This is a genomic window from Spirosoma endophyticum, from assembly GCF_900112365.1.
Classification (GTDB): Bacteria; Bacteroidota; Bacteroidia; order Cytophagales; family Spirosomataceae; genus Spirosoma; species Spirosoma endophyticum.
Genome location: NZ_FOLQ01000003.1, coordinates 461,370 through 576,712 on the forward strand (window position 1 = coordinate 461,370; position 115,343 = coordinate 576,712).

The following is a 115,343-nucleotide window of genomic DNA, read 5'->3' on the forward strand; positions in this document are numbered from 1 at the left end:
GTTATCCTATACTTCGCGCGTATGGCCCTGATTGAAACAAACGCCGGGATTGACTGACGACACGACCAAATTACACCCGGCTTTATGGTTACACGGTTACAGGAACGGTCTGGTTGCTAAGAATACGTCCCATGTGCCGCCAGGTAAGATCCCAGGACTGTTTCCGTAAAAACAAGTCCAGTGCTACGTCATCGCTGCCCAGTGATTTCTGCAATGCCGATTCGATGCCCTGCTGGAAGGCTGATACAGAATCAGCTATAACGACCCGATCCCAACCACCGTAAGTCCGCACGACATCCCGGATGGGCGTAGACACAACGGGCAAACCAGCCGCTAAATACTCCGGTGTTTTGGTTGGACTGATAAACCGCGTTGCCTCGTTGATGGCAAATGGCATCATGGCTACATCCCAATGGCTAAAATAAGCGGGCAATTCTTTATAATTTTTCATGCCCAGAAAATGTAGATTTGGGCCTTTAGGTAACGTAGCAGGGTCTATTTTGACAATCGGTCCTAGCAGGATAAACTGCCAGTCGGGCTGCTGCTTCGCCAGTTCGTTCAATAAGGCCAAATCCAGTCGCTCATCAACAACCCCACTGTAACCGATTCTGGGACCTTGAATCGCTACCTGGTCGGCGGGATCGTCATAACCCGCGCCCGAAGGGCACAAGCGAGCTTGAGCAAAGTGGTCATAATCGATGCAACTTGGAAAGGCATAGACGTTTGGATGACGCTTCTGCTTTGCCTCATACAGACTGTACCCACCGGTAAATACAACATCTGCCCGGTTTAACAGCCGTTGTTCCTGTTCGATGAGTTGCGGTGAAGCTCCCAAAAAGGCTGATAGTTCATCCATACAATCATACAGGACCAACGATGGGCGAAGGTGATCCGTAAAGGGAAATGCCATCGGCGTATAGTACCAGGTGATATAGTTGGTTAGCTGCTGTTGATCAATTAATTGATTGACCAGCTGCCGTTGTAACCGGATGGCGGTCTGTTCATCGATGTCACGGGGCAGATGGGGAACCACAACGCATAGGTTCTCGGCTACCGATCGAATCTCCAGATGAAGTGTATCCTGCCAGATTGGTTCTTCTACGTACCAGACTTTACACTGACGGGCGGCCCGGCTCAGCAAATGTTGCGGACGCTGGTAAACAAAGTTCCAGCGAAGGTGGGCAAAACAAAGTATGTGATCGAAAGCAGAACATGACGGTTCTACCTTAAATGCGTCGCTATTTATTAATTGAGTTGGTTTTTCAGTGCCTGTAGATTGAGTTCGGCTTGCCTGGAAAGGAAGTGCCGAAACCCCGTTTAAAATATCGCTCATAGTTGAAAACGTTGAGTTTTGTGTGTCCTGCCTGGTTAAGGCCATGCCTTGTTGACAGGTATGTAGTAACTCAACCAGGCAAGTCAGAATTTATCGTTCTCACACCCCCGACGAGTGAGGAAACGGCCCCCTAATTAGGGCTCAATTTCACGGTTAACCTTCATGCTTGGTTTTAAATTAAGCGTTCGTTGGCCGGTAATACAGTATTCCAGCGTATTTTTGTTACTGGATTTCCCTGGGTGACTATGAATAGTTCAGCAAAAATGAACGTAGCGATTCAAGCTAATTTTAAAAATGCCAACGTATTAATCATTGACGATAATCTGGATCATGGAACGATCATGAAGGATTCGATGGCCCGATGTTTACCCGAAGTAAAACCGATACTAATCAATACAGAGGAAGAGGCATTAGCGTATCTGGATCAATGTAGCCGGGAAGAGTGGGCGTTGCCCAAACTAATTTTGTTGGACTTGTACTTACCCAACCGGCAAAACGGCTGGCGATTACTCGAACAGATTAAAGCGATGCCAGCGGCAATAGGCAAAATACCGGTTGTCTTGCTTAGCCAATCATCGGATAAGAGTGATATTCAGGAAGCTTACCAACGGGGTTGTTCATCATATATGGTAAAACCCCGCTTATTAACCGATTGGCTACAACAGTTTCAATCGCTGAGGACGTATTGGTGGGAAACGGTAACCCTGCCTAAAATCGACTATTCCCTTTTTTAACTATTCACTGCCTGATTGTGTGGATACCTGTGCCACCGTCAATCAATACTTTGTGGATGCAAATGAACGTGAGTAGCCGTTCTTCAAAATAAACCAGTCCCTTCTTCCGACTTGCGCGATTTTTGGTTGTGATTCAGTACAGTTTGTTCCAGCCAACAACTGGGCATCAGGCTTCCAGAATCTACTTAATGGGTGTAGTGAAGCGGGAAGCGTATTCGGAACAACGTACCACGACCGGTAATACTTTCTATTTCAAGACTTGCCTTTAACAACTCACATAAGCGTTTGACAATTTGTAGACCTATCCCTTCGCCCTGTCTGGTGTGTTGGGCTAGCTCACTCAGTTCAGCGCTGTCCGGAATCGTTGGTACATGCTCTGGTAAAACAGTTACTGGTTCACCTGCGTCAGCGGCCAGTACGCTGGTCGCTTCAACCGTGGGCCTGAGCTGATCGCCCAGGACGCCCGCTAAACTAGGCGGTAACCCTGGTCCCGAGTCCTGAACACTGACCAGCCACCGGGCTTCGTTTTCTAGCGACCAAGAAACAGATATAAAACCGGTTGGGGTATACCTCAACGCATTCAGTAGTAGGTTTTGCATAATCCGTTGTAATTTAATCGGATCGGTTTCAACGGATAGCGAAGCGGGGCCATTAGCTCGAAGCACCAATCGGCGCTCACGGGCCAGCGTCTGACCACTTTCTACTAGCTCGTTTAATAAAGGAGCAACATCGACGGGTTGAATCTGAAGCGTTTCTTCGCCAGCTTCAATTCGGGATAAATCCATTAACTCCTTTAACATAACTTCCACGCTGGCCAGGTTTCGGCTGAGCATTCCTAAATATTGCTCGCGTTGCTCCTCACTTAATCCCTCCAGTTTCAACATATAAGCCGCCCCGTTGATGATGCCCAGGCCACCCTGTAAATCGTGGGTGGATGTTCGTAGCAGATTCACCCGATCCTGCGATAATTCGGTCATTTGAGCCAGAGCTTGCTGTAGCGTTGTTGCCCGCTGAGTAGCTTCCAGCCGTTGTAACTCATCAAATTTGGAGACGCTGCCTTCCATGGTTTCCTGCATGACCAGGGCAATCTGTTGATGTACCTGAAGCATCAGACTAGTCTCCGTCTGAGGAAAAAGTCCTTGAAATACCGCCAGCTCGTTATACAGCATCTGAGTTAAAAGAGATAACTCCCGCATCGTATTCAGCAGATCAAAGGATTTTTGCCAGCGGTGTAGACCGTGTGCCTGGGCTGTAATGGCAGGATCAATTCCAGGTTCCTTTCCCAACAAACGTGCTTCAAGAATATCTAAGATGAGTGGCAGAAGATTATTGAATTCTTCCCGGCTTAGTGATAACCCTATGTCCAAGGTTGGATCGGCCTGACAAGCGGTCCGCCAGTTATTTAAAATCGTTTCCCGTTGCGCAAATAAGTAGGAAACGATAGCCGATAAAGACTGGGGCAGATCAGAGACAATAGGTTCCATAAGAGTGTAATAAATGACAGGTTCGCCGTTCGGATAGTTTGATCATATACGTTGGTAAAACAGCACTGGCAGCCTTGAGAGAGGTAGATGACCGTAACAATAACTGACAACCCCGCTAAGTAGTTGGCGCCTGACTCAACTTTCTTGAATGGCCACCCTGAATGAACAGAAAAGCCCCTTCCAGAATAAGCCCCTTTTCCTAAATCTAATGAATGTGCTGGAAATCGTCTGGTCAACGCGGATTTCCAACAACCTCCTGCCAGTGTCAATCAATACGCATCGGTAAAATAGTGTTGTCTCTTTCTGCTCGCTATGTAAGAATACCATACCCTCGATGAGAAAAAGAACTCAGTGCATCTACAGTCAAAGTACCGTTGCCTTACTACTGGCGATAATGGGTTAGCTATATAAGGGAGGATATAGTTTACTGGTAATGTGATCATCGCCTGGGTAAACCAACTCGACAGATGAAAAAATACAATGACAGTCGCCACGATTAGCCGGATCAGGATGATCCCAATTGGAAAGTGGTAAAAGGGCGCGCCTAAAACAGCTGATCGTTCATCCGCGAAAATGGGTGATCCATAAATTTCCTAATGACAAAACCAATCAAAAGATAGGACCTATGCTTGCTATGAATTACCGGGGGCCGTTTCGAGTCCGGGCCGCCCATAAGCCTTACCCAGAAATCCTTCATCCCGGTGACGCGATCGTTCGGGTCACCCGTTCCTGCATTTGCGGGTCGGATCTGCATCTCTATCATGGGCTTGTTCCGGATACCCGGGTAGGCATGACATTCGGTCACGAATTTATCGGCGTCGTCGAAGAGATTGGCTCATCGGTTCAAAAACTGGCCGTGGGCGATAACGTCATTGTTCCTTTCAACGTCGCCTGTGGAACCTGTGCCTTTTGTAAGCAGGGCCTTTTTGGAAATTGCCATGAATCGAATCCGCAGGCTACAGCCGTGGGCGGTATATTTGGTTACTCGCACACAGCCGGTGGCTATGATGGCGGACAGGCTGAGTTTGTGCGCGTACCCTACGCCGATGTGGGTCCAACGATTATTCCAGAGTGGATGGATCATGATGACGCCGTTCTGTTGACCGACGTAGTACCGACAGGCTATCAGGCTGCCGAGATGGGCGGGATCAAGACGGGGGATACCGTTGTCGTGTTCGGGGCTGGGCCCGTGGGTATTATGGCTGCCAAGTGTGCCTGGTTGTTTGGTGCTGGCCGGGTCATTGTTATTGACCACCTGGAATACCGGCTTGACTTCGTCCGGAACTATGCTCAATGTGAAGCGTATAACTTCCGGTCGATGGAAGACCCCGTTTTATTTATCAAGAAAACGACTGACTGGTTTGGCGCAGACGTTTGTATCGATGCCGTTGGTGGAGATGCCTCTGGTAGTCCTTTACAAACCATTACGGGAAAGAAACTACTGCTACAGGCAGGCTCGGCCACTGCGCTTCACTGGGCGATAAACTCGGTTAAAAAAGGTGGTATCGTGTCGATTGTGGGCGTGTACGGCCCCACCGACAATCTGGTGCCCATTGGTAACGTAGTGAACAAGGGCATCACTATTCGGGCCAATCAGGCGTCGGTTAAACGGCTGTTACCCCGGCTTATCGACCATATACAGGCTGGCCGCCTTGATCCAAAGGCCATCATTACGCATCGGGTACCTTTAGAAGAAGTTGCCGATGCTTACCATATCTTTTCGGCTAAGCTGGACAATTGTATCAAACCTATTCTCATTCCCCCTTCCGCCAGAAAATAACCTGTCAAATCATGGAACAAATTCCGAACGAATATTCGCATATCAATGGGTGGGGAATAGATGCTGACCCGAAAAATGAGCCCACCTACCCGATGAAAAACTATACGGGCGACGATCATCAACGGATTAACTGGGAAAGGCCCCCGCTTCAGAACGTAACCGTGGAAATACTTAAATCCAACGAGCGGCCAAATCTTACCGCCGTTTTTGGTACGTCTTCACCACCCTCTGGCCTGAGCGGGGCTATCCGCCGGTATGCCTTCAAATCGTCGGAGTCGGAGTACGGTCACTGGCTTCCTCTATTGCTGGCCGATCGGATTAATGTGGTGGAAGGGATCATAGATGATCTGCGACAAGGACATATACCAAATATTTTTGCTGAAAAGGGCTGGAAAGCGGACTGGAAGTATAATCGCATCGGCCTGGCCAAAAACGTACTAATCGGGGTCGCTGTCACCACCGCACTGATAGTTCTGGTAAATCGAAAGAAGAGAAAATCAGCCCTGTAGAGAGACGGGCGGAATAGTGCTACTAAATCCCTGTATGTATGAAACTCAAGACGATTGTTGACCAGCTTCAACACGAAACGAAGGTAATTCAGGGTGAGGCTACCAAAGATATGTCGTATGCCAGTCACGCTACGTTTCAGGACGAATTGGTAGCCGAAGAAGCCTTTGCCCGCTCTCTTAACAAACTACTGAACGTAAATGGCTGGTCGGCTCTTTCCAGCATTTCGGCAGACTTTGCGCTCTACGATCCGGTTGGTAAAGCTAAACCAGATGGACCAGTCGATGTAGACGATTTTATTCAGATCATACTGCCCGGTCCAACGCCAGAAAACTGGGTGCGGGTTACGTATAAATCCATGGATAAAAAACGAGCGGAGTTCACGGTTCAACCCTGCCCGAATCCATTGGCCAACAAGCCGGACCAGATTGAACACTTTTTCAATCAACAGGCTCGCAGCACTTTTCGGGTCGAACTAGTAGGGTGTACCCTGAGCGCATTTGAAGTTGGCCAGCAGGAAGCAATTAACAACCAGCAGCCACAGGCCGGAGAGCGTGCTCTTATCAACACGCTTATTGCAGAAACAGGCTGGCTATTTTACCAAAAAATCCAGTGGAAACTGCTGACAGATTACCTGGTGCATGTATAAGCGCTGTATACAAATACAGAAATCAAATGATTTTTCGTTTGCGTTTCGACTCTGGTTTTGCCCGAACTGCTGTTCAGACCACAGGTGGCCGTGGATGGAACGGAGAAAAAGACGCTTTATAAAGTGATCTGCCGATCCACAGCGGGAAGGATTCTCTTTATAAAAAGAGCCTTACCGTTATGAATCGGCAGATGATAATAGAACTTTGGTTTATGGCCGTGCTGCGGTTAGAAGCCAAAGTTCTCAATAAACGTAGTATGCTTAATACTCGTATTTAATGCCCATTTTCTTTGCCATATCCGCAAATACCTGGGGATCGAAATCGTCAGCACCCGGGGAGTTGAGTTGTGGCTCTTCCTCTAAATCAGGGACCGGATAGCCGGGAATGGCTCCCTCGATCACCACACATTCCTGTCCGTCATCCGGGTGAGGGCCATTCCAGATAAGACCTGACTGCTTATAATCGTCCTGGCTAAAGGTGTACAATTGTAAATGCAGCTTTTGATCCATAAACTTCCTGGCTTCGGGAAACGCGTTGTTACTTAAATCCGGAATCGGCAGGAGTTTAGTGACTTCTACACCCGTAAGTTTTTCGAGGGCTTTAGCGTAGGCTACAATGTGCAGTCCGCCACGTACCAGCAAATAACCCACCATCGTGCGGGCCGTTGGGTCTGATACCATTTCGTAAGCGCGCATTTTGTTGCCCCGCGCCCCACATTCCAGAAAGAAATTGTGGAGCAGATCCAGTTTCAAATTACCGCTGCTAAATACATTCTGTCCACTCCAGAAATTACCCATCGAGTCGACAGGTAAAGACCCTTGCCCACTGGCAATATAATGATACGTATTGCGGGCATTAACGGCATCGGCCAACGGGGCTGTAGTTGGATCGAATCCCCGTTTGGTTACACCTGTCAGAAGAAGGTTAATGGCGTAGGAAACCACCTCGATATGACCGTATTCTTCGCCTGCAATACTGGCAATTACATCATAGAAAGGACGAATTTTCTTACGGCCCCGAAAGTTAAAGGATTGAAAGGTGTAGTTCATCAGCGTTGACATCTCGCCGAATTTACCTCCTAGTAGTTCCTGAATGGCTGCAGCATCGTTAGCCGATGGGTTCTTGGGTACGGGCAACTCAATAGGAAGCCGGTCCATCTTTAGAATCATAACCTTGTGGTTTAGTTGGGAAGCCTGGAACACTTGTCCATCAAACCAACCTGCTCTACTGGCCTATGGTTTGGAAAAAGATACCCCTGTGAGGGAACGGCCTTATTTCTCGGAAGCCGTACAATTATCTACGAGTCACAAACAAATCTGACTTATAAAGGGTGGCAACAGCTACGTCACCACCTTTTACAATGTATTAAAACAGATTGGGATTACAACTTATCTATCCTGGCAGAGGGTTCTGATGAAGACTACTGCAGTTGAGCGGCTTTGAGATTGACGGAACTCGTCGCAATGTAAGTTAGCTTCTGATCGGCCGCTTTCTCCTCTCTCAAGGTGGTCTCCAGTAAATTGGCAATCTGCTCGAGGCCGGTTTGCAGGGCTAGCGTTCGCGCCGTACCATAGCTGGCAATTTCATAGTGTTCCATCTTCTGAGCAGCGGCAATGATAGCAGCGTCTGCCAGGGGGCCATCCTCCAACTGATCCAGCAAATCCTGGGCCTCTTCAACAAGTCCTTGCATGGCCATACAGGTCTCCCCATCGGGGTCAATACCTAACTGCCCGGCAATCTGCTCCAGCCGGGTCAACTGGCTTTCTGATTCCCGTTGATGGACCTGTAGGGCCTGCCGGAGTTGATCGCTTTGAACTCGCTGAACGATTTGGGGCATCGCTTCCAGCGCCTGTTTTTCGGCGGAGTACATATCCTGAATTGTGTGCTCAAAAAATTCATCCATTGTTTCCATACGTCGATCGTCAAGTTTATTTGTTTGCATTGACCCTGAGAGAACGTCAATAATAGATGGATGGCTATCGGGTGTGAGGCAGCGGTCCTGTCTCTAAGATAACTCACTTACGTAAATAGCCGGAGTCTGGTAAACAAAGTAGCTTAACGTATCGAAAGGAAGCCGGGGAAGAAAGGGAAGACTCACATCATTTACTTTTTTGCGGGAGACATCCAGTAACAAGATGAACGTAGTCCTTCAAAAAATCATTAGACTTAGTACTTGGACGCTCTTCTGGTTGATACGTACCTAATCAGCAAAACGTATATACACTATGAAGATAAGGAACCAGGTTCACCGATGTTGTAAAGCGTACCCGTTGGGCAATTTGTCTCAACATTACCGGGATGCCCCTGGTTACAGCCTCTGATTGATCAATGTACCATGATTCAGATTACCTCCTGGTTTACCCTAAGCTTGACAGCGCTCTTATTTTTTATAGCCATTTTTGGGCGTTATGTCCTATTCTCGCTAGCCTTCTGGTGGCTCTTTGCGAACGGAAAGAATGACCAGAAAACGCGCCAGACCATACAGGTGCGTCCTGTTAAAACCGGACAGCAGTGGCGCGAAATTGGTTGGTCAGTGCTGACCTCCCTGATTTTTACGGCCATAGCCTCAGGCGTTATGGTAGCTTATCAGCACGGGTACACGAAGATTTACACAGATATCCATGCTTATGGGTTGGTTTGGTATCCCGTCAGTATTGGGTTGGTATTACTCATCCATGAAACGTATTACTACTGGCTTCATCGGTGGATGCACCGCCCCGGTGTCTATCAGTGGGTTCATAAAGTCCATCATGATAGCCTAACGACTTCCCCCTGGACGGCCTTTTCGTTTCACCCGCTTGAGAGTACACTACAAGCGCTGGTCATACCTGCTTTGACCTTCGTGTTGCCCTTGCACAGTACGGCTGTCGGTCTTATTCTGATTATCATGACCTTTTCCGGGGCAATCAATCATTTGAATACGGAAATATACCCGCACGCGTTCGATCGACACTGGCTGGGTCGCTGGCTGATTGGAGCTACCCACCATAGCCTGCACCACAGCCAGTTTCGCTATAACTTTGGCCTGTATTTTACGTTCTGGGATAAATGGATGGATACCGAAAGTCCAGATTTCCACCGACTCTTTACCCAGAAAAGTAAGAAAGACCCCGTTTGAATTAAATCGCTTGCCGTTACTTACTAACGCTGATTTCAACGGCGTTTTCAAAAACTCCTTTCCAGACGATTGCTGCCAAGATGCCGCCTAGAACCGGTGCGATCAAAAACAGCCAGAGTTGCTCCATCGCTTTACCACCCGCAAAAAGAGCGGGTCCCAGGCTACGGGCCGGATTGACGGACGTACCGGTAATGGGAATCGCAACCAGGTGAATCAGCACCAGCGTCAGACCAATTGCCAGCCCTGCCATGGTCGGATTACCCCAGGTAGCCGTTGTCTTAAAAATGACCAGAATGAATAAAAACGTCATGACCGTTTCCGTTATAAAGGCGGATTTCATACTGTAAGCGCCCAGATACCCTGGCCCCCAGCCATTAGAACCCAGCGCCCATTCCGTCATCATAAAACCGGGCGCCCCGCTCTGAATGACATATAAAACCCCAGCAGCCAGCGTGGCCCCCATAAACTGAGCGATAATATAGCCGACTGCTGGACGTGGTTTAATTTTACCCGCCACCAGCATCGCAATCGTGATCGCTGGATTGATATGGCAACCCGAAATGGGCCCAATGGCGTAGGCCATCACCACTACGGATAGACCAAACGCAAACGAAATGCCCAGCAGGCCAATACCAACTGGTCCCGTTGATGTAATGCCGGATATACCTGCGGCTCCGCAACCAAACAGGACCAGCGAAAAGGTGCCGATGAACTCAGCCAGATTCTTTTTCAAGGAAAAAGTTGATTTAGTCGTGATAGTGCATCACGAAGGTTACTTTTTAAGACCGAAGTTCTTCGAAATCCCAAAGCCCGCACCGCTCCCAAATGCTACGTGAAAACTGGTAGCTGATTCGGGGATGCCCGCAAATTTCTGTGAGCTAAAGCTGAGCGAGCCGAACGTAAAATTGAGGGCGAAACTATTTTTCAGATTCACTCCGATGGCGGGAAAGAGCGTTCCCTGGAAACCCGTATAAGATGTCGTATTGGTGGTTTCTCCAGATAAATAATTGGCATTGAACTGGCCATAGATGGCAAATATACCGGCCAGCGGCTGGGTGTATCGAATGAATGGCCCGATGGCTACATTGGATGATTTATCAGTATCCTTTGCCCCATTCAGATTCAGATTTACCCCAGCCGTCCAGTGGTCGTTCCATTGATAACCAACGCCGGGTGCGAACGAATAATTAGTATAGGTAACCCCATTGACTTTTTGAGAATCGAAGCCTACATTTCCGTAGACCAGTAACGTATTACTTTGTGCTTTCACGCGTACTGTACTCATTGCTGCTATGAACAGCAGTAAACCTACTTTTTTCATCGTCTTATTTAATACTACTGGGTGCTTGTTCAATTAAATTTGATCACCCTGTAGACGATAATAAAGTGAGAAGTAACAAAGAAAAGTAACCCCTGTCAGCTGTGACAATTTCTTTATTTATTTGCTAGTGTATGCTCAATGTAGTATCAAAAAAAACTTCTTTTAGGTACGTTACTTTTGCCCACTTATCGAATCTAACTGATAGGTCGGTCAATCTTTTTCGTCAACGTTTTTGATACCGGAATAGAGAAAGACGAGTGTTTGGATGGTGAACCGGATTACCCGCTTTCTCGCTTGCTAAGAAACATTAATAACAACTATTTCTGTTACAGCCAGTTCCTTTTAGGGACTGGCTGTTTTTATAAAGGGGCATATAGGTGTGTACTGAGAAATAAGCCTATCCGCTATTTGACAACAAGAATGGACGTGCGCGTGCTGGCCTATATAATACCTGGTACGTAGCATCGACCTGGAGTTATACGTCTATTTTACCTTGCCAATGGTTGGTCAGAAAGACGTAGCCGATCAAAAAACGAGCGATAGTCTGATTGATCAGAATACCTGATCGAAAGCGACATGGCCGCAAATCAGAATTAGCCCCTTATCTTAACTGGATAATCTCTCCGGCTAAATCAGTAAAAATGGTAGTAACATCCGTAATACGTATACCAGCTACTACCATTGTAAAACAGATCTTTGTAAAGATATCATCCGGTTTAAACCAGCTGATGGTAGCGACGATGGAACGCTTAATCTTATAAAATAAACTTATATACCTGTGGCAAAATTTAGCTTGAAAATCAATGGATGAATCAGGCAGGTAGACGCCGACCCATCGACGCCCATGCTTTGGGTGCTACGTGATCATCTAGACCTGCCTGGCACCAAATACGGCTGTGGGATTGCCCAGTGCGGAGCCTGCAAGGTGCATCTGAACGGCGTGGCGGTACCTTCCTGTCAGCTACCTATTTCAGCAGTTGGCAAGCAGGCCATCACCACCATCGAAGGCTTGTCGGTCAATGGCGACCATCCGGTGCAAAAAGCGTGGCTGGAACACGACGTAGCACAATGTGGCTACTGCCAGGCTGGGCAAATCATGACGGCGGTAGCGTTATTGAAAGAGAACCCCAAGCCGAGTGACGCCGACATTGATTCGGCCATGAGTGGCAATATCTGTCGGTGTGGCACATACCTACGTATCAGAGAAGCTATTAAATCAGTCGCGAAGAAATAATACCCTGGGTTCAACTTGTAAACAGAACCTTTCCCATGACTACTGGTAAAACTACATATAACAGGCGTTCCTTCTTAAAGGCATCGCTTCTCTCAGGTGGTGGCCTAATGCTCAGCGTTAGCTGGTTATCGAGCGTAAAGGCCGCCGACAAAATGGAAGCCTTGAACTTGCCGGAGCAGTGGGCTCAACTGAACGGCTATATTCATATTACGCCCGACAATGTTATCAAACTCATTTGTCCTAACCCGGAGTTTGGCCAGAACGTAATGACTGCGCTGCCGATGATGGTGGCCGAAGAACTGGATGCAGACTGGAAAAACGTAGTCGTTGACATGGGTCCGCACGACAACACGAAATTAGGCCCTCAATTTACGGGGGGCAGTAATTCGATCCGGATGTATTGGAAACCACTCCGCGAAGCCGGGGCAGCCGCCCGACAAATGTTGCGCGAGGCAGCCGCCCAAAGCTGGAGTGTGCCGGTCGAAGAGGTGATCACTAAAGCGGGCGTATTGTCTCATTCGAGCGGCAAATCGGCCAAGTATGGTGAAATGGCCAGTAAAGCCGCTACTCTGACGGTGCCGAAAGGCATGAAACTGAAAGCCTCGAAAGATTTCTCGATCGTACGGAAATCTCAGAAAAATGTTGAGGGGAAAAAAATAGTAACCGGCAAACCACTTTTTGGATTGGATTATCGGGCCGACGGTATGTTAATTGCCATGATTCAGCATCCGCCTGCCTTCGGCATGAAACTTAAATCGTTCGATGCCTCACAAACCCTTAAAATGTCGGGCATCACTGATGTTTTCAACCTGAAATTGTATGAAGACAATTTCGAGCAGGGCGGTTTCGATACCCGTACGTTCAACGATTTACTGGTTGTGGTGGGCAAAAGCACCTGGGAAGTCATGAATGCCCGCAAAAAGCTACTCGCCCAGTGGGAGCCTGCCGGCGATACCAAAGATACCATGAGCGGCAGGGGCGGAAAACGAGAGGTTACTGTTCCGGGCGGGCTGGAAAGTACCAGTGCCCAGCTTGAAAAAATGCAGGAACAGGCCAAAAAGCCGGCTCAACAATTACGAAAAGACGGTGACCCCGAAACGGCGTTCAAAAATGCGGCTCAGATTATCGAGCGCACTTACAATGCCCCTTTCCTGGCCCATAACTGCATGGAACCGATGAATTTCTTCGCCCATGTTACGGATGAAAAAGCCCTGTTGGTAGGTCCTTTGCAAGCACCGGGCTGGGTAGAACCTACGCTATCAAAACTATTAAACCTGCCTGCCGACAAGATTGAGATGCAGATGACTCGGATGGGTGGGGGCTTTGGGCGGAGAGCGTATGGCCATTATCTCAGCGAAGCGGCTCTGATCTCGAAGAAAGCCAAAGCGCCGATCAAACTGATTTATACCCGCGAAGACGACATGACCTACGGCATCTATCGTCCGATGTACACCGCTACGTATCGGGCTGCTTTAGATGCTAATAAAAACCTGATCGGTTTCCATGTGAAAGGGGGTGGCATACCGGAACATGCCATACATGCCAACCGATTCCCGGCCGGAGCGGTTGAGAATTACCTGGCCGAAGGCTGGGAGATTCCGTCCAATATAACCATTGGTGCCTTCCGTGCTCCGCGTTCCAACTTCAACGCGGCCGCCGAACAATCCTTCCTGGATGAAGTGGCCGAGGCTATGGGGAAAGACCCCATCGAGTTCAGACTGGAGCTTTTGAAACGGGCCAGGGAAAATCCGGTGGGAAAAAATAATGAATATGACCCCGACCGGTATGCGGGTGTGCTGACGCTGGTGCGCGACAAGTCGGGCTGGAACAAGGCAGATGTCGCCACGCCGGGCAAAGAGACGTACCATCGCGGGGTTGCCGCTTATTTCTGCCATAACTCGTATGCAGCGCACGTAGTCGACATGGTGACCCGCGATGGTCAACCCTACGTTGAGCGGGTATTCAGTGCTATAGACTGTGGTATTGTGGTCAACCCCGATGCGGCCAAAAATATGGTGCAGGGGGCCGTGGTCGATGGGATCGGCAATGCGTTCTACGGGGCTCTGACGCACAAAAATGGAGCACCCGAGCAAAGTAACTTCCATAATTACCGGATCATTCGGCATAACGAAGCCCCTAAACAGATTGACGTTCACTTCGTGGAAAATGACATCGATCCAACCGGCTTAGGCGAACCCCCCTTTCCGCCTGTATTTGGCGCGGTGGCCAACGCATTGTATAAAACCACCGGCAAACGGCAGTATAACCAACCGTTTAAGCCCGAACTAGATAAGCGGATTTAGGGCTCATCTGCATAGACTGACTTTAGCGTCAAAAAGAGTAGCCGACCGCAATGTTTTTTTGCGGTCGGCTACTCTTTTTAATTAGGACTACACCCGGAAAGGATCGTTTACCGATTTAGGGCATTCATAAATCGTTCCGGATAGCGAGTTCCTGAAACGATTCCCGCTGGCATAATCGCTTCAATGCTTTGTAAATCCTCCTGGGTAAGTATTACGTTTTCAGCAGCACTATTTTCCTCAAGATGGTTGATACGTTTGGAACCGGGGATGGTAATAATATCGTCGCCCTGGGCGAGTACCCAGGCAAGTGCTAACTGAGCCGGTGTACAGCCTTTTGCAGTGGCCAGCGTTTTAATCGTTTCAACTAACTCCAGGTTTTTAAAGAAATTATCACCCTGGTAGCGGGGCATGTTGACACGACTGTCTTTGATATCTTCCGGCTTCTTGAATTCACCGCTTAGAAAACCTCGACTTAGCGGGGCATACGCTACCAGGCCGATCCCCAATTGCCGAATGGTTGGCAGAATTTGGGCTTCAATGTCGCGGCTCCAGAGCGAGTACTCGATCTGTAAGGCAGTTATAGAACAGACGGTAGCCGCTTTGCGAATCGAATCGACCGATGCTTCCGAGAGGCCAACGTAGCGAATTATCCCTTTTTGGACTAAGTCGGAAAGTGCGCCGATCGTTTCTTCGATTGGAACAGCCGGATCTACCCGTGCCTGCGTGTAGAGATCGATATAATCCGTTTTGAGACGGCGGAGACTGTAAAAAACCGCGTTGCGAAGGTAATCGGGATGGCCACTGATTGGACCAGGCCCCATTGCCCCGTTAGGTCCGGGAGCATATAATTGCCCTGTTTTTACCGAGAGAAAGGCTTTGTTCCGTTTACCGTTGATAGCTTTGGAGATTAGCTCCTCGTTGTGGCCAACCGCATAGTAATCGGCCGTGTCTAAAAAGTTGTTTCCCAGTTCGAGGGCCCTTTCGATGGTGGAGATCGCTTCTTTTTCATCGGATTGCCCGTAAGCACCCGACATACCCATACAACCTAACCCTATCGCCGATACGGACGGGCCGTTTGTTCCTAGTTCTCTGTTCATCATCCTGATTAATAGTATGAGAACAAAAGTCTGGAGAACACCCGAGAAGGAACCGGACAAAACGTATTAGTTTCCTGACAAATCCTGAACGAAGGTGGCTATGGTTTGGCCCGTTACTTTTTTAAACAACCGGGAGAAGTAGTCAGGATCGTTGAAACCCAGGTCGTAGGCGAGTTCCTTGATGGAGCTTTCTGCATAATAGAGACGACGTTTAGCTTCCAGTATGAGCCGGTTGGTGATGAACTCTTTAGGGGAAAGCCCGGAGTAGTACTTAACGATGGTATATAAACTATTGGTGTTGAGGGCCAGTTTCTGGGCAATATCCTGGATGGTTATATGATCGGTGAGGTTGTCCTCGACTAAGAGTTTAAACCGGATGTAGGTAGAAAGTTTACCGTCGGCGGGACGTTTATCGGTGGAGAAATAAGCCATATTGATTTCGGTCAACAGGCTATTGAGGTGAGCCAGGATAAGCTCGGGCTCCGTATCTACCGCACTTAATACGTTAAGTAGTATGTCGAAGATGGATTTTAATCGGGCAGCCGCCGATGTGGTGAACTCTATTTTTTGGTTGTTGAACGGGTTGACAAGGAAGTGGTATTGTTTGGGCAATAAGGATAGGCAGTTTTCATCAAAACCCAGCTTAACATAGTTGGTACCTTCTTTCGTAGCCGGTAACCGATGAATCTGGTGTGGTAAGATAAAAAGGAGTTCGTTGGCGTTTACATCGAATTGCTGGAGATCGACCCCATGATGGGTGTGGCCTTCCAGCATAAAGAGAAAAAAATAGTAGGGTTTGCGGTGAGTAAGGCCATATTGTTGGGAAAGTTCAGGAGGAAGGTGGCCGAACGTAGGTGAAATAATACGGATGGCAAGTTTGTTGTTTTGTCTGTTAAGAGTAAGCAGTGATTCAATGGCTTGCATGAGGTAAAAGTACTGGAAATAAGCAGGGATTACGAAGCAGAGACGTACTTTCGGAAGTCCATATCGGCATCTGACTTAGCGCGATTGATCAGGGCATTATGAATTACCATAGTCTGTTTAATTGAACGATCGTCTGAATTCCAGGGGTGATAGATTGGTTTTCGTTTTAAAGAATTTACTGAACGATTGTGAGTGCTCGAATCCCAATGCATAAGCCACTTCGCTTACCGATAGATTGGTAGTAGACAGCTTTTCTTTTGCCTTCTCAATCAGTTTATCATGAATATAGTGCTGTGCATTCTGGCCGATCAACGACCGCAGCATATCACTTAAATAACTGGGCGACAGGTTTAATTGCTCCGCGAGGTAGCCGACGGTTGGCAATCCCTGGCTTAATAAGGTTTCATTGGCAAAATAATGATCCACAATCGCTTCCAGGTTTTGTAGGAGAGTGTGGTTTACGGCTTTGCGGGTGATGAACTGACGCTTGTAAAAACGATTCGCATAGTTCATCAATAGCTCAATTTGAGAAATAACAACATCCTGGCTGAAATCGTCGATTCGGCTGTTCAGTTCTTTTTCGATCATTTTAAAGATCTCAATGATCGTTCCTTTTTCCTCTTCCGAAAGATGCAGCGTTTCATGGGTCGAATACGAGAAGAAGCCATACTGCTTCATGGTTTTGGCCTGAGGATACCCCAAAAAGAAATCCGGATGAATGAGCAGCGTATACTGCGAACAGATGCTGCCATCGTTGTCATTGCTGCCGATTACCTGGCCTGGAGCAGCGAATAACAAACCACCTTCATCAAAATCATAATAACTCTGGCCGTACTTTAATCGGCCGCTGAGTTTTGGTTTGTACGATATTTTATAGAAACCCAGTACATGAGCGCCAGGTAGTGCATTCATGGCGACGGGGTCGTGAACACCGTTGATCAGACTGACCAGCGGATGTTTAGGCTGTGGCAAACCAAAGGCCCGGTGCGCGTCGGTTAGCGATTCAATTTTATAAGGGCTGTTTTCTTCTTTTTTCATAGCTCAGTACATAAAACATGATAACCGAAAGTAGGCTAACGATCGGTTATCATGGATGCTTTATCAAGCAATTTTTCTGCGGCCGGGTTCCTTAACTAGCCTGACCCTGAGCCGCGTTGGAAACGTCTGCCCATTCTTCCCAGGTTGCCATCCGCTCCGTATAGGCAGTGCGTACCCAGGGCAAATTATGGCTGCCCAGAAAGAACCGTAGTGGAGGATTTTCGGCATCCACTACGTTGAAAAGCGCTTCAGGTGTTGCCTCCGGATCACCTCGCTCCAATGATCTTAACTCCCCGAAAAAATGGTTTTTAAAATCAGTATAGATGTCGAGCCCCTGAGCAAACTTCAGCGATTCCTGACTGCCAAACTCGGTGGCATAGGCACCCGGTTCAATAATGGTTACGTTGATCCCAAACGCTTTAACTTCCGTGGCCAGGCTTTCATGAATCGCTTCGAATGCCCACTTCGACGAGCAGTAGTAGCCAATAACGGGTAACGTTACGTGACCCAGATTGCTCGACGTACCGAGGATGTGACCGCCACCCTGCTTTCTTAACAACGGCAAGGCCGCCTGAATCACAGAAACCGGCCCAATGATATTTGTTTCGTAAAGGGCACGAATATCATCTGCGCTGGCTTCCTCGATGGTGCCAACCAATGAATACCCGGCATTGTTGAACACAATATCGAGTCTGCCGAAATGTGCGTAAGCCTGTTCTACGGCAGTTTTTACCTGCTCGGGCCGCGTTACGTCAAGTTCCAGGGTTAGCACATTAGGGCCATATGTTTCGTTCAGGTCGGCAATGCTTTCCAGTTTACGTGCGGTAGCTGCCACCTTGTCGCCACGGGTAAGCGCAGCTTCGGCCCAAACGCGTCCAAATCCCCGGGAAGTGCCCGTTATGAACCAGACTTTAGGTGACGTTACACGTGTTGGCGCAGGTGGAGTACTTGCCTTTTCATTCTGATGTATCATGGTTTAACATTAGTCTTAATGATACGTCAAAGGTCAGGTTGTGCAATTCGCTGTCTGTAGTCTAATTGAGGGGATTTGTAGTCAAAATGAGATAAAGAATCGCGAACATACCGGTACGTTTAAATAGGGGCTGTTAATTGTTATGGAGCATTCGGTATTCGTTGGGTGACTGGCCAACCCGTTGTTTGAACAACCGGATAAAATGCTGGGGATACTTGAAGCCTAAGTCATAGGCGATTTGACTAACCGATTTGCCTTGGTCAAATATTCGCTCTTTGGCCACATCAATCACCTTCGATTGGATGTATTCCTGCGCTGTTTTACCCGTTTCTTTCTTGATCAGGTCACCAAAATAATTGGCCGACAAATTCAATTCACCCGCGCAGTAAGCCACCGAAGGCAATCCAATCGTCTGGGGTTTATCGGTCTGATAATACGCGTTCAGCAAATGCTCAAACCGCTCCAGAATCCCCTCATGCACATGGTTCCGGGTAACGAACTGGCGGTCATAAAAGCGGGTGCAATAATTCAGAAATAGTTCGATCGTTGATACGATCAATCGCTTACTGTGCTTGTCGATGGCATGCTCCAGTTCGTAATGAATTTTTGCAAAGGAATCCAGCACAATCTCCCGCTCTCGTTTGGACAAATGCAGGGCTTCGTTCGATTGATAACTGAAGAACGTGTATTCCTGTATGTGTCGGCCCAGGGCAGTGCCATAGATCAAATCCGCATGAAAGACCAGCCCATGCCCTTTCGGCTGATAGATTTCTCCATTGCTATTCATGCCAGCCACCTGACCAGGAGCCAGAAAAACCAGGGTTCCTTCCTGATAATCATAGGTATGGCGGCCGTATACCATATCTCCACATTTTACATCTTTCAGGAGAATAGCGTAAAAGCCAAAATACATGCCCGAGCCTCTTCTGGGATCGGCCTTCGAAAAATCGATGACACTGACCAGTGGGTGTAGCGTTTCGTGGTTATTGAATACGTTGTAATCACTGATTGTCTTGAATCGTCGAAGGGTATCCATAGCAAGGTTGGTTTCTCTATCTCAAAATTAACGCTTTCCTGACACCCTGCCTGATGCGTTTACCCGAATCAGGAATATTGGTAGTAATCACCGTAATCTGTATACCAGTCAGTCCAGGAAATACGGAGACCTTTGCCCTGTCAACGTAAAGGCCTATGCAACACGTAGTTTTGAACAATTGGGTAAAAATGCCCATCCTGGGATTTGGTGTTTTCCAGGTTCCTGATCTGGCCGAATGTGAACGTAGCGTATCGGATGCCATCGCCACTGGCTATCGGTTGATTGATAAGGCAGCTTCGTATGGCAACGAGGAGGCCGTGGGCCAGGCCATCAAAAAAAGTGTCCGGTCCGCCGATGCGGTAGCCAGAGAAGACCTTTTTATTACAACAAAGCTCTGGATTCAGTCTAATGGCTATGAGGGTACGAAGAAAGCCTTAGAAGATTCTCTGAAAAAGCTACAGCTTGACTACCTGGACCTGTACCTGATGCACCAGCCATTTGGGAATGTGTATGGCGAATGGCGGGCCATGCAGGAGGTATACAAAGAAGGAAAGGTGCGGGCTATTGGCGTCGCTACGTTCAATTGGTGCTAAGTACAACAAATCCATCGCTCAGGTTGTGCTGCGCTGGCTTACCCAACGGGGCGTAGGAGCCATTCCCAAATCGGTTCGGAAAGAGCGAATGGAAGAGATCGTCAACAGCCTCGATTTTGACTTGAGTGCTGAAGACATGGACGCCATCAAGATCCTGGATACAAAGGCAAGTCTCTTCTTCGATCACCGTGATCCGGCCATGGTGAAATGGTTGGGCGAACGAAAGCTCAACAGGTAGTTCACGGAAATGACCACCGCAACAAACGAGTATAAACAGATAAAAACCAGCATGAAAGCAGCAATTCTTAGCCTTTATTTCTTCAGCATAGGCCTCCTATCGGCCTTCGCCCAAACAAATCAAGCCAACGCTTCGACACCTCCTCCCACAAAAGCCCAGCAGGAAATAATTGACCTATCGAAACAGAAATGGCAGTGGATGGCCGACAAGAATGTAGATAAGCTGGCCGGACTCTTCGATGATAAGTCAAAATTTGTCCATATGAGCGGAACGTGGAAAAAGGACGAAGAGCTCGATATCGTTAAAAACGGAAGCATTTGGTACAAGAACGCGGATGTACACGATGTAGCGGTCGAGCTTTTTGACAACAACACGGCTATTATCTGGAGTCGAATTACGCTGGTAGCCATGGTTCGGGGCAATGAGTCAAAGACGGAGTTTACCGTTACGGAGGTCTATAAAAAACAAGGGAATACCTGGAAAATGTTAGCCCTGACATTTAGCAGTGTACGGGACACCCATACTATTAAGCACTAGATAGACATCTGTTTTGTGCATCACTAGAGGTAAAAACCGGAACGCTTTAGCACTCAGATTACCCATGCAGCCTGCTAGTAGCTGGAGAACAGGTAAAATGAATCAAATTTATGACGCACTTACTGCTGACATTTTTCCTGTTGATTTCAGCCTGCTCTTCTACTCAGATGAAGGGCATTCCTGCTGATGTTGACGCTACGTTGGTTCCTCGCAACGTATTGATTGTATACTTATCGCGGACAAACAACACCAGGATAATCGCGGAAATCATTCATAAACAGGTAGGTGGAACTCTGGTGGCCCTTGAGTTGTCAACCCCTTATCCCGAAAATTATCAGGCTACCGTACAACAAGTTGTTCATGAAAATGAGACCGGATACCTGCCGCCTTTAAAAACAAAAATTGACAGTATCCAGCGGTACGACGTAGTATTCGTAGGCTTTCCCACTTGGGGCATGAAACTACCTCCGCCCATTAAAAGCTTTTTGCATCAGTATAACCTCAGTGGTAAAACCGTAATTCCATTCAATACCAATGCTGGCTACGGAATTGGAAGCAGTTTTGAGACAATACAGGAACTATGCACGAAGAGCAACGTACTGGAAGGCTTTACGACCAAAGGCGGAGTAGAACGAGACGGCCAATATCTGGTTATCCAGGGAACAAAGGCACAAGAAGCCGAAACGAACATAAAGAAATGGCTGCAAAAGATAAACGTAATGTAAGCTTCATGCTTAAAGCAAAAGCGCTAAATCGAATTCTATGCGTTGTTCTTTTATCCATCACGGCTTTTGTTCTCATTACGTCCTGTGCCTCTACGTGACCTTCGAACCTGGTGCCCGCTCGCACTGGCATAGTCATCCTGGCGGACAGATGCTGCTAGCGATAGGCGGCATTGGCTATTATCAGGAGCGAGGGAAATCCATCCAAATTCTTCAGAAAGGCGACGTGGTGAAATGTCCCCCGAACGTGCCGCATTGGCACGGCGCGTCACCAGCGGTTGCATTTATGCAAGTCGTCATAACCCCCAACACGGCAACAGGACGAGTGACCTGGATGAAGCCGGTAACCGATATGGAGTGTGCTAACGTCAAGAAATAGTTACTCTGCGTGGTGAAATTTCTGCCAAAATTCGGAAACTTCCAGACCACCATACTTTTTTCTGCTTTGGCCGTCCGATCTTATGGCGCTTTGGTAAATTTTTTCAAGCCCTCGGAGCTGTCATGGAGGGCGCTGGAACATAGTTTAGCGCGTAGTATACATTGACTTTAAATAAAGGGTGATATGGGGTAAGACCTCTTTTATCTCTATCATATACTGTTTCATTAGTGGGAGAATGCCCTCTATATCTCCGTCTTTTCTCACAAGTGCTTCTGTGTCCAGAATTAATTGGGTAGCTCTGCTCATGCCGAGCATTTTTGTGTGAACCTTCTGCGTATGAATCAGCTTGCCTACGGTTGCTATATCCTGCTGATCTAAAGCCAGTTGTAATTTTTCAATCTCGTCTGGCGTCTGGCTCACGTATATCTCCAATAACTCAATGGCTAAATCCAGATCGTTTCCTACTGCTTCCAGTAGTAACTTGGCAGAGAAGTTACTTAAGGGCTTGGCGGTTAGTTCATTTTGGGGCGTTACTGTTGCAGCCAAATTGGTAACTGGCAGGTATTTACGTATCAATTGCTGGAGTTCCTCCATCTTGAATGGCTTGGAAAGGAAATCATTCATGCCTGCCTTGAGACATTCTTCCTGTTCACTAGCTAATGCATGCGCTGTCATAGCAATAATAGGGACGGTTTTGTCAAATTTAGATCGAATTTGACGAGTCGTTTCATATCCGTCCATGATAGGCATCTGAATGTCCATCAAGATCACATCAAACGCAGTTTCCTGAAGCATGTCGAGCGCCCTTTGTCCATCATCAGCGACTTTTGCCTGGTACCCTAAGCGCTTTAGCACCTGAAGTACCAGTTTTTGATTCATCAGGTTATCTTCTACTACTAAAACACGTACGTCCCGTTCGCTGGGATTTTTTCCTGTAGAGCGTTGAGTTTGATCAAGGTTGATCTGTTCTTTAGCGATTAAGTAAGGGATTTCTATCGTAAACCGCGAGCCTTCCCCCACGGTACTATCTACAATGATTGATCCGCCCTGTAACTCACTCAGTGATTTAACAATGTTGAGCCCCAAACCCGTCCCGCCATAGTATCTGGTTGTGAAGTTATTGGCCTGCTGGAAGCGCTCGAAAATGTGAGGTAATGCCTCTGACTCAATACCAATACCCGTATCCTGAACGATAATACGTACACGAACAGATTCGGTTGTTGATTCGCCTTTTTCGACCCGTAACGTTACGCCCCCTTTTTTTGTGAACTTAATGGCATTACTGAGCAGATTAAGTAAAATTTGAGTCAGTCGTGTTGGGTCGCCAAGAAAAACTGGCGGAAGGTCGGGATCTGTTTCAACGGTTAGGTGTAAATTTTTATCGGCTGCTGTCGGCTGAAACATCGTCTTTATAGACCCAGTGAGCAGTTGAATGCTGAACGGGATGGATTCCAGACGTATCATGCCTGCTTCTATCTTGGATATATCAAGAATATCGTTAATGATAGTCAGCAAATTTTTACCCGCTGTTCGTATAAGTCCAATGAACTCTTTCTGTTCATCATCAAGAACTGTAGTGCCCAGTAATTCAGAAAAACCAAGCATAGCATTCAGGGGCGTACGTATTTCATGGCTCATGTTAGCTAAAAAATTTTCTTTAAGCTTCACGGCTTTTTCAGCAAGTTCCTTCGCTTCCTGTAATCGCTGTAGTGACTGGACACGGTCACTAATATCAATGCTCGATGTAACTACGTATTCTAAATCACCATCTGCATTATAAACAGGTGATGATGAGCATAGTAGCTGGATTGCCTTACCATTGATACGCATTTCAAGGTCATCGACCCTGGACGCTTCGCCCTGTAAGGCGCGATATGTAGGCCTCTGCTCAATCGGGTATGGTTCACCATGTGGAAATCGGTAGTACATAACCGAGTTCGTCATTTCTGCATACGAGTCAAAATCCTTCAGGTTACTAAATAATTGGGTGGCAGCTCCGTTTGCCAGATAAACCTTACCATATCGGTCAACGATAACAACTGGAACCGGGACTGCTTCCAGCAATGTTTTTAATTGCTGTTCACTTTCGGATAGTTTTTGGTTAATTCTGTTGCTATTTCGTAATGCCAGGCTAATCAGATACATAGCCCATAGGATCATGGCTAAGGCTGTGATGGCACCTATCAGATTGCTGATCGTAGCATACTCAGCCGATCGTTTGCTTTGAGCAGTACGTGTTTCAAGCAGCACATTTTCATAACTATCGGTCGCCTTCAGCACTTGATCGAATTTCCTGCTTATACTTAAAAGCTGTTCGATTGAATCAAGTCGAGCCATACCGTTTTTAACAACTCCTGTTTTAAATAAATAATGGCTGCGGGTAAGCTTTGTCTCTAAAAGTTTATCAAGCGACTGTATCCGTTTTTTTTGAATAGGATTATCAACTGTCAGCGCCTGTAGTGCTTTAAGTTCCCTTTTCATTTCCTCAGTACTACGATCAAAATCATGTTTGAAATAAGCGTTGTTGCTTAGCAAATAGGCTCGTAAGTCGTTATCCAGATTAGTGAGTAGTGCCAATAAATGCTGTGTTTTGTTAAGTACCAAATGGGTATGCACTACCCAATTGTTCATTTTGATTAATTGTTTTAGTGTCTGACGTGCATTTACCCCAATGATTACTGTAATCAGTAAACCTGTGGCTATCATTAAGGGAATGCGTTTATTTCTGTTCATTTCAAAATGTTTAATTAGGCAATTCAGCTTTTGATCAACACAGGTACATGAATCAATTCATCCGCAATAACGGCTTAACGCTGATCACAGTATAGTAAAGCATAGTCAGGAAATGACCATTAGTAGGTGACAGGTTCTACAGTTTGCTTTTTAATTTTGAAGCGCATCTCTACGTGTGCATAGGTCCATTGAGATACTTTGTAGATGATGTAATAATTCAAAATGAATAAGTATGAGTAAGAGGAGGGTGGGAATTTTAAAATTCTTATAAAGATTATATTGAATAAGCTTAGCAGTAGTGCATGCGTCATATAGATAGAGTAGCTATAGGTGCCGACACGTTTTAAAAAGGATGATTTTTTAAGCATATTGGAAAGGATACCTTTCTCGAAAGAAAAAATTAATATAGCTATAAAAAAAGTAACCTCATAAACGAGTCCTATTTCCTTTAAAAAGGTGCCGTAGTAGATCATTAAAAAAAGAATAATTAGTATGCTTATTTCAGCGATAGTAAAGCTGGTATTTTTGCTTGACGTAGCTACCTCATATAAGTTGGAAAAAACAAAATAACAGATTGATCCAGAAAAAAACCCAATTATTCCCCTTAAAAACCCGTAGTTATACGAGTAATTGATTTTGAAAGTATGCGTCACATTAACTAATAGTAGTATGCACAATACGATAATCGTGAGAAAAAAGATACCCTTTTGACTTTGCAATTTATAGTGACTAAGAAGTACTAATGTTAAGCCAAAGACGATATAGGAAATCATTTCGGCACTAATAGACCAGCTTGGTATATTCCAGCTAACATCTTGTATATTAAATAACTGTATAGAATTTATAAGGAAAATATTGGTAAAAAAACTATAAATGTTATTATTGACGTTCTCTAACTTATTTACGTGGACATACGCAGAAGCCGTGTGTTTTGAAGCCTCGATGACGAGGAAAATCAAAAGCATTACTAAATGAAGTGGGTAAACTCGTACGAATCTTTTTGCTAAGAAGGTTTTAAGTTCATGGAAAGAGGATATATTCTGATAATTGTAGGCAATGACAAAACCACTTAACACGAAAAAGAAATCGACAAACATGTCAGAATTATAAATGAATTCATTATTAAGGATAGGTGTATCAGAAAATGTCGATAAATGGAATAATACAACCATAGAAGCAAAAATACCCCTGAAAATATCGAGAACTTCAAAGCGGTGTTTCATGAAATTTTTCTAAAAATTTGATAAACAAATAATCTTAAATATAGTATATTTCAACAAGGAGTTATTTTGGGAATATTAAACTATTTAGAGTTTGCTACAACCCTATATTTTGCCATGTCGACAAAATATATACTTACTTCTAGTTAAGTTATTATTAAGAAATTCATGACTTAGTTGTTAAATGTAAGTTTTCATATCTTACGCAGTCGCTTGCCATAAATATCGTAATTGAACTTAATCTGTCTGTAAAAAAATCGTATAAAAGATAGTGCAGGATTTGTACTTGTCGACCAGTTTTGGCGGCTGACAGTACTAGGTTCTGCTTCACTGTTTTTTTGATAAAACAGGTTCTGATAGTCGTTGTAGAAGAGTCCCTTTCCTTTATTTTGAATAAAAGAAACACACATACGATACTCCGTCTGGTCAGATTTTATTCCTTCTACGTAACGGCCAAATCGCTCAAAAAAAGAGCTGCGCCGAAGATGAGGGTGATCACTGTAATAGTGTAACTTATTGTAATTTGTAGCCCAGGCTGGAAAATACATTTCCGAAAAATAGTTGTTGAAAGGCTTCAAATAAGGGTAACGCAGGTAAGCATAAAAGCGGATAATATCCAGATCAGGCCGCTCTTTTATAAGGCTTACCGACTCGGCAAGTCGGTCGGGGAATTCTGGGGCAGGTTCAAAATCTTCCTGTACATAAAGAGTATAGGGCGTAGTAACTGCATCCTGCCCCTTATTGATATTATTGCCTAATCCCTTGTTTACAGAGGTCGTAATCAGCCGAAATGGAAATTCCTTCTGTAATTTTTTCAGGTAATCAATATGTACGTCTGCGCTACTGTCGTCTGATACGACAATATCACCGAATTGACACTTCAGCCGTTGGTAACTTCTCAGTAAATTCTCTAATGAAGAACTCCGGTTATAGTGTGTGATCAGCAGGGTGACCTCAGGAAAGTGGTAATTTTGTTGCATAAGATCTTGGAAGAGGGCTGGAATCAATGATTAGCTTACTCGCTTACTCGTTCGGGGGTTGAAGCTGAAAGTGTTGTTGCAACCCATGCTGACAGAAAACTAATTTTTGCTGGATGGTATGTATAGCTCTTTCCTGGTTTGCCTGCTCCTGGCCACGCGACGCCTGAGGATGATAAAGGTGGTATTGGATGGCGCCAAAGCGGATAAACCGTAATGTACGGCCCAGGTTCATCAGGCGCAGAGCGATATCAGTATCCTCCCAGCCCCAGCCCGTAAATTCCTCATCATAACCGTTAACTTCAATCAGGTCCTGTAGCCAGAAGCCCATGCTACAGCCTGATACGTAGTGGTAATGCGCATCCCAATGATACAACTGGGCTACAAGTTTCTGTAGCGGCTGGATCCGCAGGCGACTCCAGTTCCAACTGGACTGACGAAGCGCCGTTTTAATCGACGTTGGTCGGGGGTGATACCAGCTGATCTGACGTAGCGCATCGGAAAGAGATAAGTTCGAATCATCCAAAAGCCGCTGGGTCGTTTCAGGCGACAGGTGATACTGCGTTCCTGAAAAGAAAAAACCAGGTCGGGCGTGGAGCAGGTGATCTTCAACAAAATCTGGATGTAAGATGACATCGCCGTCTATTTGAATGATATAGTCTCCTTTGGCGGCTGCCATACCCATATTGCGAATGCGGGCCAACTGAAAACCATCGTCGGGTTGCCATATATGGTGCATCGGCACCGGGCTTATCGGCATCATGCGGTCGATAAGCTGCCGTGTCGGTTCGCCCGATCCATCGTCGCAGATAATGATTTCTGTTGGTAAATGAGTCTGCTGAAACAAGCTTATTAAACATCGTTCCAGCGCAACCGGACGGTTATAGGTGGCGACTAATACGCTGCATGTAATAGGCTTCATGGTTACTATAGTTAATGATTTGGTATATAAATAGCACTATTACTTACCGAATCAGCATGACCTGCCCGTTTCGGGCAAAATGATTGTCTTTATTTAATGGGCTGGCAATGGTGTACTGAATTGTCCAGGCGTATATCCCTTCTGAACAAGGGTAATTTTGGTACATACCATCCCAGTGCAGATCGGGCTGGCGGCTAAAAAAAATTACACTGCCCCAGCGATCGAAAACCTGAAACGTATAATCGATAAATGTGCCCGAGTGAAAGATGACCAGTTTATCGTTCACTGTATCGTTATTAGGCGAAAAGGCTTCGGGCACGTAAATGTCTTCCGGATGGCAGTTCCGGGTTAGAGCCTCTACCGAATCGCGGTAGGTGCATCCGTTTAAATTGGTTTCCAGCCAATAAGTACCGGATTGGCTGACAGTTAGCTGACGGCTGCTGCTTTGATCCGACCAAACGAATGTTGTCCCCTGGGGCAATGCATTTGGTATCTGAAACGTGTGGGAAGCATCCTCGCAAAATGTAATATCGTCGCCTAGGCTGAAGGGTGCGTCGGGTCTGCCATTGACAATCAGAACGTTGGATTCGGCCGAACACTGCGCCCGGCCGACGGCTGCTGCGTTGATGGGTTGGGCGTTCCGCAGTCGGTAATAGGTACGTCCTGCCAGAACCGGGTTAATGGTGTAGGTAGCTTGCCCTGCGCCGGGGGCCAGTGTCCAGTTTATGTTGTCCCGGCTCTGTTGCCAGAGGTAAACCGGATTGGGGTACCCAACGGCTTTGCCAATGCTGAGGGTCAGGCGAGTGTCGGCACATACGGTTAGTTCAGAGTCCGGTGAATCGACAAATTGAATCGTCAATGTTGGATGAACAGGACGAAACGCAATGTCATCGATAACCAGATCGTTGCCGCAACCACCAAGCCCTTTGTTGATCAGTTTGACCACCACATCATTGCTATTGGTCTGGATCACAAACTGCATGGATAGGGAAACCCATACGGGCGACGTCGTACGGGGAACCGCTGGCTGAATAACTTCGGTGATCAGGGTACCGTCGGCCTGTTCAACCCGCATCGCAATAATGGGATTGCGCAGGTTGTAGCCGTCACATTCACCGCCCTTCAGTTCCCGGTTTAAATTCAGTACCCAGAGTGAAAATTCATATGTAATGCCGGGGCACAAACCGGTTGCTTTCTGGCTGTAGAATTCGCTCGGTTGATAAGATGCGTTAACCACCAGCATATTACCCCGCACATCATTTGGTGTATGATCCTGGCGGAGTTCATGCCAGCCATTGCCGCCACAGCCGGGCACCGTATCGGTCAAATTATATTCTCCATCGGCGGGGCAGGGGGGGACCCGGTACAAAAAGTTGGTTTGCCCCTGGGGCAGCGGCCCGCGCGATCCAGTCCCGAATGTTTCGCAAATGATCGATCCCTCAAGGCACTGCGCCGGGCATACGGTATTGATTGCCACTACCAAAAAAAGCAGGTAGCAGCACCAAAGAAAAGAAACCGATTTGCGTTGACGAAGGGGCATGACTGAGAAAATCTACTTTTTTGTTCAGGCTATAAAAAAGGGTGCTGGGTAGGCGTTGGGCTTAAGGGTTCAGTGATGTTTTTGTGTCGTGGGGTGGTTGAGAAACGAACATGCCTTTCAGTCGACGAAGCTCAAGCCCTATTTTTAGGAAGAGCGTTCTCGAAAAGCTGCCATCTTTTGCCAGCGTTCGGGTACCCGTCCAGACGCGGGCGTTATCGGCTTTTACTTGTTTCACAGCACCGTATTGCATGAGATCGAAGCACAGCCGACCATCTTCACCCCGGATTTTGTGCATCACATACCCTACTTTCAGCGCATCCGCCCGAACATAGCCCGTACTCATGCCATAAGCGTTCAGGTGTGGTCGTTTCAGGTGGCGAACCTCCGCAATAGCATCTTTCAACGTTTCGAGCATGGCCAGTTTCCAGCGCGAAAAACCCGGCGATGGAATAAACGAATACCGTCCATAGGCAAAGACAACCCCTGGCTGACGTAACACCGCCATCATCTCATTGACCCAGTCGGGAGGGTACAGGCAGTCGGCATCGGCCGTCAGGATATACTCGCCCCGTGCCTGTTCCAGCCCCATTTGCCGGGCAGGACCCCACCCCTGAATGGGTTGAAACACACTACGGACCAGCAGACTGTCCAGCGTCTCCTGCATCTGATCGGTCGAGTTGTTGTTAACGACCAGAATCTCGAACGGAATATCCGTTTTCATTCGTGCCAGCGACGCAATACTCCGCAATACGTTGACCTCCTCGTTCCAGGCCGGAATGACAATGCTGACCAGCGGATTCGGGTGTTGAACGCGTTCCAAATCACGGTTTATGGTGCTGAAAACCGATTTCGGTATATCATTGAACGTAGCATATGGATAGCTGAAATCACTAATCCAGTCGGGGACTTTCAGAATGTTCATATGGTGCATGCGCTAAAGGTTGAGGGTGAACCGTCGCTCCAGTGGCAACGGCCGGTCGGGTATGACTGGACGAAGCGGGTTGGAGAATCAGCTCGATATATCGGTAGGTAAAAACGGACAGCAGGTGAACGCAAGCCAGGCAAACGAAGATGTAAATCAGATTGCCCGCTTCTGTATGCGGCAGCTTGATAAGCTTAAACAGGGCTATGTCCATCACCGCCAGCACAACCGTATGATTGAGGTAGTAGGAATACGAAAGCCTTCCCAAAAAAGACAGCCGATCTGCCGCCAGAAGTGTAGATATGGCTCCCTTCTCCTGAGAAAACACCATGATGATGATCGCAAACAGGATGGGCATCAGCCAGCTTTCGGCATGCGTAAAGGAGTAGATCGAAACCAGCGTCAGCGCCAGCAACAGCAGTTCCACGAACGAACTCTGCCGATAACTTAACCCACTCGGTAACAGCCGCATCTGCCGATAGGCCACCATCCCAATCAGAAAGCTATACAGGCATCGGACAAATCCGTAATCGTAATTATAGATGATGCTCCCGTTGTGACGTATGATGAACCAGGCCAGCAGGCTGAAACTGATTCCACAGAAAAGGAGCAGATTTTTTCGGAACAGGACCAGGCAAAGCGCCCAGACGATGTAGGTATAAAATTCGACACTGATACTCCAACTGGGGCCGTTCCAGGTGACGCGGTCAAACAGGTTCAGCGATTGAGTCAGGGTCAGGTTGGCCAGAAACGACAGAAATGTCTTGTCGTCACCGAAGATGGAGTTCGTTAACCGCACTACGTATCGATCAATCCCGAAGCGAACCATTTCGAACAATAAAACCAGTAGGAGGGTGAACAGATGCAGTGGATACAATCGGTTGAATCGCTTGACGACAAAGGGTCTGATACTGGCCAGATTGGTGATTTTATTGAAATTACTGTGGGTCATCACAAAGCCGGACAGCACGAAAAAGAAATCGACAAAAATGTCGCTCTTGGCCACAAACGCATTTCCCGCCAGCGGGCTCAGGTGCTGCATATGGAATAAAATAACCATAATGGCCGCCATACCCCGGAATGAATCAACCGCTCGAAATCTCATAATGTCAGGCGTAAATCAGGCCAATGATTTATAAATAGCTAATGTCTGATCGATGGATTTCTGAAGCGCAAAATCTGCCAGTCGCTTTGTTCCTTTCTTCACCAACTCCGCTTTCAGGGCGCTGTTGGTCAGCGTGGCTTCCAGCTTGTCAATCAGATCATCCATATCGGTGGGTTTGAAATACGCGGCTGCATCGGCGGCTACCTCCCGGAAACATTCGGTGTCGCTGAGGAGCATTGGGCTCTTTGCTTTGAAAGCCTCCAGAATGGGCAGTCCAAACCCTTCGTACAGAGACGGATAGACAAACAGTTGCGTGTTCTGATACAGGAAATTCAATTGTTCATCGGTCGCGTTTATGTGCCGTACCCGGTCGGTCAAGCCCAGACGCTGAATAAATTCCCGATCGGCAATTTCCAGTTTGCCGCCACCAGCCAGCACCACATGCAGGTCTGGAAAGCGGGGAGCCAGCTGTCGGAACGCATTCAGAAACAGGTAAAAATTCTTGTAGCCACTGCGGTCACCAACAAACAGCACGTATTGTTCGGGCAGGTTGGCTACGGGCGCCGTTTGCAGGGGCGACTCTATATCGATACCATGGTAGATAACGGAGACTTTTTTGGGGTCTACGTCAAAAAAATTGAGCAGATCTTTCCGGGTCGTATTGGAGATCGTAATGATGGAATCCGCCCGGTCGATGTTCAGCCGCTTTTGCTGGGTGAGCGGGTCCTGCGCCCAGAAATACTCCGGCAGTCGCTCATAGGTCATATCATGAATGGTGATTACCAGCGGTTTTCGTAGCGGCTTGATGAAGTAGGGGTCGTAGTAGGTAGGATGAAATACATCGAAATCCGCTTTTTCCAGCAGGCGTTTGCAGTAGAACTCATTCAGTAGATAATCGTAGCGTTCTTTCCGGTTCAGCACCCGATCGCTGAGACTCCCTTTTATGAGCAGCGGTTCATTCTGGATATAGTGGTTTTTGGCATGCAGCACCCCTAGCTGATACGTCATGGTATCGGTGCGCTTGATGCCCTGGATGATGTTGGCAAAGTAGCGGCTGATACCGCCGTACTTTTGCGTCGTAAATTTCTGGTGATCAATAAATACTTTCGTCATGGTGCATCAGCGGTTGAATCGACCCGTACGGCCAGTGGTCACAGGGCGAGCCAGGTTGATGGAAGCAGGTCTTTCGTGTTCCAGTCAGGTTTGTTTTTATACCAGTTTTTAGGTGTGATTACCGCTTTGTCCGAGTTGGGGTTAAGCCAGGCACCCCACCAGCTAAAAGAGCTGTTAGCGATAATATGATGCCGGCACCGACTCATCAGCACCAGATCGGCAACGTCGCTGTCCGGCCCTGTATTCTGAACAAAAACCGTACTGCCGGGCAGTGGTAAATTCTGCCGTACCCAGGCCTGATCATCGCTGAAGACGTAGAACTGCGGTTTTTCGAGTAGATTGGTTACCTGGCGAATGGCCTCTTTGTAGTACTCCAGGCCAACAAAACCGAATGTCTGGCTGAATTCCGGATGGTTGACATAATCGCCCCGCCGAACATGAACCGAAACCGGCATAGACGCTTCCCCAATCTGTTGCTGATAGGCTTCAAACTCGGGACTTGGCGCACCAGTCAGCATCAACTCGCGCCGTATGGTGTCTGCATTTTCCCGGAAGTAAGCCTCTGATTGCCAGAACCCATCCAGCGTAATACATTGGCCACGGGTCGCCGGAACCTGCTCATCGAAATGAAAGTGCTTTTCTTTCAGAAACAGGAAAAATGGCGGCAAACTGCGATTGGGCAGCAGCTTCGTAGCTTTGGACAAGTACTCGACGGGCGATTGCTGAAGAATACGATACGGAACCGAAAAGTGCCCGAGTTTAAACGCACGCGGTGTATCTGTGTCGTATTTATACTTGTAATAGCTCAAATCCAGGTACAAAGCCGTCTTGTTTTTCAGTGCGAGATGCCGGGCAACGGCATACTGAAAAAGCTGATTTCCTAAGCCACTGGTTATTCTGCTGATAATCATGCTGGTTGAGGCTATTAATAGTAGTTGTTCAGGTGCGTAAGAACTTCGGCCCGATCGTGGGCGTGCAGAATCGTAGCGCTTGATAGCTTAGGGAATAAGGTCTGATATTCGTTGAAATGGTGTTCCATTCCCCAGTTTGGATTCGACAGAATGATATTTGTTCCGCCGAAACAGCTTGCCAGCGCGGCCGTACCCCCATGCATTGAAATGAAGTGATCGCAGTTGGCGTAGACCATCAGTTGCAGGTGGTTATAATTGTTGGCAACCTGCGGATAAAAACGGGCATACAGATCGTCCATCAGCACGACGTCAGGATGATTTTCCCGTAGCCAGGCATGCTCGTTCAACTGCATGGTTTCGCTGTTGTCCTGTACAATCTGACTCGGTAACGGGCGGTTGTAAATGATCTGATACGTAGCGCCGTAAGTCTTAATAATCTGGTCGAGGGTTGGGATATCCAGGAAATTGATGGGCGGCTGGTCCCACTCGACGTTATACTTGTTGGCGATAATCAGTATCGGCTTGGCGTAGACGAAGATGTCGTTTCGAAAATACGCTTTATAAGGCACCTGCGTCCAGTTCCGGAAACTGTAGGAGTTGCTGTGCGTCATGTTCGGCACATCATAGTGCGTGTAGGACTCCCGCCAGACGCGCTGCTGAAAGCGTTCCTCATGATCGGGACTGAAAAAATAGAACTCCTTTGTATGTTGAGCGCCAATTGTTTTCAGCAGCGTGCCATTCAGGTGATGCCAGTATGCAAAGGGCAGTACGTAACGCAGTTCCTGGTCAAATTCGCCATAATAGCTGATCACTTTGTACTTCTTCTTCAGGATATAATCCTGGATTATATGACGGCCCTGAACCAGCTTACAGTAATAGTTATCCCGCACGAAATAACCCAGATCCTTGCGGAGCTTCGGGTATCGCAGCCGGGCTACTACGTACAGTGATTTTAGGATTAGCTGTTGCATAAGGCATTGATCGGGGAAAACATCAGGCTGTTTTTCCCATCGTTTTTAGTTCAGCGAAGGATAATTTGTACCGGAGCGTGAGGCCGATGTAAATCAGCCCACCAATGAGTACCTGCGTCGATGTGTTGAAAACACTGACCGAATCGGCATACGATTTATACAGGGCAATGGCACCCACCATGACCAGGCAGAAGAGAACCGGCTTCAGGATATTCTGCGCGAACTCACTAACAAACGGGCCAATCAGCGACCGGACAACCCGGAAATTGATGAGTAGATTGGCCAGCGTCGCCACCAGAAAAGCCATGGCAATACCCGTAACGCCCCAGTAACGGGCAAATAGGTAAACGAGGGGAATCTTGATGAAAAGCGTCACTACGTTCAATAAAAACAGCAGTTTAGGCTTTCCTTTCGAAAACGCCAGGGTGAACAGAGGGTTGCTCAGGAAAGTGAAAATGCTGACAAATACGAATATGCGAATGAGTGGAATGGTGGGCTCCCAGCCGGGACCGTAGAACAGCGGAACAACACTGTCGGCCGTGATGAACAGCCCGGCCAGCAAGGGCAAATTAATGTAGCTGAGCAAATCCAGAATGGTGAGGTACGATTTTTTAAGTTCGTTGTTATCACCTTTGAACTTGGCCAGAATGGGGTAGGCTACCTGTAAAATAACCGGGTTAAGCCGTGTAATGGGGAAAACTGCCAGTTGAGATGCCAGCGTATAATAGCCCAGTTGTTTTACGCCCAGCATACCGCCGACCAGAATATTGTCGGAATTGGCCTGAATGAACCCAACAATGCCATCGCCCACATTGTAGAGGCCGAATTGCAGATGCTCTTTAATAAGGCTCAGGTCAAAGGTCAGTTTCGGCGAAAACAACGACGCTCCCAACACCACCTGAAGCGCCGATTTTACGCTTTGCTGCGCCAGTTGACCAAAAATCAGGGATAACTCTGCGAACCCATTGAAGGCCAGCAAAATGGTAACGCCCGTACCAATGGCAGCTCCGGTGATATCGATACTGGCTATGGCCTTGAAGCGAAGCTCTTTCTGTAGCAGAAAATAGTAGATCTGCCCGAAATAGACGATGACAAAGTACAGCGACGAAAACTTGATGACCTTTTCCAGCCGGGGTTCTTTATAATACGCCACCACGAGTGGCCAACTGAAAAAGAGGGCTGTCCCGATAAACAGACCCAGTGCCAGATTCAACAGGTATATTGTTGAGAGCACTTGCTGATCTTCTTCCTGTTTGTAAATAATAGAGTTCGAGAAGCCCAGATTAGCGAAAATGCTGAAAAACGCAATCAGCAGCGCACTAACGCTGACAATGCCAAAAGCCGACGGCTCCAGCAGTCTGGCCAGAATAGCTACCTGGCCAAACTGAAACACTGTGGAAATAGCCGTGGACATGCTTATCCACTTGCCACCGCTTACGGCCTGTTGCTTATGACTCATTTCGTCTGTTGATCAAGAATCGTTTCGTTGGCACCCACACGGTGTGTCACTACGTTCGGTTCGGCATAACGCTTGGTCCGAGTCAGGCCCTGCTCGATATCTTTGAGGGTTGGGCCGTCAGCATCGCTCCCGTCAACTTTATTGAGGGCAATCAGAATCGGATGCCTGACGGCTTTCGCATATAGCTCATATAACTGCTTATCCCGACGGCTCCAGATGGTATGAACCGTCAGAATCATGAGCGAAACCGCACTTCGGTTGACCAGATGCAACGGAATTGGACTGCCAATGAGAGCGGGGAGCTCGAGGATGATCTTCGAGAACGAGTTGATCGTCAGGGGGTCTTCCGACGGCAACAAGTCTTCAGGCTCCCGCACGTTCATAAAGTTTGGATGCAGCTCATACGGGAAGAAGGTTATACCATCCTGTTCAAATTTTCGATCAGTTTCTGACTGTTGGGGATAATAGTAGGCCACTTGCTCGCCCGATTCCGCATATAAACGGGCCAGTCCATGCGCAAACCAGGTTTTTCCCTGACCCGATCGTATGCTGAATAACGTAATGAGGGGTGGACGGGTCGATGTCTGTCGCTGTTCAATGTCAATGTTGATGGCGTTGCCCAGTTGCTCGAACATACTGACCGCAGCCCGGCTGGCGCGGGAATTGACAGCAAACTTTTTAACCGTTGGGAAAGACGCTGTAATCGGGTGACCGATTCGCTGCTCGGCTTCTTCCAGCGAATTGACCCGCTTGTCGGCCCAGAAACGTATCGCTGCCAGCAACAGGGCTATGACAAGGCCAACACCCGCACCAATCAGTGTAAACAGCATGCGTTTAGACGGTTGGGCCGCATACGGAAAATTGGGTGGGTCCAATACGGACATGGCTCCGTCAATGGCAATGTCCTGCCGGTGTGTGTTGGCCTGGTTCAGCGACTGGATCAGACTCAGGTAGTCTTTTTCGGCCACGGTCATTTCACGGGTCAACTGCCGTTGTTCGGACTCCAGCGGGGGGAAGTTTATCGATTCTGCCTGGTAATCATCCAGGCGTTTTTTCACTACGCCCATCCGGGCGCCGGATTCTTCGAACTCCAGCACTTTAGCCAGCCACTCGTTGATCAGCTTTGCTTTTGGAATAGCATCCGCTGAGTTATCCGCGGCAAAGTAATTCTGCGCAATCTGCTGGAGTTCTACCGACGCTTTGTTAATCTTTGCCTGATACTGATCCAGAACCGCCTGGGGCTGTCCATTGGTCCGGGCGTTAATCAGCTGCGTCTCGGCCATGGTCAATTCCGCCTGTTTATCGGTTAAGGCCGTGTTGATTTTGAGTAGGCTCCCGCCCTGGGTCATCCGCTGGTTCAGGGCATTCATCGCTGCTTTAGCCGCCTGATTACGCATTACCTCCGTGTTGTACTCAGCAATCAGGGCATCACGGGTTGCCGAACGGGTTTTCAGTTCGTCCTCGAAGTTGAGCACATTGTGCTGCACGTTAAACGCCCGCAGTTTTGCTTCGGCGTTGTCGAGTTGCCGCTTAGCCGCTTTCTCTTTATCCTGATAATATTTAATGACCGGGTTGGTCTCACCGCGTTTGAGGGATGTATAGCGGTCGTTTAGTTCGTTGATCGCCAGCGTCAAGGTCTGCTGAGTCACCGCCGGATCGCCCGCTTCGTACTCAATATCCAGCATGTCACTGGCATTTTTTCGACTGGCTTTCAGCTTTTTACCAATGTAGTCCGCCGAATAATAGGAGTTCGGATTGAGCAACAGGGCTTTAATGGGATTGTCTGTCTTACTCTGGGCGAGGCTGTCTATCCGACGACGGGTGTAGTCGGGGTCGCCCGGCCGGATTAGTGACTGGCGCAGACTGGCGGGAATAGCTTGCTGTAACTGCTGAAAGCTGGCTGGCGAAAGCTGTTCCACGGTAGGTTTGGTCAGTTGTAGATGGTCACTTAACATCCTGACGCCGACGTAGTAGAGTGTCTGGTTGGACGTGAGCGTTGTCAGGATATTATCGAATGCATTGCTGATGGCCGAAAAATCCACGTTAGAGCCTACTTCGGCTGACCGTATGGAGTAGCCAGACGTAATACCGGTGTATAAAGTTGCTTTGGCTTTGTATACCTTCGTTTCATTGCGCATGAAATAGTAAACCGTTCCTGCCGCCAGACATGGGAACAGGATAAACCAAATGAGGTGCTGTTTCAGAAGCCTACCAAGTCCTTGAAGTGTCATAAGGTTAGTTGCGTTTCAATTGATAAATGGGTACACCAACGAGCAATTCGAGGGCGTAAATATTTTTGGTAAACTCCGACTTGGACTCCTCAACCGACGACTGGGTGTTGGCATAGCGGCTGCTGTTGAAGGCGTGCGCTTCGGGCGTGATTTTTCCTTTTTGCAACTCGACTTCGGCAATCCGGAAAGCGGTGAGCGCGACCTGTTCATCGCGCAGGCGTATCTGTAAAATCCGTTGGGACAGTTGTAGGTCCTGATACAGGTTGAATAGCTCCTTCTTCAGCCCGATTTGGGAGGTACGTTGCCGCTCCAGCGCTGATTCATAATTGGCTCTGGCCAGACGTATCTGCTGGGGTCGCCCGAATAAATCGTGCAGGCTGATCCCTATGTTGACCCCAGCCCGGTATCCGTTCGAAATCTGCCCTAAATGATCATTGATGGCTGAGCCTGTTGATAGGATAGCCTGATTACCCGTCGAGTAATTGGCAAAGCCCGACATGTTTTGCAGAATCTGTAGCTTCGATAGCTGATAAGCGGCCTGCTGGGCGCTGGCAATACCACCTTCGAATTTCACGACCGATGAATACTTAAGGGCCATTTGGTAGATGTCCTCAAACGGGATTAGCTGAACGGCAATGTCCCGGTTAAAGTCGAAAATCATACTGTCCAGCCCTACGGTAGTCGTGGTTGTTACCACTGGTTTGGCCGCGGAAGTTTGCGGGGGAAGGGTTCCCTGCCCATAAGTTTGTACGGCGACCAGCAGCAGTAACCCCGGCAGAAACTGCTGGCCAAAGCGAATGAGTCGGTTGAATGGGTGCTGTTTCATGGGTTCCTGTTTCCTGAAAGAAGTCATTACGGTTTTGCAGATTGAAAATTGATCGGTTACGCTGGCTGTTCCTGCCGCCAGGCTTTGGGTACTTGCTGGATAACGGCTTCGAACTCGCGGGCACGTTGCTCCCACGAGTTGCCTTGTGCCGTATTGACCCGCTGCTGAATGCGCTCAGGAGCCGTATCGGCCAGTGCCCGACGGAGTGCCTGAGCGAACCGTTCCGGGGTATCGGCCAGCTCGATGATGCCGTCAAAGTCGTCCAGTATCGAAAATGGAGTCGACACCACAGGAAGCCCGGCCGCCAGATACTCATTGATTTTAAGTGGGTAAATTGTATAGGTGTGCCGGTTACAGACAAATGGAATGATACCCACGCTCAGCTTAGCCAGCAGAGGAGGGAGGTCGTTTGGCTGATGGGGTGGGATAAACGTTACGTTCTGATAAGGTGCCAATCGGGCGGGCAAGTCAAGTTCATGAACCTCGCCAATAAACTGAAACTCAACATCGGGCATCGTTCGGGCACAATATTCCATGATGTCAATATTGATCCGATTATCAGCCGAGCCCAGGTAGCCAACGACTGGTTTTACGGGAGGTTGTTGCTGAGCCAGCTGGCGGGCCAGATTGAATAGCTCAAAATTGGCACCGTTCTTTACGCAGAAGGTTTGAGGTTGTACCGTCGATTTGTCCTGACGTAAGGTTTCCGATGTGGTGACCACGGCATCGACGCGCCGGAGGAATGCCTCTTCGTAGCGCGTGCCATGACGGCTCATCCAGTCGCCAGCCGTTGTGATTTCATCGAAACAATAATAAATCGTTGCGCACTCGTTCAGCCTGCCCAGTAAGGGTAAGCCAATGACGGGATTGTATGCATTGATAATCAACGGCCGATGCATGTCTAATTTACGCATAACACCCTGTAACTTACTGACCAGCCGATTGATATTCCACTGAAGCAACCGGTCGTGCGACTCGTTCGATAGCCAGTTGATAGGTAGCATGATGGGGGGTGTCCAGACGAATAGCTCCCCACCGTTCTGCTCCGTTTTCAGGGTGGTTAAGGGATTTTGCAGCCGCATTATGTCCCTGACGGGTATGTCTCCCCGGCCGCCTATACCCTGCGTCAAATCCTTGAGTGTATATAAATAATCAACATAAAGCACCCGGTTCCGGGCCGACAACTCGGTCATGAGCTGAACGGCAGCCTTCTGGAAGTCCCCTTTCCAGGGCGTTTGCGTGATGCAGATGATGCTGTCAAATTGGTTCATAGCGGGCCGTGGGATAGACGTTTTTGTTCCGTTGATAGCGCTGCGGTGGCCGGATTAACATCCCACCGGTAGCAGGTAGCAATCAACAGCGTGCTGATGAAAACGACGCTCGTTGTCGGGAACTGGCTCAACACCGGGTTCGAATATCCCATTACGGCGATGCCCACGAATTCCGCCAGAAACGCATACATAATTTTGATCACCCAGGGATCTTTCAACTGCCAGACCCGATAAACACCAATGCCTATCAGGCCCAACAGCATCAGGATATACAGGGTAAGGCCGACGCGACCTGTCTCGATCCAAACCTCAACGTACCAGCTATCGGGCGGAATCTGAGCCGCCCAGTGCTGGGGCGTAAACCGTGACCCTGCATCCGCCGACGTACCGATGCCCGCACCAAATGGCAGGTCTTTCAGATATAGGGCTAATTTCTCCTGATTTTGCAGCCTCAACAGGAACGAGGGATCGTTCATTGGCGTCAGGGCTGAACGCATGCGCTGTACCTGATAGTTAGAACTGCCAACGCTGGTGTAGAGCAGAAGCAGCACCAGAGGAACTGCCAGGATCATACCAATGAGAAGCTTCAGAAAATCCCGTTTCAGGAGCAGATAGAAGGGAAAGCCAGCAAGCATCACAAAAAGAGCACTGCGCGTTCCTGAAACGGCGTAGCCCCAGAAGTATACCAGCGCCAGAAACAGAAAGCCCAGCTTGTAGAGCAGTTTTTTCTCCTCAAAAACCCGGATAACGGCCACCACCGTGACCCCCGCCATTTCAGCCCCAAACTGGGCTGCATCGGAGTAGAACGAAAAACACCGAAGCTGGCCAAAGAGCAGGTGCGTTTTGGCATTAAATCCGCTGTTGAGCCAGACTACTTCGGCCGGTGCCAGGCCGATATACTGCTGTTTGAACGCCCAGAGCGCGGCCAGAAACGACCAGGCTAGCCAGGAGTTGACCATAATGCTGATGTCCTTTCTGGTAATGGGCGCTACAAGAGCAATGCAGGCTGCCATAAACCAGTGCAGGGAGAACGGGCGCACATGGTAAAACCAGGCGGGTTGGTAGGGAGCTTCAGGATTGAATAGCTCGATGATTGTGTATAGAAACCAGATGACTATCAGGATAAACGCCGGGCTGCGCAGTCGGTGCCATGCCATCCGCTGGCCGTTGATGAACAGACTTACCAGCGTCAGGGCTAACAGCCCATCAATCAGTAACCCGACCGGAACGTCGATCTGGACGAATCGTACAAAGCCAACAACAAAACTGAGTTGTAAGTAAAGGAACAGGCCAAACCGAGGATCGAGCAATACCATGATCAGCATGGTTAGCACAACAGGCGCCAGGATGGACAGTATCGCTCCTGTACCACCCAGTTTACTGATCAGGTAGCCCGCGCCAATGGTGTATAGACCGCCTGCCAGACTATACAGCCAGAATCGGTTCGAGGATTGGTTTGTCAGTAAATAAGTTGATTGTGCCATAGCAAGTCAGAAGCAGACAAAAACAGTTAAATGACTGCGTCGACAGCATCGGCCCGTCGTGCCTTTTCCCAGGTTCCCGACTGATTGCCGCGCAGGTAGCGAACCAGACCCGCCAGCGCACAGACGTTCATGAACGTGAAATAGAACGGAACAAAAACGGCTTTCCAGCGTAGCTGACGCTTTTCCAGAATGTAGCCAAGCCAGGCCGCTCCATAAAATAGAATTTGCGCTGTCAGGAGCAATCCCCAGCCGGAAGCCCAGCCGTCACGGAGAACCAGCCCGGTGTTGAGCAGCAAAATCAGGGGTAGGCATAGGGGCGTAACGGCCCACCGCATAACCCGGTGCGACACATACTCGAATGTGAGCCAGCCATGACGGAACGGGTTGAGCAAATCGGTCAGGCGAGCCATCGACTGGAAACCACCCGCGGCAATCCTGATTTTGCGCTTCTGCTCGTCAAGGATTGAAAACGATGGCCGTTCCAGCGCATAGGCTTCCGGCTCATACGCCACCCGATACCCCTGACCGGCAATCAGCAGTGAAATCATGAAATCGTCGAGGATGGTATCGGTAGACACCGGCTCGTACAGGTGGGTCCGAACGGCGAATAGCTCCCCGGCTGCCCCGACAATGGTTTGCAATTCGGCATCCCACCGCTTGAGCTGGGATTCGTATTTCCAGTAAAGGCCTTCGCCCGATCCCGCTGCCGATTCAGCGTCAGTGGTTTGAATCCGTTTCTCGCCAGCTACCGCCCCAACCTGCGGGTCCCGGAAATGCCGAACGATATTCCGGACCGCCTGTGGATTTAGTTGCGTGTTGGCATCAGTGAAAATGACGATAGGAGTCTGGATCTGCAGCATGGCCCGATTCATAGCTGCCACTTTACCACGCCGTTCGGAGCCGCCCAGCACATTAATCGAGTCGCCGTAGTGTATGCGTAAGTAGTCATCCGATCCGTCGGTCGATCCTTCGGTCACAAACAGGTACTGAATTCGTTCGCGGGGGTATAGCTGCCCGAGGGAGTTGGCTACTTTGGCGGGCAGGCAATCGGCTTCGTTGTAGGCGGGTACGATTAACGTTACGTCTGGCGTAAACTCATCCGATATATCAGCCACCGCTGGTCGCCGGGGTCGTAGCTTAATAAGAACCCACACCACCAGGCCATAACCGAGGTAGGTGTAAAGTACAAGTCCAATACTGATAAGTAGCAGTAATTCCATCCGTTTTGTCTTGATAAAGCTCGATCAAACCGCCATTTCCACGGGCGATACCGCGGAGGCTGGCTGTTTACTGGTGTGCGTTAAATTCCAGACAATGGCGTCTTTTACCGCTTTCAGGTAGGTGGGTTGCCAGTGTAAGGTATACTGGATCAGTGCTTTCGGCAGAGCCAGTCCAAAATAATACAGGTAAAAAATCCGTAAGGGTAACCCTACTACGTTCCGGCGCATGAACCAAAGGCGATTACGCGTATGATAGTAGACCTTCAGGGCATTCGCCTTGCCAACGCTCATCGATTCCCGATGATAAATCAGGGCTTCGGCCTGGTAATAAATCTGAAAACCCGCCCGCCGGATTCGCGCCGACCAGTCCAGCTCCTCGTAATACAGAAAAAAGCTATCGTCGAGCGAGCCAGCCCTCTCCAGCACCGCCCGGCTAACCAGCATAGCGGCACCATGGGCAAAAAAAGTTGGACCGGGCAGGTCGTACTGGCCTTGGTCGGGTTCCTTCAAACCTACAGCCCAGGTCTGGCCCGTATATTGATTCAGAGGATGATAACCAGCATACTGAATAATGGTAGGCTCATCGAAATACCGAATCTTCGGGCAGGTAACCCCGATCGTTGAATCCTGGTAAAACGGGGCCAGCAACTGTTCCAGCAAATTCGGGGTAACAATGGTATCGTTATTCAGGAGAAAGTAGTAATCGCCCTGGGCATATTGAATCCCCAGATTGTTGCCGCCCGAAAATCCCAGATTTTCAGGGCTGACCACTACTGTTACGTTCGGATAATTACCCCGCCGGATAAGTTCGGTTGGGTCTTCCCGCGAGCCGTTGTCAACCACGATTATTTCGTACCGTGGATACGTCAGGGTTCGGGTAGATTCCAGCAAATCACACGTCACCATCGCCTGGTTGTAGTTGATGGTAATCAGTGAGATCAGGGGCATTGTATCTATACGTTCTCCTTCTGCCATACCGCTTTAAGTGTTTTCAGAAGAATGAGCATGTCGGTGCGGAAGGAGTAGCTCTTGGCATATAGCACATCAAGCTGAATACGCTCCTGATCCGATACTTTGGTTTTCCCTCGCTTGGTAACCTGCCAGAGTCCCGTCAGGCCAGCAGGCGCAGCAAACCGGCGTCCGTACCCGGTTGTCGTCAGTTTTTCGGCTTCGTAGAGCGGCAATGGCCGATTGCCAACGAAGGACATATCACCCCGTAGAATATTGAATAACTGGGGGAGTTCGTCAATACTGGTATTGCGTAGCACTTTGCCCAGGCGGGTAACGCGTGGGTCCTCTTTAAACTTGGTGAACATGGCCTTCGCCTTTTGTTCGCGCAGATGAAGCCGTTCGCAAACCTGTTTGTTGTCCATAAACAGTGGCTGCTGACAGACGAGACCCGCTAACTGACAATCTTCGCATCGGTCGTCGGCTGGCTTTTCGGCGCTGACTTTGTTGTACATATTCTGAGAGGCCATCCCCGCTAATAGCTGGTCGGCGTCCGTCCGCATGGTGCGGAATTTGTACATATCAAATATTTTGAAACCCGTGCCGACGCGCTTGGAGCTGTAAAAAACCGGCCCTTTCGAGTCGATCTTTACCAGTATGGCTACAATCAGCAGTATAGGCGATATCATTATTAGAATTAACAGGGAAAGGCCAATGTCGAACAGGCGTTTACCAACAGGAATACGGATGGACGCCGATTTCGTGCTGATATGGCCTTTCTGTTCGTATTCCTTTTTCCGGATCAGGTAATTTAATCGAACGCGAAGATCATCCTCCGAATAATCATACGAGAATGCATCAATGACATGTCCCTGAAATGGATCAGCCGTCAGGTCAATGCCTGTCCGGTCCGTCAACAGCAGAACTGGTAAGCTGCCCAGATTACGTCTTGTTCCCAGACTCTTTAAAAAAGCAGTACTATCCAGTGAGTCATTATAAAGTACCAGATCAACCGGACTCTGTCCATCCAGATGCGCCAGCGCAGCCCGTACATCGGGAACATTAATTACATCGATTGGCGGTTGAAACGCTTGTTGAAAAGCCTGAACGCGCTGGTCGTCCTGTTCAACGTAAAGAATACGAAACGGTTGGCTATCCACTATCACTTCCTGCATGACCACGAGAAATTTAATCAGGGATGGGGTTAAGATATTTCGGGGTTATCTGCTTTCGTTCGACGTAATACGCTGATAATTTTGGCTTTAACCTCAATTGGACTAAAAGGCTTAACGATATAATCGTCAGCACCCAACTTGAAAAATTTGATTCGGGTGTCGCTATCGGAAAAGGACGATAGAATAATCAGCGGTACTTTCCGGAAAACCGGGCTGACCCGTAGCATGCCAAGGAGGTCTTTCCCATCCATATACGGCATCTGAATGTCGGACAGGATAATATCGACGGGGTTGCCCTCTTCGAGCCAGGACAAGGCTTCTATACCATTTTCCTTCGTGATAACCTCGAAGTCATCTTTTAGCGTCTGACGTAGAATTTTTCGTATAAATGGATCGTCTTCGGCAATCAATACGTGGTAAAGTGGTTTCATAAAAAATCAAGATGAGGAGGTTTGTAGGCCAAGAGCTTGAGAAAAATGATTAGTTATAAGCTTGTGTTGGATACGTAAACACGTGGGCAAATTGACGCGGAGAATGGGCTCAAAGCAATACGGCGTTGGCAAGATTTAGCGCCATTGACAGCAATAAACAATTGATTAAAAATGGCACCATTCAGAAGATGAAAAACAATAGGTCCCTGGAATTGCCAATGTCAATCATGCCAACATATGATACAAACGGGAAGAAACTAAAACTAGATTCAATGTCAACATAAAATTTACTGTTCGGTTAAGTAAGATAACTTTATGAATAAATTTGTTAAAAATATACGTCTGATGATTCTCATAATGCGCTTGCCTGAACGATGGATGCTGACATGATTTTTTATCTGATTCAGGTCGTATTTTTAAGAAGTTCAGCCTGTTTCTTAGAATTGACCAAACTCTTTGCTCATTTAGCAAAGAATTCTTCAGTGATTATTCCAATGGGTCTCCCTGAAGGTTATTCACTTAGCCTAAAGCAGCTCTGTAAATAAAATTCTTAGCGATTCTAGTCCCTACCTACTAAGTTAAGCTAGTTTATATTCTCGCTTAAAATTGTATATATAAAGATAGGAAAATATTTATTCATATTATATATAGTAAATATATTTTACAACTTTGTTAGCAAAAAAATTAAAATGTTAACTAAATAAGGGGTTGGCGAGGGATTTTAAGGAAAAAATTCATGCCTTTAGCGCCTGGGTATATGACCTTGCTAGCTGTAGCCAGTAAGGTCATATACCCAGGCGCTAAAGGCATGAATTAGTACAGGCGAACCATCAGTTTGTCTTTAATATTTTCCGGACGACTCGTTCGCCAGCCTGTTTTATTTCCAGTATATAGGTTCCTGCAGGTAGCCGGGATATATCAATTTGGCCTGAAAACTGGTTGTTTGTTTTGAGAATCTTTACCTGCTGATGCATGTGGCTGAGGCCAGCGTCGAAAACACTAACTTTAATCGGAGCCTCTGAGGTCCGTTCCGCCTGAACGGTAATAAAATCGATTGTAGGGTTGGGGTACACCTGAACAGCCTCGGCCAGGCTTTTTACGTCTGTTGAAGCTACTGCCTGCCGTGCATTTGGTGCAATATTCCCCGCGACCACAAACAGGGGTGTCTCGGTTGCCGTGACTTGTACTTTGCCCTGGATTGTGTTAACCAGTTCCAACTCCATATCGTTGCTGCCGACTTTGGGTCGATAAATTCGGGCTTGTGTCGCATTGCTCAGGTCCAGCGTGTAGGTAGCCGTACGACCAATTTCATCGGGCACGACCAGCATGTAAGCCGACGTACCGTTTCGCTCATAACGATCTACGATAGGGTCCTGATTGAGCGTTTCTTTGTAGATGTATTCCCCGAAAAGCTTTTTGGTTTGATACAGATAATCAGCGGCCGGACGGCGAGTCATATTATCTCCGTTTGCTAACCCCGACGTACCGAACATACCACCGGTTGAGTTGTCGTCGTAGAGCTGGTAGAAGAACAACTTTTCGATACCCAGCCGGGCATACAGGAGAGACGTTCGCAGAATCCAGTCACCCTGGGTTTCCAGCGCTGATTTGTTCCCGATTGGAATGGCTCGTAAGGGGCTACCCTGATTGACATCGTAGCCAGCTTCGGTAATCCAGACGGGCATATCATATGATTGCCGGTGAGCCGTTTGTCGAAAGTCATCCGCAACCCGATTGATGGGTGTTACTTCCGGAGCCGCTCCCCGCGTGGAGGTTCCGCTCTGCGACGACGACGTATTATCGGAATACATATGGTAATTGATCACATCCCAGCATAGATTAACAGTGCCGTCGGGCTTGTATCCCCGATACTGTTTGCACCAGTCAATCATACCTTTTATGTAGTCGGATCCGCTCGACGCCGACGCTAGCCCACCAACGACTACCTGCGCCGAAGGGTCCGCATTTTTAACCCCCACCCCTGGCCCCATGCTGTTTTTGTGACCGTCATAAAAAGCGGACAGGTTAGCCGCGTACTCGCGGGCCGTCTGGTAGGCTTTTCGGCCTTTCCACCACTTGTCCCGTTCGTTGTCGCATTCGATGTATTTAATCAGACCCAGACCAATTTTTATTGTATTCGGATTGTCGCCCGGCCAGCGGGGAGTTGAATGTACGCTCAATAGGGCAGGATTCACGCTCGTGTTGCTGCCGTAACGCGCCATGTACTGGAAGGCCACTTTTGCCTGTTCGAGGTAGGAGGCTGGATCGGAGAAGTCTTTACCGTAGCGCAACGGTGTGTTTTCGGAGTCGCGATCAGCGGGTGGATACGTATTGGCCATCCAGTCTGGAATTGTTTTCAAACAGGCTAGTACCTCAATGCCTTCGGCTTTACAGCGTTCGTAGATGGCGTCGTAATTCCATCCCCCACTCATAGTTGGATTGTAGGTGTAGCTACCTTCCTCCGATTCCAGCTTATGCCAGTCCATATAGTGCCGAATACCGCCAAAACTTTTGACGACGTTCATTTTGGACTCATTGATCTGCCAGGGCGAATTGCCATCTTCAAAATTCCATTCGTAGGCATTTACCCCCAGCATATCTTTAAGTTTCACGGCTTTGGCCGGGGTAGGAGTGAACGTCTGGCTGGACGGTGTATAAGCGCCGTATAATTCCATCTCCGTCGGAAAAGCCCCATACGAGTTAATGACCAGATACCGGGCGTTCGTAATGGGCTGATCCAGTTTATACTGGGCATTTCCAGAAATCGACCGATCAGGATAGGGCCCAACCCAGGCAGTATATAAGTTACCTTTGAAGGTGGCAATAGGAATACGCTGCCACTGCTCCGTAATGATTGATAAAGTCATGGGACTGGCGCTGAAATCCCCGACGAAGTCATAGAATCGTAGCCCCTCAATTGTCATTGACTCGCCTGCCAGCAGTGGGTAGTAGGCGTCATACTGAGGTAACACTTTCCCCCAGCCCGTTTCAACAGTTACGTTAGTAATGCCATCAAACAACCCGTCCAGTCCGTTACTTACATTGTTAAGCTGGTACCAGCGTTTAGGATCGATTGGGATCTTTTTGTCAGCAGAAATGACCGATGCTGGTGACGCACGCACGACCTGGGTGCGCGTCACGTCTACAGCCGCCAGAAACGAGGCTGACGCCCCCTGTGCCGCAGTGATCGTTGCTGTTCCGGCACCAACTATGGTTGCCTTCCACAAACCAGATCCGTTGGATACTGTAATGACCGATGGATTCGATGAGGTAAACGTAATGGGCGTACTAGTATTTGTACTCGTGGCCACCAGACTGAACTCTCCATCGTCTGTAGTTTTGTCCGGTAGTTCGGCAAAGGAAATAACGGCCGGACTTAGCACAATACCGCCCGGCGTAACATCGAACCAGTTGAAATTAAAGGTACCTCGCACGGCCAGGATACGTACCACCTGACTGCCCGCTGTCAGCGTAGCCGTGGTGCTGATGGTGGTCCAGGCCTGCCAGCCCCCCGTCTGAGGCACGTCCACACTGCCCAGCACCGCCCCCGACTCCGAACGAATCTCGATCCGCCCGTTGCCATACTGGTTGGCCACCCGGAAGCGGAAGGTGTGCAGGCCGGCACTGGCCACAGCCACGTTGTAATCCATCCAGTCCCCATCATCGATGTAGCCCAGGTTCTGCCCCCCCCCCTCATCGGTGGTTGTTTCGGGCCGCACATCAGTGGCCACATCATAGCTTTCGGCTTCGAGCCGACCCGTCAGGGGGCGACTGGAAGCGGCCTCGAACCAGTTGAAGTTCCAGCCCCCTTTGACCACCTGGATGCGCAGGGTCTGGTTACCCGCCTGCAAGCGGGCGGTAGCGCCAATGGTAGCCCAGCTCTGCCAGCCTCCCGTGCGGGGTACCTCCACGCTGGTCAGTACTGTACCGTTGGCCAGCCGCAGCTCAAGCTTGGCCCCATCACTATAGCTATTGGCCACCCGGAAGCGGAAGGTGTAAGCCCCTTCCTGGGGCACGTTCAGGGCGTAGTCCATCCAATCCCCATCATCGATCTGGCCAATGATCTGGCTAGCGTCGGTATCGGTGCCAGTCTCAATCTGCACCCCTTGCATGGCAGAGTAGCTCTCCGCTTCCAGATGACCCGGTAACGTTGCGGTTGTTTGATGAGTTAATTGGTCAGAAAGATAGGTTGAGCTGGTGGTTGATGGAGCAATCCAATTGGTTGGGAGTATCCCAGTAATTATTACTACACAGATGTAAGTAGAAAATATAAGTAGTTTCATGCAGCGTTATGTTGAGTTGATTTGTATCAAAGATTAATATTTATTTAAAAATAATTGATAAATATATATTAAAAGGAGTCATTTATAGAAAATAGTAATTTTATATATTATTTTGCTTTAGTTATCACCGCCTTCTAGCAACCTTCCTATATATAATGTTTTTTCTACTATTTATTGCTTATCTGCTACCAGCAGGTTATCTAACAATTAACGTTTTCTACTTATTTGTATCAGCTGTAGCAGGCCGTCTCGGAAGAGCTGATGACGTACCGATCACAACGGCTGTTGATCCGTTACGACGTATTGCTGTGTTGATTCCGGCGTATAAAGAGGATGGTGTAATCTTAGGCTCTATAGTGACTAATTTACAACAGAGCTATCCCGCTAATCTATACGACCTTATTGTAATCGCTGATTCGTTTCAACCCGAAACCTTAATAAAGCTTTCTCAATATCCCATCAAGGTCTTACCTGTTCAGTTTGAGCAATCGACAGTTCAAAAATCCGTCTCATATGCCCTGAATGCACTCCCGGATAATACTTACGATATTGTGTTGATTTCTGATGCGGATAATCACATGGCGTCAGATTTTCTGATGCGGATCAATCAGGCATTTGGTCAGGGTTGGCGGGCCATTCAGGGACATCGAACAGCTAAAAATACAAATACGAGCGTGGCCGTATTCGACGCTATAAACGAAGAAATTAACAATAACCTTTTCCGGGCGGGACAGCGGGCGATGGGATTATCTGCCTCGTTGATTGGTTCGGGAATGGCGTTTGAACCCACTCTAATGAAGCGGGCCTTGAGTCAGATTCAAACGGTGGGCGGCTATGATAAAGAACTTGAAATGCTATTGGTGGTCGCTGGCATTAAGATTGGTTATTTGCAGGATGCTGTCATACTGGATGAAAAAGTTCAGAACATTGCCGTATTCCAACGGCAACGTACCCGGTGGGTTGCCGCTCAATTATACTTCATTAAAGCCTATTTCAAGATAGGTATTCAGCAACTGTTCAAAGGTAACTGGCAGGCGTTTAATACGTTGATTAAATCGTTACTACTTCCCCGGATGATTCTTCTGGCAGTTTTAGGCCTACTGGCTGTGGTAAGCCTGTTGGGTACTGCGTCCTTTCAATTCTTCGCTCTGGGGCTACTGGGCTTGTTGCTATGTAGCTTAATTATATCGGTTCCCGCTTCCTTATATCGTAAAATCAAGGGACGTGATTTTGTGGTATTGCCTGCGCTAATTTTTGGCATGTTTCGGTCGCTGGTTAACTACAAACAAGCAGGTAAAAAATTCTTACACACGCCCCATACTGAAACATCTGAGCCTCATTGACAAACTTTAGAGTAAGGCCTATTTTTTGAATACTGACTGATTGACTATTTATGAAAAAAGCATTAATTACCGGAGTTACTGGACAAGACGGAGCCTATTTGGCTGAATTGCTATTAGAAAAAGGATATGAAGTTCACGGTATCAAACGCCGGAGTTCGCTCTTCAATACGCAACGTATTGACCATCTGTATGAGGACGTCCACGAAAAACACGTACATTTTAAGCTTCATTATGGGGATTTGTCTGACTCGACCAATATCATTCGGGTTATACAGGAAGTACAGCCCGATGAAATTTATAATCTCGGAGCGATGTCGCATGTACGGGTGAGTTTCGATGAACCGGAATATACCGCGCAGGTAGATGGGATCGGCACACTTCGTATTCTGGAAGCTGTCCGGTTGCTGGGGCTGACCGAAAAAACCCGTATCTATCAGGCATCGACATCGGAACTCTACGGGGGTGTTCAGGGGCATGCGCAGTCAGAAACAACACCGTTTTATCCACGGTCACCCTATGCCGTAGCCAAACTTTATGGGTACTGGATTACGGTCAATTACCGCGAAGCCTACAACATGTTTGCCTGCAACGGGATTTTATTTAACCACGAGTCACCACTACGTGGCGAAACGTTTGTGACGCGTAAAATTACGCGTGCCGTGTCACGTATTGGCCTCGGTTTTCAGGATAAGGTATATCTGGGTAATCTTGATTCTCTACGCGACTGGGGACACGCCAAGGATTATGTTGAGGCTATGTACCTGATTCTGCAACAGGACGAACCTGAAGATTTCGTTATTGCTACGGGTGTGACAACCAGTGTGCGGGATTTCGTACGAATGGCATTCGCTGAGATTGGCGTTGAGCTGGCGTTTACGGGAGAAGGCGTTTCGGAAGTGGGAACCGTCGTTAGCTCAACTGATCCCGCTTTTCAGGTTGAGGTGGGTAAAGAAGTGGTATGCGTTGACCCTCGCTATTTCCGTCCGACGGAAGTGGACCTGCTTTTGGGCGATCCAACCAAAGCGATGACAAAGCTGAACTGGAAACCGAAATACGACCTTCCCGCGCTTGTTAAAGATATGATGACCGCTGACATTAATTTATTTCGTCGTGACCAGCTTCTGGCCGATAGCGGTCACCAGGTGCTGAATTATTTCGAATGATAGATGGCGCATAACGTACAGAAAGACGTATAAGCCATTCAGGGGCGAGCGAAAAACACCCAAAAAAGATCGAAAGCTGAGGTTTAAACCTCAGCTTTCGATCTTTTTTGCTGATCAAACCTTGGGTTTATGTACTGGCACGAACTAAGAGACAAATAGGTAAGGCTTACTCGATAATGGCATTATCTAAACCACCAGTGTCGGGTCCAGTTCTGAATTCTCCACGTATCTTTAGCTCCGTCAGATTTTGCAGAACCGCCTGAATGTCTGTTCCAGTAGCCTCTGACGCTCCCTTTTTCCACCCACTTAATTCATCTAATTTAATGGAATAGTGTGTCCACGTAGTGGATGGATTATACGCTGTGTCAAACGTAAGGACAATCGTACCGTCGGTCAGGATAACATCATCGGCATCGTACTGAGCGTCCGTTGCTGATTGCTTTAAATCAAAGTAGAGGGTTTTCCCATATCCCTTTTTGACTTCGTTAGCAAAGCGGGTCGATGCGACGAAATACCAGGCGTTCGATAATCTATCTGTGGTGTAGATATAGCCACCTGGATTGCCTCCGCTGGTGCTGTACTCAGGCACTGTATTTTCTGAATTTTCGCTGATGCGCCAGCCTTGATTATCTTCCTCAAAGTTACTAACAGTAGGTAGCGTTGGACCCGGCTTATTGAATTTCGAACATTTCAATAATATGATCGACAGAAGCCCAATGAAAAAAACGAATCTATAAAAGACAATTTTTTCTGACTTAAAGAACGTTGTCGACATAAGTAATTGATTCTTAATCAGCAACCTTAGTAAATGTAGTAGATTATGTATGAAATATGAAAATATTTAACTTTAAATTTTCTTAATAATTTATACGGTAACTTAAATCAAGAGACTAATTGCTATCTTTAATTGATTAGCCAAAGCCATTCATAGCAATAAAGAGTAAATACGTTTCCTGGCAAATCTGTATATCTACCTATGCTTTCCAGACTATTACCGCTTAGTTTCTGTATCGTTTTAAGTGCTTATTCTCTACCAAAAACCAATCTTTCCGTCACAAGTGAGATTCTGCAAGTGGCTCGGGAAGACTCAGGCGTTTTAGCTAGTGATGGGTTTGAAGATAAGCAAGTGGCGAAATTCTGGCATGCGGAGTTTCGAACGCCTACCGCTGGATTACTCACCCGTGATGTCCACCGCGCAGGCAAACAGGCGATGCGTTTTGCCTGGAAGCCAAGTCAGTACGACGGAACCAATCCAACCCTCCATTCTGAGTTATTGACCTCACCATTGCCTGCCGGAGAAACAGAGCGTTGGTATGGCTATAGTTCGTATATGCCCTCGTCTTCAATGGAAAATGACAGTCAAACTGTAATTATTAGCCAATGGCACGGTTTTCCGGATGAAGGAGGAGCCCATACCGTTCCGGCAATGGCTCTTTCCATAGAACCAGACAACAAATTACAGCTCGTGTATCGTGCCTCAAATAAGCCAATTACAACGTTCCTGCAACACCCCACTAGTCAGAAAGTACTTGACTTAGGGAAGGCTCGGTTTGATCGATGGGTTGATTATGTAGTTCATGTCAACTGGGACCCAATCGGCAATACCGGCCAACTTCAACTCTGGCAGAATGGTATACTGCTCGTAAATGAAACAGGGATTTCCATTGGTTATGCTGAGCAGCACAAACCTTATTGGAAATGTGGTCTTTATTGCTGGACAGGTAAGTCGACATACGTTGAAAAGATTATTTACTACGACGAAGTACGGATCGGTGGCCCTTCGGCCAGCTACGATACTGTTAAGCCCGGCCTTGGTGACGGTACCGCTCGAATGCGTGAATAAGCGCAACTAAAGCAATCGGGAAAGCTGTCAAGAAGCCGTATTCACAGATAAAAGCCGATCCTGCTGACAGGATCGGCTTTTATCTGTGAATACGGCTCGCTTTCGGATTAGTCCATTGCCATCGTTACTGGTTCCGAAGCCGTTGGTACGTCCTGCCTGACTGTCGCGAGAATGCGGTCATATAGTCCCAGCAACTTGCCGCGTTCATACGTCCATGAGAGTTCAGTAAGGACTCGCTTGTAACCGAACTCGCCCATTTCAGTGCGGATGACTTCATGATCCAGAAGGTACCTTATTTTATTGGCAAAGTCGTCCAGATTGTTCGGAATGGCGTAGAGCGATGCTTTTTGCGCCGAAAACCGGCCTTCTTTGAGGTTAAACTGAACGATTGGCTTCTTCAGGGCCATGTACTCCATGATCTTGTTCATGGTCGACAGATTGTTCATTTCACTTGGCTTATCAGGATTTACGCAGACATCCGTCGTATTGAGTATATCGACCATCAGTTCGTCCGATACGCGACCATAAAAGTCAACATAGGCAGCTAAACCAAGTTTTTCTGATAATGCCTTCATCTCGGCCTGGCCAGTACCGCCCCCAATGATGGCAACCTGCACATCCTGGCGAACGGCAATAAGTCGCTGGATGCTCATAAGCAACAAATCAATTCCTTCCGACTCGCTAATCGTGCCCAGGTAGCCAATCAGGTAAGCTCGGCCTTTCTTATACTTGGCATCGCCAGGACCGAGTTTAAGCCGGTCAAGTTTGGGGCCGCTCCGTACTACCGTTACGTTGTCTGGTTGCATTTTTCCCCGACGGATGGCAATTTCCTTGTAGGATTCGTTCGTCGCAATGCTGAAGTCCGCCGTCATAAACGTGAGCCGTTCAAACAGAAGCATAAGCCGGTAGAAAAAATCTTTCTTACCAAATTTAGCCAGGTAAAATTCGGGGTTAATATCGTGATGGTCGAACACGTATTTCACGCCAAACAGTTTGAATGGTAAGACCACCGTAAAAATCAGGTCGGGTGGGTTACAGCCATGAATGACATGGAATCGTTTTTTTGCAAAGATTTTTATCGCATACCAGTACCACCAGAAAATGGAAGTTCCGTACTCGACTAAATAGCCCAGCGCACCTGTGGCTTCAACCGGCAGGGGATGACGGTAAATATCGATACCGTCGAGTTGCTCAAATGGGTTTGTATATCCTTTCATTTGAGGGCAGATAATGCTAACGTCGGCTCCGGCTTCGCGTAACGTAGTAGCTTCCTGCCAAACCCGACGGTCGAACGGGACCGGCAGGTTTTCGACAATGACCAGGATGTGTTTACCCGCAATATGGTTGTATCGTTCTGTCGTCATAGATAGTATCAGAATGAGAGTTGCTTGGAGGAATTAACAGCATCGAGTGACCAGTTAATACCGATATATTCATTCGTAGGATTCATCTCGATGGGCAGCCGCACCAGGTCCACAATAATTTTGCCTGTGACTTTGCTCAGCAGGTCAATAAATTCTGGTTCTTTGGTAGAAACGACCAGTACGTCGGCCCAGCTAACCAGAGCGCTGGCATCTTTAACTAACAGCCGCGAAAGGTGCGGAATATGCTGATCTATGTACTCTTTGTTGGTTCCCGTTAACTCTGATGTATGCACATTGCGGTCATAAATGCTCAGTGCGAACCCTTTACCCAATAGGGTTTCCGCCATTTCGACCGCGGGGCTATTGCGCAGGTCGTCGGTACCAGCCTTGAAACCGATGCCCAGGAAGCCAATGTTATGACGGGTATATTTCATCAGAACACTAATGCTACGTTGCATCTGAATTTCGTTGGTGCGATGAATGCTGTTGATCAACGGCACTTGCAGGTACAGATCATGGGCGAGGGTTTGCAGGCCTTTGAGGTCCTTGGGCAGGCAGGAGCCACCGTAGGCGAAGCCGGGCTTGAAATAATAATTAGAGATATTGAGCTGCTTGTCTTTGCAAAAAATATCCATCACCTGATGGGAGTCAATACCCAGCGATGAGCAGATGTTGCCGACTTCGTTGGCGAATGAAATCTTGAGCGCGTGGTACGTATTGTTCACGTACTTCATGATTTCGGCAGTGCGGATGTCGGCAATAACTACTTCAGCGGGTAATTTGTCGTATAAGCTGCGTATGGCGTTGGCAGCCTGCTCACATTGGGCTCCAATAAGTGTCAGGGGCGGATGGTAGTAATCGTGAACGGCAGTGCCTTCACGTAAGAATTCCGGATTGCTGACCAAGGCAAAATCAACATTGGCTGTCAGTCCGGACCGGGCTTCGATCATAGACGCAATCTTCTCACAAGTGCCGGGCATTACCGTTGAACGGAGGGCGATCACGTGGAAAGAGTCGGGATAGAGATCCATTTTTTCGCGCAGGACGTCGCCAAAATGTTCAGCTACTTTCAGAATGTAGTTGAGGTTCAAATGCCCTTGTGACGTAGTAGGCGTACCGACCGCAATGATCGACAGATCTGTGTTGAGGATAGCCTCCCGATAATCTGACGTTGCCCGAATACGGCCCAGGTCATGCTGAGTCGCAATAATGGTGTCTATATCTTTTTCGACAATAGTTGCCCGTCCGTTGTTGATCTGGTCGATTTTGGTTGGATTGACGTCAACTCCTACAACATGGTGACCATTTTGGGCCAGACAGCCCAAACTTACACAACCGACATAGCCTAAACCGAAGATGCTGATATTCATTAGCTTATAGGAAGTTTTAAGTGATTTGACAGAGATGCGAATTGATGCGTTAGTTGATTACTGACCTGAATAGCAGGCGAGGAAATAGAGTAAATCATTGCCTGATGTGTAAGCGTAATAAGCTGGCCGGGCTCAATTGTCATAAAGGCCCGAATAGTGGTGGTGGGTTGCAACTGGTAGAACCCATCGGAGTACCAGCCCAGTCGCGCCGGTTCGATTTGTCCCGTCACGACTTCGGTTTGTAGCTCTGGGGACACCGCAAGAACAACTTCCCGGGTTGTATCAGGGTGCGTCAGAATGAACGTATTTTGGCTGGTGACGTCAAGCTGGATATCAGGACCGAGGTGAAACATCACCTCTACCAGCCGACTTTGTTTCCCGTAATTCTCGACGACGTCGGTGAGCGTTAGAACATCGCTCGTTCGGTCAAAAAGAAACGTACGCTGGTGTCGGCAGTTCAGGTGCTTATACCCATTATGAACGGCACTTAACTGATCAAACTCGCTAGTTGTGCGGGCCGAAAGCGTCTGCGTTTCGTAATGATCGAGCCACAGCAATGCCCCTGCCTGGTGCGCCTGGTTCTGTCCATCAATACAGACGGTATTATGGGCACGGGTACTGACGAAATAGTTTCGCCACTCAGGATCAGTCTGGTAGGAATAGGTGCCAGGATCGGCCAGGAACACCTGGCCATCTACGTGCATCAAAAAAGACAGCGCGTCAGCGTGACCGTGAGCGGCAATCGACAGAAACCCAAGGGGCGCTGCATCCGCATGGATGTAGATTTCACGAAGCTGGCCGAGGTTGTCATCGATCTCCTGCTTCCGAAGAATAAAATGTCCCTCATCTTCATAAAAGGTACTTCCCAGGAGGTCATATTGAGTCGGTATAGACTCAAAAATCGCTTGTCCGGCCTGCCCAAAAAGTACGTAATTCTTCAGGTCGAAGCGCGGTGACTTGCCCCACTCCGCCGACAGTTGCTTGAATAAGGGGTCGCGCGATAGTATCGCTCCCGACCGGAGTAGCGATTTAAAATTATTGTGCGGGTGGCAATCATCAAGAAGCAATACCCGACCATCGTCTTCATCGCCATATCGTGGAAATGTACCCTGGCAGTCCAGAAACTGGGCGATATAGCGCAGCACCTTTATCAGATGACCATCATAGGCCAGCGAAAACGGATTTCCCGTTCGTTCGCCCACTACGTATGGAATCAGGAAGAAATCGGTGATAAACTGAATGTATTCAGCGGCTTCCTCCCGGTTAACGCCGTTGCGGCTATGTTGCCTCAACATCTCGCGTTCCAGTCCCGATTTTCCATAGGCTCGCCAGGTGGCCGATTCCGGGAATTCCCAGAACGAAGCGGCTATAAATAGCCCGGCATATTCCGATATCAGGTGATTATTGGCCGACGAATACAAGGATGGATTCTTATGGCTGTAGACACAATGCTGGTAGATAACTGGCAACCATTGCAACTCAACAAAAGACTTAAAGTCGGGGTCAGTTTCTGCCAGCGCCGATGCATCCAGAATATTCCAGCTAATAAACCAGTTGATCAGCCGGATATTGACTTCAATGTTGCTGTACCAGTTCACACCCGTGAGGTACGGGTTTTCGGCAAACCACGAGCGGCTGATGGCGACAAACTGCGTCAAAAATTTCCTGTCGCCCGTTTGCCGGTATTGTACCGCTAATTGCGGTAGAAAAAGCAGCCTATTGATTTCCCAGACATATTTGGCACTTCCATTTCGCCCGCTCCGAACGTCGGCGTCTTTGGCGTAGGTCTTCGGAAACCGCAGTCCCGTGCTGACATCGAGGTGCCAGTCGATGGACTGATTTATGTCGATTGTATGTCGGAAAATCGGCTGCTCGGTTGCGAAGGTAACCGCAGGGGTCTGGTTCGGATCGAACGGAAGAATGGGTTCCGGTAAACGCGCGAGCCGAACTAGGGGTTGCCAGCCCATGCTAGACCGCTCCGTCTTTTTCTGCACGAATTGCCTCATCCGAAAAATCATTTCCGGAAGCGACATGGACCGTAATCGGTTGTAGAGCCAGGTGTAATTCTTGGACATTATAATCAGTTATGGATAGGTTGACTACTCAAATAGCCTTGGTGATATTGACGTAGCAGCGCATCAAGCTGATAGCCTACTTTATAGCGCAAGCCGATCTCATAGCCTCGGGTATACGAATACTCCCAGCGGAACTCTTCGGTACTGCGAAGTCGTACATGTTGTGTTTGCGCGATGCGTCCGGGGGGAATGGGTATGGCGAAATTGAAACCGCCGGTCGAGCCATTACCTGTTTTCATGGCATAGAAGCCAATCTCGACGTTGGTAAACTGGCGGACGAAATCAACGCGCACCCCCCGATCCTGATAGAGGTATTGCCCACCTGACACTTTAAGCGTAATAGCATGCACGGGCAGTCGGTAGGCGACGTCAGCTACCAGAAGCAGTTCACTGGGTCGCGAGTACGTAAAGCCGCCTTTCGGAAAATAGTAGACCCCTGTTAGCCCCGTCTCGACACCAAAGGACCAGGGTTTAGTAAGGTCACTGTGTCGATATTGTACATTAAGCCCATATCGATCCGTGTAAAACAGTCCTACCGAAGCGCTCAGGTAATTTCGCTGATCAAGCGCCATAAACTGGTTTAGAAAAACAGGAGCCGGTCGAATGTTAAGTTCCTGTGCATCTAAATCATTGACTAAGGGGAATAGAATGCCCCAGTTCAGGACCAGCCCACGGCGGATATAGAATTGACTTTGTAGTAATAGGTTAGTTTTACTTTGTAATGGTTTTTCACGATAGCCAAAATTGGCAATAAATTCAGGTTGTATCCGGAAATCGAGCTTATACCTGGCCCGGTTAAAAGGAACTGTTTTTTGCAGTTCCAGGCGTTCTGTTCGTGAGATGAGTTTCGTCGAAACCTTGGGGGTTATCCGGTAGCGTGCCATCGGTACCCCTTGAAAAAGGGGTATAAATTCAGCATCTGTTGACGTAGTAAGTAGCTCATTTAACTTTAGCATCCCCTTTAGTGGGTTACGGTATAAACGCTGTTCGTAATAGATTTGCCGATGGTCGGTACTGTCAATCTGAAGGTTTTCAATGTCAGCCAGTCGTTTGCTGGATTGTTGGCCCAAACAAGGCACAGTCCCCAAACGGATAAGCAAAATGCCAAGTAGAACGGTTAGGTGAAGAAGTCTAATTGATTCCATAGGTATGCAACAGACTGTATTCGTTAATGCAGTGAAAATGAGTAGGAGGTACCCAACGTCACCTGATTTCCATTTATTAGTCCGCCCTGGATGGTCCAGTGTTTCCAGAGCGTCGTATAAGCGCCTACGTTCAGATGCTGCGAATCCCACTCGACCAGTAATCCGCCTTTAGTTTTATAGCGGAGAACCAGTCCCCCAAAAGGACCCGCGAGATAGTAGTACGGTTTCTCCCGTTTGTCGCGCCAGGTGAAGTTTGAAAAGATGCCCGAATTCTGGTCATTCTTCTCATCCCGATAGATATAGTACGGACTACCCATGCCACCCGTAACTTCGACCTGTAAATCAGCCGTCAGCGTAATAGATTTAGTGGCGACAAGCGCGTACGTTTCCAGTGAGTTGTCAATGCCAAATGGCGCTGATATAATTAAGGCGACAGCTGGACGGCGACTTCGTTCGGTTAAGAAAACGTACTTCAAATCGAGTTGACGATCTCCAATTCCTCTGGCTCCAAAGGGAACGGGACCATTTGGCCTTAACAAACTGAGGTTGATTTCAAGACGGGGTAGTAACGACAAGTTGACGAAGTATATGCTCTCCGAATTAGTCTTATTGAAGCGGAAAGCATAGTTGATCGGATTGTAGTTACAGCCCGCCCAGAACATACCGTCATCAAGTACACGGGCTGACGGAATATAGATCAACCCTGGTTTACCGGCTATATTTACCTGAGCTTTTACTAGTGGGCTAATACCCGCCAAAAGCAGGGCCATAACCAGCAATCGACCCAAGTTCCTGACGCAGTTGCTGAAGTATAGTTGACCCATAAGGAATGAATTTCGATGCGCAACTCCTGGTCATATACATGCCAGCCCAAGCCCTGGCCAAGTCTGAGGAATTCACTTCGATGGCAGGAGAGCAACATGTACTTATCTCTCCTGCCACCGAAGTGAAAACTCTGGCTACCACTTACCTGATCAACCTCCGTTACCCTGGTTGTGACAGCTGGCGATTTCCTGATCACGTGCTTTCGCAGCGGCACTTACTGTTGCCGTATAATTGGCATTGATTGTGCTCAAGTCGCCATCACGTGCTGCCTGAGCAGCCGATATTTTAGCATCTTTAGTGAGTGTGCAGGCACTGGTTTCGGCAACAATCAACGTATTATACACCGTCACGATCTGACCGAAAGTCACATAAGCCAGTACCAGTTGCTGCGCATAAACCTGTTCGCCCAGAACAGATCTGCTTGCCGCCAGAGCGGCAATAACAGCATCGAAATCACTTTTAGCCGTTGCAATCAAGGCGTTGTACTTGGCGGGTATTCCACTCTGACAACCTGCCACTTCGGCATTGGCAGCCACCTCATTTTGAGTGTATGCCGTATTGACTGCAGCTATCTGAGTGGCTTTTACCCCGTCATAACCTGCCACCGCTGCTGTATAGGCATCATTGGCGGCCTTTTTACAGGCATCCAGGTCTGTAACCGAATTGGGTGATAAAGCGGCCGCAACCGTTGCTCCAATTCGTCCGCCAACCGGTTTACCATTCACTTTTGGTAAGGTATAAGCTGGCATATACCCTTGCAATGATGGATTTGCCGCAGCGGCACTAACATCAGCCTTCAGACTTGCTGGCATTTCACCTTTGCTAACCAGATTATTAATAACATCGGGTGTAAACGCAGCTATCATTGCTGCTGCTTTGTCGGCCGGAATTGCTTTACCTACATTAGCTGAGGCATCCAGTACGACGCTGGGGACCTGGCCCGTAGCGGCAATATTTTTTAATCCAGCGCTAACAGCGGCCGCCATCGTTGAGGAGGTTACGGTTGCAGCAGTAACTGAAACGGCGGCTGGAGTTGACACCTTTTGGTCAGGCATCTTTACTTTGTCGAGTGCCGGAAAGGTGTATACGCCTGAACCTGGTGGGTCTACCTCCTTCGATTTACAGTTGTACAGGACAGCAGCCAGGCATAATCCGTAAGCCAGCAAACTGAGTTTTCGGTTTGTAGTTTTCATGTGCAAATGAATTATATAAAAGGTTTTACAGAATGAATAGATTCACCCACACTTGATAGCTAGTTATAGAAATATAACCGTGGGGGCATATAATAAATAATATGCAGCTTTAACTGTATGCTAATACATACAAGGCATTAATGTAGCTTCTAATGGAGCGTCAATTAATATATTTCAAATATATAGATACTTTTTGTTTTATCAGTAAATAAAATATTAAATATTTTTAAAAAAAGTAACATAAAAGCTTAACTATCAGATTTACAGGGATGTATTTCTATATGATCTCCTTACTTTTAAAATAATTCAGCGGTGGACTTACTTATGTACGTTTAATCGTGCTATATAGCATGCATAAAAGGTTACTATTTAATAGAATTATATTTATAAAATAGAAAATTTAATAACTTAAAGATTGATGCTGCTGGCGGATGAGCGCGGGAAATCTGTTGCTTTTAATAAAAGAAAAATGTGAGGTCGAAGGGTATCACGTGAAAGTATTCGCCGAAACAAATAGTAAAGAGGGGGTAAAGGGTACAGGCCTCGTAGCAGACAGCTGGCTAGCGACCTAATTTGCATTGACGTGTTCATTAACCAACGGAAGAACCCACGTAAAAGCTTTGAAACTAATCAGTTTGATACTGTCTGTTGACGAACAAAATTAAATTGAGATGACAGCCGGGATACTGCCTACTTAACTCTGTATTACCTGTAGCTGATGACGTGTTTAAACAAATCTGAGCGTTAATCTGACCGCAAGCAAACTTGACTAACTATTATTCGCTTAACAGGGACATGTTTCGGAGCGGTTGAGAACGTAGTAAATTGTATTCGGGAAGAGTAAATAATGATCCGAGAGCTGACAAGTCATTAGGGCGGTGTAGGTCACTGCCTATAAAATCAACCCAGTTGTTTTTAAGTAACAGCCGGGCCTGCGTCTGAACTTTTTCTCCGTAACGGCCAACCAGAGAAAGCCAGTTAAGCTGAAATAAGCAGCCAGCATCATGTAACCGGGCAAGCACTTCCTCGTCGTTATGATAATACGTATAGCGTTCGGGGTGCGCTAGCACAGGCATATACCCACGGGTTTGAATACGGAATAACATCGCATCAAACTGTTGCGGAGGAGCTACCCAGCCTGTTTCGATAAGCAGGTATCGCTCCGTTCCAAAAGATAGCAAATCGTCAGTATCCAGTAAACGGGGGAAGAACTCGTCAAGCATATACTCAGCCGCTACGTCGACTCGGATCGGCACATCGTTGGTGTCGGCCAGCGTTTGCAGGCTGGCCTGCCCCGCCCGAAGTGTAGCCGTATCATTGGGGTACCAATCCCGACTGACATGGGGGGTGGTTATAATACGCTTCATCCCCCAATTCGATAGCTGCTGTAGACAAGCCAGTGCCTGACTGGAGTCATGAACGCCATCATCAACTCCAGGAAGTAAATGAGAGTGCATGTCTGCCTGCCAGAAACAAGCTTCACTTATAGATTCGGGACCGTTGCCAGCCGATGAGAAAAACACCTGCTGAAGTCGTTTCCATGCGTTCATAACTACATAATCTTGTCAAATCTACAAAACCAGTTGGTTAACAAAAAACGCGGTCTCGGTTTCAGGTATTTTATTATCTACAGGTTATATGTACGATAAAAGAATAAAGGTTACCTTATGAAGTAGATGTAATATCGTAAGGTGCGAATGAACAGGTAGTTAAATTTACTTTTATTGGTTGATAATACGTGACAAACTTATAGAGATTGCAAGTAGCCAGGATGACTGCTCTCTTTGAAATGAAAAATGTGTCTAGGTCTCAAAACTATAGGAACTGGACACATTTACTATCAAATAGCTTACTTTTTCAGTGACAAACTTAACTCATTGGCTTCTGTCTTAGTAAAAAACGATTCTCCAGGGGCAATGTGAAATTCCCCGATAAGAAGTTGAAGAGTCTAGGTAAATATTTATGTATTAGGCTCACCATCAATAATGTCAGAACAAATACCAACGGAGCCTGCAAAAACGGTGTTGTAGTTTGAAAAAGGCTCATCGCTGAGATGATTAATAAGGGGTGATACAGATAAATTAATAATGAATAAGACTCTCCCCAGTTGCTAAGTTTTGACTTGCCGGATCGTGCTGTGAGGGAAATTATGAAAACGCCCATCGACATATAGAACGTACCAATTAAAAACTGGTGAGCTGTTATTGGGTAATCCTTAATGCTTTTGAGGAAATACGCTTCAATAATCTGCAGGCCATAACCGAGTACAACAAGCAAAGTGCCTATCTTCCAGTTCACATAACGCACAAATAAATCTTCTCGTTTTCTAATGTACATGCCAAAGCATAAACAAGGAATCGATAATAGGATACGCTTGTGGTGATTTGGTATGGCTGATAAACCAGGTACTAGATTAGCATAGGAATCCTTAAATAACACAAAGGCCATAAATAGAAAGGCTACCCCTAAAATGATCTTATCCGACGGGTGCAGCAAAGAGAGAAAGTAAAGAAAAACGAACCCCAGAATCATTGATGGAAGGAACCATAAATGCAAGTGAGTACCATCCTGTAGGTAGGAGAACTTAAACAGTTCTCCTGTTCTGGCATACGATATCGGCCAGAAAATAAGGCTTGTAATAACAAATACCTTTAGTAAACGTGAACAGTTCTTTATCAACGCACGAGTGGGATCCTTAGCAAAATGCGGCTGGTAGAAATAGCCACTGACCAGAAAGAAGAATGGGACCGCCCATCTGCACGCTAATCGGATCAACGCAATTGTATCGTTGTTGGCTATGCCTAAATCTACATGTAGGGCAATAACACAAAAACTAGCGATTAGCCTAACTAAATCTATTGTGTAATTTCTGCTTTTCGTTTGCATAGGTATAGTTGTTTAGCCGGCACCATTTATCTATGGCTGCCAATGAATGCCCAGTCTGATAACCTCGGCCGATGATCCGGCCAGGATAGCATCACCTGTTTTTACCGATCGTGTTACTGTGCTACCGGCCGCCACGACACAATTATCGGGTTGTAGTAACTCCCTTCAAAACCATTGCCCGACAACCGATCCAATGTTAAAGATTCCAACACTACCAAAGCCGTACATACTGATTCATCATGATGCTATGGTTATGTAAGTCATAAGACAGGTATAACCCCGCTTTTATCCGTAGGCAGTTGCAGGTTAAAATACGGTACCATGATGCTAAAAGAGTGCCGATCCGAAGAATAGGGTGTATGATGAATAGTCAACTGATAATCAAGATATTGGCTAATTACTAGCTTGTTTCGGATCTGATTAACTGATGGCCGTTTGCCTGGAAGGTTTTGAACCCGTTTCATCATTGGTCTGGATTGTCTCGACCGTTGACCCGAAGCGTTTACGAAGACCAGCCGTGGGTTTTTCAACGTATTGGTAACTGATCAGGCTGAGAACCAATCCCAAGGGTACGGCAGTCAGTAACCAGGGCACCGTCAACCGCTCGCCACCGACCAGATTCTCGGCTACACTAACGCCAATCCAGTGGAACAGATAGAGTGAGTAACTTAACTTTCCAATAGTGACAAGGCTTGATCGGCTGAGTATCTCCTTAAACCTTGCATAGGGTTTCGCATAGAGCACCGCGGGAAGAATACCACTCAGCGCAAGTGCCTGCAAGGAGTATCGCCAGGTCTCACGGAAGACGCCATCGCGGTAGAGAAAGGTAAAAAACAGCAGACCAACTGCTCCGGTAAATACAGCCGGATGACTCACCCGACGTAGATACGTACCGGCCCGGTCGAGGTGCAGGATCATGCTGGTCAGGCAGCCAAACATAATAGCGTCGAGCCGCGTATCGGTAAGGTGATAGATTCGAAAAATCGTCAACTCTGTCAAGCCTTCAGTGGCTACCAGATACAGCCTCCACAGGAGTACACTCACAATACTGCCTGCCATAACGAAAGCCAACAGTTTAGGCCGGGGGAAGAGGCCCATGAATAGTAGCGGAAAAAACAGGTAAAAGTGCTCTTCAATGGCTAACGACCAGGTAATATCGAAAATGTGACTGCAATTGAAAAGCGCGGTGCTGCCTCCATAGAGCATGTAGTAATTACGGTAGTAAAATAGGGTTGAGAGTACGGCACCCGGTTGAAAACCACATCCCATGAATACGGTAAAGCCAGTAGCCAGCACAACCATAAAAATTAATGCCGGATACAGCCGCAATACGCGCCTGAGGTAAAAGCGACCCAGATCAATGCGCTGCTCTTTTTGATATTCGGCAATCAGCAGGCGGGTAATCAAATAGCCACTGATAAAGAAAAATAAGGTCACCCCAAAGCCGCCGGGAATCAGATGTCCCAGGCCATAATGACTGATAACAACGACCATAATAGCCACACCCCGGAACCCATCTAAAGCTGGGACATAACTTGTGTCTACAAGCGAATTTTTGGCAGTTTGCATACTGGTAAAGAGATTAGTTTAGGCAGGTTTAGCCAGCATAGATTCATAGATGTCGCTTAATTGAGCGAAAATAGCGTTGGGTAAATAGCGACGGACTAATTGGCCCGAAGCGGCTCCCATTGTTAGGGCCAGATCGGGTTGAGCCACAAACTGAAGCAAGCGATCATAAAGAGCGTCTTTGTCGCCGGGCGTAACCAGAAATCCATTGATACCTTCCTGAACAGCTTCTGCAGTGCCTCCCACCGGTGTTGCAATCACTGGAAGTTGATAATTCATGGCTTCCAGAATGGAAATGGGTAATCCCTCGTGGTACGACGGTAATATATATACGTCGCTACTGCTAAGTAGCTCATGTTTTTTTTCACCCGATACCCATCCCTCAAATTGTACCAAAGTCTCCAGCTTATGGTCAGCTATATAGGTCAGTAGTCGTTCCGTTTCTCCATTCCCCCCAATCCGCAACAGCAACCGTCCTTCAAATACGTCGCGATGTTCGCGCAGCATATCCAGCAGGTCAAATATGCCCTTACGCTGGCCAATCGCTCCTAAGAAAAGAACCCTCAGCAATCCATCATTCGCCCTGTGTGGGTAGCTCTTTTCTGAATCGAGCCGATGAATAACATTCCCAAGTACTTCCAGCCGACGTACCCGAAAGTTCTGACTGAAAAAGTCGCGCCAATAATCAGACAGACCAATAACCAAATCGGCATGTTCAACAAGATACCGGATCAGGAATTTGCTGACAGGATCGCTTTTATGATAGAATCCTTCAAATCTTGACCCGTGCATGTGGTAGATAACCTGCTTGCCAAAACCATATTTGGCTGTCAGAAACAAGGCTAATTTTCGGTAAAAACTGCCGTGCGAAGAGGCCTGTATATGAACAATCTGAATTGTCCTATCCTGTTGCAGAGTTTTGACAAATTGCCCGTACTGTTTCAGAAAAAACGAAATCAACTGCCGCTTATGAGTGGTTGGCTTGTGGGTTGTAATGCATTTATAAATCGAAAAATGGCGGGCATAGACATTCATTACCCCACCAATGCCACCCCGAAAATTAATGTGGTCCGGCCCAACAGTTAAAACTTGTTCAGCAATTGCTGACGAAATCAGTATGTCGTTTGTTACTGATAAGGCAATATTGACCATAACGATGAATTATAAATAAATTAGTGGAGCTAAGTAATATGAGGTTTAGTTCGACTTCTAATTCACTTAAGCAATCAGCAGCTCTGTTGTATAAGTGTGCGTCGTATTCTTGACTTGTCGAATCACGCGGGCGGGATTGCCAACCGCGATTGAGCCAGGAGGTATTGATTTTGTAACTACACTTCCTGCACCAATCACTACGTTATTTCCAATGGTAATTGGGCCTATGATGCAGACATTAGCGCCTATATTTACATTGTCTCCAATAGATGGAGAGCCGCCTGCTTTTCCATTGTTTCCAATAGTTGTAGATTGCCGTAACAAGCAATTCCTGCCAATTACCGTGTGCTTGTGCACGACTAAAGCCTGTCCATGGTAAACTTTTAGTCCTTCCCCAATTGTTAAATTATAGGGAAGTTCAATACCCAATACCCATTCTACAACTATTCGGTAAAAGACTAAGTAAGGAAATAAGATAAAACGAATGATCTTTCGTCCGGATGACCAATTAGCAATTCGAAACAGGACAGCAATTAACTTCCCTTTTGTATTTTGGCTGTTTGCTGACCAATCTTGAGTGATAAAAGCAATAAAGTTCATGGCGTCAAACGAAGTTTAGATGATAGTATACTAGGCAGCGACCGAACCCGTCGGGTTACCATTAGTCGCTGGTATACATTTAAGTAGTTTGATGCCGTCGATTGAATGGAAAATTGATTTTCGACTATTTTATATGTCTCATCCATTAAAATTTCAATCTGGTTAAGGCGGTAAGCGGCTATTACATGCCGTAACGCATCTACACAGGCATCTACGCTTTCAGGTATGAATAGGAAGCCAGCGGGTAAGTGCTTCATGATTTCGGCAGGGCCTTCAATATCAGAGGCAATCACCGGTAACCCAGCCGCAAACCCTTCCACCACTGTTAGACCGAAACCTTCAAACCGCGATGGTTGGACCAGAATGTGATAAGAAGCTAAATGTTTCACAACTTGGTTTCGCTCCTGTTCACCACAAAAATTGATGAACGCTTCTACTTTGAGCGATTTGGCAAGAGATAACAGGTAGGATTTTGATGCACCATCTCCGATAAAATCCAGACTTACATTTGTTTCAAGATTCTCATGCACTAATTTCGCCAGAGCCTGAATCAGAATATCTTGTCCCTTCTTCTCGTGCACCAACCGGCTTACCTGTACTAATCGTATAATCGATTCCGGACTGGTAGAATACGAATTCCTCTTTGCGAAATTGCGCATAGGAATGCCATTACTGACGACATCAACTGGTAAGTTAGATCTATTTCGCACGTCGGCGGCAACTGAATTAGAAATAGCAACCAGTGCATCATAGAGGTAGAAGGTGTCAGTTGGAATTGTTACATCATGAATCGTATAAATGGTTCTTGCTCTGGTGTATTTTATCAGCCTAATCATCTTACGCTCATGACAGTGGATAATATCTGGCTGAAGTCGGCTAAGTAATAAGTTAAGATGTAAGATAGGAAGGGGATTTCGGCTACCCTCATTACGGTTCAAGCAATAAAACGATACTTTTTTTGATAAGTGGTCGACCAATTTCTGATCATAATCACCATTAATGACAACCAGAGAGACATCATGAAATTGGCACATTTCATTTAATAGATCTATGGTCAGAACTTGCGCTCCGCCCATTCTCATAGTAAATATGCAGTGCACAATTTTCATAGTAGGTTAGTTTCAGTTAAGACGGCCTTTCGTTGGGTGGCCTTCATTAAAGAATTCAAAATCATGCTATCCGGCCTTACCCAATTTTGATAGTAGGTGTAATTATTCTTCATCATGGTTATGATGTCAGTCTGATTATCCCGCAGATCAATGAGTCTGTTCAATAGTGAATCAACTGAATCAAACGTGAGGTAATTGGTTGGCTCAGAAAAACCACCCGGCAACTCGTACTTCAGTGGCTCAGAAATAATAGCCTTTGAATGAGAGACATATTCCGCAACCTTCCATCCGATGGAATCATGCAATCCATTCGTCGCTACACAGATAGATGACTCCCGCATGAGCCTAAAATAATTCGACTGGTGCGTAAGCGATTTTGGTACGATCAGATCCGGGTAGGTTGACCGATTGAAGGAAGAATCGGCGAACCCACCCACGAAAAATGAACCAAACTCTTTCCGGCAAGCCCGAATGCAGGCCGCCCGAAACTCGTTCATCGCATATCGCTCGTCGATCAGGTCCTGTGGAAGTGCCTGACCATGCGGGTCCCGCGAGCGAGTCAGAAACAGGATGGAATTTGTGTAGAAATAATCATTTTTCAGCAGCGGCAGTGAATAAAGATTTCTAAACAGGTGGTCTTTGTAATATTCCTGATTCAACAGTGAAGCAAGCGTACGATTATGGCCAACAGCCAGTTTAACAAAATCTTTAGACAGCGCTTTTGTGTGTAATAGTTCGCTGTATAGTTCGTTATGGAGCTTAATGTTTAAACCGAGTTTGTAAATATTCGAGTTTTTAAGCGAGCTATTTAACGTATTGGAAAAAGAACGCTTGAAATAAAAGTCACAGGTATCCAGCACCTTGTCGAGTAATTTCACATTGTCTTGCGGGGAACAGCTATGATCGAACCGATAACCATCAAGCGTATCGTAAATAACATTCACCTTACCATCTATACAGGCTCGTGTGATGGGCAACGTTGGATCGGCAAAAACCGACTCCCTGGTTTGGATCAGTTTAAGCTGGATCAACCCCAAATCATGTAATGCCTTGAAACCCGTGAAAACCTGGTTCAGATGGGGCGGGGTAATGGCTTTATGATAGTACAGATTTACCTGCATGGTTGTAGCGTAGAAAGCGTTTAATTTTTACTTTGAACAATTCTATCTGAATGCGTCGTATGTTCCGAGAATAAATGGATGCGCCGTGTTTCAAAAGCGTTTTCTTAATTTCCTTCAGGAATTTGTCGGCTCCGGTTGTTGTCTTGCTGAGTTCCCAGTTTCGAAAACCAGATAGAGGAACGCCAACCGCGGAGTAATAAATTGGGGCAAGGTTAAGCAGACGGAGCCACAGGTCTAAATCCATGCAATAATGGATTTTGGCATCCAGAAACCCTACCTCTATTACATGCTTTCTGGTATAGAACGAGGAGGGTTGTATGATACTAAAGTCTTCGTTCAGCAAATACTTCTTGTCTGGAATTTTTCGGGTGGCCAGATTATGAACTTTGCCAGTAGCATTAATGCCGTTTTGTAGGGGAATGTAGTAGATCGAACCATCTGGCTTTTCCTGATAGAGTTTTACGATCTCGGCAACGCAGTCAGGATATAATACGTCGTCGGAATTAAGCCAGCCAACCAGCTCACCCGTTGCCAGTTTAAACCCCTTATTTATAGCATCAGACTGTCCTTTATCTTTCTCATGAATAACAATATCAATCTGGCTCTTATAGTAATTCACAACTGACATTGTCTGATCTGTTGAACCGCCATCAACCACAATATATTCAATGTTCGGGTATGTTTGATTCAATACCGATTGAATAGTAGCCTCGATGAACTGCCCTTGGTTGAAAGAAGGTGTTATGATCGAAACTTTAGGTAGATTTAAGTTCATAATATTATATTTCAAATGAAATTACGGCATTAACCTTAGATTAAATTAATAGTTTGTGTAACTCTTATTGGAGAATCCACTACTGGACCTTTCATTCTGTCCAAATGAATATTATTTTGAATATAAGATAGCTTGTTTTCTTGTAAAGAAATGACGGACATAAGGAGCAGAAATACTCTAAAATGAATCATAAGTAACTCTGTTCCAGTAAATGAAGTTAATAAAGTGACTGAAAGAGTTAATATGCCTAAAATACCAATCAACCTTGTACGATTGCGATAGAAAAAACGTATAAAGCAAATATTCAATACAATAAATAGTCCTGTACCAAAAAAACCTAAATGCAGAATTAATAATGACCAGGCTATATCACTAGTATTTACTTGTGCTACTCGGCCAATTCGTTCATTATACAACCCAGCCTCAAATCGTAAATTTTCAGCTTGCTTAGTTTCTTCAGATAACAAGCCAATTCCGAAAATAATCCTCTCGGGTTTCTGCTGGATATAATTTGCGCGCTCAAATAAATGCGCCATACGATAGGCAAAAGTATCTTCCGCATCATAGTCAGTCGCTGCTAGAGATCTTCCTGTAGCAAAGGTTTTAGAAATATCATTTAAGCCCACATTTAATCGACTACTAACTGGGTCGATTAAGAGGGCACCATATCCTGCCAATAATAGCAAGCTAAGGTATATAGCTTTGTTACTATTAGATTGGCGGAAGATCAAATACACACTAATAACCAAAGCTACTGTAAGTATATATAAGCGATGCATAGGAGCTACTACCGTTGCAAGTAAAATGCCAGCAATAATCCAGTAAATTAATTTTGACTGATGTTTATAAATAAATAAAAAATAAAATAAAGATGGTATCAGATATAAAGGGGTATTGTAATAACGAACCCAACCAATTTGTTCCATATTATTGACAACGACGTTGTTGGCGTCGCCCAGAAGTATTGTTCCTGTAGGAATTTGAAGTAAAAACAAAACTGACTGTAATACGGTAATTATGAAAATTGTATGCAAAAGCCTGGTTAAGATCGGAAATGGCACAAGAATGAATACTCCAAAACTTAAAAAGAAAAGATAGTGTCGCGATACTTTGAGAACACCAGACAAGTTATAGCCTAAAACCTGATAGCTATAAATAGCATCTATTAGGACAAATCCTAGAAAAATAAATATCCACTTAAACAATTTTTCACTGTTAACTACGCGCTGAATTGTTTTATAATGAGAAACTATGATAGCTAATATATAAAAAATAGCTAAATCACTTGTTTTTTCAAAAGGTGCGCCATATAATAATACAGCCGGTGGAATAATTAGAAAACCGAAGGTAACTAATCCGCAAAAAATTAACAGAGAAAAATAGTAGCTTCTAAATATAAATAACCAAACTGCTACTAGTGTCAATAGAATACCTATCATATAATTGGCTATTTAAAATTTTTGCTAATATGGACGCATTGAATACTTATTGACAAAACATAGTTAGCTCAACTGCCTTTGCCTAGCTTCCATTTTTCGAATTTCTTCTAAAAATGTATTTACATCCCAAAAATGCTTTTCCACTTTTTTTAATGTTTCCTCATTTTTATCCCACCATTGAATAGATAATAATTCCTCAATTATTTCTGGCGTGAAACGGTATTTTATTACCTTAATTGGACAGCCAACAGCAATTGCATATGGTGGTATATCTTTGCTTACGATGGCACCGGCGCCTATCACGGCTCCATCACCTATTGTTACGCCATCTAACACCGTAACATTAGCGCCAATAAATACATCATTGCCGATTTTTATTGGTTGTCGTTCTGCTATTTTATCAACCTTGCTGTAAGTAAATCCATTCTGTTTCGCTGTCGAGTAAAATACTGCATTTGTTGAAATACCGCTAATCGGATGAATGCCCCATCCACATAGGAAGTTTGGCCCTATCGAACAGAACTTCCCGATAGTTGTATACGAAATACGAGCACTTTTTCCAATTAATGATCCAAACCCTATTTTTACTCGGAAAAAATTATGATTTCCATTAACTCTAGTCCCGTTATCTATATAACACTCTTCTTCTACCTGTAAGTTAGAACTCCAGTCTATCTTTGTCTGCTGGGAAAGGTGCTTTATGAAATTGTACAAATTTTTTATAAAGTTCATCGGTCCCAAATTTTAGTAGCTGTCTGTTTCGTAATCAGGCTGCACTGGATTGAAAAGGTAATTCCCATTCCGATAAAGAAAATTGTATTTGCACTAATTATGCCCGGCAGCCCATATAATTTACCCAGGAATATGGCCAAGGGTATATTTAACAAGGCGCTTAGAGTAACCAGTATCAACTGTAATCGAACCTTGCCAGTCCCATTAAGAAGGAATACGTGCATTGTCTGCCAGGTATAAGCGACGACGTAAACCGCCATGGCTACCGAAAGGGTTATTGGAACTGTAATCCTGGTACCTATCCAGCTAGCGTAAATTTGAGGAGATAGAAAAAGCAGGCATACTGTTGCGATAGTAAAACCAAGCCAAATTTTCTTCATCCGCTGTAAACAGGTATTAATCCACTCAAAGTCTTTTTTCGCGTAAGCGTCGGTAAATGCACTCCAGAGGGGCGTTACAATGATGGTAAAGCCCATTGTAATGACTGAGAACAATTTGTACGCGATGTTGAACGTCGTTACGTGTTCTGGGCCTAATACCTGCGTAATTATTATATTATCCGTTTGGAATAATACCAATGCGCCGATCTGTATGGCGAAAAAAATCCCTCCCGTCTTGAGCAGCCCCTTTGCATACTTAAAATCTACTTTTTTTAAGGTTGGCGCGATATAACTGAGTGAATGCCGATACAGATATAGTGTAGCTACCAACAGTGTAAATAGTGGAACGCCTGCCAGCACAGTAACTAATGTTAACAGACTTCCTGTCTGATGTCTTGATAGGGTAAAAATTATAATTAAAACAATAAACTGACTTAATAAGGAGATCAATGAAGCTTTTGCCGATTGATGAGTAGCCGTCAATACTATTGTTATCGTCTGAACAACAAACTGGACACAAAAACAACCGATGACAATAAGAGTGATGGTTTGAATATTTGTCAGTTCATTGATTGGTATATTGAGTACCAGGTGCCAGTTAACGAAAGGGTTTATAATAAAAAGTAAGCAAAAAAGCAGGCTGGAAACTAGTGCCAGTGCTACGTAAGTCGTACTGATATATGATTTAGCTTCGTCAAGCTTTCCCGTGGCGAGCGAATAAGCCAGGTTATTTCGTAAGCCGTTACCCAGCCCAATATCAAAAAAATTTAACCAGCCAATGATAGAACTTATCGTGAGCCAAATGCCATACTGAGCTGGTGTAACGTAGTTGATCGTCAATGGAACCAGCGATAAGGATATGAGTATGCTGCCTCCTTTTACCAGAAAGGACATAGCAATGTTCTTCTTCGCGGTAAGCGTTCGCTCATGGCCGTTAATGAAAAAATTAACGAATCTATTTCTTATAGCGGTGATCATAGGTGTGGGTACTTTCAGTGTGCTTTATCGTCACCTTGCAGCATCTTGGCTATCGTCCACCAGCAGATTTTAAGATCAAGTCCAAATGAACGGTTAGCAATATACCAGCGGTCCAGGCGAACCCGGTGCGCCATTTTCATAAGCGTATCGGTTTCGCCCCGGCAACCGCGCACCTGGGCCAGCCCAGTTATGCCCGGCTTCACACTGTATCGTTCCGTATAGTTTGGCATCGTATGCCAATGCTGGGCATCCAGTGGGAGGGGGTGCGGACGCGGGCCTACCAGACTCATGTGCCCCATCAGTACGTTCATGAACTGAGGCAATTCATCCAGGTTAGTCTTACGCAGTAACTTCCCCAGTTTTGTAACGCGTGGGTCGTCTTTTGTGGCTTGCTGAAACACTACGTCCTGGCGTATAATCATCGTCCGGAGTTTGAAACACCGGAACTGTCGACCATTACGGCCTGTGCGCAATTGCACAAACAATATTGGTCCCGGCGAATTCAACTTTATTGCAAGACCCAGTAGTGGAATCAACCACAGTAATACGCAGAAGCTAATCACTAGAGAAAAGACAATGTCAAACAACCGTTTTCTTAGCCAACCCTTATACGCAATGGTCGTTGCGAAGGTTTGGGTTGGCTCATCTATGTACGATCTGGTGCTGGAGAGTGAGGCATTACTAAGCATAAGAATTCCAGGTTTTGCTTCTCTTGATTTACCACAATTAGGTTACGGGGAATAAGGCTGGTCAAGGCTTATTTACGAATTACTCGGGCAGGTTTTTCTGCATCGCTGTAATAGCCACCATAGTTATAGCTATAGTAGTACGATTCACCATCGGCAACCGCGTTCAGAATGACATTCAGATTCTGAAAACGATGCTCTTTATAAAGTGTATCGACCATTTTGAGGCACAATTTGGGTGTTAGGTCATGCCGAACCATGAAGAGTGTTGCGTCGGCAAAAGGGGCAATGATCTGCGCATCTGTGACCAGTCCAATGGGGGGCGAGTCGATAATAACATATGAGAAGCGTTCCCGTAATTCGAGCAGTAGCTTGGGCAGGTAGGGGCCGGTAAGCAGTTCAGATGGATTCGGTGGCAAAGGACCGCTACTGATCAGGAAGTAATTAGAAAACCCCTCGATCGGTTGTAGAATCTCATCAATGGTGGCTTCTCCAATCAGGTAATTGCTGATGCCTATGCCATTGCGCATGCCCAGTGATGAGTGTAGCTTCGGTTTCCGCAGATCCATTTCCAGGATTACCGTTGAGTGGTCAACTAAAGCCAGACTGGCTCCCAGGTTCAGCGACATAAATGACTTCCCTTCACCACTGATGCTCGACGTAAACAACAGAATCTGGCTACCAGTCGGATTACTTCGCAGAAACTGTAGATTCGTACGTAACGCCCGAATCTGTTCCGCAATGACCGTGCGGCTACGCGATACGACCACCAGCGCTTTTGATCCACTGGATTGAACAACCTCGCCCAAAATAGGGACCTTTGATACGTCTTCCACATCAGACCGCCGACGAACCCGGTTATTCAGGGCATCGCGGGTGGCCATAGCGCCAATGGGTAGCAGTAACCCAAAAAGACCAAACAACACGAAGGTCATTTTGCGAACGGGTTTGATCGGATTAGCATCGTGGCGGGGTATATCAATGATGCGGCTGTCGGGTAGTGTAGATGCATATGATAGCGCTGTTTCCTCCCGTTTCTGTAATAGATACGTATACAGGTTGTTTTTTATAGCCTGTTGTCGGGTAATATTCAGCAGCGCCCGTTCTTTGTGGGGAACCGTACGTACCATTCCCTCAAGCCGACGGTTTGTCTGGCTTAACTGGCTGCGCGTACTGTTTAGCTGTTGTTTAATTGTCTGTATGTTCTCGGCTATACTCTCTTTGGTCAGTTTGATCTGACTGTTGAGCGATTGAAAGATCGGATTTCGCTCTGACGTTACACCCGTCATGGCATCACGTTGAAGTTCCAGCTCAGATACTTTCGTTAATAGCCCCATCAGAACCGGATCACTCAAATTAAGCGTAGCGGGTACGGTACCTCGGGTAGCGGTTTTGCTACTGACGTATTTTTCAATATCATTCAGCATGCTCAACTGAATGTTTACCTGATTAAGCTGCGCATCATTGGTCTGTACCGTTTCGAGAAACGATTGGGCCTGTAGGCCCAGGTCCGTTATTCCCTGCTTTGTTTTGTATTGCTCGACGTCTTTTTCAACCGTTGTTAACTCGCCTGAGATTAGTTTAAGCCGCTCTTCGATAAATTCCAGTGTCGTAGCTGCTACCAGATTTTTATCGACCACGGCTGCTTGGTTATATTCGTCGATAAGTTGTTTCAGCAAAGCTTCTCCTTTGGCTGGTACTGCTTCTTCGAGTGATATCTCCAGCACTGTCGAGGCTTTACTGGTGGTTTCTACCGTCAGATGTTTCAGATAGCCATTCACCGTCTCTGTGCGGGGCGACACCTTAACTTTAATTGGCTCGATCGCTGCGGTTAGCGGTTGCCGGGTAATGACCCGTAACCGGCCGTAGGGCGTATTAATTGCCTGGTTTACTGGGTAGGCTTGATTGTTGATACGTATGTGCTGCCCATCTATGAATGTAAGCAAAAGTTTTTCTTCATAAATCGCCGATGTTGGCTGTTCCACAACCAGACGGATTGGCACTGTGCTATATATTTCCTTATCAATAGTAGGCGTTGAATTAAAATACTGGACATCAAGATTGAGATGTTCAACGACCTTATCCATTAAAGTATAAGATTGGACGACTTCGATTTCGTTCTCGACTGTTTTTTTAGGCTTCAGGATATCCATCTCTTTCAGGATATTCTCGCCATCCAGGCCTTTTTTATCATCCTTGATCAGGAGGCTCGCCTGAATTTTATAGATAGGCGTCTGGTACATTAAATAGACATAAGCACCAGCAATAGTCAGTAGCAATGATAAAACGAACCATTTCCAATGCTTCAGGTAACGAAGCATTATTACCCGTAGATTGGGCTGTTCGGCACTATAAGCCTGATAAGGCGTGTAAGAATAAACATTTTCAGACATACGTATACTAATTAGAAGCGGCTGAATATGATAGCTAAAAAGGATAAAGCACTTAAGGCAATTGGTAGGAGTTGATACGTTCGGTCGGCATTGGCCACGCGGGCCTTACCAGGCTCAATGTATAGGACATCATTAGGATGTAAATAATAGTAAGGAGAATGAAATAAATCACGTGATGTAAGGTCAAGTCGGATGAAGCTTTGCTGTCCATTCTCCTCCCGTATAAGCAGCACATTATCACGTCGGCCATAGATAGTGATGTCACCCGCAAGACTCAAGGCCTCTAATAATGTGATCCGCTCATTCGGAATCGTGAACAGGGAAGGATGAGCGACTTCCCCCATGACCGAAACCCGGAAGTTCTGATTACGGACGTTTACCGTTGGTTCTTTTAAGTACTCCTTTAGCTGCCCACGAATACGATCAGCTGCCTGAGCTGTAGTTAATCCACTTATCGAAATTTTACCGATAAGTGGTAACTCAATAGAACCAGCCGGATCGACCAGGTAGCCTGATAATTCGGGTAGCGAGCTTATCGTGGATGGTGTCAACAACCGGTCCGCTGGAAGAGAGGTTGCCATCGGATTGAAGAATGTAGTTGCCTCCGGACTTAAGCTACTTACCCGCACCGATATAATGTCACCTGGCTGTATCACTGGTACAAATCGAGTGGCTGTTTTCAACGTATCGGTTGCCAGGGGTGGACTCTGAAAGTATATCAACCGGCGCGACGATGTACATCCAACAGCTAGTTGTAGTGCTAATAAGGTTACTACAAATTGTAATTTTGTAGAATTTTTCAATAAACGCATGTAAGTGATAGGTTGGTTACCAGCTAGTTATTTACTTACTGACTGTAGATTTTTTTAAGTTTCCATAAGTTTAAAGTTGACTTCCTATTCAATATATACCTGTTTCGAGCTTTGTTAGCTACGTATACATAAATTGATAACTCACATATCGACTAACACAAATATAGTATTCTATAGTTAGTTTTAAAAGGTTATAGTAAATATTTTATTTACAAAATAAATTATAAGTAAACAAAAGGATCATAACAAGATTTTTTAGTAACTGAAGTTGTTCCAGTCAATTGAGTTAAGGAATTAGCTCTGTCTAGCTAAACCTCGACTTCTGTACGAATTAACTGTTGAGTTCATTTGGCTAGACATCGGTTATCAAGTTGGCTCCATTCAGACCCGACAGTGTTACCATTCTAGATAGGTCGGTTAATTCTAAGTCAGTCTTATTAAATTAGGGATACTCTCATTTTTAATTTTGGCTTGGGCCTATCTGCGTATCATCAATTTGATAAGGCTTACATAACACTCGCTACGCCACGGAGCATTCCACTTCCTAATAGGGCTCTGTTGCTTAGTTGCACTTACACTTTTTACATTGATACGCGCCTATCGACGTCAATAACAAACTGTCTTTTTTCTTCGATTGTGGATTAGCAAAAGCTAGACAGGCAGGTATGCTGCCTGTCAGATTACGTTTCGAAAAAAAGCCTCGATAGCATTGGATTGATATTAAAAAGGGATTAAAATCAGAAAAAAGCTAAGTAATTTCTGGATATATCTAAAGTGACTATTTATAAGTTACGAGTGGCTCCTGGTAAAGAAAACAAAATATATATGGTTATTAAATGAGTACTATACTTTATGTATATAAAAGTCAAAAGGTAAATAAATTATATGTACTGTGTATATAATGGTAACTATAAAAATATGACTAATTTAAGTTTAATATATTTATTGATTTTTATAACACAGATTATCAGCTGTTTATATTGGATGGTTAATTCTAAAATTGGATTTATCCGGCAAGTGGTAATGTGACAGTATGTGGGCACATCAGTCTTAATTATAAAACTGATGTACCTACGTGACTATTTTAACCTCTCCTCCAGTAGCTTTCAATAAACATTTTGAAAGAAAGAATACTTATCCCGCTACTAATTATCAATCTCTTCGATCAGTTGTGTTATCAATCCTTATATCGACGGTAGTAAGCTTAAGTAGTTGTACAAAGTCGGATACAATTGCCCCTGAGAGCGTAGCTCAGGCATCCGCTCGTGAAGACGCTTCCCTTCTGGATATGGACGGTTTTGAGACCAGTTGGGTTGCACCTTTTTGGAAAGCCCAATTTTGGACAAAAACGGCGGGTTACGTTTCTTCAGAACAGAAGCGGGTTGGGAAACAGGCCATGCGCATTAGCTGGAAGCCAAGTCAGATGGATGGCACCAATCAAATGCTGCATTCTGAACTATCAACCGTTCCCTTGCCAGTTGGTGAAACTGAGCGCTGGTACGGGTATAGCTCTTTTATGCCTTCATCATCGATGGCCAATGACAATCAAATCGCTATCGTCAGTCAGTGGCATGGAGTGCCCGACCCCGGCTTCTCAGATACTGTACCTCCGCTATGTATTGAAGTCCAGTCTAATCATCTGTATCTGTATTATGCGGCTTCGAGCAAACCAATTGTCAAGCTCCTGCAGTCGCCTACCAGTAGTAAACGAGTGGATCTGGGATTAGCTTCATTTGACCGTTGGGTTGATTATGTCGTACACATCAAATGGGCGCCGGATGGAAATTCGGGACAGGTACAGGTTTGGCAGGATGGGGTACAAATCATGAATGAGCAGAACATTAACATTGGCTATCCACAAATTAATAAGCCCTACTGGAAGTGCGGTCTTTACTGCTGGATGGGTAAGGATACCTACACAGAGAAGGTTATCTACTACGACGAAGTACGTATTGGTGGAGCAATGGCCGGGTACGATGCCGTAAAACCAGGTAGGGGTAATAATACGGCCATTGAACAACAGACTCCGAAAAATAAGTAGTCAAAGAACCACCCCTGCTCAGTCAAGCAATGGGTGGCTCTTTGACCGTATGGAAGGAGAATTTATTCAGTGACTAAAACTGGCTTAAAAAGCCAAAGCCTATTTTGGTTCTGATAACGCTCATAAAGAACCGATAGCAATACAACGATGAGGAAAAAGAGCAGTCGGGTTAGCATTCCGCTAGTAAAGAAAGGACAACTTTAATTTCCGATTGAATTCGATCTGCCAAGGTATGTATTCTGTCACCGTCAGAACCTTCCATGTACTCCAGTAGGTAAGCTAATTCAGCTAAATTGGTCATACCGGCACTCAACGCGGTTCCGCGAAGTTTATGGCCAGCGGCTTTTAAACCTGTTACATTCATCTTTTCTTCCTCCTGAAAGAGGACAGATGACGAATTCTTTAACTCAACCTCGGCTGCATCCAGTAGCTCACGGATGATCTCCAGATCATCACCGGCAATATTTTTGAGCACCAAAGGGTCAAAATGCCTATCTGGCCCGCCGGAGTTAGCATCCGCTTGTTTGCCAGGTAATAAAGGCCCTAACCATTTCTGAAACAGGGACGCGATCGATTCTTCAATAATTGGCTTCGTAATAAAATCATCCATACCTGCCGCCAGACACTTTTCCCGTTCTCCTTTTACAGTACCAGCCGTCAAGGCAATGATTGGAGTATGACGGTCTGATTCTATTTTTCGAATCTGTTGTGTGGCCTCATACCCATTCATGACTGGCATTTGAATATCCATCAGGATCAAGTCTGGTCGTTGCCGTATGTAGGCCTGCACTGCTTGTTGCCCATTGATGGCTTCTGTAATCTGGGCACTCGGGGCTATTCTGGAAACTATAGCTTTGGCAAGTAGTTGGTTTATCATATTATCCTCTACCAGGAGTACGTTAATGGGTTTGGATTCGATCAGAGCCGGCTGGCTGTCCACCACTGGTAGCGGTTTATTCGTATGACGCCCCAAACGGGATAAGGCCCGGTACAAATCAACCATTTTTAACGGTTTCACCAGATGATGGTTAATTCCCAAAGCCTCACAAGCGGTACTTATCCTCTCGTCATCCGATGAACTGTGCAGAAGAATAATGAATTGCTCACTCTCGGATGGCGGGAAATTGGTTCGAATTTTCCCGACTGTTTCCAGACCATCCATGAAGGGCATATGATAATCCATAAGGATTAAATCAAAATGTTTGGTCTGGCTTACTAACTGCAGGGCCTCGAATCCATTACTGGCTTCCTCAACGACAATTTGTTTAAGCGCGAACATTTGCCGTAAAATAAGGCGGTTGTTCGCATTATCATCCACAATCAGTACGTTCCTGATCTGGTCTAAATCATGCCAGCTAATAGGATCGCCTGGCTCCGTTTTAAGCCTGATGTCGAAGGAGAAGCAACTTCCTTCACCAAGCGTACTGGTCAACTCCAGGCGACTACCCATTAAGCCCAATAACTTATTAGAAATGGTTAGTCCCAAACCCGTTCCACCGTATTTTTTAGTAGTGGATGCATCTTCCTGAGAGAAGGCCTCGAAAATACGTTCCTGCATCTCGGGTTTAATGCCAATACCCGTATCCCGCACCCCAAACCGAAAGGTGACATAGTCCTGAACCGTATCGGTTAAGGCCTGGATTTTTAGCTCAATTTCTCCTTTCTCGGTGAATTTTACGGCATTGCCCAATAGGTTAACCAGAATCTGCTTCAAGCGTACAGAATCGAGATAGACAAAGCGGGGTAGATCTGCCGGCAAATTAAGCAACACTTCCAGGCTTTTATTCTGGGCCTGATACGTAATAATATCAGCGGCCTGGCTACTGATTTCGTATAGATCCACTTTTTCGACCGTCAAATCCAGTTTACCGGCCTCAATTTTAGAAAAGTCCAGAATATCATTGATGGTACTTAACAAGGCATTGGCCGATTGGTCGACAATAGACAGATACTGATGCTGGGTTTCGGTAAGCGAGGTTTTTAGTACCAAGTCGGTAAAGCCAATGACTCCGTTTAAAGGCGTTCTGATTTCGTGGCTCATATTGGCCAGAAATTCTGATTTCGTGATGCTGGCCTGTTCGGCCTGTAGTTTGGCTTTTTTCAATTCATCCCGCTGCCGACAGGACTCTGTAATATCCTGAGTAAACATCATAATACCCCCAATAGACCCGTCGAACTGATACCAGGGCCTCACTTCCCAGCATAGATGTTGGTTATGATCCCATCCTTCCGGCCGCCATACGTACTCATCGTTTTTCTCAACGGACCCGTCAATGCAGCGATCAAAGATGGCTTTCCAGCTATCGGATAAGGTTGGGAAAACCTCATAATGAGATAAACCGATTACGTTCTCGGATAGATCATAAACTTCCATCCAGCGACGACTAACAGCCAGATAGGAGACCGTTCGGTCAAACATGGCCACGGCCGCCGGGGCATGTTCGACAAAAGCCGCAAGTCTAAGTTTTTCATTGATTAGGTCCTGTTCCGCTATTTTCTTCTCGTGAATATCCTGAAAAGTACCATATAGGCGCTTGCATGTCCCTGATTCAACTTCAGGCGTTCCCACGATGCGAACCCACGTTGGCCGATTAGCCGCTGTAATAAGCTCCAGTTCTAAATCGAAAGCGATCCCTTGGTTGATAGCTTGGTCTACAGCCGCAGTAATTTGTTTATGATTGGCTCCTTTAAAGTATGATATACCAGCGTCGAAAGTGGGCACAAAGTCGTCTGGTACTCCATAAATGGCTTTAGTAACGGTCGACCAGTATACGGTTTGCCGGATGACATCCACTTCCCAGGTACCAATTCTAGCTACCTCGTTCGTTTGCTCCAGCATTTGCTTCGTCCGCTTTAAATCAACTTCAAGTTGGTGGCGTTTTGTGATGTCGATAGCATTACCAATAATATAAGATGTACCTGTCAGCTCCTTTTCCAGTATGTTAGCGAATAACCAGATATGAAGTGAGCCATCTTTGTGGCGTGTTTGCATGAGGCCATTGGCTCTGCCGGTTTTTTGAATCGATTGCAAATAAGCGTTAAGTTCTTCATGCTGCTGCTGAGGAGTGATCTCATGTAAACGATGCCCGATAAGGTCTTCCGGCTGGTAGCCTAATGCATGAGCGCCCGCCGTATTTACGGACATGAGTGTTCCATCCAGGTCATGCGTACACATCAACCCCTGAGAGTTTTCAAAGAATGAGCGGAACTTGGTTTCCGACTGATAAAGCTGAATTTCCTTTTTCTTTTCATCGGTAACATCTCTGGCAATGGCAAAAAGATAGCCCGTGGTAGGTTCGGGTGTTGCTACCCATTGAAGATGTCGGTAGGTGCCATATTGAGACCGGAAACGGTGTGTAAAATTAACACATGATTTGCCGGCGGCTAAGTGCTTAATTTCAAGTTTAGTTGCCTGTAAATCATCAGGATGGACCAACTCGAAAAAAGGTGTACGTAACAAATAGGCTTCATCCCACCCAAGTATCTGGCGAAAAGCCGGATTTATTTTTTTCAGGAACCCGTCGCTGCCCGCTACGAAGATCAAATCATTCGAGAGCGTAAAGAGATTCTCAAAATAGTTTATTTCCTGTTTTTGCCGGTGTTCAACAATCAGGTCAGTCGCCATTTCTCCCAGTAGTTTTAACGACTGCCGCTGGCTTTTGGTCAGTTTTCGGGCTGCACGGTCCAGCACGCAAAGTGTGCCTAAGGCATAGCCGTTGGGGTCAGTCAGTGGATAGCCTGCGTAAAACCGGACATGGGGATCTGACAGAACAAATGGATTCTCCCTGAATCGACTATCCTGCGTAGCATCTTCAACTTCGAATATGTCACTATCCAGAATAGCATATCGGCAAAAAGCAATATCCCGGCTCGTTTCTTTCGTGTCAAGTCCCACCTTAGATTTAAACCATTGCCGATGCTGATCAATCAATGAAACCATGGAAATAGGTACTTGACAAATTAGAGATGCCAGCTGGGTTAACCTATCGAATGCCTTTTCAGGCAGTGTGTCTAAAATTTGATACTGATGTAAAGCTTCTAATCGCTCATGCTCATTAAGTGGGAAGGCCATATCATTCAATTCAATCAATAAGCAATTAGTGAAGCATTTCTATGTTGATACGTTAAAGTTAATAAGTTGTTAATGAAAATTTAAAATTATATACTAATAAATAGAGACCGTTAGGCAGAATTAAGTATGATTATAGTCTAATTGGCTGGAGCGTGCTGACAATCAGTTACATATAGGAACGAATCACAATTTGCAGCACGAGATGCTACTAAATTAACGATTTACAGCAGTAGAACAGTGGTCATTCATTACCGGGCAAACCAGGCGATGTACACTGTTAACAATAGATAATTCGCTGTTTATCAGTACGATGCTAGGAAACGAATAGTGGTGCTCTCTGGTGGGATTTACCTGGATGTTTTGGTCCTTGGAAACGATGTACGGCATCCCGGTCGATCTATCAACGGTTTTGCCGATGGGCAAAGACGTATAAACAAACCCCAGTCAGTGACTGAGGTCTGAGTAACCTATAACTATTTAAATGTCTGAAAGTATCAGGCAACTTAGATTAGGTCAATAACATAAGGTTGAGTTGAGGATTTAATTAGCTCAATAAGAGATTTATCAACACGAACTGCTAGCATACAAAACCCTTAACCAATCGATTAAGGGTTTTGTATGCTAACGGGTATTTTGGATTGTATTCTTTGCAAAGCATTATTAAGTTATGCATAAAGAGTGCCCGAGGAACTGCTTATAACCCGAGTCCCGAAACTAATCAGTCTGCACGCATCAGAATCTGAATGGCTTTTTTTAAGGTATCGCGCTCCTGTTCCACTTTCCTGAGTTGCTGCTTCAGGTGGGCAATATGGTCAGTGCTTAATGCGTCAGCACTTATTTCGCCGAAGGCTGCCTGCTCGTCAACTACAACTGACTCCACCTGAGAGTAAGCCTCCAACCGTTCATCTAGAAATGGCGCTTTCTTCCTCCACTTATGAAGCGTAACCTGAGTTACGCCCATCAACTTAGCTAGTTGGCGAACACTTATGCCCCGATTAAGCTGTCTAAGCGCTTCAGCCTTAAACGTGTCGTCATATAAACGCCGTCCATCTACTTTCGGGCCGGAAGCCCTTGCCTGTAGACACCAACGACGAATCTGCAGGTTAGGTATGTTCAATAAGACTGCCACCTGTGCAATGCTCTTGCCCGATTTTAACAGCTCAAAAGCTTCCTCTTTGTCTTCATCCGTATAGCTTGTCGCGGGGGTATCAATGGCAGTTAGGATTTCCTGAATATCCACCTGATTTTTCCAGCGATGTCGTGAATCGATGACAACACCACTGCTGTCACCACCTAAACTAAGCTGTTGTCTGTTTTCCATCACTTAATGAGATGCCCTTTATGATTATTCCTCTATAGTGGTCAGTAGCTTAGAGCCCTGTTTATATCCGCGTTACTGTATAGAGTTGTCGCTGCACGTCTGGTAGCTAAATAGTCTCCATAGCTATATCAATCCAATGAGGATTAAATGGAGTGATGGTCGTTAACTATCCTATCTGACAACTCCTATTTTTTGAAATAGTCAATTTTGTCGGCATCTGTATTATTGCTAATATTTCCCTCTCCTCCGCTGCCACCCATTATAGTGGTGCTGACGGTTAGTGAACCCTGAGTGTTACCCGGCGTCAACACACCTGTAAGTCCAAACGATTTATGCCCATTACCCGCAATCACTTCGTTGGTGGTAAAGATGTAAAAATTGTCATTTGAGTTATTTAACGTCCATATATTGTTCTGGACGCTCTTACCACCAATAAAGACTGCGTTACTGTTAAAAGCCATAACCGCTAAGGGGTCTTTGGTTACATAGACCGTTATTAATGCATTGGTGGGCGTCGTTAGCAGATCAAACACATCAACCACGACGGTAAAGTCAGTGGTGCCGTACTGAGTAGTTGGTAGTGTGTATGTAATCGGAATCAGATCTGCCAGCAAAGGTGCCCCTACATTGGTAATGCTACTTTCATTTACTGCAATAGCGCCTACTGTTGAGAGCGCCCGCCCTTCAAGAGTGGTTGTATTTAAAACGATAGCTCCCTCGGCAACGATAGTGCCCTTAAAAGTAGACCCAGTGCCTAACGTAGCAGCGCCTAATATCTGAAAAAACACATTGGCTGCGGAAGCCCCATTCGTCAGCACAATACTGGAGTTAGTAGCCGTTACCAAGGCACTACTCAGCTTAATAATAAAAAGGCCTGGTCCACTTAACGTTAACGTTCCTGTCAGGGTGGAAGGGAGAGCTGTGTTCTGACAATAAACGCCTGACGTAAGGGTCTGACCCCCTAATTCGGGAGTTGCCAAAACTACTGTGCAGGGGGTCGCAACCAGTGAATTATAAGCCGTCACTACATCTGCCGCAGCGGAAGCAGAGGTCGGATCGCCTACATGACTTTGCCCCGTTATGGTTGCGGTGTTGAATCCACTATATAAACCATCATTGGTACCAAGGTCGCCTACTACTGTCGATGATCCGACATTAGACAAAGCGCCAGTGGCTGTGAATAAAGCGAAATTAGAGGCTGTTCCTAAATCAGGAGCTTGGCCTAAACTTACAGTCAAGCCTACAAGTAAGTGTACTGTTATTAAAGTAAGTAGTACGTTGATTTTCATTATCTCGACAATTAAATATGCAGTTTATGTAATTGCAAATATGGTTTACTAGATTGTCAAGTAATTTTATAATTATGAAAAATAGTTACATTATTCACACATTTTCGAGCGCGATACGTTTCTTATACTTAAGTTGTTTAAAAAAAGAAGGGGTCAAACCAGTGACCTTTTTGAATTGACTTGATAGATGAGCTACACTACTATAGTTTAGTTGGTAAGCTATTTGAGTAAGATTAATCTCATCATATAGTAGTAGTTCTTTTGCCCGCTCGATCTTGTGGGCAATAATGTAATGCTCGATTGTAAGGCCTGTGGCCTCTGAAAAAAGATTGGCTAGATAGGTATAATCATAATTAAGTTTCTCGCTAATGTAAATTGAATTTTTAGTTCTGGGAAGTTCGTGTGCGTAATGCACCATGTTTATAATAACGTTTTTTATTTTTTCAATTAGTATAGCTTTTCTGTCTTCCATCAGTTCAAGTCCTGAAGTTAACAGTTTGGTTCTAAGTATATTATATTCCTCGCTAGTAAGATTCTCTGCGATTTCTACCTCGCCTAACTCTACTATTCCGCTTTGTAGTCCAAGTTCATTCAAGGTTGCCTGCACAATCATTTTGCAGCGGATACTTACCATGTATTTGATGTAAAGTTTCATTTCATATTTTGAGAATGGTAGGGATGCATTAATACTCCGTGGGTAAGGTTACTGCAATATTGAGAATGGCAAAAATCCGTACGGCTTACTTTTTTGTAGATCAGTCTACTGTATCTATAACTAGTTTTTAGGTTATCTATACCGACCGTTAACCGCTGACATTTAATGTTCGCTACTTTGCTTAATAAATTTTGATAAATAAACCCAAAGATTAACTTGTAGGATTTATATCAATGAAATTGTATACGTGTAATTAGAATAATTAGCCAGACACAATCATTTTTTTGAACTCTACACTGCTAGCTTAACATTGGGAAGAATAATTTTTAACATCTAAGGCTACTAATAAAAGGATAGTCTAGCTAATAGATTCGGCCAATAATGATAGGTATACTATAGTTCAATTAGACGCTGGAATAAAGTCAAACCCAATTTTGAAAGGAAAGTGATTAGCATTAATCAGGCTCTTATACTTCCAGCCTGGATAATGTAGGCAGAAAAACAGGGATGTGTTTTCTACTCTGGGTTTTGCCTTATTGTTTCCTCCAAATCTTCGGCAAAGCGATTTGTAAGAAAATATTGTAAGTCCTTAGTGAATGAAGAATCGGCTGGACTTAATTTCTTAAACAAGTTTTCAACAGAAACCGGAACTTGATCAATAATCTTTTTTACCAACACAGTCTTCTCATCTGGTGACATTGAATCCCGTAGATATTCATAAGTTACTTTTGCCATTGCCTCAATTGTGCCGATTTTACCAATTAGGTTTGCTAATTCCTTTGCACTTAGAGTTACTGGATTGTTTGGATCTGGATTCATAGCTTTAGTTAAATTTGGGTTGCTCGACTAGCACTTAATCTTATAGTTGTCGCTGTTTTTGAGGAACAACCATTGATCGGTTTTACCTGTCGCTTTATGTGTCTCACCAGTGCTCGATTAGCTATCAAGTTTAAGGCCTTTTGTTATTAATAATAGATTTGCTAATGGTCAGATACATCAACACCGAAAAGTCAATGGGGTCCAAAAGAGTGGATCATAAGGATTAACCGGGTTGTAATTGGGGCAGACGTAACAGTTTAATTAGTTCTCTCCAGACGCTCTCAGTACGTATAAGTCAGGAGATAGTACTAGGAGAAGGGGCATCTGCACATTGAGATTAAGCTACGTGAGAGCTTTCATACCATCTTGAGTAGCGAGTGCAAAAACATCCTACGTATCTGTTGCTATGAATGGCTTTTGTACTCTCCTACTTGGTCATATATTAGTGGATTTAAAGAGCCAAAACTGTCAAGAGAAGACCAAGTTGTTTAAACATTCTAACATTACTAAAACTAAACTACTTATTGCGATAATAGTTTATTACTGTTTCTAAGCTGGTTCAATAAGATATGATTCATTTTAAACAAAAAGGATAGTAGTGACTGAAATGAAGCTTCCCACCTAGCCGATCCTTTCCGGATAATATTCAAATTTTAGTTGACAAGGCCTGTTGACTAAAGTTTGAGAAAGCGAATACGTAGCACGAGTGATTAAATAAGCATTAGCATTCAGTTCTAATGTGCTAGCTTAGTCAGGGCAGCCCAGTGCCATATTATTGTCACGAGTGGACTTAGTATCGGCCGGAATGGGACACTGACTACCTATACCAACTCAGCCAGACATCTGGAACCAGATTAAGCAAGCCGTATTGAAATGGCCCGATAAGCGGTTTCGCCAACAGGTAGTTTGGGGAGAAATGATAGAGATGTGTAAATCAGAGAGTAAACCAATGAAAAAAGCACCTACAAATGATATCGTAGGTGCTTAGTTATATTCGTGGGCCAGCCAGGGCTCGAACCTGGGACTTACTGATTATGAGTCAGGCACTCTAACCAACTGAGTTACAAGCCCTTTGCTGTTAGATTACTCTGGTTCAGCGATGCAAAATTACGAATTTTTTGGACATCAGCACAGAAGCCGCCAAATTTTCAGAACATAATCCTGCTAATTGGGTAATCCTGTCTAACTACCTTTGTTCGATGGCAGAGTCCAACAAGAAAAAAATTCTTAACGATCCCGTTTACGGATTTATCACCATTCCGAGCGACTTGCTCTTCGATCTGGTGGAACATCCTTATTTTCAACGGCTTCGGCGAATCAAGCAACTGGGACTTTCGGAATATGTGTATCCGGGGGCGCTGCATACACGCTTTCACCACGCGCTGGGAGCCATGCACCTCATGGGGGAAGCCATGAGTACCCTGCAAAGTAAGGGTCACTCGATTTCCAGTGAGGAGTGTGAGTCGGCTCAGATTGCCATCTTGCTCCACGACGTTGGTCACGGCCCGTTTTCACACGTACTGGAGTGCTGTTTGCTAGACAACGTACCACACGAAGAGATTTCGCTGCTGCTCATGCACGATCTTAACCGGCAATTCGGTGGAGCGTTGTCATTGGCTATCCGCATGTTTGAAGGAACGTATGAGCGGCCTTTTTTTCATCAACTTATTTCGAGCCAGCTGGATATGGACCGAATGGATTACCTAAACCGCGACGGTTATTATACGGGCGTTGCAGAAGGAGCCATTGGTGCTGAACGAATTATTAAAATGCTTGACCTGGTCGACGATCAACTGGTTGTCGAGGCTAAAGGAATCCTCAGTGTAGAAAATTTCCTGAATGCCCGGCGATTGATGTACTGGCAGGTTTACCTGCATAAAACGTCGATCTGCTGCGAGTCGATGCTAATCCAAATTCTCCGTCGGGCTCGGTTTCTTATCCGGCAGGCCGAGTCGTCGCACGAAGGTGCTGAGTCGATCTTTGCCCCGGATACGTTTAAGCTATTTTTGGGTGAGAGCATCTCGTTAGCTGATTTTCGGACCAATCGAACGTATCTCGATGCGTTTACTACGTTAGACGATTTCGATGTCTGGGCTTGTATAAAACAATGGGCGCTGCATAGCGATCCGGTGCTTTCGACAATCTGTCAGATGCTGCTTGATCGGAAACTATTTAAAATTATACTATCGACAGAGCCATTTGCGGGCGAATTACTGAATGAACTGGAGGGACAGCTTCGTCGGATAGGATTGCCGGACGACATACTGTCTTATTTTCTGGTCGAAGGTCAGGCGACGAATGCGGCTTATTTGCCTTCGGGTGATCGAATTAATATTAAACTGAAATCCGGTAAGGTGATTGACATTGCTGATGCTTCGGATCTGTCGAACATTCAGGTATTGACGACAATTGTTCGCCGATATTACGTTTGCTGGGCAAAAGATCTGGATAAAGTAAGGTTATAAAGGAAATGAAATTATGGGTTGCTGATACGTTAAAGCAACTGTTGATTCATCCATTACTACGTTGCCGCATCTGCCTTAATCACTATTTAAGGTTGTTTTATACGAAAAGTGCAATTTGTTAGTTACCTTAGCGCCCCGATCACTCGCTAAAAAAGAGTGTATTGCGACGGCCGTCATACGTATATGAAGTTTACAGTCAAGCAGATTGCCACACTGCTGGGGGGCGAAGTCGCCGGAAATGATACACTGGCAATCACCGGATTAGCTAAGATCGAAGAAGGGAAGCCAGGCGATATTTCGTTCCTGTCGAACCTTAAATATGAATCGTATCTCTATACGACACAAGCTTCGGCGGTCATTGTCGATCGATCGTTCGAGCCTAGAAAGCCGGTATTTTCTGCCCTGATTTTTGTAGAAAATTCCTACTCAGCGTTTACCCGCCTGCTGGAAGAATATCACAAACAACTGAGTTTTGCCCGGGTTGGTGTCGAACAGCCGTCTTATCTCGGCGAGAATTGTCAAATTGGTGAGCAGCATTACCGGGGCGCGTTTTCTTACATTGGCCGAAACTGCCAGCTTGGAAATAACGTTAAGGTACATCCTCATGCCTACGTTGGCAACAATGTTCGTATTGGTGACAACACGATTATTCATGCCGGTGCCCGGATTCTGGACAACTGCGTTATTGGCCAATATTGCGTCATTCATCCCAATGCGGTAATTGGCAGCGAAGGCTTCGGGTTTGCGCCCCAACCCGACGGTACATATAAAACTATTCCACAACTTGGAAATGTCATTCTGGAGGACTTTGTGAATGTTGGCTCCGGCACGACCATTGATTGTGCAACGCTGGGTTCAACTATTATTCGGACCGGGGCTAAACTCGACAACCTAATTCAGATTGGACATAATGTTGAGATCGGCAAACACACAGTCATCGCGGGTCAAACGGGTATTTCTGGATCGACCAAAATCGGCGATAACTGTGTTATTGCGGGTCAGGTCGGTTTTGCCGGTCATTTAACCATCGCCAATGGTACTAAAGTTGGGGCTCAATCGGGCGTAGGAAAAAGTATTGACGAAGAAGGAACAGCGATCAATAGTTCGCCTGCGTTCGGACTCAAAGAAAGCATGCGTTCCCTGGCTATTTTCCGGCGGTTGCCATCGTTGGAACAGCGGCTATCAAACCTGGAAAAGAAAAACGAAAGTGAAAAAAAGTCGTAAATAGGCAGTCGCTGGGTACGTATAAGAATGACTGGTACCTGTCGACTAATGACTGACGACTAAAGACGTATAATGAATACCAAACAACAGACGATTCAGAAGGCCGTTTCGGTATCGGGGGTGGGGTTGCACACGGGCGTTTCGGCAACGATGACGTTCCTGCCAGCTCCATCGAATCACGGCTATAAATTTCAACGTATTGACCTGCCAGGACAACCCATTGTCGATGCTGATGTCGATAACGTTGTTGACCTTTCGCGGGGCACAACCATTGAGCAGAGTGGTGCGCGTGTTCATACTGTCGAACATACACTGGCTGCGCTGGTGGGTTTACAGTTAGACAACGTACTGATTCAGCTAAATGGACCCGAACCTCCCATTTTGGATGGTTCGTCGATTCAATTTATTAACGCGTTACGTGAAGCGGGTATTGAAGAACAGAACGCTACGCGCAATTATTATGAGGTGACGGAATCGGTTCATTATCGCAATCCAGACAAAGATATTGAACTAGCTGCGCTGCCGTTGAATGACTATCGCCTGACAGTGATGGTCGATTACAACTCACGGGTTATCAGCAGCCAACATGCTTATCTGAATGATATTAGCCTATTCCCCGAGCAGATTGCGAACTGCCGGACGTTTGTGTTTTTGCATGAACTCGAAGCGCTCTATAAGCAGAATCTCATTAAAGGCGGTGATCTAACTAACGCCATCGTTATTGTTGATCGCGATGTTAAAGACGGCGAACTGGATTATCTGGCGGACTTGCTTCATAAGCCCAAGGTGAGCGTGAACAAGCAGGAAGGGATTCTGAACAACATTCAGTTGCATTATCCTAATGAAATGGCTCGCCATAAGTTACTGGATATGGTGGGTGATCTGGCCCTGATTGGTCGACCCATCAAAGCCCAAATTCTGGCGGCCCGTCCTGGTCATGCAGCCAACGTAGCACTTGCCAAAAAGATCAAGAAGCAGATTCACAAGAACGCAGCTAACCAGGTGCCTCAGTATGATCCAACACAACCACCCGTGCTGGATATTAACCGTATTTCGCAGTTGCTGCCCCACCGCTACCCATTTCAGATGATTGACAAAATCATCGCGCTGGATGAAAACAGCGTAGTGGGTATCAAGAACGTTACCATGAACGAGCCTTTCTTTCCAGGGCACTTTCCCGGAAATCCGGTTATGCCGGGCGTGATGCAGCTCGAATCAATGGCACAAACGGGTGGTATTCTGGTACTTAGTACGGTGCCTGACCCTGAGAACTATTGGCCGTTTTTGGTGGGTATTGAGAATTGCCGTTTCCGACGCAACGTTTTGCCTGGCGACACGGTAATCTTTAAATGTGAGTTTACCTCGCCCATGAAACGCGGTATCGTAAAAATGCAGGGCCGGGGCTACGTGAGCAACCAACTGGTATGCGAAGCCGACATGATTGCCAGTTTGGTGAAGAAAAAATGAAGTCGCTAGTGAACCGTCAATAGTCGTCAGTAATCCAACGACCACTATCGGCTAATGACTAACGACTAACGACTAAAAACAATGATTCAACCATTAGCTTATATTCACCCTGAAGCGAAAATCGCGCAGAATGTAGTTATCGAGCCATTTGCTATTATCCATAAAGACGTCGAGATTAACGAAGGCACATGGATTGGTTCGCACGCGGTGATTAACGAAGGGGCCCGTATTGGCCGCGACTGTAAGATTTATCCGGGAGCTGTTATTTCATCGACTCCGCAGGATTTGAAGTTTAAAAATGAATACACCCGCACGTTCATTGGCGATAATACAACCATACGTGAATATGCAACCATCAGCCGGGGAACAGAGGAGCACTGGAAAACCGAAATCGGTTCAGATTGTCTCGTTATGGCCTATGCACACGTAGCGCACGATTGCCGGATTGGTAACCACTGCATTCTGACTAACAATGTACAAATGGGCGGCCATGTCCACATGGGCGATTGGGCTATTATAGGTGGATCAAGTTCGGTGCTTCAGTTTACACGTATCGGCGCTCACGCCATGATTTCGGGTGGCTCACTGGTGCGTAAAGACGTACCACCGTTCACAAAAGCGGCCCGCGAACCATTGTCTTATGTAGGCATTAATTCGATTGGCCTACGTCGTCGGGGATTCGATAACGATAAAATCAACCAGGTACAGGAGATTTACCGCTATATCTATATGCGGGGCCTAAATAATGCAGATGCACTAACCCAGATCGAACTGGAACTGCCTCCGTCGGATGAGCGCGACGAAATCGTTAATTTTATTCGTGCGTCAGAGCGGGGTATCATGCGCGGCCCATCGTCGAATGGCGAAAGGGAATAAAGCGTACTATGTTGTGCGGGCGTTTCCGAACGAGTAATAGATAATGCTTATCCGTGGCCTGTGTCCCCACAGGCCATTTGTTTTATTGGCAGGTTAGTGGGGATACCGGCCACGGTGATGGACGTGCGATGCTGACGATCAACTGCAAACAAATTGGTAAGAAATATCGGAAGGAATGGATTTTTCGGCGTGTGAACTTATCTCTCACGGCCGGGACGAGTTACACGTTTGTGGGACCAAATGGCAGTGGTAAATCTACCTTGTTGCAGTTGATTGCCGGAAGTTTGCCCGCTACAGAAGGTAAGCTGACGTATAACGTATCGGGTAAAGATCTTGAGCCAGAGGACTGGTTCCGACAGGTTAGCATTGCAGCACCTTACCTAGAACTAGTTGAAGAGCTGACGCTGGACGAATTACTAGTATTTCATCAGACCTTCAAACCCTTCAAAGCAAATCTGACGCCCGAAGTCATTGCTGACCGTTTGTTACTGACGCACGCCCGGCATAAAGAAATCAAGTATTTTTCATCGGGGATGAAGCAGCGAGTTAAGCTTGGCTTAGCGTTTTTCTCTAATTCTCCGGTTGTTATCCTCGACGAACCAACGGCCAATCTGGACCGGCAGGGAGCCGCCTGGTACCACGACCAGGTTCGTCAACTCGCTCCTGATCAACTTTTACTAATCGGTTCAAACCAGCCTGAGGAGTACGACTTCTGCCCGAACGTACTGGATGTAATTCAGTGGAAATAGTTGTAACTTGAAAGAGTAAAATAGGAAAATTGTCCACAGCAACACGGAGAACATAGAGACAAATGTATAGCGCCGTGTTCTCCGTGTTGCTGTGGACAATGACCTTGTTTTGATTAACTCATCCACTTTCCATCGACCAATCGCCAGATGTGCAGGGGATTGGCGGCTTTTAATTCATCTGGCAGTAAGGCATCCGGGAAATTCTGATAGCAGACGGGTCGGGCGAATCGTAGAATGGCGTTGGTGCCGACGGACGTAGATCGCGAATCGGTTGTGGCGGGATAGGGACCACCGTGCTGCATGGCATGACTCACTTCCACGCCCGTTGGGAAGCCGTTGATGAGCAGGCGACCTACTTTCTGCTCCAGAATCTCCAGCAAATCAGTGTATTCCAGCAACTCATCGTCCGTGCCATATACAGTAGCGGTCAGGTGGCCTTCAAGCCCATTCGCGACCGCCAGTAATTGTTCACGGCTACTCGCTTCAACAATTACGCTGCTTGGGCCAAAAACTTCTTCGGCCAGGGCTGGATTAGCAACCAGGGCGTCGGCGGTGGTTTTTAGTAGGGTTGGCGTCCCGTGAGCAAAGCTTTCAACAGCCGTGGCCTGTGCCAGTACGTTAACACCTTCGGCTTCGCTTAACTTACCGATTCCTTCCGTAAACGCTCGCTGAATACCTTGTGTTAACATAGCCGCAGGCTGGCTTTTCGTAATCGTATTGCCTGCTTCCTGCAAAAACATATCCACTTCGGGCGATTGCTGAACGATGGCGAGACCTGGGTTTGTACAAAATTGACCAACGCCCAACGTAACGGACCCAACGTAACTTTGCGCCAGTACACTGCCTTTTTCCTGAAGTATTTTCGGTAGAAAGAAAACCGGGTTGGTACTTCCCATTTCGGCATACACCGGAATCGGTTCCGGACGGCGGGCGGCTGCATCGAACAGCGCTTTTCCACCCCGAAATGATCCAGTAAAACCCACCGCTTTAATAGCCGGATGATTCACAATGGCCATACCCACTGCTACAGTACGTCCCTGCACGATCGAGAACGTCCCAGCGGGCATACCGCAGATTGTAACGGCCCGGCTAATGGCTTCGCCGACTAATTTCGACGTACCGGGATGGGCTGGATGGCCTTTCACCACAACTGGGCAACCAGCAGCCAGTGCCGAAGCGGTATCGCCCCCGGCTACCGAAAACGCCAATGGAAAATTACTCGCTCCAAATACGCCTACAGGTCCTAGCGGACGTAGCATCTGCCGGAGGTCAGGGCGGGGGAGGGGCTGGCGGTCGGGGAGGGCTGTGTCAATCCGAGCATCTACCCAGGAGCCTTCGCGCAGATAGTCCGCGAAAAGACGGAGTTGACCCGTTGTGCGGCCGCGCTCACCCGTTAAGCGGGCCAAGGGTAAACCCGATTCGGCTTGGGCTCGTGTCAACAACTCATCGCCCAGCGCTTCAATTTCGGTAGCGATCTGCTCCAGGAATTTAGCCTTTTCAGCACCTGATTTTTTGCGGTATTCGCTGAACGCTTTCGCGGCCAACTCGCAGGCTTGGGCGACTTCGTCGGTAGTCGCTTCCTGAAAGAAACCGGGTAAAGCTTCACCTGTAGCGGGATTAATGCCTTGAAATGAGTCGATCGGGGACGTAGTGGTTATAGGTGCGTTAGTCATAACGGGTTAGATACAAATGCAGTAAGAATAAGGCAAAATTAGCCCGATTTACTTATGAAATGCCGCTTTACGCAAATCGATCTGGACTGAAAGCCGAAATCTCCATACTCTTTGTAGCGCCACTAATAAGCTCGCTAACCAGTTTGCCCGTTGCCGGGCCGAGACTGAGGCCCATCATGCCGTGTCCTGTGGCAAGTACTACATTATCGAACTTCTCGCTACGTCCGATATACGGCAGACCATCTGGTGAACAGGGCCTTAATCCCCGCCAGACAGTATCAACCACCGGCATCTCAACTGGGATGTCTGGATAGTATTGGTTAATGGACTGAACGATACCCCGAACCCGGTTCATGTTCACCTTCATATCTGTACCGGCCACTTCAAGCGTACCCGCAAAGCGCAGGTCTGATTCCATCGGTGTAGCCGTGGCGCGGGCTTCGAGCATAATGGCAGGCACACGTATGTTGTTCCCTACGTTCCGAAGCATAAAACTATACCCCTTGCCACCCTGCAACGAAAGGTTCAGCCCTAATTGTCGCGCAATAACCGGCGACCAGGCGCCACCCGCCACAACAACCTCATCGACCGAATATTCGCCCAGCGACGTTTGCACTGACTTAATGCGGGAGCCGGATTTCCCGAAACCCGTCACGGTATGATTCTCCAGGATTGTAATGCCTTTCTTTCGTAAAAAAAACAGTAATGAACGTATCAATTCTCCTGGGTTCAAATGGGCATCGCCGGGGAAAAGAATACCCCCGCGAACGTCAACCCGCGTGTTCGGCTCCAGCTCCTGAACCTGCTGTTCAGTAAGTACTTGTGCTTCAATACCGGCACGATTGGCCACGTCGGCTTCTTCGGCCATGTCGTGTTCGGCCGAGGCAGTTTTGTAGAGCATCAATAAGCCGCGTTCCTGCCACTCGAAGTCCAGATCACCGTTGGCTGCCAAATCCTGATACAGCGTTTTGCTGAGCAAACTAAGATCGCGCAACAGTGGAATGGATCGCTTAACGTGTTCGGGCGTGGAATGGCGATAAAATAACCATCCCCAACGTAGCAGATCGGCATTCAGGCGTGGTTTGACGTAGAACGGACTAGTCGATTTCAGCATCCATCGCATGCCTTTGGCAATCATACCGGGCTGGGCCAGTGGAATAATATGACTGGGCACGATCATTCCTGCATTCCCGAATGAAGCACCCTCGGCAATGGGAGCCTGGTCGAATAACGTAACGCGATGCCCCGCTTTGTGCAGATAATAGGCCGAACTAAGCCCAATGATGCCCCCGCCAACAATACCAATGTGTGACATATAAACAATAAGTGAAAGAGTGAATGAATGGGCCGGTCTTTCGCTCTTTTTATATGACCTGAAAACCAAATACGTATGGGTCGGCTTCGTCCAGAATGATGTGGTTGTAGCCATGAATTCGGGCCCAGCCTTCAATACTCGGTATAATGGCCGGATGACCAGCTAACTCTGTTTCGGCTTCGATACGTCCGTTGAAAATTGATCCAATGATGCTTTCGTGAACAAATACATCACCCGGCTTGAGTCGGCCTTGAGCGTACCATTGCGCCATCCGTGCCGACGTACCGGTGCCGCAAGGTGACCGATCAATGGCTTTGTCGCCGTAGAAAACGGCATTTCGGGCAGTTGAGGTGTCCTGGAGTGGTTTACCCGTCCAGAGAATATGGCTCAGCCCATTAATTGTCGGATTCTCTGGGTGCACAAACGCGTATTGCTCGTTCATCCGTTGACGCATAACCCGAGCCCAGGCAATGAGTTGTTCAGCTTTATAATGTTCCAGTCCGGGGAAGTTTGGCTGCGGATCGACGATGGCGTAGAAATTTCCACCATATGCTACGTCCACTGTCAGCGTGCCCAGATCCGGACAGTCAACGGTCAATTTTTCTGCTGCCAGATACGATTTGATGTTCGTGATTTTCACCGACGTAACTTTCTTACCTTCCTGCATGTACTCCGCCCGAACCAGTCCGGCGGGTACTTCAAGCATCAGTACACCCGGCGTTTTGGGCATGATCAGATTCTGCTCAATGGCGACGGTTACGGTGCCGATGGTCCCGTGGCCGCACATAGGCAGACAGCCCGACGTTTCGATGAACAGCACGCCCGCATCATTGGCCGGATCGGTGGGCGGGTAAAGAATACTCCCCGACATCATATCATGACCTCGTGGCTCAAACATGAGTCCTTTCCGAATCCAGTCATAATCGCGCAGAAAATGCTGCCGTTTTTCGCTCATGCTTTCGCCCTGCAAAAATGGAATGCTGCCGCCCGTAACGACACGTACCGGATTCCCACAGGTATGGGCGTCGATACAGAAAAAATGAAATTCGGCCATATGTAATGAGGACGGTCCGCCGTTGCGGTGGAAAACCGCGATTTATAGATTAGAATGTGCGGGTTTCCACCCGCATTAGATTAATAGGTCGCTTCGCCAGTGCCGTTTCGATAACGTTCAGAATCTGCTCGCGTTCAGCACCTATGAGCGGCAATCGGGGTGCCCGTACGTACTCCGAACCGATTCCTGTTGCTGTGGCGGCCAGTTTGATGTATTGCACCAGTTTCGGGTGAATGTCCAGTTCAAGAAGCGGCATGAACCAGCGGTAAATGTCCAGCGCTTCGGCAATCTGACCTGCTTTCGCCAGTTCATAAATGGCAACAGTTTCCGCTGGAAACGCATCGACCAGACCACCTACCCAGCCGTCACAGCCCAGTAACAGCGCTTCCAGTGCCAACGTATCGACACCGCCCATTAACTTAAACCGATTGCCAAACGCATTCCGCATCCGTGTTACGTTGGTGAGATCACGGGTCGATTCTTTAACGGCCTGAATATTGGGTAACTCCGCTAACTCCTCAAACATGGCTACGGTCGTCATGATTTTGTAGTCGTACGGGTTGTTGTATATCATGATTGGCAACGACGTTTCCTGCGCTACAGCCTTGAAGAACGTAACAGTTTCGCGAGCGTCAGCGGGGTAACGCATCGGTGGCAAGAGCATCAGTCCATCGGCTCCGTTGGTTTCTGCTTCGTGAGCGCGGGCAATCGCCTGTTTTGTCGCCTGTTCGGCAATGTTGATCAGCACCGGTACGTTCCCGTCGCAAACGGCCAGCCCCGACTTGAGGAGTTCGATTTTTTCCTCGTTCAGCAACGTACTGGCTTCGCCCAGCGAACCACCAATAATAAATCCGTGGACACCCGCTTCAAGTTGAGCGTGTAGATTCTTCTCAAAAAGCGGCAGATCCAGTTGGTCATCGGCCGTAAACGGAGTCAGGAGCGCGGGGTAAACACCTTCCCACTGTACAGAGACGTTCATACGTAGTAGCTGGTTTGACATTTGTTAGTCAAAGTTCAGTATTCTGTGAAAAAAGACATAGTTTGGAATTCGTCGGTTATGATACTATTTTCACTACATTGAGAATAGTAATGGATAAATAGCGTCAAATCCATACCAATGAAGCCTTTATTATTCAAAGTCCCTACGGTTGATGATCGATCCTTTCGGGTTGAGCAGGATGACTTGTCTCATTTTTACGGGCAGTTACACTTTCATCCGGAGATTCAATTGACACTAATTCTTGCCGGTGAGGGTACGTTGATCGCGGGAGACAGAATCGACCGGTTCAACCAGTATGATATTTTGCTGCTCGGCGCAAATTTGCCACACGTACTACGTAGTGATCCCGACTATTTCCAGCCCGATTCGATGTTACGTTCCCACTCCGTGTCTGTCCTATTTCGCCCTGATCAATTAGAAACGAATGTGTTGGGTCTACCCGAAACCCGCCATTTGAACCAACTTTTACAGGAAGCCCGGCATGGTGTCCGGCTACGGTGCCGGGAAGGCGATCAGCTCGCCAATCAATTGGAAGAACTGCCGGGACTGCGCCCTTTCGAGCAGTTCCTGAATCTGCTACGTATTCTGGATAACCTGATGACCAATCCCGCTCGGGAGGTTTTATCCGTAACGGCTTACGAACAGCCCCGACGGCCTGACGATCACCGTCGGCTGGAACAGGTGTTTTCGTTTATTTTTCAGCACTATGCCTCGCCGATCTCGCTGGACGATGTTGCCAACGTGGCTAATTTAACGCCGGGGGCTTTCTGTCGTTTTTTTCGACAACACACCCGGAAAACATTTTCGCACCTGCTCAACGAAGTACGGATCGAACATGCCTGCCGTCACCTGCGCGAATCGAAACAAACCATCAATCAGATTGCCTTTAGCTGCGGCTATACAAACCTGTCCAATTTCAACCGCCAGTTCAAAGAGATTACCGGTATGCCCCCGAGCGAATACATTCAACGGTATCATATGTAGGCCGTTCGTGGGCATTGGCTAATTTTATCTGTCGATTTCAAGATGCTTCCTTATCTTTGACAACAATATCCGACGAAACCAACTCGTTTGTTTCCATAACGACCACTGGTCTCAAACTCATCTATTTACCCGACTCGTTCGTATGCTATTGCTTCAGGTTCCGGCCGTCGACACCGCGGCCGCATCATTATCAGCCACGGCAGCTGCTCAACCCCAAAGTCTGCAATTGTTTGATTTGGTAGCCAAAGGCGGTTGGGTCATGATTCCCATCGCATTTCTATTCTTTTCTGCCCTTTATCTGATTTTCGAACGGTTTTTTGTGATCCGTTCTCAAACTAAATCGGATGCCAATTTCATTGACAACATCCGTGATCTGGTGGCGCAGGGAAACATCAAATCGGCGGAGTCGTTTGCCAAGAATCAACGTACCGCCATGGGACGAGTATTCGAGAAGGCCATTGGCCGTATCGGTTCGCCCATTCGGGAAATCGAAGGGACCGTCGAAACGGTTGGGCAAATTGAACTATCCCGATTGGAGCGTAATATGGGCTATTTGGGGATCATTGCCGGTATCGCCCCCATGATGGGCTTTATCGGGACAATTTCGGGGATCATCCGTATTTTCTACGACATCTCACTTTCCGACAATATCAGCGTCGGCATTATTGCCGGTGGTTTATACGAGAAAATGATTACGTCGGGAGCCGGTCTGATTGTGGGGGTTATTGCCTACACGGGCTATCACTTGCTGAACATGATGATTGAGCGATTCACACTGACGCTCGAAATGAACGCGTTCGAGTTTATCGAAGTCCTTCAGAAACCCACTGCCGAACCGGCCCGGATGCGGTAAAAAAAGTCATCAGTTGACAGTCGTTCGTCAATAGTATAAATACACTACTGACGACTAGCGACTAGTCACTAACGGCTACTATTTATGAAACTCAGACGAAAAACTAAGTTTGCTGCCGAAGTCGCGACGTCCTCGCTGAACGACATCATGTTTTTTTTGCTATTGTTCTTCCTGATTATTTCGACAGTAGCCAATCCGAACGTCATTAAACTGATGCTTCCCAAAGCCGCGTCGACGCAGCAGTTGAGCAAAAAGCAGGTGACGCTGTCGGTAGACGAGAACAAACAATATTTTATCGATAAGAAGCCGGTTGATCCGGCGAATCTGGAGACCGAACTTAAAACGATGATGGCGGGTATTGCTGAGCCTACCGTTGTGGTGCGTTTCGACAAAACGCTAACCGTTCAGGATTTAGTAGACGTATTACAAACCGGCGCCAAGCTGAATATTAAAATGGTGATGGCTACCTCGAAGTAAATCTGAGCCGGGATTTTTAGGATTTTAAAGATCAACTCGATTTAAAGCCGATGCGAATTGCATTGGCTTTTTCTTTTTATAGTACATCGCGTTTTAAACCGGTTTTATCTACCATAGAGCTATCAAAACTGCCCATTCATTACGTCAGATGTCGACATAACAAATGGGCAGTTTTGGGTGATAGCCTGTCTTCTAGTCCAAGCCGGGCGGCCGTTGCCGGGAGGAGTTGGGGTAAACGATCTAAAACCGGAAGTTCAGCTTGCCGAACCAATACGCACCGTTGATACCCATTTGAACGGGGTCCCAGGCGCCACCCGACTCGGTGAGGTCGGCGCGGTGCATATCGGGATACACGTTCAAAATGTTCGACCCACCAATCGACAAACCAACCTGTGGCGTAAAGCGATACGAGACGGATAAATCAGTAGTGACTTTAGGTTTGTATATATCAAGTTCATCTGACTTGTAACTCCAGTTGGCCAGTTTCACTTCGCCAAAACGAACGAAACGTAGCAGGAAAGCCCACTTATTGATGCTGTAATCAATCGTCAGGTTCATTTTGGATGGCGGAGCCGATGCTTTCACGAAATAGTACTCCCGCAAGTCAAAATAAAGGTCTTTGTAAGGCTTCAATTTGGCGTTCGTATTGACGCTGGTCGTATCTAACGAATTGAAATTCATGCCCAACGACGTATTCAAACGACCATTGCCTAGTTGCGTATGGTGTGCTAATACGATGTCGATCCCACGTGTCCGGGTTGAAATGGCATTTGTGAAAAATTGAACCCGGCTCACATTCAATGCCTTTAAGGCGTCAGAAATTGCCGGCAGATCATCACTGAATTGCCCTGTTAAAACAATTCGATCCTTAATACGAACGTAATATGCATCGACCGTCAGCGAAAAACCGCTGCCTAACTGACTTGTAAAGCCTAAACTGGCATTAAGCGAGGTCTCCTGTTTGAGGGGCGGAACGCCCAATGCCTGCGTAATAGCACTACCGCTCTGCGCAATCTGAACCTGTACCGCCTGACCGCCAACGAAGTTCGTGATGGTTGAATTGAAATAAGTCTGCGCCAGCGACGGAGCCCGGAAGCCTGTGCTCAATGTACCACGTAGCATAAACGCGGGACTAATTGTTAGACGGCTCGATAATTTTCCATTCAGCGTACTGCCGAAATCGCTGTAGTTTTCATAGCGTGCAGCCGCGCCAACCATAAAGGCTTTTGTAATATCGATTTCGCCATCGACGTATAGGCCCAGGTTTGTGCGACTTTTATTCAGTTCATTACTCGGTTGGAAGCCAGGAAATCCTTGTGAACCAGCAGCTTTTGTAATGTCGTATGCGCGATACGACGCTTCTTCGCCCGCAAAAATCTTGTAGTCCTCATACCGGAATTCTGACCCAAAAGCGATGTTCAGTCCTTGCAGCGTATTCTTATAGAAACGGGTAAAGTGCAAACCCGTTACGTTCTGTTGCAACTGAAAACCACCTGCATTGAACTCACGGGGCGAAGAGGGGCCCATCGATGCATTGAGCGTATTCTTAACGCCATAATCGAAACGATTCGACCCAAAAATATTGCCAAAATCTACGTTCCAGCCACGAAAATTAGTACGTACCCCAGCCGCGAAGGTGCCATCAAGAATCTTGCTGGTGATAATTGGATCGAACCCATCCGGATAGATGGACGGAATATTCCGGTCGCTGTCGGCGGCACGCGTCCAGGCATAGGCATCACCCTTGCGCGCATTTATACCGCCAAATGCATAGATATTCGTATTCGTCGTAAGCGGAATCTGGGCGTTGGCATAGAACGATGAGTTCGTAATTTTCGAATCACCGTACTGGCGCCGTTGAAGCGTTGAGTCGATACCGGGTGTATTGGCTCGGTTTGTATGATCGCGCTGGTTATAGTCGCCCGTTACGTTGAGGAAGCCAGTTTTACCGATGCGCCAGCCGTAGTTGGCATTTACATTTAGATTACCGCCGTCAAATTTCTGGTTGTCGAAACGGTATTTGGCTTGATAAGCACCATAGTTGACATTGGCCGTCAGTTGATTCGTGCTTGTTTTCAGAACAATATTAATAACTCCGGCAATAGCATCGGAACCATATTGAGCTGCCGCGCCATCGCGTAGAATTTCAATACGTTCGATCGCTGCCGCCGGAATTGTGTTCAGGTCAGTTCCCGTATTACCTCGGCCGCGTGTGCCAAACAACGTAACTAACGATGACTGGTGCTGGCGTTTGCCATTAATCAGGACCAGTGTTTGGTCAGGGCCAAGCCCGCGCAGGGAAGCCGGGTCTACATGGTCGGCACCATCAGAGCCGGTTTGTCGGTTAGAGTTGAAAGATGGGGCCACAAATTGCAGTAACTGGTTTACATCCAACTGCCCCATTTTCGAGGTCACCTGCCGTACGTCAATGATGTCAATTGGTGCGGGCGAATCAGTAACGGAGCGGTTCAAATTGCGCGACCCTACTACCATGACTTCGCTAAGGCTGGTCTGCGTAGGTTTAAGTGCCAGATTTACGGTTGTCGTACCAGAAGCTTCTACGGTAACTGCCTGATCGAGGGATTCGAAACCTATCGAACTGATACGTAATGTATAAGGTCCCGGTGTCAGCTTCAGGGAGAAATCACCTTCACCATTTGTGGTCGTGCCAAGTTGCTGGCCAACAACTACGATCGTTGCGCCCGGCAATGGGCTTTTAGTTGATTCGTCGGTAACACGACCACGTATATTCTGTGCAAAAGCTGTTGCTGATAGCAGCCAACAGATAGCTAAAACGTTGGTATTCATTCAGGAAAAACTATGGGGATGAAAAATTAGGTAAAACGCACTACTGGATTAGACGGAAAATTAAAAAGCGCGTTACTTCAATAGCAACGAAAGGCTGCAAACAGTAGGATGTTCTGTGCTTGCTGATTTAGGGATGGCAAAAGTAATGCTTGTTCCTTTTATTAATAGTAAATTAATTATAAAAAAGCACTTCTCGTTACGTCTGCTCATGGGTTATTATGACTCCGTTATAAATCAATCTAATGGACTTTATAGTTTATAACAAAAAACTTCAATACATCATGTTAGCCGACTACACTGAAGCCGCCGTTTGCCATGTCGATGATCTTGTTGATGGTGAATTAAAAGAAGTTCGCGTGGGCGATACGGATGTATTGCTGGCCCGTGCCGACAGCCAATATTATGCGCTTTATCCTAAATGCTCTCATTATCAGGGTCCTTTAGTCAAAGGCTTGCTCAATGGCCATCGGCTCGTTTGCCCCTGGCACAATGCCTGTTTCGATATTCGAAACGGGCATCGGCTGGAGGCTCCGGCTTTAAATGGATTGCCCACGCATGAGGTACGTATTGAAGGTGATCAGGTGTTTGTACGCCTAACGACGGACAAAGAAAGCCTGGAGAATCCAATGGCTGCGCCTGATGAAGCTAATCTGGAAACGTATGTTATTGTTGGCGGTGGAGGAGCCGGAGCCTTTGCTGCTGAAGGAATGCGTGAAGGTGGGTTTACGGGCAAAATCGTGATGTTTACTGAAAGTCAGGAAGGTCCGTATGACCGGCCGAACTGCTCGAAAGATTACCTGCAGGGCAAAGCTCCCGATGAGTGGATGCCGCTACGTTCCGAGGAGTTCTACCAGGATTATGGCATCGAAGTTCGTACGAATCAGCACGTAACGGCGCTTGATCCGACGACAAAACGAATTGAACTGGCTTCCGGCGAGACACTCACGTATAATAAAGCGCTCGTTTGTTCGGGAGGAAAACCGAATCCGTTGCCAAATCCAGGCGGAGATCTCAAGGGAGTTTATTTACTACGTAGCCTGCACGATAGCCAGACGTTGCGCGAACTGGGGCAACAAGGTAAGCGCGTAGTCATCATCGGCAGCTCGTTTATTGGTCTGGAAGGCGCCATGAGTCTGCGGAAGCTCGGCAGCGACGTAGACGTAGTGGGCTTGGAAAAAGTACCCTTTGAAAAAGCGCTGGGTGCTAAAATTGGTCGGGTTGTGCAGGGGTGGCATGAAAAAGAAGGTATCCGGTTTCACTTAGGTCGTAAAGTTGATCATCTGGAGGGTGATGGGGCGGTTAATGCCGTCGTCCTCGACAATGGCGAACGTCTCTCTGCCGATTTTGTCTTACTGGGGTTAGGTGTTAAGCCACGTACTGAATTTTTGAAAGACGTCACGTTAGAAAAAGATGGTGGCGTTAGAACAGATGCACATTTACAGATTTTCGATGATTTGTATGCGGCTGGGGATATTGCGCATTACCCCGTAGCTGACGGATTGCACCGCATCGAACACTGGAAAGTGGCAGGCCAGCAAGGACACGTAGCGGGTTTGAACATGGCGGGAAAGGAAGAACTGTATGAAATGGCTCCTTTTTTCTGGACCAATCAGCAGGGCAAGCGGATCAATTATGTTGGTCACGCCACACAGATAGAGGAGATTATTTATGATGGTGATCCCGAAAAAGATGATGCCTTTCTCGCACTTTATGTTCAGAATGGGCAGATAAAAGCGGCAGCCGGACTTAAGCGCGATCAGGATATAATTGCCATTCGCGAGTTGATGCAGGCAGACCGTATGCCATTACCCGAAGCTGTCCGGCAGGGGGTAAAGTGGGTAGAGATGCTGAAAAAAGCCTGATTCCGCCGAAACGTGTTTACATTTGCAGCCAAACCGTGCGAAATCCTGGTTTGGTTATGACGCATCAACTTATACTCAAGAAACCGCTCGCTTTTTTCGACCTCGAAACGACCGGAATAAATATCGCCAAAGACCGCATTATTGATATATGTGTCATTAAAGCGTTGCCCGGTGGTGAGGTTGTTAGTAAAACACAACGTGTGCATCCCGGCATGCCGATCCCGCTGGAGTCGAGCATGATTCATGGCATCTATGACGATGATGTGAAAGATGCGCCCCCCTTCAAATCGGTCGCCCGGACATTGTCGCAGTTTCTCGATGGCTGCGATCTGGCGGGTTTCAACTGTAACCGTTTCGACGTACCACTGCTGGTCGAAGAGTTTTTACGGGCCAACGTGGACTTTGACATGAAAAATCGGCGACTAGTGGATGCGCAACGAATTTTTCACCTGATGGAACCCCGAAATCTCTCGGCTGCTTACCGCTTTTACTGCAACAAAGAATTGATTGGCGCACACGGTGCCGAAGCCGATACCATTGCTACACTCGAAGTGCTTGATGCTCAGGTACAGCGTTATATGGGTATGGTTGCCAAAGCCGATAGTGGTCAGGAAGTTATTTTCGATAACGATATCGACATGCTACATAGCCTGACCGCCAACAAAAATGTTGACCTTGCCGGTCGAATGATTATCAACGACAAAGGTGAAGAGGTCTTTAACTTTGGGAAACACAAAGGCTCACCTGTGCTGGATGTATTAAAAAAAGAACCTTCATTTTACGATTGGATACTAAAGGGCGAATTCCCGCTTGATACTAAACGTCGGCTAACTGAAATTCGACTACGTATGTTCAGTAATGGACTGACTAGTTCCAGTAAGCGATGATCAACTTATCGTATTAGTTGTTGGACAACCAACGTTTTGGTACCTTCTTGTCATTATAGACAAATTGACATTAAAAACAGATTTAGATCGCCTGATATTTCGTCGATCAGGAGGGGAGTCGGAAAACACCTTTCCTCCAATAGCGAATAATCTTTACCTTTGCGACACTTTCTATTAACCGGCAAGCCATGCAACCCACGCAGGACGTCCTCATTCCGGAAGTCATTCAACAAATACCGCTTACGTATTACCTGATTCTCAGCACCGCACTGTTTGTTATCGGCATCATTGGTGTATTGACCCGACGTAACGCCATTATCATATTCATGTCCATTGAGCTGATGCTGAACGCTGTCAATTTATTGTTGATTGCCTTCTCGTCGTATCGTTCCGACTCAGCCGGGCAGGTGTTCGTCTTTTTTATCATGGCCGTTGCTGCCGCTGAAGTGTCAGTTGGCTTGGCTATTATTGTCATGATTTACCGGAATACCCGCTCTATTGACGTGGGCTTACTTAACAAATTGAAATGGTAAAATAAGGTGTTAGTCGATAGTCGCCGGAGCAGAAGAATCCACGGCCAACTATTGACTATCAACTGCCGACTTTATTGACTAACGACTGATGAAAATAGAATTACTCTGTGCGTTAATTCCACTCTTTCCGCTGATTGGCTTTCTTATTAATGGCCTTGGCTTTCGCCGGGTACCCAAGGGTCTGGCCGGAACTATCGCGACGGCGGCTGTATTGGCGTCGTTTGTGGTATCAATAATTCTGTTCAGATCCTTCGTCAGTACTGAGCAAGCGCAACCTATCGTTGCGACGCTTTTCGACTGGATTAGTGTTGGCGATCTGCATATCAATTTCTCCTTCCAGATCGACCAGTTATCATTGTTAATGTTGCTGGTCGTAACAGGCGTTGGTTCGCTGATCCATCTCTATAGCATCGGCTACATGAGCCACGATGAAGGGTTTGGTAAGTTCATGTCCTTCCTGAACCTCTTCATATTTTTCATGCTGCTGCTGGTGATGGGGTCAAACTACGTCATCATGTTCATTGGCTGGGAGGGCGTTGGTCTGTGCTCCTACCTGCTCATTGGCTTCTGGAACAAGAATATTAGCTATAACAACGCGGCCCGTAAAGCCTTCGTCATGAACCGCATTGGTGACCTGGGTTTTCTGCTGGGTATATTCATGCTGATCAATACGTTTGGTACGGTTGAATATCTGGATATTTTCAAGCAGGCGACAAGTCTGGAAATTGGTGATAAAACGGTTCTGGCCATTACGCTTCTATTGTTCGTTGGGGCGATGGGGAAATCGGCGCAGATTCCCTTATATACCTGGCTTCCTGACGCGATGGCGGGTCCTACACCCGTATCAGCGCTGATTCACGCAGCCACAATGGTAACGGCTGGTATCTACATGGTCGTTCGTTCGAACGTACTGTATACTTTGTCTCCGCTTACGCTCGAAATTGTTGGAGGAATTGCTATCGCAACAGCGTTACTGGCGGCTTCCATTGGTCTGCTGCAAAACGACATAAAGAAAGTGCTGGCCTACTCAACAGTTTCGCAGTTGGGTTATATGTTCCTGGGTTTAAGCGCAACGGCCTACACCGCGGGCATGTTCCATGTTATTACCCACGCGTTCTTTAAGGCACTGTTGTTCCTTGGTGCGGGTAGTGTTATCCACGCTATGTCTGACGAGCAGGATATTCGCAAGATGGGTGGCCTGCGAAAAGCGTTACCCATTACGTTCGTTACGTTCCTGATTGGAACGATTGCTATTTCGGGTTTGCCACCCTTTGCCGGATTTTTCTCAAAAGATGAAATTCTGGCGCATGTTTTCGAGCATAACAAGTTGCTGTGGGCGTTGGGTGTTCTGGGTTCCGGCCTGACTTCTTTCTACATGTTCCGCCTGTTGTTCCTGACCTTCTTCGGTGAATTCCGGGGAACAGACGAGCAGAAGCACCATCTCCACGAGTCGCCCAGCAGCATGACAATTCCGTTGATTGTCTTAGCTATTTTGTCGGCTGTTGGCGGAGCGCTCAATCTGCCAGGTGATGGCTGGCTCGGCAAGTTTATGGCTCCTTTGTTTGAAGGGTCACGGCAAGTTAGTCCAGAGGCATTTGCGGAGTCGACCATTGAGCATAGCACAGAATATATCCTAATGGCGGTTTCGGCGGGTGTAGCCTTACTGGCACTCATTATCGCCTATGTTATGTATATCAGCCGGCAGGTCGTTCCGGCTCCAGAAACAGAAGAACGGTCGCTACCCGAGCAGGTCGTTTATAACAAGTACTACGTAGACGAACTATACGAAGCGATCATTATCCGGCCAATTCGTGGTATGGGCGATGCGCTGTATAGTTTCGGTGAAGGTCTGATTGACGGAGTTGTAAACGGCGTTGCCTGGCTTGTCCAGAAAAGTTCGGCACAGTTGCGGCTACTGCAAAGTGGGTCTATCGGCTTCTATGTCCTGGCGATGGTCGTGAGCATTGTCGTCATCTTTGCCTTGCGCTTTTTCATCCGGTTATAAGGTATATACATACAACGCGGTAACTTGTCTTTAGACCGGCATTTCGGTCATAAATCATTAATTGGTACATGCTTACACTATTTCTGATTCTTTTCCCTGTCGTAGCGGCTACCCTGATTCTGATAATTCGGGGAGAACGGATAAAACAGCTGGCTTTAGTAGCCGCGCTGGTTGAGTTGGTTCTTGCCGGGTATGTTTTTTGGAAATTTCGGCCAGATACCAGTTCTCAATTTGGTTTTGATTATCCCTGGATCAACTCAATGGGTATTCGCCTTAGTGCTGGTATTGACGGCATCAGCATTCTATTGGTATTACTAACGGGCCTGCTGGTTCCGTTCATTGTACTCTCGACCTTTAATCGGTCGTATAAGCAACCTGCTACGTTCTACGCGCTGATGTTGTACATGCAGGCGGCACTGATAGGCGTTTTCACCGCTCGTGATGGGTTTCTGTTCTACTTCTTCTTTGAAGCCGCGCTGATTCCGATTTATTTTCTGGCTGCTATGTGGGGTGGCGAGAATCGTATTCCGGTTACGTTTAAATTCTTCGTTTATACGATTTTTGGGAGTCTGTTTATGTTACTGGCTTTGGTCTATCTATACTACCAGACACCCGCTACTAATGTATCAGCCCATTCAGCCGCCATTGTTGATCTGTATAAACTGAAACTTACCCCCGGCGCGCAAAATTGGGTATTCTGGGCCTTTTTCATTGCTTTTGCCATTAAGATGCCTGTATTCCCATTTCATACCTGGCAACCCGATACGTATGTTGAATCGCCAACTCCTGCCACCATGCTACTGGCCGGGATCATGCTTAAAATGGGAGTTTATGGCTTGATTCGATTTATTCTACCCATTGTGCCATTGGGGGTTGAAACGTGGGGAAAAACGGCTATTGTTCTGGCAGTCATTGGTATTATCTATGGTGCTATCATCGCCATTCGTCAGCGTGATATGAAACGACTGATTGCCTACTCGTCGTTTTCGCACGTAGGACTGATGGCCGCTGGTGTATTCTCGCAAACCGAAACCGGGATGCAGGGGGCCTTGGTGCAGATGCTGGCACACGGGATTAACGTAGTGGGCCTGTTTTTTGTGGCCGACATAATTTTCTCCCGTACGAACACCCGCCAGCTTGACCAGCTTGGTGGTATCACGCAATCAACCCCCAAATTGACAGTCTACTTTATGATTATGCTGTTGGGCAGCGTGGCCTTGCCGCTCACGAATGGCTTCATTGGTGAGTTTCTGCTGCTACATGGCGTCTTCACATATAATCATTATCTGGGATTAGCTGCTGGGTTCACTATTATTTTCGGTGCGGTCTATATGCTTCGTATGTTCCAGAAAAGTATGTTCGGCCCTACCTCATCTCGCACGCAATCCTTTGCCGACCTGACTACTTCTGAAAGCTGGGTATTTATTCCACTTGTTGTTATGGTGTTCTGGATTGGTATTTACCCACATACGTTTTTAAAAGTAACCGAACCTGCTGTCGCCAATTTGATGAAATATATTGGTACCACAGCGGTGTCCATGAAGTAAAGTTCAAGCGACATTGAGCTTGAAACGTCAAACATTGAATTAAAAAAATATGCTTCCCATCATTCTATTATCGGTTTTTGGTATTGGGTTATTGTTTCTTGGCTTCATGAAGTCGAGGGCGGTGCTGTTACCAGCTGCGTTGTTTTTTTTGCTTGTAACGCTGGCGGTTAACTTCCTAGACTGGAATAAGAACTATCTGTACTTTAACGATATGATGCGGACTGATAACCTGTCAATGGTATTTACGGCCATTGTATTAGGTTCGGCGTTTCTGGTGATTGCCTTATCAGGAAGTTTTATGGAGAGTGAGGAAGCCCAACCGGCTGAATATTACGCTCTTATATTGTTCTCGTTGGTAGGTGCTGTAATGATGATCACCTTCGAGAACCTGATCATGTTGTTCGTTGGGGTTGAGATTCTGTCGGTGGCGATGTATGTACTGACTGGCAGCGACAAGCGCAATCTGCGTTCGAACGAAGCCGCGCTGAAGTACTTCCTGATGGGTGCTTTTACTACGGGTATCATGCTGTTTGGTATGGCTTTGCTCTATGGTGCAACCGGCTCGTTTACCGTTGCTGGCATTGGAGCCTATGCCGCTAACCCGCAGGCAGGACTTTCCCTGTTGCTCTATGTCGGTTTTTTGATGCTATTAATTGGTCTGCTCTTTAAGGTATCGGCAGCTCCGTTCCATTTCTGGACACCTGATGTTTACGACGGCGCCCCAACGGTTTTTACAGCATTTATGTCTACAGTGGTCAAAACGGCTGGTTTTGCTGCTTTATTCCGATTGCTGTACGTGTCGTTCGATGGGGTTTATTCGTTCTGGTGGACAATTCTTGCCATCATTACAGCCATTACGCTCGTGATCGGTAACATTACTGCTGCTTACCAGAACAGCTTCAAGCGGATGATGGCTTATTCCAGCATTTCGCATGCGGGCTATCTGCTAATCGGTTTGGCCGCACTAGGTGCACAAACCAAACAGGCTATTGTCTTCTATTCGTTAGCCTATTCCGTGGCTACAATCTCGGCTTTTGGAGTGCTCCTGTTAGTGGCTCAGCAACGTAGCTCGCAGACATTATCCAGAGAAAGTACATCGGCCGAAAGCTTCGACTCATTCAATGGTCTGGCTCGGCAGAATCCAATGTTAGGTTTTGCCATGACAGTGTCAATGCTATCGTTAGCTGGTATCCCGCTAACGGCCGGTTTCTGGGGTAAATTCTACATGTTTTCAACCGCGGTTGAGCGAGGCCAAATCTGGTTACTAGTTGTAGCAGTACTTATGTCGGCGGTTGGGATTTATTATTACTTCCGGGTTATCATTGCTATGTATTTCCGGAATGGCGCCACAGAACCAATCCGGGTAGCTCCTTTTTATCAATATATATTACTGATAGCGACTATTTTAACGTTGGGCTTAGGTATCGCTCCTGGGTTATTACAGGGCCTTTTCTGATAAATCAGTCACTTATATTTATACCGTACCCTAAGTTATCATCTATAGTGACATACACCTTTGCATCCTAGGTCGTACTTTTGAGATCTTAAATAACCAATTAATAAATAAACTTAGCGCTTCTTATCCGGTAAAAAAGTGAACGTGAGCAGTATCGAACAGCCTAAACAAAGAGACTTTAAGGACTTTTTCTCGTTCTTTCTAACAGCCTTGCTGGGAGCGTCTATTAATTTTATTAGTCGAATCTTCTATCGGGAATTCTTTGATTTTGATACGAGTGTGCTATGCGGATACCTTACCGCCACTGTATTGACCTTCCTGCCAACTAAGAAATATGCTTTTGCGGCTGGTAAAACGGGTAATACAGGTCGTGAAGCGATCAAATTTCTTGGCATATCTCTAGTTGCCCTGGTTGTACAGGTATATGTAGCCCAATTTACACTAGAGTGGATTGCAACTCCTCTATTTCCTACACTCGGTAAAATCTATCGGGAAACGGGTTCCCATGTGGTTGGTATGGGTTTTAGTTTCCTGGCCAATTATTTTGGCCATAAACTATTAACCTTCCGTAGTACGGGCTTTTACGATAAAATTCGTTCACGCTCATCCAAGCAAGAAGAAGAACAGCTTTAACAGCTCGTTGTTATCGTCCCTTTATTCACAATTCAAATAGTATTTTTTTGGTAAAGATCTGCGCCTGTAGCTCATAGGTGAGGTAATAGATTGTATTAATTGAAAAAAACCTATATTTGCCCTGAAACCTAAAATATCACTACAAAGGGTAATGAAAAAAATATTCACTGTACTGTTCGTTGGCAGCATGCTAACATTTGCTGCTTGCCAAAGCAAACCTAAGACGGAAGAATCTACGACCGATTCGACAGCCGTAATCACAACAGACACTGCCGTTATTGCCACCGATTCGTCAACTACCGTAATGACTGAATCTGATACGACAATGATTCCTGATAGTGCGAAAAAGTAAGTCTCGCTTATTTCAAATAGTCCAAAAGAGTCTTATCTTGTATGAGGCTCTTTTTTGTTTCGATTTTGACCAACGTTTTCACATCACATTGTCCACCTGCTTCGGTGGCCTATTGCCAACAGCTCTGGCAACACTATCAATTCAAATTTCTGGTTGCTAAACCACGCCGAACGCGCTTGGGCGATTTTCGGGTGTTGCCGCATAATCAGACGCAGATAACCGTGAATGCGAAT

General features: G+C 46.6%; 95 protein-coding genes and 1 tRNA gene (1 of these 96 only partly in view). 33 read left to right on the plus strand and 63 right to left on the minus strand.

What is annotated here, in order from left to right:
• Positions 1–88: 88 nt before the first annotated feature.
• Positions 89–1,333, minus strand: coding sequence for a glycosyltransferase family 1 protein (locus BM202_RS10990; protein ID WP_093825865.1), 1,245 nt, complete (start codon positions 1,331–1,333; stop codon positions 89–91).
• A gap of 245 nt (positions 1,334–1,578) precedes the next feature.
• Between BM202_RS10990 and BM202_RS10995 the strand changes: the two genes are divergently transcribed.
• Positions 1,579–2,067, plus strand: coding sequence for a response regulator (locus BM202_RS10995; protein ID WP_093826292.1), 489 nt, complete (start codon positions 1,579–1,581; stop codon positions 2,065–2,067).
• Positions 2,068–2,252: 185 nt separating this feature from the next.
• Here the strand turns inward: BM202_RS10995 and BM202_RS11000 are convergent, their stop codons facing one another.
• Entirely contained in the window at positions 2,253–3,551 is a 1,299-nt protein-coding gene (locus BM202_RS11000; protein ID WP_093825867.1) for a sensor histidine kinase, read from the minus strand.
• A 148-nt stretch (positions 3,552–3,699) separates the two neighbouring features.
• On the opposite strand from BM202_RS11000, the gene BM202_RS37205 reads away from it, so the two are divergent.
• From BM202_RS37205 to BM202_RS11015, 4 genes are all read left to right on the plus strand, one after another.
• The gene (locus tag BM202_RS37205; protein ID WP_177236559.1) at positions 3,700–3,837 is read left to right on the plus strand and encodes a hypothetical protein; all 138 of its coding nucleotides are present in this window, start codon (positions 3,700–3,702) and stop codon (positions 3,835–3,837) included.
• A 339-nt stretch (positions 3,838–4,176) separates the two neighbouring features.
• On the plus strand, positions 4,177–5,331 hold the full coding sequence (locus BM202_RS11005) for a zinc-dependent alcohol dehydrogenase (RefSeq protein WP_093825869.1): 1,155 nt from the start codon (positions 4,177–4,179) through the stop codon (positions 5,329–5,331).
• Between the two features lie 11 nt (positions 5,332–5,342).
• Positions 5,343–5,840 (plus strand): hypothetical protein, encoded by a 498-nt coding sequence (locus BM202_RS11010; protein ID WP_093825871.1) that lies wholly within the window; start codon positions 5,343–5,345, stop codon positions 5,838–5,840.
• Positions 5,841–5,878: 38 nt separating this feature from the next.
• The gene (locus BM202_RS11015; protein WP_093825873.1) at positions 5,879–6,487 is read left to right on the plus strand and encodes a hypothetical protein; all 609 of its coding nucleotides are present in this window, start codon (positions 5,879–5,881) and stop codon (positions 6,485–6,487) included.
• A 261-nt stretch (positions 6,488–6,748) separates the two neighbouring features.
• Here the strand turns inward: BM202_RS11015 and BM202_RS11020 are convergent, their stop codons facing one another.
• Together BM202_RS11020 and BM202_RS11025 are read right to left on the minus strand one after the other, a co-directional pair.
• Positions 6,749–7,657: a manganese catalase family protein gene (locus tag BM202_RS11020; protein ID WP_093825875.1), complete on the minus strand. Its 909-nt coding sequence runs from the start codon at positions 7,655–7,657 to the stop codon at positions 6,749–6,751.
• 251 nt (positions 7,658–7,908) lie between these two features.
• Positions 7,909–8,430: a YciE/YciF ferroxidase family protein gene (locus tag BM202_RS11025; protein ID WP_245776618.1), complete on the minus strand. Its 522-nt coding sequence runs from the start codon at positions 8,428–8,430 to the stop codon at positions 7,909–7,911.
• A gap of 393 nt (positions 8,431–8,823) precedes the next feature.
• Here BM202_RS11025 and BM202_RS11030 point away from each other — a divergent pair, with 393 nt between their 5' ends.
• Positions 8,824–9,606, plus strand: coding sequence for a sterol desaturase family protein (locus BM202_RS11030; RefSeq protein ID WP_093825877.1), 783 nt, complete (start codon positions 8,824–8,826; stop codon positions 9,604–9,606).
• A gap of 16 nt (positions 9,607–9,622) precedes the next feature.
• On the opposite strand, the gene aqpZ is transcribed toward BM202_RS11030, so the two are convergent.
• Both aqpZ and BM202_RS11040 read right to left on the minus strand, forming a co-directional pair.
• Positions 9,623–10,339 (minus strand): aquaporin Z, encoded by a 717-nt coding sequence (gene aqpZ, locus BM202_RS11035; RefSeq protein ID WP_093825879.1) that lies wholly within the window; start codon positions 10,337–10,339, stop codon positions 9,623–9,625.
• A 39-nt stretch (positions 10,340–10,378) separates the two neighbouring features.
• Positions 10,379–10,927, minus strand: coding sequence for an outer membrane beta-barrel protein (locus tag BM202_RS11040; RefSeq protein ID WP_093825881.1), 549 nt, complete (start codon positions 10,925–10,927; stop codon positions 10,379–10,381).
• An 811-nt stretch (positions 10,928–11,738) separates the two neighbouring features.
• On the opposite strand from BM202_RS11040, the gene BM202_RS11045 reads away from it, so the two are divergent.
• Both BM202_RS11045 and BM202_RS11050 read left to right on the plus strand, forming a co-directional pair.
• Complete coding sequence (locus BM202_RS11045) at positions 11,739–12,161, plus strand: (2Fe-2S)-binding protein (RefSeq protein WP_262507675.1); 423 nt, start codon at positions 11,739–11,741, stop codon at positions 12,159–12,161.
• Positions 12,162–12,196: 35 nt separating this feature from the next.
• Positions 12,197–14,464: a xanthine dehydrogenase family protein molybdopterin-binding subunit gene (locus BM202_RS11050; RefSeq protein ID WP_093825883.1), complete on the plus strand. Its 2,268-nt coding sequence runs from the start codon at positions 12,197–12,199 to the stop codon at positions 14,462–14,464.
• A 107-nt stretch (positions 14,465–14,571) separates the two neighbouring features.
• Here BM202_RS11050 and BM202_RS11055 read toward each other — a convergent pair whose 3' ends face one another.
• The 5 genes from BM202_RS11055 to BM202_RS11075 form a co-directional block, all read right to left on the minus strand.
• The gene (locus tag BM202_RS11055) at positions 14,572–15,564 is read right to left on the minus strand and encodes an aldo/keto reductase (RefSeq protein ID WP_093825885.1); all 993 of its coding nucleotides are present in this window, start codon (positions 15,562–15,564) and stop codon (positions 14,572–14,574) included.
• 63 nt (positions 15,565–15,627) lie between these two features.
• A complete protein-coding gene (locus tag BM202_RS11060) occupies positions 15,628–16,485 on the minus strand; it encodes a helix-turn-helix domain-containing protein (RefSeq protein WP_093825887.1) in 858 nt (285 codons plus the stop codon).
• 117 nt (positions 16,486–16,602) lie between these two features.
• Positions 16,603–17,523, minus strand: coding sequence for a helix-turn-helix domain-containing protein (locus tag BM202_RS11065; RefSeq protein WP_093825888.1), 921 nt, complete (start codon positions 17,521–17,523; stop codon positions 16,603–16,605).
• Positions 17,524–17,614: 91 nt separating this feature from the next.
• On the minus strand, positions 17,615–18,496 hold the full coding sequence (locus BM202_RS11070; RefSeq protein ID WP_093825890.1) for an SDR family NAD(P)-dependent oxidoreductase: 882 nt from the start codon (positions 18,494–18,496) through the stop codon (positions 17,615–17,617).
• Between the two features lie 133 nt (positions 18,497–18,629).
• Complete coding sequence (locus BM202_RS11075; protein ID WP_093825892.1) at positions 18,630–19,532, minus strand: helix-turn-helix domain-containing protein; 903 nt, start codon at positions 19,530–19,532, stop codon at positions 18,630–18,632.
• 155 nt (positions 19,533–19,687) lie between these two features.
• On the opposite strand from BM202_RS11075, the gene BM202_RS39300 reads away from it, so the two are divergent.
• From BM202_RS39300 to BM202_RS11095, 5 genes are all read left to right on the plus strand, one after another.
• Positions 19,688–20,125, plus strand: coding sequence for an aldo/keto reductase (locus BM202_RS39300; protein WP_317039689.1), 438 nt, complete (start codon positions 19,688–19,690; stop codon positions 20,123–20,125).
• A gap of 25 nt (positions 20,126–20,150) precedes the next feature.
• Positions 20,151–20,363 carry an aldo/keto reductase gene (locus BM202_RS39305; RefSeq protein WP_317039690.1) on the plus strand — a complete coding sequence of 71 codons (213 nt, stop codon included), beginning with the start codon at positions 20,151–20,153 and terminating at the stop codon, positions 20,361–20,363.
• Positions 20,364–20,414: 51 nt separating this feature from the next.
• Positions 20,415–20,900, plus strand: coding sequence for a nuclear transport factor 2 family protein (locus tag BM202_RS11085; protein WP_093826297.1), 486 nt, complete (start codon positions 20,415–20,417; stop codon positions 20,898–20,900).
• Between the two features lie 110 nt (positions 20,901–21,010).
• Positions 21,011–21,625 carry a flavodoxin family protein gene (locus tag BM202_RS11090; RefSeq protein ID WP_093825894.1) on the plus strand — a complete coding sequence of 205 codons (615 nt, stop codon included), beginning with the start codon at positions 21,011–21,013 and terminating at the stop codon, positions 21,623–21,625.
• A 37-nt stretch (positions 21,626–21,662) separates the two neighbouring features.
• Positions 21,663–22,001, plus strand: a complete 339-nt coding sequence (locus tag BM202_RS11095) for a cupin domain-containing protein (protein ID WP_093825896.1) — start codon at positions 21,663–21,665, stop codon at positions 21,999–22,001.
• A 144-nt stretch (positions 22,002–22,145) separates the two neighbouring features.
• Here the strand turns inward: BM202_RS11095 and BM202_RS11100 are convergent, their stop codons facing one another.
• The 20 genes from BM202_RS11100 to BM202_RS11195 form a co-directional block, all read right to left on the minus strand.
• Positions 22,146–24,734, minus strand: a complete 2,589-nt coding sequence (locus BM202_RS11100; RefSeq protein ID WP_245776620.1) for a response regulator — start codon at positions 24,732–24,734, stop codon at positions 22,146–22,148.
• A gap of 119 nt (positions 24,735–24,853) precedes the next feature.
• On the minus strand, positions 24,854–25,957 hold the full coding sequence (locus BM202_RS11105) for an acyltransferase family protein (protein ID WP_093825898.1): 1,104 nt from the start codon (positions 25,955–25,957) through the stop codon (positions 24,854–24,856).
• A gap of 191 nt (positions 25,958–26,148) precedes the next feature.
• The gene (locus BM202_RS11110; protein ID WP_093825900.1) at positions 26,149–26,934 is read right to left on the minus strand and encodes a glycosyltransferase; all 786 of its coding nucleotides are present in this window, start codon (positions 26,932–26,934) and stop codon (positions 26,149–26,151) included.
• A 43-nt stretch (positions 26,935–26,977) separates the two neighbouring features.
• Positions 26,978–27,853: a glycosyltransferase family 2 protein gene (locus BM202_RS11115; protein ID WP_093825902.1), complete on the minus strand. Its 876-nt coding sequence runs from the start codon at positions 27,851–27,853 to the stop codon at positions 26,978–26,980.
• Positions 27,854–27,896: 43 nt separating this feature from the next.
• Positions 27,897–29,393 carry a T9SS type B sorting domain-containing protein gene (locus BM202_RS11120; protein WP_093825904.1) on the minus strand — a complete coding sequence of 499 codons (1,497 nt, stop codon included), beginning with the start codon at positions 29,391–29,393 and terminating at the stop codon, positions 27,897–27,899.
• A gap of 61 nt (positions 29,394–29,454) precedes the next feature.
• On the minus strand, positions 29,455–30,315 hold the full coding sequence (locus BM202_RS11125; RefSeq protein WP_093825906.1) for a glycosyltransferase family 2 protein: 861 nt from the start codon (positions 30,313–30,315) through the stop codon (positions 29,455–29,457).
• On the minus strand, positions 30,284–31,420 hold the full coding sequence (locus tag BM202_RS11130) for an acyltransferase family protein (RefSeq protein ID WP_093825908.1): 1,137 nt from the start codon (positions 31,418–31,420) through the stop codon (positions 30,284–30,286). Before BM202_RS11130 ends, BM202_RS11125 begins: the two co-directional genes overlap by 32 nt.
• A gap of 15 nt (positions 31,421–31,435) precedes the next feature.
• Positions 31,436–32,533, minus strand: a complete 1,098-nt coding sequence (locus BM202_RS11135; RefSeq protein WP_093825909.1) for a glycosyltransferase family 4 protein — start codon at positions 32,531–32,533, stop codon at positions 31,436–31,438.
• Between the two features lie 38 nt (positions 32,534–32,571).
• A complete protein-coding gene (locus BM202_RS11140) occupies positions 32,572–33,444 on the minus strand; it encodes an alpha-1,2-fucosyltransferase (protein ID WP_093825911.1) in 873 nt (290 codons plus the stop codon).
• A gap of 14 nt (positions 33,445–33,458) precedes the next feature.
• Positions 33,459–34,415, minus strand: a complete 957-nt coding sequence (locus tag BM202_RS11145) for a hypothetical protein (RefSeq protein WP_093825912.1) — start codon at positions 34,413–34,415, stop codon at positions 33,459–33,461.
• A 22-nt stretch (positions 34,416–34,437) separates the two neighbouring features.
• The gene (locus tag BM202_RS11150) at positions 34,438–35,874 is read right to left on the minus strand and encodes an MOP flippase family protein (RefSeq protein ID WP_093825913.1); all 1,437 of its coding nucleotides are present in this window, start codon (positions 35,872–35,874) and stop codon (positions 34,438–34,440) included.
• The gene (locus BM202_RS11155; RefSeq protein ID WP_177236560.1) at positions 35,871–38,105 is read right to left on the minus strand and encodes a GumC family protein; all 2,235 of its coding nucleotides are present in this window, start codon (positions 38,103–38,105) and stop codon (positions 35,871–35,873) included. Before BM202_RS11155 ends, BM202_RS11150 begins: the two co-directional genes overlap by 4 nt.
• 4 nt (positions 38,106–38,109) lie before the next feature.
• Positions 38,110–38,931 carry a TolC family protein gene (locus BM202_RS11160; RefSeq protein ID WP_093825914.1) on the minus strand — a complete coding sequence of 274 codons (822 nt, stop codon included), beginning with the start codon at positions 38,929–38,931 and terminating at the stop codon, positions 38,110–38,112.
• Between the two features lie 56 nt (positions 38,932–38,987).
• Positions 38,988–40,202 carry a glycosyltransferase gene (locus BM202_RS11165; RefSeq protein ID WP_093825916.1) on the minus strand — a complete coding sequence of 405 codons (1,215 nt, stop codon included), beginning with the start codon at positions 40,200–40,202 and terminating at the stop codon, positions 38,988–38,990.
• A complete protein-coding gene (locus tag BM202_RS11170) occupies positions 40,199–41,686 on the minus strand; it encodes an O-antigen ligase family protein (protein ID WP_093825917.1) in 1,488 nt (495 codons plus the stop codon). The genes BM202_RS11165 and BM202_RS11170 overlap by 4 nt, the downstream gene beginning before the upstream one ends.
• Positions 41,687–41,712: 26 nt before the next feature.
• Positions 41,713–42,906 (minus strand): glycosyltransferase family 2 protein, encoded by a 1,194-nt coding sequence (locus BM202_RS11175; RefSeq protein ID WP_093825918.1) that lies wholly within the window; start codon positions 42,904–42,906, stop codon positions 41,713–41,715.
• Positions 42,907–42,930: 24 nt separating this feature from the next.
• The gene (locus BM202_RS11180; RefSeq protein WP_093825921.1) at positions 42,931–43,881 is read right to left on the minus strand and encodes a glycosyltransferase family 2 protein; all 951 of its coding nucleotides are present in this window, start codon (positions 43,879–43,881) and stop codon (positions 42,931–42,933) included.
• A complete protein-coding gene (locus BM202_RS11185; RefSeq protein WP_093825923.1) occupies positions 43,860–45,029 on the minus strand; it encodes a sugar transferase in 1,170 nt (389 codons plus the stop codon). The genes BM202_RS11180 and BM202_RS11185 overlap by 22 nt, the downstream gene beginning before the upstream one ends.
• A 29-nt stretch (positions 45,030–45,058) precedes the next feature.
• Positions 45,059–45,460, minus strand: coding sequence for a response regulator (locus tag BM202_RS11190; protein ID WP_093825925.1), 402 nt, complete (start codon positions 45,458–45,460; stop codon positions 45,059–45,061).
• A gap of 830 nt (positions 45,461–46,290) precedes the next feature.
• Positions 46,291–49,743, minus strand: coding sequence for a carbohydrate-binding protein (locus BM202_RS11195; RefSeq protein ID WP_093825927.1), 3,453 nt, complete (start codon positions 49,741–49,743; stop codon positions 46,291–46,293).
• Positions 49,744–49,898: 155 nt separating this feature from the next.
• Here BM202_RS11195 and BM202_RS11200 point away from each other — a divergent pair, with 155 nt between their 5' ends.
• On the plus strand, positions 49,899–51,086 hold the full coding sequence (locus BM202_RS11200) for a glycosyltransferase family 2 protein (RefSeq protein ID WP_093825929.1): 1,188 nt from the start codon (positions 49,899–49,901) through the stop codon (positions 51,084–51,086).
• 50 nt (positions 51,087–51,136) lie between these two features.
• On the plus strand, positions 51,137–52,249 hold the full coding sequence (gmd, locus tag BM202_RS11205; RefSeq protein ID WP_093825930.1) for a GDP-mannose 4,6-dehydratase: 1,113 nt from the start codon (positions 51,137–51,139) through the stop codon (positions 52,247–52,249).
• 166 nt (positions 52,250–52,415) lie between these two features.
• Here gmd and BM202_RS11210 read toward each other — a convergent pair whose 3' ends face one another.
• Positions 52,416–52,943, minus strand: coding sequence for a laminin B domain-containing protein (locus BM202_RS11210; protein ID WP_245776621.1), 528 nt, complete (start codon positions 52,941–52,943; stop codon positions 52,416–52,418).
• 282 nt (positions 52,944–53,225) lie between these two features.
• On the opposite strand from BM202_RS11210, the gene BM202_RS11215 reads away from it, so the two are divergent.
• Positions 53,226–54,092: a polysaccharide lyase family 20 protein gene (locus BM202_RS11215; RefSeq protein WP_093825934.1), complete on the plus strand. Its 867-nt coding sequence runs from the start codon at positions 53,226–53,228 to the stop codon at positions 54,090–54,092.
• A gap of 107 nt (positions 54,093–54,199) precedes the next feature.
• Here the strand turns inward: BM202_RS11215 and BM202_RS11220 are convergent, their stop codons facing one another.
• From BM202_RS11220 to BM202_RS11315, 20 genes are all read right to left on the minus strand, one after another.
• Entirely contained in the window at positions 54,200–55,456 is a 1,257-nt protein-coding gene (locus tag BM202_RS11220; RefSeq protein ID WP_093825936.1) for a glycosyltransferase family 4 protein, read from the minus strand.
• Positions 55,457–55,464: 8 nt separating this feature from the next.
• Positions 55,465–56,826 carry a nucleotide sugar dehydrogenase gene (locus BM202_RS11225; protein ID WP_093825938.1) on the minus strand — a complete coding sequence of 454 codons (1,362 nt, stop codon included), beginning with the start codon at positions 56,824–56,826 and terminating at the stop codon, positions 55,465–55,467.
• Entirely contained in the window at positions 56,826–58,901 is a 2,076-nt protein-coding gene (locus BM202_RS11230) for an alginate lyase family protein (protein WP_093825940.1), read from the minus strand. Before BM202_RS11230 ends, BM202_RS11225 begins: the two co-directional genes overlap by 1 nt.
• 5 nt (positions 58,902–58,906) lie before the next feature.
• A complete protein-coding gene (locus tag BM202_RS11235; RefSeq protein WP_093825942.1) occupies positions 58,907–60,046 on the minus strand; it encodes a YjbH domain-containing protein in 1,140 nt (379 codons plus the stop codon).
• A gap of 23 nt (positions 60,047–60,069) precedes the next feature.
• Positions 60,070–60,870 (minus strand): YjbH domain-containing protein, encoded by an 801-nt coding sequence (locus BM202_RS11240; protein WP_093825944.1) that lies wholly within the window; start codon positions 60,868–60,870, stop codon positions 60,070–60,072.
• 150 nt (positions 60,871–61,020) lie between these two features.
• Positions 61,021–62,064, minus strand: a complete 1,044-nt coding sequence (locus BM202_RS11245) for a hypothetical protein (protein WP_093825946.1) — start codon at positions 62,062–62,064, stop codon at positions 61,021–61,023.
• Positions 62,065–62,840: 776 nt separating this feature from the next.
• A complete protein-coding gene (locus tag BM202_RS11250) occupies positions 62,841–63,614 on the minus strand; it encodes a tyrosine-protein phosphatase (protein WP_093825948.1) in 774 nt (257 codons plus the stop codon).
• Positions 63,615–63,933: 319 nt separating this feature from the next.
• On the minus strand, positions 63,934–64,950 hold the full coding sequence (locus BM202_RS11255; RefSeq protein WP_093825950.1) for an acyltransferase: 1,017 nt from the start codon (positions 64,948–64,950) through the stop codon (positions 63,934–63,936).
• Positions 64,951–65,370: 420 nt separating this feature from the next.
• On the minus strand, positions 65,371–66,519 hold the full coding sequence (locus BM202_RS11260) for an acyltransferase family protein (RefSeq protein WP_093825952.1): 1,149 nt from the start codon (positions 66,517–66,519) through the stop codon (positions 65,371–65,373).
• Between the two features lie 18 nt (positions 66,520–66,537).
• Positions 66,538–67,668, minus strand: a complete 1,131-nt coding sequence (locus BM202_RS11265; RefSeq protein WP_093825954.1) for a glycosyltransferase family 4 protein — start codon at positions 67,666–67,668, stop codon at positions 66,538–66,540.
• 66 nt (positions 67,669–67,734) lie between these two features.
• Entirely contained in the window at positions 67,735–68,268 is a 534-nt protein-coding gene (locus BM202_RS11270) for a serine O-acetyltransferase (RefSeq protein ID WP_093825956.1), read from the minus strand.
• Positions 68,265–69,377 (minus strand): glycosyltransferase family 4 protein, encoded by a 1,113-nt coding sequence (locus BM202_RS11275; RefSeq protein WP_093825958.1) that lies wholly within the window; start codon positions 69,375–69,377, stop codon positions 68,265–68,267. Before BM202_RS11275 ends, BM202_RS11270 begins: the two co-directional genes overlap by 4 nt.
• Positions 69,374–70,498, minus strand: a complete 1,125-nt coding sequence (locus BM202_RS11280; protein WP_093825960.1) for a hypothetical protein — start codon at positions 70,496–70,498, stop codon at positions 69,374–69,376. The genes BM202_RS11275 and BM202_RS11280 overlap by 4 nt, the downstream gene beginning before the upstream one ends.
• Positions 70,473–71,273, minus strand: a complete 801-nt coding sequence (locus BM202_RS11285) for a glycosyltransferase family 2 protein (RefSeq protein ID WP_093825962.1) — start codon at positions 71,271–71,273, stop codon at positions 70,473–70,475. Before BM202_RS11285 ends, BM202_RS11280 begins: the two co-directional genes overlap by 26 nt.
• Before the next feature lie 35 nt (positions 71,274–71,308).
• Positions 71,309–72,712, minus strand: coding sequence for a hypothetical protein (locus tag BM202_RS11290; protein ID WP_093825964.1), 1,404 nt, complete (start codon positions 72,710–72,712; stop codon positions 71,309–71,311).
• Positions 72,713–72,775: 63 nt separating this feature from the next.
• Positions 72,776–73,444 carry a CatB-related O-acetyltransferase gene (locus tag BM202_RS11295; protein ID WP_093825966.1) on the minus strand — a complete coding sequence of 223 codons (669 nt, stop codon included), beginning with the start codon at positions 73,442–73,444 and terminating at the stop codon, positions 72,776–72,778.
• The gene (locus tag BM202_RS11300) at positions 73,441–74,802 is read right to left on the minus strand and encodes a lipopolysaccharide biosynthesis protein (RefSeq protein ID WP_093825967.1); all 1,362 of its coding nucleotides are present in this window, start codon (positions 74,800–74,802) and stop codon (positions 73,441–73,443) included. Before BM202_RS11300 ends, BM202_RS11295 begins: the two co-directional genes overlap by 4 nt.
• Positions 74,803–74,816: 14 nt before the next feature.
• Positions 74,817–75,491: a sugar transferase gene (locus tag BM202_RS11305; RefSeq protein ID WP_093825969.1), complete on the minus strand. Its 675-nt coding sequence runs from the start codon at positions 75,489–75,491 to the stop codon at positions 74,817–74,819.
• Positions 75,492–75,559: 68 nt separating this feature from the next.
• Complete coding sequence (locus tag BM202_RS11310; RefSeq protein ID WP_093825971.1) at positions 75,560–77,881, minus strand: GumC family protein; 2,322 nt, start codon at positions 77,879–77,881, stop codon at positions 75,560–75,562.
• 11 nt (positions 77,882–77,892) lie between these two features.
• Positions 77,893–78,603 (minus strand): polysaccharide biosynthesis/export family protein, encoded by a 711-nt coding sequence (locus BM202_RS11315; RefSeq protein ID WP_317039691.1) that lies wholly within the window; start codon positions 78,601–78,603, stop codon positions 77,893–77,895.
• Between the two features lie 1,261 nt (positions 78,604–79,864).
• Here BM202_RS11315 and BM202_RS11320 point away from each other — a divergent pair.
• Positions 79,865–80,734 carry a polysaccharide lyase family 20 protein gene (locus BM202_RS11320; protein ID WP_143100677.1) on the plus strand — a complete coding sequence of 290 codons (870 nt, stop codon included), beginning with the start codon at positions 79,865–79,867 and terminating at the stop codon, positions 80,732–80,734.
• 169 nt (positions 80,735–80,903) lie between these two features.
• Here BM202_RS11320 and BM202_RS11325 read toward each other — a convergent pair whose 3' ends face one another.
• The 6 genes from BM202_RS11325 to BM202_RS11350 all read right to left on the minus strand — a co-directional run bounded on the left by BM202_RS11325 (position 80,904) and on the right by BM202_RS11350 (position 89,961).
• Positions 80,904–84,806: a PAS domain S-box protein gene (locus tag BM202_RS11325; protein ID WP_093826301.1), complete on the minus strand. Its 3,903-nt coding sequence runs from the start codon at positions 84,804–84,806 to the stop codon at positions 80,904–80,906.
• Between the two features lie 718 nt (positions 84,807–85,524).
• Entirely contained in the window at positions 85,525–86,127 is a 603-nt protein-coding gene (locus BM202_RS11330; protein WP_093825977.1) for a transposase, read from the minus strand.
• Between the two features lie 185 nt (positions 86,128–86,312).
• A complete protein-coding gene (locus BM202_RS11335; RefSeq protein ID WP_245776623.1) occupies positions 86,313–87,365 on the minus strand; it encodes an ice-binding family protein in 1,053 nt (350 codons plus the stop codon).
• Between the two features lie 145 nt (positions 87,366–87,510).
• Positions 87,511–88,071, minus strand: coding sequence for a helix-turn-helix domain-containing protein (locus BM202_RS11340; protein ID WP_093825980.1), 561 nt, complete (start codon positions 88,069–88,071; stop codon positions 87,511–87,513).
• 516 nt (positions 88,072–88,587) lie between these two features.
• Positions 88,588–88,890 carry a hypothetical protein gene (locus BM202_RS11345; protein WP_093825982.1) on the minus strand — a complete coding sequence of 101 codons (303 nt, stop codon included), beginning with the start codon at positions 88,888–88,890 and terminating at the stop codon, positions 88,588–88,590.
• A gap of 997 nt (positions 88,891–89,887) precedes the next feature.
• A tRNA-Ile gene (locus BM202_RS11350) sits at positions 89,888–89,961 on the minus strand.
• 128 nt (positions 89,962–90,089) lie between these two features.
• Here BM202_RS11350 and BM202_RS11355 point away from each other — a divergent pair.
• The 5 genes from BM202_RS11355 (at position 90,090) to BM202_RS11375 (ending at position 95,671) form a co-directional block, all read left to right on the plus strand.
• Complete coding sequence (locus tag BM202_RS11355) at positions 90,090–91,355, plus strand: HD domain-containing protein (RefSeq protein WP_093825984.1); 1,266 nt, start codon at positions 90,090–90,092, stop codon at positions 91,353–91,355.
• Positions 91,356–91,538: 183 nt separating this feature from the next.
• A complete protein-coding gene (lpxD, locus tag BM202_RS11360; RefSeq protein WP_093825986.1) occupies positions 91,539–92,579 on the plus strand; it encodes a UDP-3-O-(3-hydroxymyristoyl)glucosamine N-acyltransferase in 1,041 nt (346 codons plus the stop codon).
• Between the two features lie 72 nt (positions 92,580–92,651).
• Positions 92,652–94,046, plus strand: a complete 1,395-nt coding sequence (locus BM202_RS11365) for a bifunctional UDP-3-O-[3-hydroxymyristoyl] N-acetylglucosamine deacetylase/3-hydroxyacyl-ACP dehydratase (protein ID WP_093825988.1) — start codon at positions 92,652–92,654, stop codon at positions 94,044–94,046.
• A gap of 81 nt (positions 94,047–94,127) precedes the next feature.
• Complete coding sequence (lpxA, locus tag BM202_RS11370) at positions 94,128–94,922, plus strand: acyl-ACP--UDP-N-acetylglucosamine O-acyltransferase (protein WP_093825990.1); 795 nt, start codon at positions 94,128–94,130, stop codon at positions 94,920–94,922.
• A gap of 128 nt (positions 94,923–95,050) precedes the next feature.
• The gene (locus BM202_RS11375; RefSeq protein WP_093825992.1) at positions 95,051–95,671 is read left to right on the plus strand and encodes an ABC transporter ATP-binding protein; all 621 of its coding nucleotides are present in this window, start codon (positions 95,051–95,053) and stop codon (positions 95,669–95,671) included.
• A 113-nt stretch (positions 95,672–95,784) separates the two neighbouring features.
• On the opposite strand, the gene BM202_RS11380 is transcribed toward BM202_RS11375, so the two are convergent.
• The 4 genes from BM202_RS11380 to BM202_RS11395 form a co-directional block, all read right to left on the minus strand.
• Entirely contained in the window at positions 95,785–97,344 is a 1,560-nt protein-coding gene (locus tag BM202_RS11380) for an aldehyde dehydrogenase (NADP(+)) (RefSeq protein WP_093825993.1), read from the minus strand.
• 67 nt (positions 97,345–97,411) lie between these two features.
• Complete coding sequence (locus BM202_RS11385; RefSeq protein WP_093825995.1) at positions 97,412–98,659, minus strand: NAD(P)/FAD-dependent oxidoreductase; 1,248 nt, start codon at positions 98,657–98,659, stop codon at positions 97,412–97,414.
• A gap of 49 nt (positions 98,660–98,708) precedes the next feature.
• Positions 98,709–99,713, minus strand: a complete 1,005-nt coding sequence (locus BM202_RS11390; RefSeq protein ID WP_093825997.1) for a 4-hydroxyproline epimerase — start codon at positions 99,711–99,713, stop codon at positions 98,709–98,711.
• Positions 99,714–99,762: 49 nt separating this feature from the next.
• Positions 99,763–100,692: a dihydrodipicolinate synthase family protein gene (locus BM202_RS11395; protein ID WP_093825999.1), complete on the minus strand. Its 930-nt coding sequence runs from the start codon at positions 100,690–100,692 to the stop codon at positions 99,763–99,765.
• 138 nt (positions 100,693–100,830) lie between these two features.
• Between BM202_RS11395 and BM202_RS11400 the strand changes: the two genes are divergently transcribed.
• The 3 genes from BM202_RS11400 (at position 100,831) to BM202_RS11410 (ending at position 103,027) form a co-directional block, all read left to right on the plus strand.
• Positions 100,831–101,697 (plus strand): helix-turn-helix transcriptional regulator, encoded by an 867-nt coding sequence (locus BM202_RS11400; protein ID WP_093826000.1) that lies wholly within the window; start codon positions 100,831–100,833, stop codon positions 101,695–101,697.
• A gap of 142 nt (positions 101,698–101,839) precedes the next feature.
• Positions 101,840–102,550 carry a MotA/TolQ/ExbB proton channel family protein gene (locus BM202_RS11405; protein WP_093826002.1) on the plus strand — a complete coding sequence of 237 codons (711 nt, stop codon included), beginning with the start codon at positions 101,840–101,842 and terminating at the stop codon, positions 102,548–102,550.
• A gap of 84 nt (positions 102,551–102,634) precedes the next feature.
• On the plus strand, positions 102,635–103,027 hold the full coding sequence (locus BM202_RS11410; RefSeq protein WP_093826004.1) for an ExbD/TolR family protein: 393 nt from the start codon (positions 102,635–102,637) through the stop codon (positions 103,025–103,027).
• Between the two features lie 240 nt (positions 103,028–103,267).
• Here the strand turns inward: BM202_RS11410 and BM202_RS11415 are convergent, their stop codons facing one another.
• Positions 103,268–105,835 carry a TonB-dependent receptor gene (locus BM202_RS11415; protein ID WP_093826006.1) on the minus strand — a complete coding sequence of 856 codons (2,568 nt, stop codon included), beginning with the start codon at positions 105,833–105,835 and terminating at the stop codon, positions 103,268–103,270.
• Positions 105,836–106,116: 281 nt separating this feature from the next.
• Here BM202_RS11415 and BM202_RS11420 point away from each other — a divergent pair, with 281 nt between their 5' ends.
• From BM202_RS11420 to BM202_RS11460, 8 genes are all read left to right on the plus strand, one after another.
• The gene (locus BM202_RS11420) at positions 106,117–107,697 is read left to right on the plus strand and encodes an FAD-dependent oxidoreductase (RefSeq protein ID WP_093826303.1); all 1,581 of its coding nucleotides are present in this window, start codon (positions 106,117–106,119) and stop codon (positions 107,695–107,697) included.
• 56 nt (positions 107,698–107,753) lie between these two features.
• A complete protein-coding gene (locus BM202_RS11425) occupies positions 107,754–108,584 on the plus strand; it encodes a 3'-5' exonuclease (protein ID WP_093826008.1) in 831 nt (276 codons plus the stop codon).
• Between the two features lie 188 nt (positions 108,585–108,772).
• Complete coding sequence (gene nuoK / locus BM202_RS11430) at positions 108,773–109,117, plus strand: NADH-quinone oxidoreductase subunit NuoK (protein WP_020597411.1); 345 nt, start codon at positions 108,773–108,775, stop codon at positions 109,115–109,117.
• A gap of 88 nt (positions 109,118–109,205) precedes the next feature.
• Positions 109,206–111,122 (plus strand): NADH-quinone oxidoreductase subunit L, encoded by a 1,917-nt coding sequence (nuoL, locus tag BM202_RS11435; RefSeq protein WP_093826010.1) that lies wholly within the window; start codon positions 109,206–109,208, stop codon positions 111,120–111,122.
• Between the two features lie 68 nt (positions 111,123–111,190).
• Positions 111,191–112,669 (plus strand): complex I subunit 4 family protein, encoded by a 1,479-nt coding sequence (locus tag BM202_RS11440; protein WP_093826012.1) that lies wholly within the window; start codon positions 111,191–111,193, stop codon positions 112,667–112,669.
• Between the two features lie 49 nt (positions 112,670–112,718).
• Positions 112,719–114,125 carry an NADH-quinone oxidoreductase subunit N gene (locus BM202_RS11445; protein ID WP_093826014.1) on the plus strand — a complete coding sequence of 469 codons (1,407 nt, stop codon included), beginning with the start codon at positions 112,719–112,721 and terminating at the stop codon, positions 114,123–114,125.
• A gap of 138 nt (positions 114,126–114,263) precedes the next feature.
• A complete protein-coding gene (locus BM202_RS11450; protein ID WP_093826016.1) occupies positions 114,264–114,758 on the plus strand; it encodes a GtrA family protein in 495 nt (164 codons plus the stop codon).
• Between the two features lie 417 nt (positions 114,759–115,175).
• Positions 115,176–115,343 carry the 5' end (the start) of a sprT domain-containing protein gene (locus BM202_RS11460; protein ID WP_245776625.1) on the plus strand. The gene runs 489 nt beyond the window's last position, so only the first 168 of its 657 coding nucleotides appear in the window; it begins with the start codon at positions 115,176–115,178; its stop codon lies off the right edge, out of view.

Excerpts from the sequence above, each read along its gene's own strand:
- BM202_RS10990 (WP_093825865.1), bottom strand. The coding sequence starts at position 1,333 with ATGAGCGATATTTTAAACGGGGTTTCGGCACTTCCTTTCCAGGCAAGC.
- BM202_RS10995 (WP_093826292.1), top strand. The coding sequence starts at position 1,579 with ATGAATAGTTCAGCAAAAATGAACGTAGCGATTCAAGCTAATTTTAAA.
- BM202_RS11000 (WP_093825867.1), bottom strand. The coding sequence starts at position 3,551 with ATGGAACCTATTGTCTCTGATCTGCCCCAGTCTTTATCGGCTATCGTT.
- BM202_RS37205 (WP_177236559.1), top strand. The coding sequence starts at position 3,700 with ATGGCCACCCTGAATGAACAGAAAAGCCCCTTCCAGAATAAGCCCCTT.
- BM202_RS11005 (WP_093825869.1), top strand. The coding sequence starts at position 4,177 with ATGCTTGCTATGAATTACCGGGGGCCGTTTCGAGTCCGGGCCGCCCAT.
- BM202_RS11010 (WP_093825871.1), top strand. The coding sequence starts at position 5,343 with ATGGAACAAATTCCGAACGAATATTCGCATATCAATGGGTGGGGAATA.
- BM202_RS11015 (WP_093825873.1), top strand. The coding sequence starts at position 5,879 with ATGAAACTCAAGACGATTGTTGACCAGCTTCAACACGAAACGAAGGTA.
- BM202_RS11020 (WP_093825875.1), bottom strand. The coding sequence starts at position 7,657 with ATGATTCTAAAGATGGACCGGCTTCCTATTGAGTTGCCCGTACCCAAG.
- BM202_RS11025 (WP_245776618.1), bottom strand. The coding sequence starts at position 8,430 with ATGCAAACAAATAAACTTGACGATCGACGTATGGAAACAATGGATGAA.
- BM202_RS11030 (WP_093825877.1), top strand. The coding sequence starts at position 8,824 with ATGATTCAGATTACCTCCTGGTTTACCCTAAGCTTGACAGCGCTCTTA.
- BM202_RS11040 (WP_093825881.1), bottom strand. The coding sequence starts at position 10,927 with ATGAAAAAAGTAGGTTTACTGCTGTTCATAGCAGCAATGAGTACAGTA.
- BM202_RS11050 (WP_093825883.1), top strand. The coding sequence starts at position 12,197 with ATGACTACTGGTAAAACTACATATAACAGGCGTTCCTTCTTAAAGGCA.
- BM202_RS11055 (WP_093825885.1), bottom strand. The coding sequence starts at position 15,564 with ATGATGAACAGAGAACTAGGAACAAACGGCCCGTCCGTATCGGCGATA.
- BM202_RS11060 (WP_093825887.1), bottom strand. The coding sequence starts at position 16,485 with ATGCAAGCCATTGAATCACTGCTTACTCTTAACAGACAAAACAACAAA.
- BM202_RS11065 (WP_093825888.1), bottom strand. The coding sequence starts at position 17,523 with ATGAAAAAAGAAGAAAACAGCCCTTATAAAATTGAATCGCTAACCGAC.
- BM202_RS11070 (WP_093825890.1), bottom strand. The coding sequence starts at position 18,496 with ATGATACATCAGAATGAAAAGGCAAGTACTCCACCTGCGCCAACACGT.
- BM202_RS11075 (WP_093825892.1), bottom strand. The coding sequence starts at position 19,532 with ATGGATACCCTTCGACGATTCAAGACAATCAGTGATTACAACGTATTC.
- BM202_RS39300 (WP_317039689.1), top strand. The coding sequence starts at position 19,688 with ATGCAACACGTAGTTTTGAACAATTGGGTAAAAATGCCCATCCTGGGA.
- BM202_RS11085 (WP_093826297.1), top strand. The coding sequence starts at position 20,415 with ATGAAAGCAGCAATTCTTAGCCTTTATTTCTTCAGCATAGGCCTCCTA.
- BM202_RS11090 (WP_093825894.1), top strand. The coding sequence starts at position 21,011 with ATGACGCACTTACTGCTGACATTTTTCCTGTTGATTTCAGCCTGCTCT.
- BM202_RS11095 (WP_093825896.1), top strand. The coding sequence starts at position 21,663 with ATGCGTTGTTCTTTTATCCATCACGGCTTTTGTTCTCATTACGTCCTG.
- BM202_RS11100 (WP_245776620.1), bottom strand. The coding sequence starts at position 24,734 with ATGAACAGAAATAAACGCATTCCCTTAATGATAGCCACAGGTTTACTG.
- BM202_RS11105 (WP_093825898.1), bottom strand. The coding sequence starts at position 25,957 with ATGAAACACCGCTTTGAAGTTCTCGATATTTTCAGGGGTATTTTTGCT.
- BM202_RS11110 (WP_093825900.1), bottom strand. The coding sequence starts at position 26,934 with ATGCAACAAAATTACCACTTTCCTGAGGTCACCCTGCTGATCACACAC.
- BM202_RS11115 (WP_093825902.1), bottom strand. The coding sequence starts at position 27,853 with ATGAAGCCTATTACATGCAGCGTATTAGTCGCCACCTATAACCGTCCG.
- BM202_RS11120 (WP_093825904.1), bottom strand. The coding sequence starts at position 29,393 with ATGCCCCTTCGTCAACGCAAATCGGTTTCTTTTCTTTGGTGCTGCTAC.
- BM202_RS11125 (WP_093825906.1), bottom strand. The coding sequence starts at position 30,315 with ATGAACATTCTGAAAGTCCCCGACTGGATTAGTGATTTCAGCTATCCA.
- BM202_RS11130 (WP_093825908.1), bottom strand. The coding sequence starts at position 31,420 with ATGAGATTTCGAGCGGTTGATTCATTCCGGGGTATGGCGGCCATTATG.
- BM202_RS11135 (WP_093825909.1), bottom strand. The coding sequence starts at position 32,533 with ATGACGAAAGTATTTATTGATCACCAGAAATTTACGACGCAAAAGTAC.
- BM202_RS11140 (WP_093825911.1), bottom strand. The coding sequence starts at position 33,444 with ATGATTATCAGCAGAATAACCAGTGGCTTAGGAAATCAGCTTTTTCAG.
- BM202_RS11145 (WP_093825912.1), bottom strand. The coding sequence starts at position 34,415 with ATGCAACAGCTAATCCTAAAATCACTGTACGTAGTAGCCCGGCTGCGA.
- BM202_RS11150 (WP_093825913.1), bottom strand. The coding sequence starts at position 35,874 with ATGAGTCATAAGCAACAGGCCGTAAGCGGTGGCAAGTGGATAAGCATG.
- BM202_RS11155 (WP_177236560.1), bottom strand. The coding sequence starts at position 38,105 with ATGACACTTCAAGGACTTGGTAGGCTTCTGAAACAGCACCTCATTTGG.
- BM202_RS11160 (WP_093825914.1), bottom strand. The coding sequence starts at position 38,931 with ATGAAACAGCACCCATTCAACCGACTCATTCGCTTTGGCCAGCAGTTT.
- BM202_RS11165 (WP_093825916.1), bottom strand. The coding sequence starts at position 40,202 with ATGAACCAATTTGACAGCATCATCTGCATCACGCAAACGCCCTGGAAA.
- BM202_RS11170 (WP_093825917.1), bottom strand. The coding sequence starts at position 41,686 with ATGGCACAATCAACTTATTTACTGACAAACCAATCCTCGAACCGATTC.
- BM202_RS11175 (WP_093825918.1), bottom strand. The coding sequence starts at position 42,906 with ATGGAATTACTGCTACTTATCAGTATTGGACTTGTACTTTACACCTAC.
- BM202_RS11180 (WP_093825921.1), bottom strand. The coding sequence starts at position 43,881 with ATGGCAGAAGGAGAACGTATAGATACAATGCCCCTGATCTCACTGATT.
- BM202_RS11185 (WP_093825923.1), bottom strand. The coding sequence starts at position 45,029 with ATGCAGGAAGTGATAGTGGATAGCCAACCGTTTCGTATTCTTTACGTT.
- BM202_RS11190 (WP_093825925.1), bottom strand. The coding sequence starts at position 45,460 with ATGAAACCACTTTACCACGTATTGATTGCCGAAGACGATCCATTTATA.
- BM202_RS11195 (WP_093825927.1), bottom strand. The coding sequence starts at position 49,743 with ATGAAACTACTTATATTTTCTACTTACATCTGTGTAGTAATAATTACT.
- BM202_RS11200 (WP_093825929.1), top strand. The coding sequence starts at position 49,899 with ATGTTTTTTCTACTATTTATTGCTTATCTGCTACCAGCAGGTTATCTA.
- gmd (WP_093825930.1), top strand. The coding sequence starts at position 51,137 with ATGAAAAAAGCATTAATTACCGGAGTTACTGGACAAGACGGAGCCTAT.
- BM202_RS11215 (WP_093825934.1), top strand. The coding sequence starts at position 53,226 with ATGCTTTCCAGACTATTACCGCTTAGTTTCTGTATCGTTTTAAGTGCT.
- BM202_RS11220 (WP_093825936.1), bottom strand. The coding sequence starts at position 55,456 with ATGACGACAGAACGATACAACCATATTGCGGGTAAACACATCCTGGTC.
- BM202_RS11225 (WP_093825938.1), bottom strand. The coding sequence starts at position 56,826 with ATGAATATCAGCATCTTCGGTTTAGGCTATGTCGGTTGTGTAAGTTTG.
- BM202_RS11230 (WP_093825940.1), bottom strand. The coding sequence starts at position 58,901 with ATGTCCAAGAATTACACCTGGCTCTACAACCGATTACGGTCCATGTCG.
- BM202_RS11235 (WP_093825942.1), bottom strand. The coding sequence starts at position 60,046 with ATGGAATCAATTAGACTTCTTCACCTAACCGTTCTACTTGGCATTTTG.
- BM202_RS11240 (WP_093825944.1), bottom strand. The coding sequence starts at position 60,870 with ATGGGTCAACTATACTTCAGCAACTGCGTCAGGAACTTGGGTCGATTG.
- BM202_RS11245 (WP_093825946.1), bottom strand. The coding sequence starts at position 62,064 with ATGAAAACTACAAACCGAAAACTCAGTTTGCTGGCTTACGGATTATGC.
- BM202_RS11250 (WP_093825948.1), bottom strand. The coding sequence starts at position 63,614 with ATGAACGCATGGAAACGACTTCAGCAGGTGTTTTTCTCATCGGCTGGC.
- BM202_RS11255 (WP_093825950.1), bottom strand. The coding sequence starts at position 64,950 with ATGCAAACGAAAAGCAGAAATTACACAATAGATTTAGTTAGGCTAATC.
- BM202_RS11260 (WP_093825952.1), bottom strand. The coding sequence starts at position 66,519 with ATGCAAACTGCCAAAAATTCGCTTGTAGACACAAGTTATGTCCCAGCT.
- BM202_RS11265 (WP_093825954.1), bottom strand. The coding sequence starts at position 67,668 with ATGGTCAATATTGCCTTATCAGTAACAAACGACATACTGATTTCGTCA.
- BM202_RS11270 (WP_093825956.1), bottom strand. The coding sequence starts at position 68,268 with ATGAACTTTATTGCTTTTATCACTCAAGATTGGTCAGCAAACAGCCAA.
- BM202_RS11275 (WP_093825958.1), bottom strand. The coding sequence starts at position 69,377 with ATGAAAATTGTGCACTGCATATTTACTATGAGAATGGGCGGAGCGCAA.
- BM202_RS11280 (WP_093825960.1), bottom strand. The coding sequence starts at position 70,498 with ATGCAGGTAAATCTGTACTATCATAAAGCCATTACCCCGCCCCATCTG.
- BM202_RS11285 (WP_093825962.1), bottom strand. The coding sequence starts at position 71,273 with ATGAACTTAAATCTACCTAAAGTTTCGATCATAACACCTTCTTTCAAC.
- BM202_RS11290 (WP_093825964.1), bottom strand. The coding sequence starts at position 72,712 with ATGATAGGTATTCTATTGACACTAGTAGCAGTTTGGTTATTTATATTT.
- BM202_RS11295 (WP_093825966.1), bottom strand. The coding sequence starts at position 73,444 with ATGAACTTTATAAAAAATTTGTACAATTTCATAAAGCACCTTTCCCAG.
- BM202_RS11300 (WP_093825967.1), bottom strand. The coding sequence starts at position 74,802 with ATGATCACCGCTATAAGAAATAGATTCGTTAATTTTTTCATTAACGGC.
- BM202_RS11305 (WP_093825969.1), bottom strand. The coding sequence starts at position 75,491 with ATGCTTAGTAATGCCTCACTCTCCAGCACCAGATCGTACATAGATGAG.
- BM202_RS11310 (WP_093825971.1), bottom strand. The coding sequence starts at position 77,881 with ATGTCTGAAAATGTTTATTCTTACACGCCTTATCAGGCTTATAGTGCC.
- BM202_RS11325 (WP_093826301.1), bottom strand. The coding sequence starts at position 84,806 with ATGGCCTTCCCACTTAATGAGCATGAGCGATTAGAAGCTTTACATCAG.
- BM202_RS11330 (WP_093825977.1), bottom strand. The coding sequence starts at position 86,127 with ATGGAAAACAGACAACAGCTTAGTTTAGGTGGTGACAGCAGTGGTGTT.
- BM202_RS11340 (WP_093825980.1), bottom strand. The coding sequence starts at position 88,071 with ATGAAACTTTACATCAAATACATGGTAAGTATCCGCTGCAAAATGATT.
- BM202_RS11345 (WP_093825982.1), bottom strand. The coding sequence starts at position 88,890 with ATGAATCCAGATCCAAACAATCCAGTAACTCTAAGTGCAAAGGAATTA.
- BM202_RS11355 (WP_093825984.1), top strand. The coding sequence starts at position 90,090 with ATGGCAGAGTCCAACAAGAAAAAAATTCTTAACGATCCCGTTTACGGA.
- lpxD (WP_093825986.1), top strand. The coding sequence starts at position 91,539 with ATGAAGTTTACAGTCAAGCAGATTGCCACACTGCTGGGGGGCGAAGTC.
- BM202_RS11365 (WP_093825988.1), top strand. The coding sequence starts at position 92,652 with ATGAATACCAAACAACAGACGATTCAGAAGGCCGTTTCGGTATCGGGG.
- lpxA (WP_093825990.1), top strand. The coding sequence starts at position 94,128 with ATGATTCAACCATTAGCTTATATTCACCCTGAAGCGAAAATCGCGCAG.
- BM202_RS11375 (WP_093825992.1), top strand. The coding sequence starts at position 95,051 with ATGCTGACGATCAACTGCAAACAAATTGGTAAGAAATATCGGAAGGAA.
- BM202_RS11380 (WP_093825993.1), bottom strand. The coding sequence starts at position 97,344 with ATGACTAACGCACCTATAACCACTACGTCCCCGATCGACTCATTTCAA.
- BM202_RS11385 (WP_093825995.1), bottom strand. The coding sequence starts at position 98,659 with ATGTCACACATTGGTATTGTTGGCGGGGGCATCATTGGGCTTAGTTCG.
- BM202_RS11390 (WP_093825997.1), bottom strand. The coding sequence starts at position 99,713 with ATGGCCGAATTTCATTTTTTCTGTATCGACGCCCATACCTGTGGGAAT.
- BM202_RS11395 (WP_093825999.1), bottom strand. The coding sequence starts at position 100,692 with ATGAACGTCTCTGTACAGTGGGAAGGTGTTTACCCCGCGCTCCTGACT.
- BM202_RS11400 (WP_093826000.1), top strand. The coding sequence starts at position 100,831 with ATGAAGCCTTTATTATTCAAAGTCCCTACGGTTGATGATCGATCCTTT.
- BM202_RS11405 (WP_093826002.1), top strand. The coding sequence starts at position 101,840 with ATGCTATTGCTTCAGGTTCCGGCCGTCGACACCGCGGCCGCATCATTA.
- BM202_RS11410 (WP_093826004.1), top strand. The coding sequence starts at position 102,635 with ATGAAACTCAGACGAAAAACTAAGTTTGCTGCCGAAGTCGCGACGTCC.
- BM202_RS11415 (WP_093826006.1), bottom strand. The coding sequence starts at position 105,835 with ATGAATACCAACGTTTTAGCTATCTGTTGGCTGCTATCAGCAACAGCT.
- BM202_RS11420 (WP_093826303.1), top strand. The coding sequence starts at position 106,117 with ATGTTAGCCGACTACACTGAAGCCGCCGTTTGCCATGTCGATGATCTT.
- BM202_RS11425 (WP_093826008.1), top strand. The coding sequence starts at position 107,754 with ATGACGCATCAACTTATACTCAAGAAACCGCTCGCTTTTTTCGACCTC.
- nuoK (WP_020597411.1), top strand. The coding sequence starts at position 108,773 with ATGCAACCCACGCAGGACGTCCTCATTCCGGAAGTCATTCAACAAATA.
- nuoL (WP_093826010.1), top strand. The coding sequence starts at position 109,206 with ATGAAAATAGAATTACTCTGTGCGTTAATTCCACTCTTTCCGCTGATT.
- BM202_RS11440 (WP_093826012.1), top strand. The coding sequence starts at position 111,191 with ATGCTTACACTATTTCTGATTCTTTTCCCTGTCGTAGCGGCTACCCTG.
- BM202_RS11445 (WP_093826014.1), top strand. The coding sequence starts at position 112,719 with ATGCTTCCCATCATTCTATTATCGGTTTTTGGTATTGGGTTATTGTTT.